This is a genomic window from Micromonospora chalcea, assembly GCF_028768405.1.
GTDB lineage: Bacteria > Actinomycetota > Actinomycetes > Mycobacteriales > Micromonosporaceae > Micromonospora > Micromonospora chalcea.
This window is the reverse complement of the sequence record NZ_CP118233.1, coordinates 3,774,887-3,886,402: the sequence shown is the minus strand read 5'-3', so window position 1 is coordinate 3,886,402 and position 111,516 is coordinate 3,774,887. Positions and strand designations below refer to the sequence as shown.

Annotated in this window: 108 protein-coding genes and 2 tRNA genes (2 of these 110 only partly in view); 59 read left to right on the top strand and 51 right to left on the bottom strand. The window is 73.2% G+C overall.

From position 1 onward, the window contains the following. From PVK74_RS16945 to PVK74_RS16915, 7 genes are all read right to left on the bottom strand, one after another. On the bottom strand, positions 1-467 hold the 5' portion of the coding sequence (locus tag PVK74_RS16945; RefSeq protein WP_043328404.1) for an ATP-binding cassette domain-containing protein. The gene continues 412 nt to the left of window position 1, outside the view; the window shows 467 of its 879 coding nt (coding positions 1-467); the start codon lies at positions 465-467; the stop codon falls past the left edge of the window. Then, complete coding sequence (locus tag PVK74_RS16940) at positions 464-823, bottom strand: GntR family transcriptional regulator (protein ID WP_043328406.1); 360 nt, start codon at positions 821-823, stop codon at positions 464-466. Before PVK74_RS16940 ends, PVK74_RS16945 begins: the two co-directional genes overlap by 4 nt. Before the next feature lie 503 nt (positions 824-1,326). Further along, a complete protein-coding gene (locus tag PVK74_RS16935; protein WP_274476769.1) occupies positions 1,327-1,821 on the bottom strand; it encodes a GNAT family N-acetyltransferase in 495 nt (164 codons plus the stop codon). An 86-nt stretch (positions 1,822-1,907) separates the two neighbouring features. Then, on the bottom strand, positions 1,908-2,639 hold the full coding sequence (locus PVK74_RS16930) for a class I SAM-dependent methyltransferase (protein WP_274476767.1): 732 nt from the start codon (positions 2,637-2,639) through the stop codon (positions 1,908-1,910). Between the two features lie 206 nt (positions 2,640-2,845). Next, positions 2,846-3,559 (bottom strand): SanA/YdcF family protein, encoded by a 714-nt coding sequence (locus PVK74_RS16925; protein ID WP_274476766.1) that lies wholly within the window; start codon positions 3,557-3,559, stop codon positions 2,846-2,848. Between the two features lie 23 nt (positions 3,560-3,582). Beyond that, on the bottom strand, positions 3,583-3,945 hold the full coding sequence (locus tag PVK74_RS16920; protein ID WP_018784695.1) for a PH domain-containing protein: 363 nt from the start codon (positions 3,943-3,945) through the stop codon (positions 3,583-3,585). Between the two features lie 31 nt (positions 3,946-3,976). Beyond that, on the bottom strand, positions 3,977-4,285 hold the full coding sequence (locus PVK74_RS16915) for a 4a-hydroxytetrahydrobiopterin dehydratase (protein WP_018784696.1): 309 nt from the start codon (positions 4,283-4,285) through the stop codon (positions 3,977-3,979). 184 nt (positions 4,286-4,469) lie between these two features. On the opposite strand from PVK74_RS16915, the gene PVK74_RS16910 reads away from it, so the two are divergent. Beyond that, positions 4,470-4,913, top strand: coding sequence for a (deoxy)nucleoside triphosphate pyrophosphohydrolase (locus tag PVK74_RS16910; protein WP_176722802.1), 444 nt, complete (start codon positions 4,470-4,472; stop codon positions 4,911-4,913). 80 nt (positions 4,914-4,993) lie between these two features. Here the strand turns inward: PVK74_RS16910 and PVK74_RS16905 are convergent, their stop codons facing one another. The 6 genes from PVK74_RS16905 to PVK74_RS16880 form a co-directional block, all read right to left on the bottom strand. Next, complete coding sequence (locus PVK74_RS16905; RefSeq protein WP_043328414.1) at positions 4,994-6,103, bottom strand: succinate dehydrogenase/fumarate reductase iron-sulfur subunit; 1,110 nt, start codon at positions 6,101-6,103, stop codon at positions 4,994-4,996. Continuing rightward, entirely contained in the window at positions 6,093-8,015 is a 1,923-nt protein-coding gene (locus PVK74_RS16900) for a fumarate reductase/succinate dehydrogenase flavoprotein subunit (RefSeq protein ID WP_043328415.1), read from the bottom strand. The genes PVK74_RS16905 and PVK74_RS16900 overlap by 11 nt, the downstream gene beginning before the upstream one ends. Before the next feature lie 10 nt (positions 8,016-8,025). After that, positions 8,026-8,847, bottom strand: coding sequence for a hypothetical protein (locus PVK74_RS16895; RefSeq protein WP_043328416.1), 822 nt, complete (start codon positions 8,845-8,847; stop codon positions 8,026-8,028). Positions 8,848-9,075: 228 nt separating this feature from the next. Then, a complete protein-coding gene (locus PVK74_RS16890; protein WP_274476764.1) occupies positions 9,076-10,485 on the bottom strand; it encodes a TldD/PmbA family protein in 1,410 nt (469 codons plus the stop codon). 67 nt (positions 10,486-10,552) lie between these two features. Continuing rightward, positions 10,553-11,989: a TldD/PmbA family protein gene (locus PVK74_RS16885; RefSeq protein ID WP_274476763.1), complete on the bottom strand. Its 1,437-nt coding sequence runs from the start codon at positions 11,987-11,989 to the stop codon at positions 10,553-10,555. A 147-nt stretch (positions 11,990-12,136) separates the two neighbouring features. Next, positions 12,137-12,685, bottom strand: coding sequence for a Uma2 family endonuclease (locus PVK74_RS16880; protein WP_274476762.1), 549 nt, complete (start codon positions 12,683-12,685; stop codon positions 12,137-12,139). A 240-nt stretch (positions 12,686-12,925) separates the two neighbouring features. Here PVK74_RS16880 and PVK74_RS16875 point away from each other — a divergent pair, with 240 nt between their 5' ends. The 5 genes from PVK74_RS16875 (at position 12,926) to PVK74_RS16855 (ending at position 18,899) form a co-directional block, all read left to right on the top strand. Continuing rightward, positions 12,926-14,029 (top strand): ABC transporter ATP-binding protein, encoded by a 1,104-nt coding sequence (locus PVK74_RS16875; protein WP_274476761.1) that lies wholly within the window; start codon positions 12,926-12,928, stop codon positions 14,027-14,029. Further along, on the top strand, positions 14,026-15,045 hold the full coding sequence (locus tag PVK74_RS16870) for an ABC transporter ATP-binding protein (RefSeq protein WP_274476760.1): 1,020 nt from the start codon (positions 14,026-14,028) through the stop codon (positions 15,043-15,045). The genes PVK74_RS16875 and PVK74_RS16870 overlap by 4 nt, the downstream gene beginning before the upstream one ends. Continuing rightward, a complete protein-coding gene (locus PVK74_RS16865) occupies positions 15,042-16,046 on the top strand; it encodes an ABC transporter permease (RefSeq protein WP_064447917.1) in 1,005 nt (334 codons plus the stop codon). Before PVK74_RS16870 ends, PVK74_RS16865 begins: the two co-directional genes overlap by 4 nt. Before the next feature lie 13 nt (positions 16,047-16,059). Further along, positions 16,060-17,046, top strand: coding sequence for an ABC transporter permease (locus PVK74_RS16860; protein ID WP_043328426.1), 987 nt, complete (start codon positions 16,060-16,062; stop codon positions 17,044-17,046). Between the two features lie 107 nt (positions 17,047-17,153). Continuing rightward, complete coding sequence (locus PVK74_RS16855) at positions 17,154-18,899, top strand: ABC transporter substrate-binding protein (RefSeq protein WP_043328427.1); 1,746 nt, start codon at positions 17,154-17,156, stop codon at positions 18,897-18,899. 84 nt (positions 18,900-18,983) lie between these two features. Here the strand turns inward: PVK74_RS16855 and PVK74_RS16850 are convergent, their stop codons facing one another. Beyond that, on the bottom strand, positions 18,984-21,128 hold the full coding sequence (locus PVK74_RS16850; protein WP_043328429.1) for a prolyl oligopeptidase family serine peptidase: 2,145 nt from the start codon (positions 21,126-21,128) through the stop codon (positions 18,984-18,986). An 85-nt stretch (positions 21,129-21,213) separates the two neighbouring features. On the opposite strand from PVK74_RS16850, the gene mshB reads away from it, so the two are divergent. The 3 genes from mshB to PVK74_RS16835 all read left to right on the top strand — a co-directional run bounded on the left by mshB (position 21,214) and on the right by PVK74_RS16835 (position 23,178). Further along, complete coding sequence (gene mshB / locus PVK74_RS16845; protein ID WP_176722736.1) at positions 21,214-22,137, top strand: N-acetyl-1-D-myo-inositol-2-amino-2-deoxy-alpha-D-glucopyranoside deacetylase; 924 nt, start codon at positions 21,214-21,216, stop codon at positions 22,135-22,137. Beyond that, entirely contained in the window at positions 22,134-22,628 is a 495-nt protein-coding gene (locus PVK74_RS16840; RefSeq protein WP_043328433.1) for a hypothetical protein, read from the top strand. Before mshB ends, PVK74_RS16840 begins: the two co-directional genes overlap by 4 nt. Before the next feature lie 85 nt (positions 22,629-22,713). After that, positions 22,714-23,178: a hypothetical protein gene (locus PVK74_RS16835; protein ID WP_043328434.1), complete on the top strand. Its 465-nt coding sequence runs from the start codon at positions 22,714-22,716 to the stop codon at positions 23,176-23,178. A 12-nt stretch (positions 23,179-23,190) separates the two neighbouring features. On the opposite strand, the gene PVK74_RS16830 is transcribed toward PVK74_RS16835, so the two are convergent. After that, on the bottom strand, positions 23,191-24,225 hold the full coding sequence (locus tag PVK74_RS16830) for a GNAT family N-acetyltransferase (protein WP_104115156.1): 1,035 nt from the start codon (positions 24,223-24,225) through the stop codon (positions 23,191-23,193). Positions 24,226-24,303: 78 nt separating this feature from the next. Between PVK74_RS16830 and fdxA the strand changes: the two genes are divergently transcribed. From fdxA to PVK74_RS16805, 5 genes are read left to right on the top strand one after another with little or no spacing between them, the layout of a single operon-like run. Next, on the top strand, positions 24,304-24,630 hold the full coding sequence (fdxA, locus tag PVK74_RS16825) for a ferredoxin (RefSeq protein ID WP_007464872.1): 327 nt from the start codon (positions 24,304-24,306) through the stop codon (positions 24,628-24,630). Beyond that, positions 24,627-25,736, top strand: coding sequence for a succinyldiaminopimelate transaminase (gene dapC / locus PVK74_RS16820; protein WP_043330946.1), 1,110 nt, complete (start codon positions 24,627-24,629; stop codon positions 25,734-25,736). The genes fdxA and dapC overlap by 4 nt, the downstream gene beginning before the upstream one ends. Position 25,737: 1 nt before the next feature. Further along, positions 25,738-26,754 carry a prephenate dehydrogenase gene (locus PVK74_RS16815; protein WP_069087329.1) on the top strand — a complete coding sequence of 339 codons (1,017 nt, stop codon included), beginning with the start codon at positions 25,738-25,740 and terminating at the stop codon, positions 26,752-26,754. A gap of 5 nt (positions 26,755-26,759) precedes the next feature. Next, positions 26,760-27,404, top strand: coding sequence for an SIMPL domain-containing protein (locus PVK74_RS16810; protein ID WP_030504648.1), 645 nt, complete (start codon positions 26,760-26,762; stop codon positions 27,402-27,404). Beyond that, complete coding sequence (locus PVK74_RS16805) at positions 27,404-28,051, top strand: nucleoside/nucleotide kinase family protein (RefSeq protein ID WP_274476758.1); 648 nt, start codon at positions 27,404-27,406, stop codon at positions 28,049-28,051. Before PVK74_RS16810 ends, PVK74_RS16805 begins: the two co-directional genes overlap by 1 nt. Positions 28,052-28,093: 42 nt before the next feature. On the opposite strand, the gene PVK74_RS16800 is transcribed toward PVK74_RS16805, so the two are convergent. Next, the gene (locus PVK74_RS16800) at positions 28,094-30,679 is read right to left on the bottom strand and encodes a hypothetical protein (protein ID WP_274476757.1); all 2,586 of its coding nucleotides are present in this window, start codon (positions 30,677-30,679) and stop codon (positions 28,094-28,096) included. A gap of 83 nt (positions 30,680-30,762) precedes the next feature. Continuing rightward, entirely contained in the window at positions 30,763-31,329 is a 567-nt protein-coding gene (locus tag PVK74_RS16795; RefSeq protein ID WP_166457214.1) for a sugar O-acetyltransferase, read from the bottom strand. A gap of 140 nt (positions 31,330-31,469) precedes the next feature. Here PVK74_RS16795 and PVK74_RS16790 point away from each other — a divergent pair, with 140 nt between their 5' ends. Next, positions 31,470-34,808 (top strand): S8 family serine peptidase, encoded by a 3,339-nt coding sequence (locus tag PVK74_RS16790; RefSeq protein WP_274476756.1) that lies wholly within the window; start codon positions 31,470-31,472, stop codon positions 34,806-34,808. 51 nt (positions 34,809-34,859) lie between these two features. On the opposite strand, the gene dapD is transcribed toward PVK74_RS16790, so the two are convergent. Further along, on the bottom strand, positions 34,860-35,819 hold the full coding sequence (dapD, locus tag PVK74_RS16785) for a 2,3,4,5-tetrahydropyridine-2,6-dicarboxylate N-succinyltransferase (RefSeq protein ID WP_043330947.1): 960 nt from the start codon (positions 35,817-35,819) through the stop codon (positions 34,860-34,862). Positions 35,820-35,924: 105 nt separating this feature from the next. Between dapD and dapE the strand changes: the two genes are divergently transcribed. Further along, on the top strand, positions 35,925-36,998 hold the full coding sequence (gene dapE, locus PVK74_RS16780) for a succinyl-diaminopimelate desuccinylase (RefSeq protein WP_274476755.1): 1,074 nt from the start codon (positions 35,925-35,927) through the stop codon (positions 36,996-36,998). A 46-nt stretch (positions 36,999-37,044) separates the two neighbouring features. Here the strand turns inward: dapE and PVK74_RS16775 are convergent, their stop codons facing one another. After that, positions 37,045-37,206: a hypothetical protein gene (locus PVK74_RS16775; protein ID WP_166457212.1), complete on the bottom strand. Its 162-nt coding sequence runs from the start codon at positions 37,204-37,206 to the stop codon at positions 37,045-37,047. A gap of 154 nt (positions 37,207-37,360) precedes the next feature. On the opposite strand from PVK74_RS16775, the gene PVK74_RS16770 reads away from it, so the two are divergent. The 7 genes from PVK74_RS16770 (at position 37,361) to PVK74_RS16740 (ending at position 48,257) form a co-directional block, all read left to right on the top strand. Beyond that, entirely contained in the window at positions 37,361-38,242 is an 882-nt protein-coding gene (locus PVK74_RS16770; RefSeq protein ID WP_113974675.1) for an LOG family protein, read from the top strand. Between the two features lie 2 nt (positions 38,243-38,244). Then, positions 38,245-38,790, top strand: coding sequence for an LOG family protein (locus PVK74_RS16765; protein WP_043328444.1), 546 nt, complete (start codon positions 38,245-38,247; stop codon positions 38,788-38,790). 241 nt (positions 38,791-39,031) lie between these two features. Then, positions 39,032-42,667 carry an ATP-dependent helicase gene (locus tag PVK74_RS16760; RefSeq protein WP_274479286.1) on the top strand — a complete coding sequence of 1,212 codons (3,636 nt, stop codon included), beginning with the start codon at positions 39,032-39,034 and terminating at the stop codon, positions 42,665-42,667. Further along, positions 42,664-46,068, top strand: coding sequence for an ATP-dependent helicase (locus PVK74_RS16755; RefSeq protein ID WP_274476754.1), 3,405 nt, complete (start codon positions 42,664-42,666; stop codon positions 46,066-46,068). The genes PVK74_RS16760 and PVK74_RS16755 overlap by 4 nt, the downstream gene beginning before the upstream one ends. Before the next feature lie 204 nt (positions 46,069-46,272). Further along, positions 46,273-46,476 (top strand): transcription antiterminator/RNA stability regulator CspE, encoded by a 204-nt coding sequence (cspE, locus tag PVK74_RS16750; RefSeq protein ID WP_013288421.1) that lies wholly within the window; start codon positions 46,273-46,275, stop codon positions 46,474-46,476. A 178-nt stretch (positions 46,477-46,654) separates the two neighbouring features. Further along, the gene (locus tag PVK74_RS16745) at positions 46,655-47,908 is read left to right on the top strand and encodes a DEAD/DEAH box helicase (protein ID WP_030503654.1); all 1,254 of its coding nucleotides are present in this window, start codon (positions 46,655-46,657) and stop codon (positions 47,906-47,908) included. Positions 47,909-48,071: 163 nt separating this feature from the next. Further along, on the top strand, positions 48,072-48,257 hold the full coding sequence (locus PVK74_RS16740) for a hypothetical protein (RefSeq protein WP_043328445.1): 186 nt from the start codon (positions 48,072-48,074) through the stop codon (positions 48,255-48,257). A gap of 150 nt (positions 48,258-48,407) precedes the next feature. On the opposite strand, the gene PVK74_RS16735 is transcribed toward PVK74_RS16740, so the two are convergent. Genes PVK74_RS16735 through PVK74_RS16720 form a run of 4 tightly spaced genes read right to left on the bottom strand, consistent with a single transcriptional unit; the run spans position 48,408 to position 51,567 of the window. After that, entirely contained in the window at positions 48,408-48,851 is a 444-nt protein-coding gene (locus PVK74_RS16735) for an RrF2 family transcriptional regulator (RefSeq protein WP_043328446.1), read from the bottom strand. A gap of 4 nt (positions 48,852-48,855) precedes the next feature. Continuing rightward, positions 48,856-49,740 carry an ABC transporter permease gene (locus tag PVK74_RS16730; protein ID WP_030503657.1) on the bottom strand — a complete coding sequence of 295 codons (885 nt, stop codon included), beginning with the start codon at positions 49,738-49,740 and terminating at the stop codon, positions 48,856-48,858. Beyond that, positions 49,730-50,509 carry an ABC transporter ATP-binding protein gene (locus tag PVK74_RS16725; protein ID WP_030503658.1) on the bottom strand — a complete coding sequence of 260 codons (780 nt, stop codon included), beginning with the start codon at positions 50,507-50,509 and terminating at the stop codon, positions 49,730-49,732. Before PVK74_RS16725 ends, PVK74_RS16730 begins: the two co-directional genes overlap by 11 nt. After that, on the bottom strand, positions 50,506-51,567 hold the full coding sequence (locus PVK74_RS16720) for an ABC transporter substrate-binding protein (protein WP_064447905.1): 1,062 nt from the start codon (positions 51,565-51,567) through the stop codon (positions 50,506-50,508). The genes PVK74_RS16725 and PVK74_RS16720 overlap by 4 nt, the downstream gene beginning before the upstream one ends. Positions 51,568-51,715: 148 nt before the next feature. On the opposite strand from PVK74_RS16720, the gene PVK74_RS16715 reads away from it, so the two are divergent. From PVK74_RS16715 to nudC, 3 genes are read left to right on the top strand one after another with little or no spacing between them, the layout of a single operon-like run. Continuing rightward, positions 51,716-53,026 carry a M16 family metallopeptidase gene (locus PVK74_RS16715; RefSeq protein WP_064447904.1) on the top strand — a complete coding sequence of 437 codons (1,311 nt, stop codon included), beginning with the start codon at positions 51,716-51,718 and terminating at the stop codon, positions 53,024-53,026. Then, positions 53,023-54,366 carry a M16 family metallopeptidase gene (locus tag PVK74_RS16710; protein WP_210883626.1) on the top strand — a complete coding sequence of 448 codons (1,344 nt, stop codon included), beginning with the start codon at positions 53,023-53,025 and terminating at the stop codon, positions 54,364-54,366. The genes PVK74_RS16715 and PVK74_RS16710 overlap by 4 nt, the downstream gene beginning before the upstream one ends. After that, entirely contained in the window at positions 54,363-55,310 is a 948-nt protein-coding gene (nudC, locus tag PVK74_RS16705; protein WP_274476753.1) for an NAD(+) diphosphatase, read from the top strand. The genes PVK74_RS16710 and nudC overlap by 4 nt, the downstream gene beginning before the upstream one ends. 191 nt (positions 55,311-55,501) lie before the next feature. On the opposite strand, the gene PVK74_RS16700 is transcribed toward nudC, so the two are convergent. The 3 genes from PVK74_RS16700 to PVK74_RS16690 form a co-directional block, all read right to left on the bottom strand. Beyond that, positions 55,502-55,771, bottom strand: a complete 270-nt coding sequence (locus tag PVK74_RS16700) for a hypothetical protein (protein ID WP_064447902.1) — start codon at positions 55,769-55,771, stop codon at positions 55,502-55,504. A gap of 197 nt (positions 55,772-55,968) precedes the next feature. Next, entirely contained in the window at positions 55,969-56,208 is a 240-nt protein-coding gene (locus PVK74_RS16695; RefSeq protein WP_069087338.1) for a DUF397 domain-containing protein, read from the bottom strand. Between the two features lie 70 nt (positions 56,209-56,278). Continuing rightward, on the bottom strand, positions 56,279-57,259 hold the full coding sequence (locus PVK74_RS16690; RefSeq protein ID WP_030503665.1) for a helix-turn-helix domain-containing protein: 981 nt from the start codon (positions 57,257-57,259) through the stop codon (positions 56,279-56,281). 205 nt (positions 57,260-57,464) lie between these two features. Between PVK74_RS16690 and PVK74_RS16685 the strand changes: the two genes are divergently transcribed. Continuing rightward, a complete protein-coding gene (locus PVK74_RS16685; RefSeq protein WP_274476752.1) occupies positions 57,465-58,718 on the top strand; it encodes an MFS transporter in 1,254 nt (417 codons plus the stop codon). A gap of 58 nt (positions 58,719-58,776) precedes the next feature. Here the strand turns inward: PVK74_RS16685 and PVK74_RS16680 are convergent, their stop codons facing one another. Next, positions 58,777-59,019 (bottom strand): mycoredoxin, encoded by a 243-nt coding sequence (locus PVK74_RS16680; RefSeq protein ID WP_043328458.1) that lies wholly within the window; start codon positions 59,017-59,019, stop codon positions 58,777-58,779. 91 nt (positions 59,020-59,110) lie between these two features. Here PVK74_RS16680 and PVK74_RS16675 point away from each other — a divergent pair, with 91 nt between their 5' ends. The 3 genes from PVK74_RS16675 (at position 59,111) to PVK74_RS16665 (ending at position 62,115) form a co-directional block, all read left to right on the top strand. Next, on the top strand, positions 59,111-61,234 hold the full coding sequence (locus PVK74_RS16675) for an ATP-dependent DNA helicase UvrD2 (RefSeq protein ID WP_043328460.1): 2,124 nt from the start codon (positions 59,111-59,113) through the stop codon (positions 61,232-61,234). Between the two features lie 129 nt (positions 61,235-61,363). Continuing rightward, entirely contained in the window at positions 61,364-61,618 is a 255-nt protein-coding gene (locus tag PVK74_RS16670; RefSeq protein WP_082931090.1) for a hypothetical protein, read from the top strand. Positions 61,619-61,749: 131 nt separating this feature from the next. Continuing rightward, a complete protein-coding gene (locus tag PVK74_RS16665) occupies positions 61,750-62,115 on the top strand; it encodes a WhiB family transcriptional regulator (protein ID WP_030503670.1) in 366 nt (121 codons plus the stop codon). 317 nt (positions 62,116-62,432) lie between these two features. Here PVK74_RS16665 and PVK74_RS16660 read toward each other — a convergent pair whose 3' ends face one another. The 3 genes from PVK74_RS16660 to PVK74_RS16650 all read right to left on the bottom strand — a co-directional run bounded on the left by PVK74_RS16660 (position 62,433) and on the right by PVK74_RS16650 (position 65,239). Continuing rightward, on the bottom strand, positions 62,433-63,779 hold the full coding sequence (locus PVK74_RS16660; RefSeq protein ID WP_030503671.1) for an ABC1 kinase family protein: 1,347 nt from the start codon (positions 63,777-63,779) through the stop codon (positions 62,433-62,435). A 10-nt stretch (positions 63,780-63,789) separates the two neighbouring features. Beyond that, positions 63,790-64,902 carry a TOMM precursor leader peptide-binding protein gene (locus PVK74_RS16655; protein WP_140946507.1) on the bottom strand — a complete coding sequence of 371 codons (1,113 nt, stop codon included), beginning with the start codon at positions 64,900-64,902 and terminating at the stop codon, positions 63,790-63,792. Between the two features lie 169 nt (positions 64,903-65,071). Further along, positions 65,072-65,239, bottom strand: a complete 168-nt coding sequence (locus PVK74_RS16650) for a DUF5679 domain-containing protein (RefSeq protein ID WP_007464795.1) — start codon at positions 65,237-65,239, stop codon at positions 65,072-65,074. A gap of 471 nt (positions 65,240-65,710) precedes the next feature. Here PVK74_RS16650 and PVK74_RS16645 point away from each other — a divergent pair, with 471 nt between their 5' ends. Beyond that, positions 65,711-66,232 (top strand): M48 metallopeptidase family protein, encoded by a 522-nt coding sequence (locus tag PVK74_RS16645; RefSeq protein WP_043328464.1) that lies wholly within the window; start codon positions 65,711-65,713, stop codon positions 66,230-66,232. A 107-nt stretch (positions 66,233-66,339) separates the two neighbouring features. Continuing rightward, positions 66,340-66,948, top strand: coding sequence for a glycosyltransferase family protein (locus tag PVK74_RS16640; protein WP_274476751.1), 609 nt, complete (start codon positions 66,340-66,342; stop codon positions 66,946-66,948). A gap of 170 nt (positions 66,949-67,118) precedes the next feature. On the opposite strand, the gene PVK74_RS16635 is transcribed toward PVK74_RS16640, so the two are convergent. Further along, positions 67,119-68,390: a zinc-dependent metalloprotease gene (locus PVK74_RS16635; RefSeq protein ID WP_274476750.1), complete on the bottom strand. Its 1,272-nt coding sequence runs from the start codon at positions 68,388-68,390 to the stop codon at positions 67,119-67,121. Positions 68,391-68,505: 115 nt separating this feature from the next. Here PVK74_RS16635 and PVK74_RS16630 point away from each other — a divergent pair, with 115 nt between their 5' ends. The 7 genes from PVK74_RS16630 (at position 68,506) to PVK74_RS16600 (ending at position 74,911) form a co-directional block, all read left to right on the top strand. Then, the gene (locus PVK74_RS16630) at positions 68,506-69,519 is read left to right on the top strand and encodes a YlbL family protein (RefSeq protein WP_176722737.1); all 1,014 of its coding nucleotides are present in this window, start codon (positions 68,506-68,508) and stop codon (positions 69,517-69,519) included. A gap of 127 nt (positions 69,520-69,646) precedes the next feature. Further along, positions 69,647-72,643: a UPF0182 family membrane protein gene (locus PVK74_RS16625; RefSeq protein ID WP_205798147.1), complete on the top strand. Its 2,997-nt coding sequence runs from the start codon at positions 69,647-69,649 to the stop codon at positions 72,641-72,643. Positions 72,644-72,791: 148 nt separating this feature from the next. Next, positions 72,792-73,301: an RNA polymerase sigma factor gene (locus PVK74_RS16620; RefSeq protein WP_043328470.1), complete on the top strand. Its 510-nt coding sequence runs from the start codon at positions 72,792-72,794 to the stop codon at positions 73,299-73,301. Continuing rightward, complete coding sequence (locus PVK74_RS16615; RefSeq protein ID WP_064447895.1) at positions 73,291-74,220, top strand: hypothetical protein; 930 nt, start codon at positions 73,291-73,293, stop codon at positions 74,218-74,220. Before PVK74_RS16620 ends, PVK74_RS16615 begins: the two co-directional genes overlap by 11 nt. A 50-nt stretch (positions 74,221-74,270) precedes the next feature. Beyond that, a tRNA-Met gene (locus PVK74_RS16610) sits at positions 74,271-74,344 on the top strand. A gap of 136 nt (positions 74,345-74,480) precedes the next feature. After that, positions 74,481-74,554: transfer RNA gene (locus PVK74_RS16605), tRNA-Met, on the top strand. A 108-nt stretch (positions 74,555-74,662) separates the two neighbouring features. Continuing rightward, the gene (locus tag PVK74_RS16600) at positions 74,663-74,911 is read left to right on the top strand and encodes a hypothetical protein (RefSeq protein WP_043328474.1); all 249 of its coding nucleotides are present in this window, start codon (positions 74,663-74,665) and stop codon (positions 74,909-74,911) included. Positions 74,912-75,026: 115 nt separating this feature from the next. Here PVK74_RS16600 and PVK74_RS16595 read toward each other — a convergent pair whose 3' ends face one another. After that, complete coding sequence (locus PVK74_RS16595) at positions 75,027-76,352, bottom strand: ABC transporter substrate-binding protein (RefSeq protein ID WP_187693624.1); 1,326 nt, start codon at positions 76,350-76,352, stop codon at positions 75,027-75,029. 124 nt (positions 76,353-76,476) lie between these two features. On the opposite strand from PVK74_RS16595, the gene PVK74_RS16590 reads away from it, so the two are divergent. Then, positions 76,477-77,310: a phosphoribosylaminoimidazolesuccinocarboxamide synthase gene (locus tag PVK74_RS16590; protein WP_274476748.1), complete on the top strand. Its 834-nt coding sequence runs from the start codon at positions 76,477-76,479 to the stop codon at positions 77,308-77,310. A gap of 3 nt (positions 77,311-77,313) precedes the next feature. Here PVK74_RS16590 and glpK read toward each other — a convergent pair whose 3' ends face one another. Next, positions 77,314-78,798, bottom strand: coding sequence for a glycerol kinase GlpK (glpK, locus tag PVK74_RS16585; RefSeq protein ID WP_274476745.1), 1,485 nt, complete (start codon positions 78,796-78,798; stop codon positions 77,314-77,316). A gap of 64 nt (positions 78,799-78,862) precedes the next feature. Between glpK and PVK74_RS16580 the strand changes: the two genes are divergently transcribed. Further along, complete coding sequence (locus PVK74_RS16580) at positions 78,863-79,801, top strand: ribose-phosphate diphosphokinase (RefSeq protein WP_069087346.1); 939 nt, start codon at positions 78,863-78,865, stop codon at positions 79,799-79,801. On the opposite strand, the gene PVK74_RS16575 is transcribed toward PVK74_RS16580, so the two are convergent. After that, positions 79,782-80,237, bottom strand: coding sequence for an ATP-binding protein (locus PVK74_RS16575; protein ID WP_043328481.1), 456 nt, complete (start codon positions 80,235-80,237; stop codon positions 79,782-79,784). The genes PVK74_RS16580 and PVK74_RS16575 overlap by 20 nt on opposite strands. A gap of 115 nt (positions 80,238-80,352) precedes the next feature. Between PVK74_RS16575 and macS the strand changes: the two genes are divergently transcribed. Both macS and PVK74_RS16565 read left to right on the top strand, forming a co-directional pair. Next, positions 80,353-81,474 (top strand): MacS family sensor histidine kinase, encoded by a 1,122-nt coding sequence (macS, locus tag PVK74_RS16570; RefSeq protein WP_064447892.1) that lies wholly within the window; start codon positions 80,353-80,355, stop codon positions 81,472-81,474. Positions 81,475-81,485: 11 nt separating this feature from the next. Next, positions 81,486-82,118: a response regulator gene (locus tag PVK74_RS16565; RefSeq protein WP_176722742.1), complete on the top strand. Its 633-nt coding sequence runs from the start codon at positions 81,486-81,488 to the stop codon at positions 82,116-82,118. Here the strand turns inward: PVK74_RS16565 and PVK74_RS16560 are convergent, their stop codons facing one another. From PVK74_RS16560 to PVK74_RS16550, 3 genes are all read right to left on the bottom strand, one after another. Next, on the bottom strand, positions 82,119-82,691 hold the full coding sequence (locus PVK74_RS16560) for a DUF5709 domain-containing protein (RefSeq protein ID WP_043328485.1): 573 nt from the start codon (positions 82,689-82,691) through the stop codon (positions 82,119-82,121). 80 nt (positions 82,692-82,771) lie between these two features. Then, positions 82,772-83,443 carry an ATP-binding protein gene (locus PVK74_RS16555; RefSeq protein WP_082931095.1) on the bottom strand — a complete coding sequence of 224 codons (672 nt, stop codon included), beginning with the start codon at positions 83,441-83,443 and terminating at the stop codon, positions 82,772-82,774. A 56-nt stretch (positions 83,444-83,499) separates the two neighbouring features. Then, entirely contained in the window at positions 83,500-84,498 is a 999-nt protein-coding gene (locus PVK74_RS16550) for an SDR family oxidoreductase (RefSeq protein ID WP_043328486.1), read from the bottom strand. Between the two features lie 194 nt (positions 84,499-84,692). Here PVK74_RS16550 and PVK74_RS16545 point away from each other — a divergent pair, with 194 nt between their 5' ends. Next, positions 84,693-85,961: a glycosyltransferase gene (locus tag PVK74_RS16545; protein ID WP_064447891.1), complete on the top strand. Its 1,269-nt coding sequence runs from the start codon at positions 84,693-84,695 to the stop codon at positions 85,959-85,961. Here PVK74_RS16545 and PVK74_RS16540 read toward each other — a convergent pair. The 5 genes from PVK74_RS16540 to aroA all read right to left on the bottom strand — a co-directional run bounded on the left by PVK74_RS16540 (position 85,844) and on the right by aroA (position 90,904). After that, a complete protein-coding gene (locus PVK74_RS16540; RefSeq protein ID WP_176722743.1) occupies positions 85,844-86,809 on the bottom strand; it encodes a hypothetical protein in 966 nt (321 codons plus the stop codon). The two genes, PVK74_RS16545 and PVK74_RS16540, sit on opposite strands and share 118 nt — an antisense overlap. 60 nt (positions 86,810-86,869) lie before the next feature. Then, positions 86,870-87,688: a histidinol-phosphatase gene (gene hisN / locus PVK74_RS16535; RefSeq protein ID WP_064447890.1), complete on the bottom strand. Its 819-nt coding sequence runs from the start codon at positions 87,686-87,688 to the stop codon at positions 86,870-86,872. Positions 87,689-87,756: 68 nt separating this feature from the next. Beyond that, positions 87,757-88,449 (bottom strand): DUF6348 family protein, encoded by a 693-nt coding sequence (locus PVK74_RS16530; RefSeq protein WP_166457200.1) that lies wholly within the window; start codon positions 88,447-88,449, stop codon positions 87,757-87,759. Between the two features lie 55 nt (positions 88,450-88,504). Next, positions 88,505-89,398, bottom strand: a complete 894-nt coding sequence (rsgA, locus tag PVK74_RS16525; RefSeq protein WP_205798140.1) for a ribosome small subunit-dependent GTPase A — start codon at positions 89,396-89,398, stop codon at positions 88,505-88,507. 204 nt (positions 89,399-89,602) lie between these two features. Next, complete coding sequence (aroA, locus tag PVK74_RS16520) at positions 89,603-90,904, bottom strand: 3-phosphoshikimate 1-carboxyvinyltransferase (protein ID WP_209963109.1); 1,302 nt, start codon at positions 90,902-90,904, stop codon at positions 89,603-89,605. Between the two features lie 102 nt (positions 90,905-91,006). Between aroA and PVK74_RS16515 the strand changes: the two genes are divergently transcribed. The 5 genes from PVK74_RS16515 (at position 91,007) to rsrA (ending at position 94,352) form a co-directional block, all read left to right on the top strand. Then, a complete protein-coding gene (locus tag PVK74_RS16515; protein ID WP_104114250.1) occupies positions 91,007-91,714 on the top strand; it encodes an SOS response-associated peptidase in 708 nt (235 codons plus the stop codon). Between the two features lie 212 nt (positions 91,715-91,926). Beyond that, the gene (locus tag PVK74_RS16510) at positions 91,927-92,319 is read left to right on the top strand and encodes a WhiB family transcriptional regulator (protein ID WP_030503699.1); all 393 of its coding nucleotides are present in this window, start codon (positions 91,927-91,929) and stop codon (positions 92,317-92,319) included. Between the two features lie 96 nt (positions 92,320-92,415). Next, complete coding sequence (locus PVK74_RS16505) at positions 92,416-93,027, top strand: alpha/beta hydrolase family protein (protein WP_069087350.1); 612 nt, start codon at positions 92,416-92,418, stop codon at positions 93,025-93,027. Between the two features lie 228 nt (positions 93,028-93,255). Next, positions 93,256-94,062: a sigma-70 family RNA polymerase sigma factor gene (locus PVK74_RS16500; RefSeq protein ID WP_043328498.1), complete on the top strand. Its 807-nt coding sequence runs from the start codon at positions 93,256-93,258 to the stop codon at positions 94,060-94,062. Between the two features lie 2 nt (positions 94,063-94,064). Beyond that, the gene (gene rsrA / locus PVK74_RS16495; RefSeq protein WP_043330951.1) at positions 94,065-94,352 is read left to right on the top strand and encodes a mycothiol system anti-sigma-R factor; all 288 of its coding nucleotides are present in this window, start codon (positions 94,065-94,067) and stop codon (positions 94,350-94,352) included. Between the two features lie 83 nt (positions 94,353-94,435). Here rsrA and PVK74_RS31220 read toward each other — a convergent pair whose 3' ends face one another. Beyond that, the gene (locus PVK74_RS31220; protein ID WP_369752275.1) at positions 94,436-94,510 is read right to left on the bottom strand and encodes a 50S ribosomal protein bL37; all 75 of its coding nucleotides are present in this window, start codon (positions 94,508-94,510) and stop codon (positions 94,436-94,438) included. A 238-nt stretch (positions 94,511-94,748) separates the two neighbouring features. Between PVK74_RS31220 and PVK74_RS16490 the strand changes: the two genes are divergently transcribed. Both PVK74_RS16490 and PVK74_RS16485 read left to right on the top strand, forming a co-directional pair. Beyond that, entirely contained in the window at positions 94,749-94,964 is a 216-nt protein-coding gene (locus PVK74_RS16490; RefSeq protein ID WP_043328500.1) for a biotin/lipoyl-binding carrier protein, read from the top strand. Continuing rightward, positions 94,961-95,473: a GNAT family N-acetyltransferase gene (locus PVK74_RS16485; RefSeq protein WP_274476742.1), complete on the top strand. Its 513-nt coding sequence runs from the start codon at positions 94,961-94,963 to the stop codon at positions 95,471-95,473. The genes PVK74_RS16490 and PVK74_RS16485 overlap by 4 nt, the downstream gene beginning before the upstream one ends. Before the next feature lie 6 nt (positions 95,474-95,479). Here PVK74_RS16485 and PVK74_RS16480 read toward each other — a convergent pair whose 3' ends face one another. Then, the gene (locus PVK74_RS16480; RefSeq protein ID WP_064447884.1) at positions 95,480-96,055 is read right to left on the bottom strand and encodes a TetR/AcrR family transcriptional regulator; all 576 of its coding nucleotides are present in this window, start codon (positions 96,053-96,055) and stop codon (positions 95,480-95,482) included. 119 nt (positions 96,056-96,174) lie between these two features. Here PVK74_RS16480 and PVK74_RS16475 point away from each other — a divergent pair, with 119 nt between their 5' ends. Beyond that, on the top strand, positions 96,175-97,767 hold the full coding sequence (locus PVK74_RS16475; protein ID WP_064447883.1) for an MDR family MFS transporter: 1,593 nt from the start codon (positions 96,175-96,177) through the stop codon (positions 97,765-97,767). Between the two features lie 224 nt (positions 97,768-97,991). Here PVK74_RS16475 and PVK74_RS16470 read toward each other — a convergent pair whose 3' ends face one another. Further along, positions 97,992-99,590, bottom strand: coding sequence for a tetratricopeptide repeat protein (locus PVK74_RS16470; RefSeq protein WP_274476741.1), 1,599 nt, complete (start codon positions 99,588-99,590; stop codon positions 97,992-97,994). A 184-nt stretch (positions 99,591-99,774) separates the two neighbouring features. On the opposite strand from PVK74_RS16470, the gene PVK74_RS16465 reads away from it, so the two are divergent. Both PVK74_RS16465 and PVK74_RS16460 read left to right on the top strand, forming a co-directional pair. Then, positions 99,775-100,803 (top strand): SIS domain-containing protein, encoded by a 1,029-nt coding sequence (locus PVK74_RS16465; protein WP_043328510.1) that lies wholly within the window; start codon positions 99,775-99,777, stop codon positions 100,801-100,803. Positions 100,804-100,828: 25 nt separating this feature from the next. Further along, on the top strand, positions 100,829-102,418 hold the full coding sequence (locus PVK74_RS16460) for a PAS domain-containing sensor histidine kinase (RefSeq protein ID WP_064447882.1): 1,590 nt from the start codon (positions 100,829-100,831) through the stop codon (positions 102,416-102,418). On the opposite strand, the gene PVK74_RS16455 is transcribed toward PVK74_RS16460, so the two are convergent. Next, the gene (locus tag PVK74_RS16455) at positions 102,393-104,351 is read right to left on the bottom strand and encodes a glycosyltransferase family 39 protein (RefSeq protein WP_420800499.1); all 1,959 of its coding nucleotides are present in this window, start codon (positions 104,349-104,351) and stop codon (positions 102,393-102,395) included. The genes PVK74_RS16460 and PVK74_RS16455 overlap by 26 nt on opposite strands. Before the next feature lie 544 nt (positions 104,352-104,895). On the opposite strand from PVK74_RS16455, the gene PVK74_RS16450 reads away from it, so the two are divergent. From PVK74_RS16450 to PVK74_RS16435, 4 genes are read left to right on the top strand one after another with little or no spacing between them, the layout of a single operon-like run. Continuing rightward, on the top strand, positions 104,896-106,605 hold the full coding sequence (locus PVK74_RS16450) for a nitrite/sulfite reductase (RefSeq protein WP_043330952.1): 1,710 nt from the start codon (positions 104,896-104,898) through the stop codon (positions 106,603-106,605). After that, entirely contained in the window at positions 106,602-106,760 is a 159-nt protein-coding gene (locus tag PVK74_RS16445; protein ID WP_013288361.1) for a hypothetical protein, read from the top strand. Before PVK74_RS16450 ends, PVK74_RS16445 begins: the two co-directional genes overlap by 4 nt. Further along, positions 106,757-107,506: a phosphoadenylyl-sulfate reductase gene (locus tag PVK74_RS16440; RefSeq protein ID WP_043328516.1), complete on the top strand. Its 750-nt coding sequence runs from the start codon at positions 106,757-106,759 to the stop codon at positions 107,504-107,506. Before PVK74_RS16445 ends, PVK74_RS16440 begins: the two co-directional genes overlap by 4 nt. Beyond that, entirely contained in the window at positions 107,488-108,237 is a 750-nt protein-coding gene (locus PVK74_RS16435) for a sirohydrochlorin chelatase (RefSeq protein WP_274476739.1), read from the top strand. The genes PVK74_RS16440 and PVK74_RS16435 overlap by 19 nt, the downstream gene beginning before the upstream one ends. A gap of 63 nt (positions 108,238-108,300) precedes the next feature. On the opposite strand, the gene PVK74_RS16430 is transcribed toward PVK74_RS16435, so the two are convergent. Continuing rightward, entirely contained in the window at positions 108,301-108,558 is a 258-nt protein-coding gene (locus PVK74_RS16430; RefSeq protein WP_013288358.1) for a WhiB family transcriptional regulator, read from the bottom strand. Between the two features lie 448 nt (positions 108,559-109,006). Beyond that, positions 109,007-109,957, bottom strand: a complete 951-nt coding sequence (locus tag PVK74_RS16425; RefSeq protein ID WP_030503232.1) for a diacylglycerol/lipid kinase family protein — start codon at positions 109,955-109,957, stop codon at positions 109,007-109,009. A 43-nt stretch (positions 109,958-110,000) separates the two neighbouring features. Here PVK74_RS16425 and PVK74_RS16420 point away from each other — a divergent pair, with 43 nt between their 5' ends. Further along, positions 110,001-110,402 carry a hypothetical protein gene (locus PVK74_RS16420; RefSeq protein ID WP_069087397.1) on the top strand — a complete coding sequence of 134 codons (402 nt, stop codon included), beginning with the start codon at positions 110,001-110,003 and terminating at the stop codon, positions 110,400-110,402. Positions 110,403-110,439: 37 nt separating this feature from the next. Here the strand turns inward: PVK74_RS16420 and PVK74_RS16415 are convergent, their stop codons facing one another. The 3 genes in view from PVK74_RS16415 to sodN are tightly spaced (at most 33 nt apart) and all read right to left on the bottom strand, a layout consistent with a single transcriptional unit that may run on beyond the window. Then, positions 110,440-110,847: an ATP-binding protein gene (locus PVK74_RS16415; RefSeq protein ID WP_030503230.1), complete on the bottom strand. Its 408-nt coding sequence runs from the start codon at positions 110,845-110,847 to the stop codon at positions 110,440-110,442. Positions 110,848-110,880: 33 nt separating this feature from the next. Next, entirely contained in the window at positions 110,881-111,405 is a 525-nt protein-coding gene (locus PVK74_RS16410; protein WP_274476734.1) for a GNAT family N-acetyltransferase, read from the bottom strand. Further along, on the bottom strand, positions 111,402-111,516 hold the 3' portion of the coding sequence (gene sodN, locus PVK74_RS16405) for a superoxide dismutase, Ni (protein WP_043328527.1). The gene runs 290 nt beyond the window's last position; the window shows 115 of its 405 coding nt (coding positions 291-405); its start codon lies beyond the right edge, outside the window; its stop codon occupies positions 111,402-111,404. Before sodN ends, PVK74_RS16410 begins: the two co-directional genes overlap by 4 nt.

Below are 111,516 nucleotides of genomic sequence, written 5' to 3'. Positions count from 1 at the left end.
TACGGCTCGTCGAAGAAGGTCAGCGGCGCGCGTGCGGCCAGGCCGATCGTCACGCCCAGCGCGGACAGCATGCCGCGGGACAGTTTGCGGACCTTGCGCTTGCGCGGCAGGTCGAAGTCGTCCACCAGGGACTGCGCGAAGTCCTCGTCCCAGTTGGGGAACAGCCGCTTGGCCAGGCTCAGCACGTGCCGGACCTGGTACGCGGTCGGGTACGTCTGACTCTCCTTGATGAAGACCACCCGCGACAGCACCCGCTCGTTCTCGTACGGCCGCTCACCGAAGAGCATGAGGTCGCCGCTGGTGCCGCTGTTCTGGCCGGTGATCAGCTGCATCAGCGTCGTCTTGCCGGCGCCGTTGCGGCCGAGAAGCCCATAGATCTTGTCGCCCGTCAACGTGAAGGTGACGTCATCGAGAGCGGTCACCTCGCCGAACCGCTTCGTGAGCCCGGCTGCCGCCACGACGCTCATCGCTGTTCCTCCCCTGTGTCGATGAGCTTCTTCAGCTCCTCGGTGCCGATGCCCAACTTGCGTGCCTCCTCGATGAGGGGCCGCACGTACTGGTCGGAGAACTCGCGCCGGCGGCGTTCCCGGAGTGTTTCGACGGCGCCCGTTGCCACGAACATTCCGATCCCCCTGCGCTTGTAGAGAAGCCCGTCATCGACCAGGCGGTTGATCCCCTTGGCGGCGGTCGCGGGGTTGATCCGGTGGAACGCCGCAAGCTCGTTCGTCGACGGCACCTGGGTCTCCTCCGCGTACGTCCCGTCGATGATCGAGTTTTCGATCATCTCCGCGATCTGGACGAAGATCGGCCGGCCGTCATCCATCCTGGTTCTTTGGTTCATTACTCATGTAACTAACCTTGGCGCTCGCGGGCCGGGGCGTCAAGTCTTCTTCGGTACGCGTGGCCGATTACGGCTCGCTCGGGTTCGCGCCGTGACACTGACGATCGACGAGAGCACCCGCCAGGTACGGCAGTCCGTCTGCGGCTGTTGCGACACCGCCGCGGAGCGGACCTGGGCCGACATGCATGCTGACGACGCGTCACCTTCGGCTGCCGGGTCGGGCCGGTGGCCGGCTCGCCGGGGCCGGCCGCGACGCTCGTCAACGGCGGTGAGGTCGCGGGGGACAGCCCGATCTTCGGCCGCAAGCTCCCCGAGTTCCGGCAGATGGTTGACCTGATCCTGGAGCGTGTCCTGCCGCGACCTCACCCGGTGATCAAGGGGTTTACGTCTCCCGGACCGCGCCGACCGGACACAAACTCCTTGATCACCAGGCGGACCGGGGCGGGCCCGGGCCGGGGCGGGCGGGGCGGGCGGGGCGGGGAGCGTCAGGTGACGTGCGGGCTGCGGCGTTCGATCAGGGTCACGTCGCGCCAGGCGCCGAAGTGGCGGCCCAGCCGCTCGCGGGTGCCGACGACCCGGAAGCCGCACGTCGCGTGCAGCGCGAGGCTCGCGGTGTTCTCCGGGAACACGCCGGACTGGATGGTCCAGATCCCGCCCGCCTCGGTCGAGGCGATCAACGCCTCCAGCAGCGCCCGGCCGACCCCGCGCCCGCGCCCCCGCGGGTGCACGTAGACGGAGTGCTCGACCACACCGGCGTAGACGCAGCGCTCGGACACAGCGGAGCAGGCCACCCAGCCGAGCACGTCGCCGTTCTCGTCGAGCGCCACCCAGCGGTGGCCGGGCAGACGGGTGGCGGTGAACCGCGCCCAGTCCGGCGGTTCGGTCTCGAACGTGGCGTTCCCCTCGGCGATGCCCAGGCGGTAGATCTCCAGCACGGCGACGGCGTGCGAGTCGTCCATGGCGACGACGGTGACGGTCATCGGTTCCCCCTGTCCGGACCCGGCGGTCGTCAGCCTAGTCGCGCGCCGAGGGGCCGGGACGGATGCCCGGCCCCTCGACGTGAGCGCTACCGCCGCCGGTAGACGGAGATGTGCGAGCGGCTGTCCGCGCCGAACGGCGACCGGTCCCAGTCGGCGTACCGCTCGGTGAGGCGCAGCCCGGCCCGCTCCGCCAGCTCGTCGACCTGCTCCGGCCAGGCGTAGCGCATGGCGAACGGCTTCAGGTGCACGCCGGAGGCGTCGAACGTGACGGTCTGCCGCACGAACGTCTGCGCCGCGCGGTCGTACCGGTGCACGCGGATGGTGGCCGAGTCCTCGGTCACCTCCCGCACCTGGACCTGCTCGTCCCGGTCGAAGTCCGCCGGGTCGGGCACGAACGTCTCGATGACGAACGCCCCGCCGGGCGCGAGCACCCGGGCGACGTTGCGGAAGCACGCCGCCTGGCGTTCCTCGGAGACCAGGTTGAACAGCGTGTTGAACACCAGGAAGACCAGACGGTACGGCCCGGCGACCGGGACGTCCGCCATGTCGCCGATGGTCACGGGCAGGTCCGCGCCGCCCGGCTTGGCGCGCAGGTGCGCGACCATCTCCGGGGACGCCTCGACGCCCTCCACGGTCAGACCGCGGGCGGCCAGCGGCAGGGCCACCCGGCCGGTGCCGACCGCCAGTTCGAGCACCGGGCCGCCCTCGGCCAGCGGTGCGAGGAAGTCGACGGCCGGGGCCGGGTCGGGATTGCCGGGGCCGTCGTAGGTGTCGGCCCAGAGTCGGCCGAACAAGCCGGGATCGTCGAAGACGGACATCACACGCCCTCCCGCCGGGCGGAAGGGACAGGACGCGGCGCGAGGTCAGCGACCTCCGCCGGAATGGGGTACGGAAACACGAAGCCTCGTTTCGGCAAGGGTGACGACGGGTCGGTTGGGCTTCGCAGCGTGTGGCATGGCGGTGCTCCCTCCGGTCGGCTTCGAGGGGTCCAGCAGACCAGCAGCCGACCGGGGCGACAACCGGATTACGCCCGCAGCGCGTCGTCCACAGCGGTCTCCCGGCGGCCGAGGTGCACCGGGTCGCGCCCGCTGAGCACGTCCGCGGCGGCCTTGACGCAGGCGGCGTGCTCCCGGGTGGAGCTGATCCGCCACTGGCCGGCGTACCGGCGGGCGGTGTCGTCGCCGACGCCGACGGTGTCGATGCCGGCGTCCCGGCAGAGCGCCACCGCGCGCGGCAGGTGGAACGACTGGGTGACCACAGTGGCCCGCCGGACCCCGAAGACGTGGTGCGCGCGCACGCACGAGTCGTACGTGTCGAAGCCGGCGTGGTCCAGCACCGTCTTCTCCGCCGGGACGCCCCGCTCGACGAGCCAGCGCCGCATCGCGTCCGGCTCGTCGTAGTCCCAGTCCATGTGGTCGCCGGAGAGCAGGAGCACCTTGACCTTGCCGGCGGCGTACAACTGGCGGGCGATCTCCAGCCGGCCGGCGAGGAACGGCGCCGGGGTGCCGTCCGGGTCCACCCTGGTGCCCAGCACCAGCGCGACCGGCGTCTCGGGCACGTCCGCGGCGCCGAACAGGCGACCCTCGGCGGCGCCGCGGACCCAGGTCACGCTGGCGATCGTGGCGGCGCCCAGCAGCACCACGGCGGCCGTGGCGAGCACCAGGAGCCGGCGGACCAGGCGTACGGCCCGGCGGTGGTCGCCCCGCCAGGCCCGCCAGCGCGCCGTCAGCCCTCGCATGGCGGCGATTGTGCCAGTGCGGGTCAGGAGATGTGGTGCAGGATCACGTTGTGCACGTGGTGGCTCTTCTCCGCGCCCCGGAACTCGACCTCGTAGGTGTGCGTGCCGACGTGCACGGCGATCGACCCGGTGGAGAAGAACGAACCGCCCCAGGACTTGTTGCTCACCACGCTCACGCTGGTGATCTTCGAGTACGGGATGCTGGTGATGGCGTACCGCTTGCCGACGAAGGAGCGGTCCTGGATGATCACCCGCCGGTCGGTCAGGCCGATGAAGCCGGTGCCGGTGCCCACCGCGTCGTAGACGGCGATGATCTGCTCACCGGGCAGCAGCCCGCTCTGGATCTGCTGGAACTGTTCCTTGCGGTCGTACGTGGGGCCAGACATGCATCTGAGGGTAGGCGGGGCGCGCCAGCGCTCAGGGCTCGGTGACCGCGCGGACCGCGTCCTCGATGCGCGCCGCGAGCAGCACCTCACCCTCGGTGAGTGGCTCGCCGTCGCCGTGGCCCAGGCGGATCTGGGTACGATCGGCCCGGCGGCTGATCTCCGGCCGCAGCCGCAGCGCGTCGGCGACCACCGCCACCCGTTCGGTGAGCGCGGCGTGCTGGGTGTCGTCGAGGACGATCGTGCGGCGGATCTGTTCGCCCTCGCGCGTCCATCCCGACAGCAGGGCCAGTGCGTCGCTGAGGTAGTCGTGCTTCGCACGGCCGCTGAACAGCACGCGCATCACCGCACCTCCCAGGCGTCGTTGCCGGCTTGTGGCCAAATCGTCGCCATCCCGTGTCCCAGTCGACGCTCTCTAGTCTCTCGCCACTCAGATGGTGTGTCCACGCCCACACTTCCGTGTTCTGCTGACCTGACGGCCGACGCAGCTACCCAAACCGCCGATTGATCTGGCACGCTGGTGGCCCGTGCGGACCGAACGGATTAGCGGGGACGGACACGCCGACCGGCGGGAGCCGAGGGTGGTCGTCGGGGCCGCGATCATCGAGGGCGGCCGGGTGCTGGCGTGCGAGCGCTCCGCGCCCCCCGAGGTGGCGGGCCGGTGGGAGTTCCCCGGCGGGAAGGTCGAGCCGGGTGAGGCCGAGACCGACGCGCTGGCCCGCGAGTGCGCCGAGGAGCTGGGCGTACGGGTGGCTGTCGGCGCCCGCGTCGGCCGTGACGTACGGATGGCGCACGGCCGGTCCGTGCTGCGCGTCTACGCCGCCCGCCTGCTGCACGGCGACCAGCCGAAGGCCCTGGAGCACGCGGAGCTGCGCTGGCTCTCCGCCGCCGAGCTGGACAGCGTCGACTGGCTTCCGGCCGACGTGCCGATCGTGGCCGCGCTGCGCCCGCTGCTCGCCACGTCCGACTGAGGCTCCGGACCGGACAACCGGGCCGGAACGGGACGGGGGCCGGCGGCGTGTGCCGCTGGCCCCCGTCGTCGTGCTGTCGTTCAGTGCTTCGGCTCGTCCTGCTGCGGGTGGGCGAAGTTGAGGTGCTCCGGGGGCAGCGGGAACGTCACGTCGTCGCCGAACGGCGACGGCGCGGCGGCCCGGTTGAACGTCAGTTCGGTCAGCGGCAGCTTGCCGTTGGCGTCCACCGCCGGGGCGGTCGGGTGCGGCACCTCGCGGTGCCAGTTGACGCCCTGCTGGGCCTGACGCTCGGCGGCGCTGTCGTGCGAGCCGCCCGCGTGCGAGTGCACCCCGCCGTGCGAGTGCGTTCCGCCGGAGTGCGCGTGCGCCCCGCCGTGCGCCCCTCCGGACGTGACGGCACCGCTGGAATGCCCGCTGGTCGCGCTGGTCTGAGGCACCTGACCCCTCCGGAAGATCTTGTTACCGAGCCACACAAGGGGATCGTACCTGCGGTCGACGACCCGTTCCTTCATGGGGATGATCCCGTTGTCGGTGATCTTGATGTGCTCGGGGCAGACCTCGGTGCAGCACTTGGTGATGTTGCAGAAGCCGAGTCCCATGTCGGACTGCGCGTACTCCCGGCGGTCGGTACGCGCGTCCAGCGGGTGCATGTCCAGCTCGGCCGCCCGGATGAAGAACCGGGGGCCGGAGAACGCCGGCTTGTTCTCCTCGTGGTCCCGGATCACGTGGCAGACGTTCTGGCACAGGAAGCACTCGATGCACTTGCGGAACTCCTGCGAGCGCTCCACGTCGACCTGCTGCATCCGGTAGTCGCCGGGCGCCACGTCGGCCGGCGGCGCGAACGCCGGGGTCTCCCGGGCCTTCTCGTAGTTGAACGAGACGTCGGTGACCAGGTCCCGGATCACCGGGAACGTGCGCAGCGGGGTGACCGTGACGGTCTCCGACTCCTCGAACGTCGACATCCGGGTCATGCAGCCCAGCCGCGGCTTGCCGTTGATCTCCATGGAGCAGGAGCCGCACTTGCCGGCCTTGCAGTTCCACCGGCACGCCAGGTCCGGCGCTTCGGTGGCCTGCAGCCGGTGGATCACGTCGAGGACCACCTCGCCCTCGTTCACCTCGACCGTGTAGTCCTTCAGGTCGCCGCCGGTCTCGTCGCCCCGCCAGATGCGGAACTGGCGCTTACTTCCCATCAGTGTTCGCCTCCTCGGTGAGGGCGTCGAACTCGGCGAGTTCCTCGTCGGTCAGGTACTTGGCCAGCTCGGCCCGGTCGAACAGCCCGATCAGCTCCGGCCGCATCTTCGGCAGCGGCTTGTGGGTCAGCCGGACCGCGTCCCCGTCCAGCGAGCAGACCAGGTTGACCCGCCGCCACTTCGGGTCCATCGCCGGGTAGTCCTCCCGGGTGTGCCCGCCGCGCGACTCCTGCCGCTCCAGCGCCGCCATCGCGGTGCACTCCGAGACCACGAGCATGTTGCGCAGGTCCAGCGCCAGGTGCCAGCCCGGGTTGTAGCGCCGGCCGCCGACCGCGCTCACCTTCGCCACCCGCTCCCGCAGCTCGGCCAGCCGGCGCATGGCGTCCGCGAGCTCGCCCTCGCGCCGGATGATGCCGACCAGGTCGCCCATAACCGCCTGGAGGTCCTGCTGGAGCTGGTACGGGCTCTCGCCGGTGTCGCGCTGCAACGGCGCCAGCGCCGTCTCCACGGCGGCCTCCACCGCCGCCACCGACACCGCCGGGCGGCTGGTGAGCTGATCGGTGTACGTGGCCGCGTGCCCGCCCGCGCGCTTGCCGAAGACCAGCAGGTCGGACAGGGAGTTGCCGCCGAGCCGGTTGGAGCCGTGCATGCCGCCGGACACCTCACCGGCGGCGTAGAGCCCGCGCACCGTGCCGTACGCCGCGCCGGAGTCCGGGTCGACCTCGACGCCGCCCATCACGTAGTGACAGGTCGGGCCGACCTCCATCGGCTCCTTGGTGATGTCGACGTCGGCCAGCTCCTTGAACTGGTGGTACATCGACGGGAGGCGGCGGCGGATCTCCTCCGCCGACTTGCGGGAGGCGATGTCCAGGTAGACGCCGCCGGCCGGCGTACCCCGGCCCTCCTTGACCTCGCTGTTGATCGCGCGGGCGACCTCGTCACGGGGCAGCAGCTCCGGCGGACGCCGGTTGTTGTCCGGGTCGGTGTACCAGCGGTCCGCCTCCTCCTCGGTCTCCGCGTACTGCTTGCGGAACACGTCCGGGACGTAGTCGAACATGAACCGCTTGCCCTCGGAGTTCTTCAGCACCCCGCCGTCGCCGCGCACCGACTCGGTGACCAGGATGCCCTTCACCGAGGGCGGCCAGACCATGCCGGTCGGGTGGAACTGGAGGAACTCCATGTTGATCAGCGTCGCCCCGGCGCGCAGCGCCAGCGCGTGGCCGTCCCCGGTGTACTCCCAGGAGTTCGAGGTGACCTTGTAGGACCGTCCGACGCCGCCGGTGGCGAGCACCACGGCGGGCGCCTCGAAGAGGATGAACTCGCCGGACTCGCGGTAGTAGCCGAACGCGCCGGCGACGCGGTCGCCGTCGAGCAGCAGCTCGGTGATCGTGGTCTCGGAGAAGACCCGGATCCGCGCGTCGTAGCTGCCGAACTCCTGCTTGTCCTCCTGCTGGAGCGAGACGATCTTCTGCTGAAGCGTACGGATCAGCTCCAGGCCGGTCCGGTCGCCGACGTGCGCCAGGCGCGGGTACTCGTGGCCGCCGAAGTTGCGCTGCGAGATCTTCCCGTCCTTGGTGCGGTCGAACAGCGCGCCGTACGTCTCCAGCTCCCAGATCCGCTGCGGCGCCTCCTTGGCGTGCAGCTCGGCCATCCGGAAGTTGTTCAGGAACTTGCCGCCGCGCATGGTGTCCCGGAAGTGCACCTGCCAGTTGTCCCGCGAGTTCACGTTGCCCATCGCGGCGGCGGCGCCGCCCTCGGCCATCACCGTGTGCGCCTTGCCGAACAGCGACTTCGAGATGATCGCGGTCTTCTTGCCGGCCAACCGGGCCTCGATCGCCGCGCGCAGGCCGGCGCCGCCGGCCCCGATCACGACGACGTCGTAGTGGTGTCGTTCGATTCGCGTCTCAGTCATGTCCAGGCTCTCAGTTGATGAACCGCAGGTCGTTGATCCAGCCGGCGGCGACCGCCATCACGTAGAAGTCGGTGAGCGCCAGGGTGCCCAGGGTGATCCAGGCGAGCTGCATGTGCCGGACGTTCAACCAGGACACCCCGGTCCACGCCTTGTAGCGCATCGGGTGCTTGGAGAAGTGCTTGAGCCGCCCGCCGATGATGTGGCGGCAGGAGTGGCAGGAGATCGTGTACGCCCACAGCATCACCACGTTGCCGACCAGGATGATGTTGCCCAGGCCGAAGCCGAAGCCGTCGGGGGAGTGGAAGGCCAGGATCGCGTCCCAGGTGTTGATCAGCGAGATGATCGCGGCGGCGTAGAAGAAGTAGCGGTGCAGGTTCTGCCCGAGCAGCGGGAACCGCGTCTCACCGCTGTACGACTGGTGACCGTCCGGCACCGCGCAGGCCGGCGGCGACAGCCAGAACGACCGGTAGTACGCCTTGCGGTAGTAGTAGCAGGTCAGGCGGAACAGCAGCAGGAACGGCAGGGTGAGCGCCGCGTCCGGGATGATCCACCAGCCGGGCAGGAACTGGCCGAAGTGCGAGGAGCCCTCGACACAGCGGTCGGTGACGCAGGGGGAGTAGAACGGTGTCAGGTAGTGGTACTGCTCCACCCAGTACCACTTGTGCATGAAGACCCGGACCGTCGCGTAGATGACCCACGCGCTGAGCCCGACCACGGTGATCAGCGGAGCGAACCACCACCGGTCGGTCCGCAACGTCTTCGCCGCGATGGCGGCGCGCGCCCGCCCTCCCCGCGGCTGCGATCTCGGCGTCTTGGCCGACGTAGTTGTCATTCGAGTCATCTCCCTGACGTCACTGTCACGTCTTGCGCACGCACGAGGCCACACCGGCGAACCGGTGCGGCTAAGTGACACACGTTACGCCGATCTTCACGGCCCGGCCGCGCAACGCAGTGTCCCGTGTGTCCCGCAGCTTGGAAAGAGTCAGTTCATGATCAATGTGGCGGGTCGGTCGAACGGTGCGCCGACCGGCGCCGCGGGTGCGCCCGGCGACGCGCCGGATCACCCGGACGCGCCGCCGGTGAAGTGCCAGGAGGACAGCCGCAGCGTCGGCGCCTCGTACCAGGACCCGTCGACCCGGCCCGGCTGCCGGACCGGCGCCCGGCCCAGGCCCAGCACCCGCCCCGGCCCCAGCGCCCGCGGGTACGACTCGGTGAACCGGAAGTCGCGCACCGCCCGGGTCGGCACGCCGTCCTCGACCAGCCACACCCCGTTGCGCGTCAGCCCGGTGACCACCAGCTGCTTCGGGTCCAGCACCCGCGTGTACCAGAAGTCGCTCACCAGCAGCCCGCGCCGCATCCCGGCCACCAGCGCGGCGGTGTCCGGGTCGCCCACCGCTCCGGTGACGCCAGCGCTCACCGGCCCGGCCGCGACTGTCGCGTCCGCGTCGGCGACACCCGGATCCGCCAGCAGGCGGATGTTGTGCGGGATCGGCCCGAACGTCGCGCTACCCGGCATGCCGTGGCCGGTCGACCCGCTGCCCGCCTCCGCGCCGCCGCGCCTGTCGTACGCCACCGCCCCGGTGATGCCGCCCTCGACCAGCGGCAACGCCCGCCGCGGCGTGCCCTCCAGGTCGAACGGCAGAGTACCGGCGTGCAGCGGGTCGTCCACCAGCGTCACCAGCGGGTCGAACTGGGCGGTGCCCGGCTCGGCGAACGACTGCCGTTCGGCGTACCGCTTGCCGTTGAAGCCGAACCAGGCGAGGTTCTGCAGCAGGTCGGCGACGGCAGCCGGTTCGAGCACCACCTCGTAGTGCCCGGGCGGCAGCTCGACCGGGTCGGCCGCGGCCCGTGCCTTCGCCGCCGCGTGCGCGCCGAGCGCCGCGCCGTCGAGGTCGGCGAGCCGGTCGGCGCAGAGCCGCGCCACCCCGTCCGCGGCGCCGGCGCGGGCGATGCCGTCCATGGCCGCCTCGGCCGCGCTTCCGGCCGCCGTGTGCCCGGCCGAGTTGGCGAACGCCCCCGACCGGTACGCGGTGCGGCAGTAGCCGGCCGCCTCCAGCCCGTCGACCGCGTCCACGAACGCGCGTACCCGCTCGGCCCGCTCGCCGGGCGAGGCGAACGCGGTGGCCTCGTCGGTGGCCGGGCCGGACGGCACCGGCGTCGGCGCGGTCAGTCCCGGCCAGGCCGGGTCGGGCGGCGCGAGCCGGGCCGCGGCCCGGGTCCGCTCGACCAGGGCGGCCAGCCCGTCGGCGTCGACCCGGCTGCCGCTGCCGGTCGCGGTCCGCCCGTCCACGTGCAACCGCAGGTGTACGGAGACACCGGTCTCGGACACGTTCTGATGGATGAAGGAGTTGGCGAACCGGGTCAGGGCCAGGTCGGTGCGGGTCACCAGCACCTCGGCCTCGGCGCCCGGACCGGCCGTACGTCGGACCAGGTCCACCACCCCGGCGGCGATCCCCAGTTCGGCGCTCATGCCGGCACTCCGCTTCGCTCCGTGCCGTCATGAGGCACTGTCGCCCTGAGCCTGCTGATTCGCTCGCTCATGCCCGCACCCCCACCCGGACGCCGCGGAACCGGGCCGGCGCGGCCGGATGGCCGGTGTGCCCGACCTGGCCGGGCTGCCCCTTCCCGCAGTTGGGCGTGCCCCAGGCGACCGTCTCCGAGGAGAGCATGTCCATCGAGCGCCAGAAGACCGGCCCGATGCCGGTGTACGTCGGGTTGCGCAGCATCCGCCCCCGGCGGCCGTTCTTGACCTCCCAGCCGACCTCGCAGCCGAACTGGAAGTTGAGCCGCTTGTCGTCGATCGACCAGGACCGGTTGATGTCCATCAGCACCCCGTCGTCGGTGGCCGCGATGATCTCGTCCAGCGTGTGCGGGCCGGGCTCCAGGCCCACGTTCGTCATCCGCACCATCGGCAGCCGGGCCCAGCCGTCGGCCCGTACGCTGCCGCCGTAGTCCAGGCCGGCGACGGCGGCCGAGTCCCGGCCGGCGAGCACCCCGACCCACCGCCCCTCGCGGACCGCGTCCCGGGCCACGGCGGGGGAGCCCTCGTCGTCGTAGCCGAAGCTGCCCAGCGCCCCGGGGATGGTCGGGTCGATGGTCACGTTCATCAGCTCGGAGCCGTACCGCAGCGAGCCGAGGCGGGCCAGGTCGAGCCAGGACGTGCCGGCGAAAGCCGCCTCCCAGCCGAGGATGCGGTCCAGCTCGATGGCGTGCCCGACCGACTCGTGGATCTGCAGCGCGAGCTGCTCGCCGCCGAGGATCAGATCGGTCTCGCCGGCCGGGCAGAGCGGCGCGGTCAGCAGCTCGCGGGACTCCTCGGCGATCCGGGCGGCGTGCGCGGCCAGGTCCAGCGAGGTGACCAGCTCCCAGCCGGTCGTGCCGTATTGCCCGCGGTAGCTCGGGTAGGACCGGCGCTGCGTCTCGCCGTCGCCGATCGACGTGGCCGAGATGCCGCCGCCGCACTCCCGGATGTGCTGGTCGATCCGGTGGCCCTCGCTGGAGACGAACCATTTCGTGGTGTCCCAGATCTGGTAGAGCCCCTCGGCCAGGTCGGCGCCGTGCTCGCGCATCGTCGCGGTGGCGCGGACCAGCAGGTCGCCCTTGTCCGACAGCGGCACCCCGAGCGGGTCGACGGCGCACTCCGAGGCCCAGCTCGCCACCGCCGCCTCGGAAGGCACCAGGTCGATCGGCGGGCCGGGAACCCGCGCGCTCGCGGTGGCGATCGCCGCGGCGCGCCGGCCGGCGTCGCTGGCCGCCGCGTCGGACAGATCGGGTACGGCGTGGAAGCCCCACCCCGAACCGACGAGCGCGCGTACGCCCAGCCCGATGCTCTCGTCCTGGCTCAGCTCCTCGATGTCGCCGTTGCGCGCAGACATCGACTCGTAGCGGCGGTGCATGACCCGGGCGTCGGCGTAGCGGGCGCCCGCGTCGAGGGCGGCTTGGACGGCAGCGGTCGCCGCGTCGAATTCGCTCATGCTGGCACTCCGTTGCCCTGCTGACGCTCGCTCATGCCGGCACTCCGCTGCGCTGCGTGCCGGCATGAGGCACCTTTGCGCTGCCCCGATGATTCGCTCGCTGACGCTCGCTCATGCGCCGACCCTAGGCGAGCCCACCGACATCCGTCAGGGGACGAGATCCTCCGGCCGGATCGTGGCGCGGACGGGCTCGGTCAGCTCCAGCAGGGAACCGGGCTTTGTCACCGACACCTCCCGGTAGTGCCGACCCTGCCGCCGGTGGAAGTGCAGCGTGCCTGTCTCCTGCTCCACCAGCAGGTACCACTCGATGCCCGCGGCGGCGTAGTAGTGCATCTTGAGCACCTTGTCGGTTGCCGCGTTACCAGGTGAGATGACCTCGCACACGAGCCGAACGTCCCGCGCCTCGATCATCGGCTGGTCGAAGTCGATCGGCTCGGTGACGACCAGGTCGGGAATCGGTATGCGGCCTGGCCGGAGCCGGACGTTCACCGTCTCCAGCAGTTCCAGGCCGACGTGCCGGGCCGCGGCCTCCAGCAGGTTGCCGAGGTTCCGCTGGATTCGCTGGTGCCGCGGAGTCGGTGCCGGTGTCACGTGCAGGCTCCCGTCGAAGAGTTCGACGCGTTGCCGCGTCTCGCCGAGGGCGAGGTACTCCTCTTCGGTCCACGGGCCGTCGTGGCCGAACACCGCCGCGGTCATGGTCGCCTCCACCTCGTGCCGACAGGAATGGTCCCTTCGTCACCGGGACCATGGTCGCACTCCGGGTGCGGCGATGAGGCCGCGACGGCCAGTCGCGAGTGTGGATGTCCCAGGTGACGGGCGTGCGAGACGGAAACCCAGTCGTTACGCTCAGGCCGCTGACAGACCGCTCGATGTAGCTTATTTTCGCCTCCTGGGTTTTCCTGTAGGTTCTCTTCATCACCGAAGGGGAGGCGGTCAATGGGCAGGTCGGAGGCGGTGCCGTCCGGGGAGCCGGACCGCCCGGAGGTGCCGGAGCAGCGCTCCGGCGACGGGCCCTATCTCCAGGTCCGGGATCTGCGGGTGCGGTTCGACACCGAGGACGGTGTGGTGCGGGCCGTGGACGGGGTGTCGTTCGCCGTCGAGCGGGGTCGCACGTTGGGGATCGTGGGGGAGTCCGGTTCTGGTAAGAGCGTGACGTCGCTGGCGATTCTCGGTTTGCACAACGTGAAGCGGACGACCATTTCGGGGGAGATCTCGGTCGGTGGTCGTCAGTTGGTGGGTCTGGGTGAGGAGGAGATTCGTCGGTTGCGGGGCCGGGACATGGCGATGATCTTTCAGGATCCGTTGTCGGCGTTGCATCCGTACTACTCGGTGGGTCGGCAGATCGCGGAGGCGTACCGGGTGCACCACCCGAGGGCCGGGCGGCGGGAGGCCCGGACGCGGGCGGTGGACATGCTGGGCCGGGTGGGGATTCCGCAGCCGGGGAAGCGGTTCGATCAGTTTCCGCACGAGTTCTCGGGTGGGATGCGGCAGCGGGCGATGATCGCGATGGCGCTGGTGAATGATCCGGAGCTGTTGATCGCGGATGAGCCGACGACGGCGTTGGATGTGACGGTGCAGGCGCAGATCCTGGACCTGCTTGCGGATCTGCAGGCGGAGTTCCGGTCGGCGATCATTCTGATCACGCATGACCTGGGTGTGGTGTCTCAGGTGGCTGATGACGTGTTGGTGATGTATGCGGGTCGGGCGGTGGAGCACGGGAGTGTGGAGCGGGTGTTGCGGGCGCCGCAGCATCCGTACACGTGGGGGTTGTTGTCGAGTGTGCCGTCGTTGCACGGTGACGCGGATGCGGACCTGGTGCCGATCCCGGGTAACCCGCCGTCTCTGATCAATCTGCCGTCGGGGTGTGCGTTTCATCCGCGGTGCCGGTGGGCCGGCGTGAACGGTGACCGGTCCCGCACCGAGGTGCCCGAGCTGCGGGAGGCCGGCGTGCCGGGTCACCTGGTCGCCTGTCACCTGCCGGCGGGTGACCGGGAGCGGATCTACCGCGACGAGGTCGCGCAGGTGGGGGTGGCCCGATGAGCGCCGAGACCGAGCCGCTGCTGTCGGTGCGAGGACTGACCAAGCACTTCCCCGTCCGGCAGGGCCTGCGTAGCACGGGTGCGGTGCGGGCGGTCGACGGGCTGGACTTCGACGTGCGGCCCGGCGAGACGCTCGGCCTGGTCGGGGAGTCCGGGTGCGGGAAGACCACGACCGGGCGGATGCTCGTGCGGCTGCTGGAACCCACCGCCGGGACGATCGAGTTCGCCGGGCGGGACATCACCCACGGCGGGCGGCGTGAGCTGCGCGCGTTGCGGCAGGACCTGCAGATCATCTTCCAGGACCCGTACGCCTCACTGAACCCCCGCCACACGGTCGGGCGGATCGTGGCGATGCCGTTGCAGGTCAACGGCATCACCCCGCCCGGCGGCGTGAAGAAACGGGTCCAGGAGTTGCTGGAACTGGTCGGGCTGAATCCGGAGCACTACAACAGGTACCCGCACGAGTTCTCCGGCGGGCAGCGCCAACGCATCGGCATCGCCCGCGCCCTCGCGTTGAAACCGAAGCTCATCGTCGCCGACGAACCCGTCTCGGCGCTGGACGTGTCGATCCAGGCGCAGGTCATCAACCTGCTCCGCGACCTGCAACGCGACCTGGACCTGGCGTTCGTGTTCATCGCCCACGACCTCGCCGTCATCCGCCACTTCTGCCACCGCGTCGCCGTCATGTATCTCGGCAAGATCGTCGAAATCGGCGACCGCGACACCATCTACACCCGGCCGCAGCACCCCTACACCCGAGCCCTGCTGTCCGCGATCCCCGACGTCTCCACGCTCGGGCCCGCCGGCCGGATCCGCCTCACCGGCGACGTCCCCACCCCACTCAACCCGCCATCGGGCTGCCGCTTCCGTACCCGCTGCTGGAAAGCCACCGACCACTGCGCCACCGAAGAACCCGCCCTGACCACCCGGGACGGCGGGCAGCTCACCGCCTGCCACTACCCGGAGAGCGGACCGGTCGGCATGCCGACCGGCGAACCCGTGGAGGTGTCGAAATGAGCCTGTCGCCGGTCGAGGGCGCGGCGCTCGCCGAGATCGAGTCCTCCGATCAGGAGCCGGACGAGAAGAAGCGGCTGGTCGGCCGCTCACCGGGCCAGCTCGTCTGGGCCCGGCTGCGGCGCGACCGTACCGCAATGGTCAGCGGTGTCGTGCTGGCCCTGTTCATCCTGGCGGCGGTGGCCGCGCCGCTGATCCAGCGGCTGTACGGCGTGTCGCCGAACCAGCAGTTCGGTGACCTGTTGGACGCCACCGGCATGCCGCTGGGCTACGTGGGCGGCGTCAGCGGTGACCACTGGTTCGGGCTGGAACCGGGCCTGGGCCGGGACATCTTCATCCGGATGATCTACGGCATCCGGACGTCGCTGCTGATCGCGCTCGGCGCCGCGCTGGTCACCACGACCATCGGCGTGGTGCTCGGGATCGTCGCCGGCTTCCTGGGCGGCGTGGTCGACTCGGTGATCAGCTGGATCACGGACGTCGCGCTGGCGTTGCCGTTCCTCATCTTCGCGCTGGCCGTGGTGCCGACGTTCTCGCTGCGCTTCTACGGCCCCCGGGACGCGGTGCCGACGTGGTTCGCGGTGACCACGCTGATCGTGGTCTTCGCCGCGTTCGGCTGGACCGGCACGGCCCGGCTCGTCCGGGGCCAGGTGGTGTCGCTGCGCGAACGGGAGTTCGTGGAGGCGGCGCGGGCCAGCGGCGCCGGGCTCGGGCACATGCTGTTCCGGCAGTTGCTGCCGAACATCTGGGCCCCGATCCTGGTGGCGTTCTCGCTCGCCGTGCCGTCGTACGTCACGGGCGAAGCGGCGCTGTCCTTCCTCGGCGTCGGGCTGCCCGAGTCGGTGCCGAGCTTCGGCCGGATGATCTACCGCAGCATCGACTACCTGCAGACCGACCCGGCGTACGTCTTCTTCCCCGGCATCACCATCTTCGCGCTCGTGCTGGCGTTCAACCTCTTCGGCGACGCGCTGCGCGACGCGCTCGACCCGAAGTCGTCACGGTAGGGGGTTTGACGACATGGTGCGGTTTCTGCTGAAGCGGCTGCTGCTCGCGGTCTCGGTGCTGCTCGCGGTGAGCATCGTCAGTTTCCTCATGTTCTTCGCGCTGCCCCGCGACCCGGTGACCGGCATGTGCCCGAAGAACTGCAACGCCGAGCGGCTGGAGCGGGTACGCACGGAGCTGGGGCTCAACGACCCGAAGCCGACGCAGTACGTCAACTACATGAAGGGCATCTTCGTCGGCCGTGACCTGGGCAGCGCGCAGGGCGGCAAGTGCGAGGCGCCCTGCCTCGGCTACTCGTACGTCAACAGCGAGGCGGTGACCGACACGTTCGCCCGGGTGCTGCCGGTGACGCTGAACATCGTGCTCCCGGCGGCGGTGCTCTGGCTGGCGCTCGGCGTGGGGCTCGGGATGATCTCCGCGCTGCGGCGGGGGTCGCTGCTCGACCGCATCTCGATCGGGTTGACGCTGACGTTCGCCTCGCTGCAGCTCTACTTCGTCGGCGCCGTGCTGCTGCTGGTCTTCGTGTACTCGCTGAAGATCCTGCCGACACCCCGCTACGTGCCGTTCCTGGAGAACCCGATCGAATGGGCGCGCGGCCTGGTGCTGGCGTGGGTGACGCTCGCGCTGCTCTTCTCCGCGATCTACGCGCGGCTGTCCCGGGCGCAGATGCTGGAGACGCTCTCCGAGGACTTCGTGCGGACCGCGCGGGCCAAGGGCGTGGCGAAACGCAATGTGTACGGACGGCACGCGCTGCGCGCCGCGATCACGCCGATCGTGACGATCGCCGGGCTCGACGTGGGCGCGGCACTGGGCGGCACCGTCATCACCGAGACGACGTTCGGCATCCAGGGGCTGGGGCGTACGGCGGTGGAGGCGGTACGCCAGGGCGACCTGCCGACCATCATGGCCACCGTCCTGGTGTCGGCGCTGTTCGTGGTGGTGGCGAACATCGTGGTCGACCTGCTGTACGCGTTCATCGATCCACGGGTGCGTCTGGGCTGATCCGGGCGTCGCCGGTGGTCGATCGTTGTGCCCCCGTTATCTGCTCGAAATTTACCGCGAGTGAAAGCTAGGCGAAGCTTTCCTTCATCGGACCCGAGGAGTTGAGTATGCGAGCAAGACTCGCCACCGCCGTGGGCGGTGCGATGGCACTGGTGGTCGCCCTCAGTGCGTGCAGCAAGAACACCGGCGACAACGGCGACACCGCGGACACGAACAAGCCCCGCAGCGGCGCCATCGCGACCGACCCGAAGGACTCGCTCGGCCCGGCGGCCGAGGTGCCCGGCGCGGCCAAGGGCGGAACCTTCTACATCCTGCGCGAGAGCAAGATCTCCCACCTGGACCCGCAGCGGGTCTACTCGTTCGCCGGCCTGATGGGCAGCCAGCTCTACGCCCGGTTCCTCACCACCTTCAAGGACGACGGCAAGGGCAACGTCACGCTGGTCGGCGACCTCGCCGAGACGCCCGGCAAGAACGTGAACAACGACTGCAAGGTCTGGGAGTTCACGATCAAGGAGGGCGTCAAGTTCGAGGACGGCCGCCCGATCACCTCCAAGGAGATCGCGTACGGCATCGCCCGCTCGTTCGACCCGGACCTGACCGGCGGCCCCACCTACCTGCAGGAGTGGCTGGCCGACAGCCCGCAGTACGACACCAAGTGGGACTTCAAGAAGAACAAGACCTCGCTGCCGCCCGGCCTGACCACGCCGGACCCGCGCACGCTGCGCTTCGAGTTCAACAAGCCCCGCTGCGACCTGCCGTTCGCGGTGTCGCTGCCGGCCACCGCGCCGCTGCCGCCGGACAAGGACACCGGCGTCAACCTGGACAACATGCCGTTCTCGTCCGGGCCGTACCGGTTCACCAAGATCCAGCCCGGCGTGGAGATGGTGCTGGAGCGCAACACGAACTGGGATCCGGCCACCGACCCGGTGCGGCACGCGTACCCGGACAAGTTCGTCTGGTCGCTCGGCTCGGACAACACCACCCAGACCAACCGCGTCCTCGCCGGCACCGGCAACGACGCGGCGGCGGTCGCCACCGGCGGCGTGCCGCCCGAGCTGATCGCGAAGGTGACCGGCGACCCGGCGCTCAAGGCGCGGATGATCGTCGCGGCGACGCCCAACGCCTACCGGCTGAGCATCAACACCACCCGGGTCACCGACCTGTCCGTGCGGCAGGCGATCAACTACGCGATCGACCGCAGCAGCATCACCAAGAACCTCGGCGGCCCGTACGGCGCGGTGCCGCTGACCACGCTGCTGCCCCCGACCACGCTCGGGTACAAGAAGTTCGACGCGTACCCGGCCGGTGAGAGCGGCGACCCGGCGAAGGCGAAGGAGACGCTGGGCGGCAAGTCGGTGAACCTGGTGCTCGGCACCTCCGACGACACCGCCTCGCAGGAGACCGCCACCCAGGTCAAGAACGCGCTGGAGAAGGCCGGCTTCACGGTCACCGTCAAGCCGATCCCCGAGGACGGCTACCTCGACTTCGTGAAGAAGAAGAGCAACCCGTGGGACCTGTGGGTCGACTCGTGGGCGGCCGACTGGCCCAGCGGCGCCTCGATCCTGCCGGTGCTCTTCGACGGCCGCAGCCTCAAGGCCGAGGGCAACAGCAACACGTCCCAGCTCAACAACGAGGCGATCAACGCCGAGTTCGACCGGGTGCTGGCCCTCGACCCGGCCAAGCAGGCCGAGGAGTGGAGCAAGCTGGACGAGAAGCTGATGAAGGAGTCCGCGCCGGCGGTGCCGCTCTACAACGAGGTGGTCTCCGTGGCGCACGGCGAGAAGGCCGGCGGCATCTTCATCGGCAGCATCTTCGGCTGGCCCAGCTTCGTCAACGCGTACGTCAAGCAGTAGCTCTGCAAGGAAGGGCCCCTTGTTAACGCGCGGCGTTAATAGGGGGCCCTTCCTCTACCGCAGGCGTTAACAGGGGGCCCTTCCTTACAAGTAGCGGCGGAGGAAGTCCAGCTCCAGCCGGAGCAGGCGCTCGGACACCCCGCCCGCGGCCAGGTGACTCGCCCCGGTCAGCGGCAGCACCGCGTGCGGGCGGCCCGTCGCCAGCAGCGCCGCGGACAGCCGCAGCGTGTGCGCGGCCAGCACGTTGTCGTCGGCCAGGCCGTGCACCAGCAGCATCGGCCGGGCCTGCGCCGGGTCGCCGAGCGGCTCGGCGGCCAGCTCGACCAGCGAGTGGTGGGCGTAGACGTCCATGCCGTCGTCGGGCATGCCGAGGTAGCGCTCGCTGTACGCGGTGTCGTACAGCGCCCAGTCGGTGACCGGCGCGCCGACGATCGCGCACTTGAACAACTCCGGGTGGCGCAGCACCGCGAGCCCGGCCAGCCAGCCGCCGAACGACCAGCCGCGCACCGCCACCCGTTCCAGGTCCAGGTCGGGGTGCTTGTCGGCGAGCGCGGTGAGCGCGTCCACCTGGTCGGTGAGGATCACGTCGGCGACCCGGCGGTGGATCGCCTTCTCGAACGAAGGTGCGATGCCGGGGGTGCCCCGGTTGTCGATGGTGACCACCGCGAAGCCCTGCTCGGCCCACCACTGCCGCTCCAGCCAGACGCTGCGGGCCGCCACCACCTCCTGGTGGCCGGGGCCGCCGTAGATGTCCAGCAGCACCGGCAGCCGGGTGCCTTTGACGTGCTCGGCCGGGTAGAGCACCGCGCTTGGCAGCCGCCGGTCGGTGACCCGGACCATCGTCGGGCGCGGCGCGTACGAGCAGGTGGCGGCCAGCGAGCGCAGCTCACCCACCTCGCGGTCGCCGTGCCAGACCCGCCAGCGCACGCCGGGGTGCTCCAGCGACGCGATGCCCACCGCCAGCGTGGAGCCGCCGATCGAGGCGGTGTGCCAGCCGGGGTCGCTGCCCATCCGGCGGGCGTCCATGCCGCCGCCGATGGTGGTCCGCACCCGGTAGAGGTGGCGCTGGCTCGGCTCACCCTCACTCGCCTCGACCAGCAGGTCCGCGGTCGTGCCCGGGCCGTTCGGCAGCCGCCCGACCACCCGCCGCACGTACAGCGAGGGCGGGGTGAGCAGCGTGCCGTCGGCGAACAGGCAGCGTGCGTCGTACCCGTCGTGGGCCAGCTCGCCGCCGACCAGCACCCGCCCGTCGGGCAGGTGGGCGGGGGTGCCGGGGATCGGTTCCACCCAGCGCGGGTCGGCCAGCTCGGCGTGCACCTGCGTCTCCCCGGTGCGCGGGTCCACCGCCAGCACCAGGCCGTGCTGCTGCGAGCGGCGCAGCACCGTGATCAGCGGCCCGCCGTCGGACCAGTCCGCCGAGCTCAGGTAGGGGTAGGTCTCCCGGTCCCAGTGCACGTCGACCCAGCCGCCGTCGAGGTCGAGCAGGTGCAGGCTGACCTCCGCGTTCGGGCCACCCGCGACGGGGTACGCCAGCGACGTCGGCGGGCTCGCCGGGTCGGCCGGGTCGTGCAGGTACCAGCGTTCCAGCCGGGACTCGTCGACCCGGGCGGCCAGCACGCTGCGCCCGTCCGGCGCCCACCAGTAGCCGCGGTAGCGGTCGAACTCCTCGGCGGCGATGTGCTCGGCCAGCCCCCAGGTCACGCCGCTGTCCTCACCGGCGAGCAGGTTGTCGGTACCGTCCGGCTCCACCACCCGCAGCTGGCCCCGGCGTACGCCCTCGGCGGCGTCGGTGACGTAGGCCAGCCGCTCGCCGGTCGGGTCGGGCCGGGGGTCGATCACCGGCCCGCCGGTGGCCACCTCGACCACGTCGCCGTGCACCAGGTCGGCCCGGAACAGCCGCCCGGCCAGCGCGAACGCGGCCACCCGGCCGGCCGCGTCCAGGGCGTACGAGCCGATGCCGCCGGAGCTGAGCCGCAGCCGCTCGCGCAGCGCCCGCTCACCCGGGGACAGGCGGGCCGGATCGGCGTCCGCGCCCAGCAGCACCGCCGGGTCGGCGACCAGGCGTTCCTCGCCGCTGTCGATGTCGAGCAGCCAGAGCGCGTCGGCCGGGTCCTCCGGTCCCGCGGAGCGCAGGAAGACGACCCGGGCGCCGTCGCCGGAGACGGTGACGGCGCGCGGCGCCCCGTGGCTGAACCGACGGGTACGGGCGGCCAGCTCGGGAAAGTCCACGCCTGCAGCGTAGGCGCGCGCCGGAGGTGATGTGGCCGACCTGAGCGGACGCATCACCGTCGAGCGGGCAGGACCGCCGGTTAGAGTGACGGGCGTGACGACGCTGCCCGACCGACGCCTTCTGCTGGTCCACGCGCATCCCGACGACGAGTCGATCGGCACCGGCGCGACGATGGCGCACTACGCCGCCACCGGCGCCCACGTCACGCTCGTCACCTGCACGCTGGGCGAGGAGGGCGAGATCCACGTCCCGGCGCTGGCCCAGCTCTGCGCGGCCGAGGCGGACCAGCTCGGCGGCTACCGGATCGGCGAGCTGGCCGACGCCTGCGCCGCGCTCGGCGTCACCGACCACCGGTTCCTCGGCGGCGCGGGCCGCTACCGCGACTCGGGCATGATGGGCATGGCCACCAACGAGCACCCGCGGGCGTTCTGGCAGGCCGACCTGGACGTCGCCGCCGGGCACCTGCTGGAGGTCATCCGCGAGGTCCGTCCCCAGGTGCTCGTCACGTACGACCCGAACGGCTTCTACGGCCACCCGGACCACATCCAGGCGCACCGGGTGGCGATGCGCGGCGTGGAGCTGGCCGCGGCCGAGGGGATCGCCCCGGCGAAGGTCTACTGGACGGCCATGCCGCGCAGCGTGCTCGACGCCGGGCTGGAGACGTTCACCGAGTCCTCGGACAACCCGTTCGCCGGCATCGAGAGCGCCGACGAGCTGCCGTTCGGCACGCCGGACGCGGAGATCGCCGCCCGGATCGACGGCACCGAGCAGCACGCCGCCAAGGAGGCGGCGATGCGGGCCCACGCCACCCAGATCCCGGCCAACTCGTGGCTCTACTCGATCGCCGGGAACTTCGGCGGCGAGTTCATGGGCGTCGAGTACTTCACGCTCGCGGTGGGCGAGAAGGGGCCCGGCCATGGCCCGTACGGCTGGGAGGACGACCTCTTCGCCGGGATCGCCCCGGACGCCGCGGATCGGTCCCCGGTCGCGGCGGCCGGTGTCCGGTGACGCTGCCGGCCGTACCCGTGTCGACAGTTGCCGAGCCGCCACCGGAGGCCGCGCCGCCGAGCCGGGCGGAGCGGACGCTCGACCGCGCGCTGCGGGTGACCGGCGGCGTGCTGACGGTCTGGGGCGGCGTGCTGCTCGCGCTGCTCGAACTGATCTTCTCGACCTGGGCCTGGGAGCTGGTGCAGGGCCGTTCCGGCGCGGCGCAGGCGCTGGTCGGGGTGGGCGCGGTGGTCGTCGGCGTGCCGGTGGTGGTGGCGGCGACGGTGCTGCTGGGCTCGTTCGGGCACCGGTCGACGGGGGGCCGCTGGGCGGTCGTGCTGGCCGCGCTGCCGTGGTTCGTGGTGATCGTGGCGGGCGGTGTCCGGACCGTCGAGGGTGATCTCGCGCTGGTCGGCGACAACGTGCTCGGCCTGGCGCTGATTGTGGCCGGCGCGGTCACGTTCGCGGTGGTCGGTTTCCGGCACCTGGTGACGCCGCCCCCTGTCCGGTGAGGTGCTGACGCCACACAGGCGACGGTGGTAGACATTCCTGCCAGAGGCCCGCCGAGGGAGCGGGCGGTACGGCGGGAGGCGTGCGATGGGTCAGCGGTGGCGTGCGGTCGGAGTGCTGGCGGCCGCGTTGTTCGCGGTGAACGTGGTGGCCCGGCTGGTCACCAGATTCGCGTTCCCGGACGACGACGCCGCGTCCGACCGGGTGTCGCTGGCGATGTTCCTGGTGATCGGGCTGATCCTGGCGGGCGTCGCGTTCCGGTGGGGGGCCGACCGTCCGCTCGGCCGCCTGGCCGGTGACCTGGCCGCCGCGGTGGGGGTGGCGCTGGCGCTCACCGTGTTCGTCGGTCCGCTGGTGGTCGGGGAGAACCCGTTCGGCGGTGGCGCCGGTCTCTTCTTCGCCCAGATCTGGCTCTATCTCGCCGCCACCGCCGCCGGTGTGCTGGTCGGCTACCTGATCCTCACCGCGCTCGGCCGGGACTACCGGTCCCGGCAGCTCAAGCGGTACGCCGAGATGAAGCGGTCCCGGCCGCGCCGGGTCGTCCGGCGCTGACCCTCCGGCCGTTCAGGCGGCCGGGGCGACCCGGGTCAGGTAGGTGTGGTGGGTGGTGAACCCGAGCCGGCGGTAGAGCTCGACCGCGCCGGTGTTGCTCTGCTCCACCTGGAGGAACGCCCGCGTGGCGCCCTCGTCCGCGCCCCAGCGGGCCAGGGCGCGGACGACCGCGACGGCGAATCCGCGCCGACGCGCCTCGGGCAGCACTTCGAGCAGGCTGACGCCGAGCCAGCGGCCTTCGCCGGTCACCGTGCCCCGGCCGACCGCGAGCAGCCGGCCGTCGATCCGCAGCTCCGCGAAGCGGACCCGGTCGACGGCCGTGAGCACGTGCCGCGCGGCGTCCGGCAGGCCTCCCTTGCGACCGGCGGCGATCGCCAGCCAGTCGTCGGCGGGCGCGCCGGCCAGCGTCACCGGCGGCGTGCCGTCCGGACCGGCGAGCGGCGGCGGGCCGTCCGGGCCGGCGGTCGGCGTGTCGGCATCCGGCGGCGTGTCGGCGAGCCCGGCGTCCGGCGGCGCGGCCAGGGCGCGCAGCGGCACGGTCTGCACCAGCACCGGGGGCCGGGCCGTCCAGCCGCGCGCGTCCAGTTCGGCGCCGACCGGGGCGGCCAGCGGCAGCGGGGTGTTCACCAGCGCGGTGCCGCCCCGCTCGGCGTACCAGCGCTGCACCGCGTCCAGCGCGGCGGGCAGGGGCCGGTCCGGGTCGCCGACCGGCAGCGCGCTGTTGGCCCGGCCGGTCCAGCCGTCGGCCCAGCGCAGCCGCCAGTCGCCGAGCCGTCCGCGTACCGGTGCGGGCCACGCCTCGTCGGCGGCCAGCTCCAGCGCGACCACGGCGGCGGCGGTGGGGCGGCGGGCCGGCGGCACCCGCTTGGCCCGGTGCACCTCGGCGACCGGTACGCGCAGCGGACCGGCGTCGGTGGCGAGGGTGATGTGGGTCTCGCTCAGCTCGACGAGTTCGCCGAGCGCGTCGGAGAACAGCGTGCGGCCCTCACGAATCCCCACAATCCGGCGGACCACGATCCGGTGTCCCACGTCCTGCTGTCGGAGCACGATCGACCCCCTCCCCGGCGAGATACTAGGCTCTTACCGTTGCGGGTGATCGCGACGAGTCTGCGGAGGAGAAGACCGGTGACCTACATCATCGCCGAGCCGTGCGTGGATGTGCTCGACAAGGCATGCATCGAGGAGTGCCCGGTCGACTGCATCTACGAGGGCAACCGGATGCTCTACATCCACCCCGACGAGTGCGTCGACTGTGGTGCCTGCGAGCCGGTCTGCCCGGTAGAAGCGATCTTCTACGAGGACGACGTCCCGGAGCAGTGGAAGGACTACACCGGGGCCAACTACGAGTTCTTCGAGGACCTGGGCTCGCCCGGTGGCGCCTCGAAGATCGGCAAGGTGGAGAAGGACGCCACCTTCGTCGCCGCGCAGCCGCCGCGCGGCGAGGGCCACTGAACCGGCGCTCGCCGGTCTCGGCACGGCTGCCCGACTTCACCTGGGACACCCTGGACGCCGCGGCCGCCACGGCCGCGGCGCATCCGGACGGTCTCATCAATCTGTCGATGGGCACGCCGGTCGACCCGGTGCCACAGCTGATCCGGCAGGCGCTGGCCGACGCGTCGAACGCGCCGGGCTACCCGCTGACCGCCGGCACCGCGGCGCTGCGGGACGCGATCGCGGCGTGGGTCGCCCGGGCCTGCGGCGCGGGCGTCGACGGGCTGGGCGTGCTGCCCACGATCGGCTCCAAGGAGCTGGTGGCGTGGCTGCCCACGCTGCTCGGGCTCGGCCCCGGTGACGTGGTGGTGGTGCCGTCGGTGGCCTACCCGACGTACGAGGACGGGGCGCGGCTGGTCGGCGCGACCACCGTACGCACCGACTCGCTGACCGCGCTCGGCCCGGATCCCCGGGTCCGGCTGGTCTGGGTCAACTCGCCGGGCAACCCGACCGGCCGGGTGCTGCCCGCCGCCCACCTGCGCAAGGTGGTCGAGTGGGCGCGCGAGCGCGGGGCCGTGGTCGCCAGCGACGAGTGCTACCTGCCGCTGGGCTGGGACGCCGAGCCCGTCTCGGTGCTCTCGCCCGAGGTGTGCGGCGGCTCGTACGACGGCGTGCTGGCGGTGCACTCGCTGTCCAAGCGCTCGAACCTGGCCGGGTACCGGGCCGGTTTCGTCGCCGGTGACCCGGCGCTGGTGGCCGAGCTGCTCAAGATCCGCAAGCACGCGGGTCTGATCGTGCCCGCCCCGGTGCAGGCCGCGATGGTGGCCGCGCTCGGCGACCAGGAGCACGCCGACGCCCAGCGGGAGCGCTACCGCGTCCGGCGGGAGAAGCTGCGTGCGGCGTTCACCGGGGCCGGCTTCACGGTCGAGCACTCGGAGGCCGGCCTCTACCTCTGGCTGACCCGCGACGAGGACTGCTGGGACACGGTGGACTGGCTGGCCCGCCGGGGCATCCTGGTCGCGGCCGGGATCTTCTACGGCCCGGCCGGCGCCCGGCACGTCCGGGTGGCGCTCACCGAGTCCGACGAGCGTGTCGACGCGGTGGCCGGGCGGCTCGCCGGGTCCTGACATGGCGGGCGAGCTGGCACGGGCGGCGGTGGTCGGCACCGGGCTGATCGGCGGTTCGCTGCTGCTCCGGTTGCGCGACGCCGGGCTCGACGTGACCGGCTGGGACCCGGACCCGGAGACCCGCGGGCGGGTACGCGAGCGGGGCGTCGTGGTGGCCGACACGGTCGAGGACGCGGTGGCCGGCCGGGACGTGGTGTTCCTCTGCGGCCCCCTGCCGACGTTGCCGGCGACGTTGGCCCGGGTCGCCGCCGTCACCGACGACAGGTGCGTGCTCACCGACGTCGGCAGCGTCAAGGCCGAGGTGAGCACCGTCGCCACCGTGCAGGGGCTCGGGCACCGGTTCGTGCCGGGCCACCCGATGGCCGGGGCCGACCGGGCCGGACCGGACGCGGCCGAGCCGGGCCTGCTCGACGGCGCCGCCTGGGTGCTCTGCCCGGGGCCGACCGGGCTGGACGCCTTCCGGCGGCTGGCCGCGCTGCTCGTGGACGTCTTCCACGCCCGGGTGGTGCCGATGTCCGCCCCGGAGCACGACGGAGCGGCGGCGCTCGCCTCGCACGTGCCGCACGTGCTCGCCGGGGCGCTGGCCGGCACCGTGCACCGGTCGGCGCTGCGGGACGCGGTTCTGACGCTCGCCGCCGGGAGCTTCTCCGACGGCACCCGGGTCGCCGGCGGGCCGCCCGAACGGACCGCGAACATGCTGCTCGGGAACCGCGACCGCGTCCTCGCCGAGCTGGACGCGCTCGGCGTCTTCCTGGGCGAGCTGACCGAGGCGCTGCGCGCCGGCGACGCCGACGCGCTGGCCGAGCGCCTCGCCGAGGGGCGGCAGACCCGGTCCACGCTGCGGGCGCGCGAGTTCACCGCGCACCGGCGGGAGTTCCCGTGCGCCGCCGACCACGTCGGCGAGCTGGCATACCTGCGGGAGTTGGGCGCCGCGGGCGGTCACCTGACCGGGGTACGCGAGGCGGGCGGCGCGGTCACCTACACGGGGCACCTGCCGGCCACGCCGCCGTTAGGCTGAGCGGCATGGCGGACGCACCGGTCGTGGCGGTACGCGGTGAGGCGTACCGGGAGGTGGCGCCCGAGCTGGCGCGGTTCACGGTGACGGCGACGGCCCGGGACCGGGATCGCGAGACCACGCTGACCCGGCTGGCCGAACGGGCCGCAGCGGTGCGGGCGCTGCTCGACGCGGCCGAGCCGGCGGTGGAGCGCCGGGAGACCGGCCAGGTGCACGTCTGGCCGGTGACGAGGCGTTCCGGCGACCGCGTCGTGGCATACCAGGGCAGCGTGAGCACCACTGTCACGACGAGCGACTTCACCGCGCTGGGCGAGCTGATGCTCCGCCTGGCCGACCAGGAGCAGGTCGAGGTGGCCGGCCCGGTGTGGTCGCTGCGGCCGGACAGCCCGGCCTACCGGGAGGCGCGGCAGGCGGCGATCGCGGACGCGCTGGTCCGGGCCCGGGAGTACGCCGAGGCGCTCGGCGCCCGGGTGACGGCGCTGCGGGAGCTGTCCGACACCGGGCTGAGCGCGTCCCCGCCGATGATGGTCAAGGCGGCGTACGCGCGCTCCGGCGAGCAGCCGGAGCTGGAGTTGGAGCTGGACCCGGCGCCGCAGCCGGTGCAGGCGGCGGTCGAGGCGCGGTTCACCATCAGCGAGCCGGTGCTGGGCTGATGCCGGCGGCGGAGGTGCTCGGGCTCGACGACCTGGTCGCCCGGGCGCGCGCGCTGGCCGAGGCCGGCCCGCGTCAGCTGCTCGGCATCGCCGGGGCACCCGGTGCGGGCAAGTCCACCCTGGCGGAAGGGATCGTGGCCGCGCTCGGCCCGGTCGCCCGGCTGGTCCCGATGGACGGCTTCCACCTGGCCGGGACGGCGTTGGAGCGGCTCGGCCGGTCGGGGCGCAAGGGCGCGCCGGACACGTTCGACGTCAACGGGTTCGCCTCGATGCTGCGCCGGTTGCGCCGGCTGGAGCCGACGTCGGTGTGGGTGCCGGAGTTCCGCCGTGACCTGGAGGAGCCGGTCGCCGGGGCGATCGAGGTCCCGCCCGAGGTGCGCCTGGTGGTCACCGAGGGCAACTACCTGCTGCTGCGGGACGACCCGTGGGAGGAGGTGCGGACGCTCCTGCACGAGGCCTGGTTCCTCGATCTGGAAGCGGAGGTGCGGGTGCGCCGGCTCACCGCGCGGCACGAGGCGTACGGGAAGTCGCCGGAGCAGGCCCGGGCCTGGGCGCTGGGCAGCGACGAGGAGAACGCCCGGCTGGTCGCGGGCACGGCCGTGCACGCCGACCTGGTGGTCCGCCTGGCCGACCCGCCGCCGGCGTGACGCCGGGCGCTGCCGCCGACCCGCCGCCGCACCGGCGCACGGTCAGCCGGTTCGTTGCCGGGGCGACGGCACGGTGCGGCGCAGCAACCGGGCCACCACGGCGCGCTCGCGGGTGAACTCCGCCGCCTCCGGGTAGCCGCTGTGGCTGCGGATGGGCGGGTCGGCCACCTCGCCGCCGGTCGGGTGCAGCGCCTCCGGGTCCGCCACCGGCACGTCCCGCTGCCCGGCGCTGACCTGCCAGCCGAGCGGATCCGTGTCCCGCCAGAAGTTCGTCCAGGCCACGTGGCCGCCGGGCCAGGTGAGCGCGCCGGCCAGCGTACGCAGCCGCTCCGGGCCGAAGTAGGACGGGAAGACCCGCCCGTAGAGCCGGGTGAGCTGGCAGCCGTAGGAGAAGAACCAGGTACGCAGCCGCCACCGGCGGGGCAGTTGCAGAAGCACTGCGGCGCAGATGACGGTGCCCTGGCTGTGCCCGGAGAGGATGACGCCGTCCATCCGGTCGCTGTGGTGCGGCGGTAGCGCCAGCAGGCCCGCGACCCGGGTCTGGAGTTCCGGTACGGCGCGCTCGGCGTAGCTGGGCGGGGCGAGCGGGTGCGCGGCCCGGGGCCAGAACGTGCACACGTCCCAGATCACGCCGACCGAGCGGCGTACCGAGTCGGTGCGGTAGACCAGCAGCCCGAGCGCCGCCATCACCACCGGCAGCCAGCCGAGGATGGCGTCTCCCCGTTCGGCGGTCCAGTGGATGGCGGTCTGCCAGCCGGAGGGGGACAGCGGGCTCGGCCGTTCGCCGGAGAGCGCGGCGGCGCAGCAGAGCGTGACCAGGACCGCGCAGAACGCGGCGTAGCAGCCCATCAGCCGGACCGCGTGCTCGCCGACCAGCCGGTGCAGCGCCCGGTACGTGCTGACGTCGCGGCAGCGTCGCCGGTCGTGCGCGGACAGGCCGGGGGCGGCGGTGAGCCGGGCGTACTCCACCCGGCGCAGGCGGTGCAGCAGGACCGCGACCCGGACCAGCAGCCCGATCAGCGCGAGCAGGCCGACCGCGCAGGCCAGCCCGGCCCAGAAGACGGCGAGCGGAGGTATCACCCGGCTCGGGCCGCTCGGCTCGGCCGACGCGTCCAGCCGGTCGCTGACCCAGTAGAGCAGTCCGGCGCAGTAGGCCGCCGCCATCATCCAGCCGAAACCGGCGATGACCGCCGGGGCGCAGCCCCGCCAGGCCAGATCGGTGTACGCGCCGAGCGGCTGGGTCGGCACCGCCGGGCGCAGGCGGGGCAGGAGCAGTCCGATGCCGGCCAGCACACCGGCCGGGCCGACGAGCATCCAGGTGCGCAGCGCGTCCGGCGCGTCGGGCAGGCCGGGCAGCCCGCGTTCGATCCAGGTCGCGCCCAGCGGCAGCAGCAGCGCCCCGGCGGCCGGACCGGCCAGTGCCCGCCGGCCGGAGCGGTTCGCCGCGGCGATGGCCACCAGCAGCAGCACCTGGTAGGCGACGAGCCAGGCGATGGCGGTGTCGTACCCGGGCAGTGACCGGTCGGCATGGCAGCCGGCGATCTCCGGCTGCGCCGCGCACCCGAGCGGCGGCCGGTACGCCGACAGCGGCTGGCCGGCCGGGCCCTCGGGCAGCAGCAGCAGGACGAACGTGCCGACCAGACCGAGCGCGGTGAGCGCCGCGACGGCGATGCTCCACCGGCCGAGCGGGGTGGCGCCCTGGCGCCGGCTCAACCAGGGCCGGGCCACCGCGATCACGGCGATCGCCACCACGGCGGCGAGCAGCGCGACGGTCGGCCAGGCGACAGTGGCCCGCAGGCCGCGCGGCGGATCCATGATGAGAACCGCGGTGACGGGTACGGCGGCGGCGGTGACCGCGCCCGTGCACAGGTGCAGCACGGCGGCGCGGCGCAGTTGCCCTTCCCCGTTCCAGAACGTCGGATCCTGGAGCGGGTTCTGCGGCGGCTCGCGCGGCTCCGGTGGTTCGACCGGCTCACCGTCTTCCCGGACGGGCGCATGGTGGTGCGGGTCGGCGGGCATCTGCGCCTCGTACTGGTAGGTGCGGAAGGCGACGAGTCCGATCGCGGCCAGCACGAGCAGCGGCAGCAGCAGTCCGAGCGCGAGCGCCCGGGTGCCCTGCCGCCACCAGGAGTCGCCGAGGAACTGCCACGGCCCGGGGAGCCGGCCGAGGCAGTCCGCCTCCACGCACTGCCAGCCGATCAGGTCCACGCCGACGCCGGTCACGGTCATGACGAGCGTGCAGGTCAGGCTCAGGCAGAACAGGCGGATGAGCCAGGCGGTGATGCCGGACCGGCTGGCCCAGCGCTCCTGGTCCGGGTCGGGCGGGATGCCCGCGCGGGCGTGCAGCGCGACGTTCGCCAGGGCGAAAGGGAGCAGCAGCGTCCACAGCGCCCGTTCCACGTCCCGCCGGGTCCGCGCGCCGGAGGTCAACTGCCCCCAGCTGTACGCCTCGACGGTGATCGGGTCGTCCCGGCCGGCTGTGGTGGACCGGTAGAAGCCGGTCACCTGACCGCCGGCGACGAGTGCTGGTTGCCCACCGTCACCGTTCGCGCCTGCTTTCAGGCCGAGCAGCTGATCCGGCGGGGTGTTCGACACCCCGTGCACCCGTAGTTCGAGGACCCGCTCCATAGTGCCTCCCGGTGAACGCCCTACTACTCAGAGTGCACGCCGGGGCTGGAGTCCGCATCCGCTGGAGCGGTTGTTCCCGCAGCTCAGGATGGCTGAGTCAGGCTTCTGATCGGACGAGCGGGGTTACCCACCGCCACCACATTGGCCGGCAGGTCGCGGGTCACGACAGCGCCGGCGCCGACCACCGTGTTCTCGCCGATGGTCACCCCGGCTAGGACGATCACTCCGCCGCCGAGCCAGACGTTGTCACCGATGGTGATCGGCTGTGCGGATTCCCACTTGGCCCGGCGCGCCTCCGGTTCGACCGGGTGGGTGGCGGTGAGCAGCTGCACGTTCGGTCCGATCTGGACGTCCGCGCCGATGGTGATGCGGGCGACGTCGAGGAGGACCGCGTTGAAGTTGACGAACGTGCGCGGGCCGATGTGCGTCTGGTGTCCGTAGTCGCAGTGCAGTGGCGGCCGGACCCAGGCGTCCTCGCCGAGTGAGCCGAGCAGTTCGCGCAGCGCGGCGAGGCGGCCCGCCGGATCGTCGGCGGAGCTGCGGTTGAAGCGTTCGCTGAGCCGGGCCGCGCGCTCCAGGTCCGCGATGATCGCGGGATCGTCGGCGATGTACTGCTCGCCGGCCAGCATCCGGTCCTTCATGGAGGTCATCGCTCGATCGTCCCGGCCGGTTCGGGAGCGTGGTGGCGGTTCCGTCGGATCGGCGACTTCCCGATGCATACGCGGTATGCAATGCTGATACCCGCATCGATGTGTCCCTCATCGATGAAACGTTCGACGAAGGAGGAAGGTTGCTCCGGAATCGCAGAAAACTGGGCGCGCTGGGCATGGCCCTGGCGCTGGCGCTCGGTCTGCCGGTGCCCGCGCGGGCTGCCGCGCCCACCGGCCCGTCCGCGCCCACCGGCCCGTCCGAACAGGCCGGCAGCCGTGCGGCCACCGTCACCCTGATCACCGGGGACCGGGTCACCGTCACCGGCGGCCACGCCGCGGTACGCCCCGGCGCCGGGCGTACCGGCATCGAGTTTCTGGTCCGCCGCGAGCGCGACCGCCTCACCGTGCTGCCGCAGGACGCGCTCCCGCTGGTCCGCGCCGGCAAACTCGACCGGCGGCTGTTCGACGTCACCGGGCTGATCGAGGCCGGCTACGACGACGCGCGGCGCGACACCGTACCGCTGCTCGTGACGTACCGGCCGGGGGTGGCCCGGCGCGCGGCGGCTCCGCTCGCCGGCGCCCGGGTGACCCGCGACCTGCCGGCGATCACCGGCGCGGCGGTCGTCGCGTCCAAGAGCGACACCGGCGCGCTCTGGAACGCGGTCAGCGCCGACAGTTCCGGTGCCCGGCTCGACGCGGCGGGGGGTGTCGAGCGGATCTGGCTCGACGGCCGGCGGCGGGTGACGCTCGACCACAGCGTGCCGCAGATCGGCGCGCCGACCGCCTGGGCCGCCGGATACACCGGCAAGGGCGTCCGGGTCGCGGTGCTCGACACCGGCGTCGACCTCACCCACCCGGACCTGGCGGGCAAGGTCGCCGAGTCGCGCAACTTCACCGAGGAGACCAACCCGGACGACATCGTCGGGCACGGCACCCACGTGGCCTCGACCATCGCCGGCAGCGGGGCCGCCTCCGGCGGGAAGTACCGGGGCGTCGCGCCGGACGCCACGCTGCTGTCCGGGAAGGTCTGCGAGGTCTACGGCTGCACCGAGTCGGCCATCCTGGCCGGCATGCAGTGGGCCGCCGCCGAACAGCACGCCACTGTGGTCAACATGAGTCTCGGCGGCGGCGACACGCCGGAGGTGGACCCGCTGGAGGAGGCGGTGGGGACGCTCACCGAGCAGCACGGGACGCTTTTCGTGATCGCCGCCGGCAACGACGGCGCCGACGGCTCGGTCGGGTCGCCGGCCAGCGCCGACGCCGCGCTGGCGGTCGGCGCCGTGGACCGCGACGACGCGCTCGCCGACTTCTCCAGCCGTGGCCCCCGGGTCGGCGACGGAGCGATCAAGCCGGACATCACCGCGCCCGGCGTGGAGATCGTGGCCGCCCGGGCCGCACACGGCGAGATCGGCGACCCGGTGGGCGACAAGTACGCCGCACTGTCCGGCACGTCGATGGCCACGCCGCACGTGGCCGGCGCGGTCGCGCTCCTCGCCCAGCAGCACCCCGGCTGGACGCCCGCCAGCTACAAGGCGACGTTGATGGCCTCGGCGAAGCCGCACCCGGAGCAGACCGCGTACCAGCAGGGCGCGGGCCGGGTCGACCTCGCCCGCGCGATCACCCAGCAGGTGACCAGCGACCCGCCGTCCGTCTCGTTCGGCGTGGCGACCTGGCCGCACACCGACGACCAGCCGATCAGCCGGACCGTCACCTACCGCAACGGCGGGACCGCCCCGGTCACGCTGGACCTGAGCACCGAGTTCACCGGGCCGGGCGGACGGTCCGCACCGGCCGGCATGCTCACCCTCAGCGCCCCCCGGCTCACCGTCCCGGCGGGCGGCAGCGCCCAGGTGACGGTGGTCGTGGACACCCGGCTCGGCGGCGCCGACGGCTACTGGACCGGCCGCCTGGTCGCCCGCGCCGGCGACGCGGTGGCGGTGACCCCGCTCGCGGTCGACCGCGAGGTGGAGAGCTACGACCTGACGGTGACGCACCGCAACCGCTCCGGCGCTCTGACCGGTGACTACTTCACCAGCCTGCTCGGGCTCGACGACGCCAGCTACCGCGACGTGTACGACGCCGACGGCGAGGCCCGGCTGCGGGTGCCAAAGGGCCGGTACGGCGTGCAGAGCCTGATCTTCGCAGCCGGCGACGAGGGCTGGTCGGAGGTCTCCTTCCTCGCCCAGCCGGAGCTGGTGGTGACCGGCAACCAGCGGCTCGTGCTGGACGCGCGGGCGGCGAAGCCGGTCCGTACCACGGTGCCGCAGCGCGGCGCGGCACCGCTGCTGATCGACCTCACCGCGGCCTGGAAGCTCGACGACTTCCAAGCCAGCTTCGGGCTCTGGGCCGACAAGTTCGACGGTCTCTACTCGGGCCAGGTCGGCCGCAACGTCTCCGCCGACCTCTTCGTCGGCGCGGTCGCCAGCCAGTGGACCGAGGCGAAGGCGCCCGAGCGCAGCCCGTACTTCTACGGCCTGAACGAGCAGTTCCCGGGCCGGTTCCCGACCGGTTTCGTCAGGCACTACCGGCCCGCCGACTTCGCCACCGTCACGAGCCGGTTCGCCGCCGGCTACACCGGGATGGACAACGAACGGGTCGTGTTCCCGGAGTCCGACTACGACATCGGCGGCTCGGCGATCGTCCTGCCGGTCCAGGTGCCCGGCAAGCGGATCGAGCACCTCTCCACCGCCAAGACCCGCTGGAGCGCCGAGCTGGACTTCGGTGAGCGGGACGAGGACGGCTGGCTGGAGGCGCGGGCGGTGCTGCAGTCCGTGTCCACCCGCTACCGGGCCGGGCGCACCTACACCGAGGAATGGAACAAGGGCCCCTTCGGCCCGTCGTTCCCGCAGCCGCGCTGGCCGGAGGAGAGCATCACCCGCATCGGCGACAGCATCGTGGTCGCGCTGCCGGTGCACAGCGACGCGGCCGGGCATCCGGGCGGTTCGCTGAACGACACCGAGCACACGCGGCTGTTCCGCAACGGCAAGCTGGTCGGCGAGTCGCCCTACCCGGGGTACGGCGAGTTCACAGTGCCGCCGGGCGCGGCGAACTACCGGCTGGAGACCGCCGCGAAGCGGGGCTTCACCGACCTGAGCACCGAGGTCTCGGCGAGCTGGACGTTCCGCTCCAAGCGGGTTCCGGGTGACGTGCCGGCCCGGCTGCCGGCCATGGCGGTCCGGTTCACCCCGCCGCTGGCGGTGGACAGCTCGGCACCGGCGGGCCGGACGTTCACCGTGCCGGTGGCGGTGCAGCGCCAGCCCGGCGCGCCGTCCGGCCGGGTCGTCGCGCTCACCGTCGACGTCTCCTACGACGGCGGGAAGACCTGGCGCAAGGCGACGGTGAAGAAGCAGGGCGGGGCGTGGACGGCCACCGTCCGGCACCCGGCCGGCCCGGGATACGCGTCGCTGCGGGCCACCGCCCGTGACGACGCCGGCAACACCGTGACCCAGCGGATCATCCAGGCGTACCGCCTGCGGTGAGCCGGCCGTCCGGGTCCGCGCGGTGGGCGCGGACCCGCACGGGGGTACGGCTCAGTCGTTGGCGTGCAGCGCGGCGTTCAGTTTGATGCCCTGCCCGGTGCGGGGCTTCGCCTCCAGCGCGCCGGTCACCGAGTTGCGCCAGAACAGCAGCCCGTCGACGCCGGACAGCTCGCGGGCCTTGACCGTCCGGCCGTCCGGAAGGGTGATCTTCGAGGCGGCGGTGATGTAGCAGCCGGCCTCCACCACGCAGTCGTCGCCGAGCGTGATGCCGACACCGGCGTTCGCGCCGATCAGGCTGCGCTCACCGATGCGCACCCTCTCCGTGCCGCCGCCGGAGAGCGTGCCCATGATCGAGGCGCCGCCGCCGACGTCGGAGCCGTCGCCGACCACCACGCCCTGCACGATGCGGCCCTCGACCATCGAGGTGCCCAGCGTGCCCGCGTTGAAGTTGACGAAGCCCTCGTGCATCACGGTGGTGCCGGAGGACAGGTACGCGCCCAGCCGGACCCGGTCCGCGTCGGCGATCCGCACCCCGGACGGCACCACGTAGTCGGTCATCCGGGGGAACTTGTCGACCCCGTACACGGCCAGGTGGCGGCCCGCCGCCCGCTCGATGACACGCAGCTCGTCCACCCGCTCCGGCGGGCACGGCCCGGCCGACGTCCAGGCCACGTTCGCCAGCTTGCCGAAGATGCCGTCGAGGTTCAGCTCGTTCGGTCGCACCAGGCGGTGGGAGAGCAGGTGCAACCGCAGGTACGCGTCGGCCGCGTCCTTGATCGGGTCGTCCAGCGAACCGATCACCGTGGTCACCTCGACCGTGCGCAGACCGGGCAGCGCACGCGCGCCGATCGCGCCCGGCGGCAGGTCGAGCACGTCGGCCTGGTCCTCGCCGGGCACCAGCGGCAGCTCGCCCAGGCCCAGCTTGCCGGTCGGGTACCAGGTGTCGAGCACCTGGTCCTCGGCGGTGACGGTGGCCAGGCCGATGCCCCAGGCAGATGGTGCGGACGTCACGATGTCACCCTTCTCCTCCGGCAACGGCGTCCGCCGCTGCTCGCGGCCGCGGGCCTCGCCGAACGTGTTCCCTGGCCCGCCGAGGTTGACGGTACCGTGCGAGACATGCAGAACCCGTTGACCCCCGAGGTCCTGGCCGATCCGGTGGCGCTGACCCGCGCCCTGGTCGACATCGAGTCGGTCTCCCTCAACGAGAAGGCGATCGCCGACTGCGTCGAGGAGGTGCTGCGCCGTGTGCCGCACCTGACCACGTACCGGCACCAGAACACCGTCATGGCCCGTACCGACCTGGGCCGGGCTCAGCGCGTGGTGCTCGCCGGCCACCTGGACACCGTCCCGCTCAACGGCAACTTCCCCTCGACCATGCGCGGCGACCTGATGTACGGCTGCGGCACCTCCGACATGAAGTCCGGCGTGGCGTTCGCGCTGCACCTGGCGGTCACGCTGCCCGACCCGCGCTACGACGTCACGTACTTCTTCTACGAGGCCGAGGAGATCGAGTCGAAGTACAACGGCCTCACCCTGGTCGCGCAGACCCACCCGGAGTGGCTGGAGGCCGACTTCGCGGTGCTGCTGGAGCCGACGTACGGCATCGTCGAGGCGGGCTGCCAGGGCACCATGCGGGCGGTGATCACCACGCACGGGGAGCGGGCCCACGCGGCGCGTTCCTGGCACGGGGTGAACGCCATCCACGGCGCGAGCGAGGTGCTGCGGCGGCTGACCACGTACGAGGCGCGCCGGGTGACGATCGAGGGCTGCGACTACCGCGAGGGCCTCAACGCGGTACGGATCACCGGCGGGGTGGCCGGCAACGTCATCCCCGACCGGTGCGAGATCGAGATCAACTACCGGTACGCCCCGGACCGCGACCCGGCGGGCGCCGAGGCGCACCTGCGCGAGGTCTTCGCCGGCTTCGACCTGGCGGTCACCGACGCGGCGGCCGGCGCGCCACCCGGGCTGGACAACCCGGCGGCGCAGGAGTTCCTGGCGGCGGTGGGCGCCGCCCCGATCGGCAAGCTGGGCTGGACGGACGTGGCGCGGTTCGCGGCCATGGACATCCCGGCGCTGAACTTCGGGCCCGGCGACCCGAACCTGGCGCACCACAAGGACGAGCACGTCGAACTGACCAAGATCCGGGACGGCGCGGCCACCCTGCACCGCTGGCTGGCCCCGGCCTGACGCGCCGCGATCCGGGGCCCGCACCCGCCTGGCGGGCCCCGGATCGTCAGACGCTGGTCGTCAGGGGCGCGTCCGCCTCGCCGGTCTCGCCGGTGAGGTCGGTGCGGTGGGTCTCCATCATCCGGGCGCGGCGGCGCTCGGCCACCACGTCGCGGATCCGCCGCTGCATCTGACGGCGAATCCGGATCATCTCGCTGTTACTGATCAACGCTGGCTCCTCCCCCGAAGGCGCGTCGCCCGGGGTATACCGGGTATGTGAATAGTAAGACGTACGAGCCAGCGATTTAGTTGCCCGTATCCCAGATTTTCTTCGGCTCCCGGGCCAGCGCGTCCCGCCGGATCCGCTCCATTACGGTGACCACATGGGCGAGAGCAGCGGGAAGTCGGCTGGGCAGGGGCAGCGGGGGGAGACGCGTCGGGCGGAACGGCACCGCGGTGCGGTGACGCTGCGCAACCGGGCGATTCCGACGAGTACCGCTGATCAGCGACTGCTCGACTCCCGGGGACGCAGCGACTGGAAGACCAAGGACGCCTGGCGGGCCCTGCGGATCCTGTCCGAGTTCGTCGAGGGCTTCGACACCCTCGCCGACCTGCCCCCGGCGGTGAGCGTCTTCGGCTCCGCCCGCAGCAAGCCGGACAGCCCGGAGTGCCGGATGGCCGAGGAAGTGGGCGCGGCACTGGCCCGGGCCGGCTACGCGGTGATCACCGGGGGCGGCCCCGGCGTGATGGAGGCCGCCAATCGTGGCGCCGGCGAAGCCGGCGGCCTCTCCGTCGGGCTCGGCATCGAGCTGCCGTTCGAGCAGGGCCTCAACGACTGGGTCGACCTGGCCATCGACTTCCGCTACTTCTTCGCCCGCAAGACCATGTTCGTCAAGTACGCCCAGGCGTTCGTGGTGCTGCCCGGCGGCTTCGGCACCCTGGACGAGCTGTTCGAGGCGCTCACCCTGGTGCAGACCGGCAAGGTGACCCGGTTCCCGGTGGTGCTGATGGGCACCGACTACTGGCGCGGACTGCTCGACTGGCTGCGTACGACGATGGCCGCCGAGGGCAAGATCGGCCCGGCCGACCTCGACCTGATCCGGCTCACCGACGACGTCAACGAAGCGGTCCGGCACATCGTGGAGGCCGAGGCGGTGCTCTCCGCCGAGCAGGAGGCGGTACGCGAGGAGGCGGTCGCCCGGGTCGCCGCCGACCAGCGCGCCGCCGCCGAGGCCGCCCCCGAGGGCCCGGCCGGACGGAGCTGAACGTGGCGAACGTCTGTGTCTTCTGCGCGTCCTCCCGTACTCTCGACGACCGCTGGCTCGCGCTGGCCACCGAGACCGGCGAGGAACTCGCCCGGCGCGGTCACACGCTGGTCAGCGGCGGCGGCTGCGTCGGCATGATGGGCGCCGTGGTGGAGGGCGCGCGGGCGGCCGGCGGCCGCACCATCGGCGTCATCCCGCAGTCCCTGGTCGACCTGGAGGTCGCCGACCTGGACTCCGACGAGCTGCTGGTGACCGACAGCCTGGCCGACCGCAAGACGCTGATGGACGAGAAGTCCGACGCGTTCGTGGCGCTGCCCGGCGGCCTGGGCACGTTGGACGAGCTGTTCGAGGTGTGGACCACAGCCACCCTGGCCCTGCACGCCAAGCCGATGGTGATCGTCGACGTGGACGGCTTCTACCGGCCGCTGCTCGACTGGATCCGCGGGCTCGGCGAGCAGCGCTTCCTCAAGCCGGCCGCGCTGGACCTGCTGATGGTCGCCGACAGCGTGCCCGCCGCGCTCGACCTGATCGACGCCCGCCTCACCTGACGCGCGCCCGGCCACCCGTGCTTGTTCACCACCGTCTCGGCGTGCTTGATCGACACCACTTCGGGGAGGTGGTGGTGTCCGGGCGCGCGTGATGCGGCCACTTCGCCGAGGTGGCGTGAACGCATGGAGCCGGGCGTGGGGCGGAGCCGGCAATGGTGCGCGCCGCGGGCAAGGTGAGCTGGTGACGGGCGGGACGACTGTCGGTTTCCGGGTGTCGTACCGGCGTGGTGGGATGTCGGTGATGCAGGCGTACCGGTTGGTGCGCCGGCCCGGCGGCGCGGGGGCGGGGGTCACCCACGACGCCGGGGCGGGGCAGGGGGTGGGTCGGTCCGGTGGGCCGGCCGAGGCGGAGCCGCGATCCGGGGGGTCGGCGGGCGATGCCGCGCACCCACAGACCGCCACGCCGCACGACAGCGCTTCGCCGCAGACCGAGACCGGGGCGTCGTCACCGTCGGCCGCTTCGGCGGGGACCGGGGCCGGGGCGGGCACGAACGTCTCGCGCCGGGTCGATCCGGTGCAGGCCGAGGTGGTGGCGCACACCGACGGGCCGATGCTCGTCGTGGGTGGTCCCGGCACCGGCAAGACGTCCACGCTCGTCGAGGCGGTCGCCGCCCGGGTGGCCGAGGGCGTCGACCCGGAGCGGATCCTGGTGCTCACCTTCGGCCGGCGGGGCGCCACCGAGCTGCGCCACCGGATCGAGGCGCGTATCGCCGGGGACGGACACCGCGTGGTCCGCGAGCCGTTGGTGCGCACGTTCCCGGCGTACGCCTTCGGGCTGCTGCGCCGCGCGGCGGCCGAACGCGGCGAGCCCTCACCGCGGCTGCTCACCGGCCCGGAGCAGGATCTGATCATCCGCGAGCTGCTCGACGTGGTGGGGGAGGAGCCCGGCGACGACCCGGTCGGCTGGCCGGAGGACCTGCGCCCCGCGCTGCGTACCCGGGCGTTCGCCCAGCAGCTGCGCGACCTGCTGATGCGGGCCGCGGAGCGCGGCGTCGGGCCGGTGGAGCTGGCCCGGCTGGGCGAGAAGCTGGGCCGCGCCGACTGGCCGGCCGCCGCGCGTTTCCTGCGGGAGTACGTCGCCGTGCTCGCCCTGCGCGACGTGAGCAACAGGGGCTCGGTCGCGTACGACCCGGCGGAGCTGGTGCGGGCCGCCACCGGCATGCTGCTCGACGATCCCGAGCTGCTCGCCGCCGAGCGCCGCCGCCTGGCCCACGTGTACGTCGACGAGCTGGCCGACACCGACCCGGCGCAGCTCGACCTGCTCGCCGTGGTGGCCGGAGGCGGGCGGTCCCTGGTGGCGTTCGCCGACCCGGACTCGTCCACGTACGCCTTCCGGGGCGCCGACCCGGCCGGCGTCGCCACGTTCCCGCACCGCTTCCGCACCGCCTCCGGCGCGACGGCGGCCCAGGTCACGCTCACCACCTCCTACCGGGCCGGGCCGGAACTGCTCGCGGCCACCGCCCGGCTGGCCCGGCGGCTGCGCGGCCCGGCGGCGCACCGGCGGCTGCGCCCGCTGCCCGATGCGCCGGCCGGAACGGTGGAGGTACGGACGTTCCGCTCCGCCACCAGCGAGTCGGCCTGGCTGGCGCACGCGTTGCGCGAGGCGCACCTGCTCGACGGCGTGCCGTGGTCCCGGATGGCGGTGCTGGTCCGCTCCACCGGCCGGCAACTGCCGTCGCTGCGGCGCGCGCTGCACACGGCCGGGGTGCCGACCGTCGTGCACGGCGAGGACCTTCCGCTGCACCTCCAGCCGGCGGTCGCCCCGCTGCTGCTCCTGCTGCGCTGTGCGCTCGAACCGGACCGGCTGGACGAGGAGGCCGCTGTCGCGCTGCTGCACTCGCCGCTGGGCGGGGCCGACCCGCTGGCCGAGCGGCGGCTGCGTCAAGGGCTGCGGGCGCTGGCGCTGGCCGGCGGCGACCGCCGTCCCTCCGGCGACCTGCTGGTGGAGGCGCTGCGCGACCCGGCCGAGCTGTCCACCATCGAGCGCCGCTGGGCGGCCCCCGCGCAGGCCGTGGCGCACCTGCTGGAGACCGCCCGGCAGGCCGCCGCCACCCCGGGCGCGACGGTCGAGGACGTGCTCTGGGCGGTGTGGCGGGAGAGCGGGCTGGCCGAACGCTGGGCCGGGGCGATCACCAGGGGTCGGGCGGCCACCGGCGAGCACGAGACCGCCCAGCGGTGGCGGGCCGAGGCCGCCGACCGGGACCTGGACGCCGTACTCGTGCTGTTCGACGCGGCGGCCCGGTTCACCGACCGGCTGCCCGGCGCGCGTACCGAGGTGTTCCTCGACCACGTTCTCGGGCAGGAACTGCCCGCCGACACGCTCGCCGCCGCCGCCGACCGGGGCGACGCGGTACGCCTGCTCACCGCGCACGCCGCGAAGGGCCTGGAATGGGACCTGGTCGCGGTGGCCGGGGTGCAGGAGGGCGTCTGGCCGGACCTGCGCCTGCGCGGCAGCCTGCTCGGCTCGGAGCGCCTGGTCGACGTGCTGGCCGGTCGCGCCGACGGGGCCGGCCTGCGGGCCAGCCTGGTCGGGCAGACGTCGGCGTTGCTGGACGAGGAGCGGCGACTGTTCCACGTGGCGATCAGCCGGGCCCGGCGGCGGCTGCTGGTCACCGCTGTGGCGTCGGCGGCGGTCGGCGGGGACGACCACGAGGAGCAGCCGAGCCGCTTCCTGCACGAAATCGCAGCCGCCGACCCACCCGCCACCGGCGCAGGCGGCACCGCCCCGACCGGCCCGGACCCGACCGGCCCGGACCCGACCGGCCCCGGCCCGGCCGGGAACGGACCGACCGGCCAGGTCACGCGCGGGCAAACCGCGGACGGGCCGGTGCCACACGGGGACGAGCATCCGCAGGACGGGCCGCCCGCCGTACTCCCGGTCACGCTGCCGCCACGCGGTCTCACCCTGTCCGCGCTGGTGGCCGAGCTGCGTACCGCTGTCACCGACCCGGCGGCGCCGATCACCCGGCGGCACGCGGCGGCGGGTGAGCTGGCGCGGCTGGCCGCCGCCGGGGTGCCCGGCGCGCACCCGGACGACTGGTGGGGGCTGCGCGGCCTCTCCGACGACCGGCCGCTGGTCGACGAGGGCGAGCCGGTGCGGGTCACCCCGTCGGCGATGGAGAGCGCGTTGCGGTGCAGCCTGCGCTGGCTGCTGGAACGGCACGGCGGCAGCGGGCCGGCGAGCGCCGCGCAGGGCGTCGGCAACCTGGTGCACGCCGCCGCGATGCTCGCCGAGGACGCCAGCGTCGACCGGGAGGCGTTGCTGGAGTACGTGGCCGCGCGGTTCGACGCGATCGAGCTGGCCGCCCGGTGGATGGCCGGCCCGGAGCGGCAGCGCGCCGAGGCGATGGTGGACAAGCTGCTGCGCTGGCTGGCCGGAAACCCGCGCCGGCTGCTGGCGATCGAGCACGAGTTCGCGGTCCGCCTCGACGACCCGTCCCGCCCGATCGAGCTGACCGGCCGGGTCGACCGGCTGGAGGTCGACGCCGAGGGGCGGCTCGTGGTGATCGACCTGAAGACCGGCAAGTCGACGGCGGTCACCGAGCGGGAGGTGGCCGAGCATCCGCAGCTCGGCGCGTACCAGGCGGCGGTGGAGGCGGGCGGGTTCGCCGAGTTCGGCGAGGAACCGGGCGGGGCCGCGCTGGTGCAGCTCGGCACCGGAGCGCGGGACGCCAAGGAGCAGACCCAGGCCGCGGCCGGGGAGGGGCCGGAGGCCGGGTGGGCCACCGCGCTGGTGCGCCGTACCGCCGACACGATGGCCGCCTCGACGTTCGCCGCGGTGGCCAACTCCAAGTGCCGGGTCTGCCCGGTACGCACCAGCTGCCCGGTCTCCGGCCAGGGCCGCCAGGTGGTCGAGCCGCCCCCGGAGAACTCATGAGCGTTCAGCCGGCGCTGTTCGGCGCCTCCGCCACGCCCACGCCGCGCGCGGCCGACGCCGGGCCCCGCTACACGCCCGTCGAGCTGGCCCGGCTGCTGCGGCTGCCCGCGCCCACCCGGGAACAGGCCGCGATCATCGCCGCGCCGGTGGAACCGCTGCTGGTGGTCGCGGGCGCCGGCTCCGGCAAGACCGAGACGATGGCCGCGCGGGTGGTGTGGCTGGTCGCCAACTCCTACGTACGCCCCGAGCACATCCTCGGCCTCACCTTCACCCGCAAGGCGGCCGGCGAGCTGGCCCACCGGGTCCGCACGCGGCTCGACCAGCTCATCCGGCGGCTCGGCCGGCAGGGGCGGGACCCGCACGACGACCCGCTGGCGGGCGAGCCGACCGTGTCCACGTACCACTCGTACGCCGGGCGGATCGTCACCGAGCACGGGCTGCGCGCCGGGTACGAGCCGACCACCCGGCTGCTCACCGAGGCGTCCCGCTGGCAGCTCGTCGACATGCTGGTGCGCAACTACGACGGGGACATGTCCGAGGTGGACCGGATGCCGTCCACCATCACCGACGCGGTCCTGGCGCTCGCCGGTGAGCTGGACGAGCACCTGGTCGACCCGGACGAGCTGGCCGGCTGGACCGGCCGGTTCTTCGCCGAGGTGCAGTCGCGTCCCGGCCGGGTCTACGCCGACGTGCGCAAGGCGCTCCAGCTCCAGCGGACCCGGCTGAAGCTGCTGCCGCTGGTGCGCGCGTACGCCCGGCGCAAGGACGACTTCGAGGCGATGGACTTCGCCGACCAGCTCGCCCGCGCGGCCCGGGTGGCCCGCGACCACCCCGGCGTCGGCGTGATCGAGCGGGACCGGTTCCGGGTGGTGCTGCTCGACGAGTACCAGGACACCAGCCACGCCCAGGTGGTGCTGCTCAACGCGCTGTTCGGCGGCGGCCACCCGGTCACCGCCGTGGGCGACCCGTGCCAGTCCATCTACGGCTGGCGCGGGGCCAGCGCCGGCACGCTGGACCGGTTCCCGGCCGAGTTCGCCCGCACCGACGGCAGCCCCGCCGACGTGCTCAGCCTGACCACGAGCTGGCGCAACCGGCCGGAGATCCTCGGTGTCGCCAACACGCTGTCGGTGCCGCTGCGGGCGGCCGGCGCGCGGGTGCCGGAGCTGCACGCCGCGCTCAGCGTCCGCGACCCGATCCCGCACCGTACCCCGGGCGGGCAGGCCGCCGGCACCGTGCACTGCGCGCTGCTGGAGACGTACGCCGACGAGGCCGACTGGATCGCGGACAGCGTGCTGGCGGCCTGGCGGGGCGCGGCCGGGATGCCCGGCGCGCTGCCCGAGCACATCCCGGCCGACCGCCGCCCGACCACCGCGGTGCTGGTGCGGCTGCGCAGCCAGATCCCGGCGATCGAGGCGGCGTTGCGCGCCCGTGGGCTTCCTGTCGACGTGGTCGGCCTGGGCGGGCTGCTGGACACCCCCGAGGTACGGGACGTGGTGTGCACGCTGCGCGTGCTCGCCGACCCGACCGACGGGGCGGCGTTGCTGCGACTGCTCACCGGCGCGCGCTGGCGGATCGGCCCGCGTGACCTGGTCGCCCTGCACCGCCGCGCTCGCGCGATCGCCCGCAGCCGCCGGGAACTGACCGGCGACGAGGGCCCGGAGATCACCGTGGACGTGCTGGACGAGGCGACGCTCGTGGAGGCGCTGGCGGACCTGGGGCCGGCGCAGGCGTACTCGGCCGAGGGCTACGCGCGGCTGCGCTCGTACGGGATGGAACTGGCGCTGCTGCGCTACCGCCTGGACCAGTCGCTGCCGGAACTGATCGCGGACATCGAGCGGACCATCGGCCTCGACGTCGAGGTGGCGGTCCGGGCCGGCCGGGACGGCGCGGGCGACGCCGGGCTGGCCCGCGCGCACCTGGACGCGCTCGGCGACGTGGCGGCCCGGTTCAGCGGCGAGACGCCCGGCGCGACGCTCGCCGGTTTCCTCGCCTACCTGGCCGCCGCCGAGGACGAGGAGCGCGGGCTGGCGCCGGGCGAGGTCGAGGTGGTGGCCGGCGCGGTGCAGGTGCTCACCTCGCACGCCGCCAAGGGCCTGGAGTGGGACGTGGTGGCGGTGGCCGGGATGACCCGGGGCGTCTGGCCGGGGCCGGTGCGCAACTCCGACCACTGGCTGGGCGGGCTGGGCGTGCTGCCGTTCCCGCTGCGCGGCGACGCGGACGGGCTGCCCGAGCTGGCCCTGCCGGAGGCGGAGGACCAGCGCGGGGTGGCCCGGGCGCTGACCGAGTTCACCGACGACTGGCGGGCGCACGACGAGCGGGAGGAGCGCCGGCTGGCGTACGTGGCGGTGACCCGCCCCCGCCGCCTGCTGCTCTGCTCCGGCTACTGGTGGGGGGAGGGGACCAAGCGGTTCCGCGGCCCGTCGGTGTTCCTGCGGGAGGTGCACGACGCCTGCCTGGCCGACCCGGACGGCCGTGTGGTCGACGCGTGGACGCCCGAGCCGGCCGGGGACGCGGTGAACCCGACCACCGAGACGGTGCTGCGGGCCGAGTGGCCGGCCGACCCGCTGGGCGCCCGCCGGCCCGCGCTGACCGAGGCGGCGGCGCTGGTCCGCCGGTACCTCGCCGACCCGGAGGTGGCCCGGCGCGAGGCGGCGCTGCTCGCCACCACCGGCGCGGCGGAGGACGCCGAGGTGGCCCGCTGGCGGCGTGAGGCCGAGCTGCTGCTCGCCGAGCGGGCGGAGCTGGCCCGGCAGGCCGAGGCGGTCGAGGTCGAACTGCCCGGCCATCTCTCGGTGACCCAGCTGGTGGCGTTGCGCCGCGACCCGGAGGCGCTGGCCCGTACGCTGCGCCGCCCGATGCCCACCGAACCGACGCCGTACGCCCGGCGCGGCACCGCGTTCCACGCCTGGCTGGAGCAGCGCTTCGGCGCGGACCGGCTGCTCGACGTGGACGAGCTGCCCGGCGCGGCGGACGAGGACGCGGCCCCGGACGAGGCCCTGGTCGAGTTGCAGGAGCGCTTCCTGGCCAGCGAGTGGGCCGACCGGGTGCCGGTGGAGGTGGAGGTGCCGTTCGCCACTGTCGTCGCCGGGGTGGTGATCCGGGGCCGGATGGACGCCGTGTTCGCCCGCCCGGGCGGGCGCTACGACGTGGTCGACTGGAAGACCGGGCGGCAGCCCACCGGCCGGGAGGCCGACGCGGCGGCGGTGCAGTTGGCGGTCTACCGGCTGGCCTGGGCGGAACTGGCCGGGGTGCCGGTGGAGCGGGTCGGCGCGGCGTTCCACTACGTCCGGGACTCGGTGACCGTCCGCCCGGCCGACCTGCTCGACGCGGACGGGCTGGCCGATCTGGTGGCCGCCGTGCCGGAAATCCCGGGGGATCTACCGCAGCGCACGAGTCCGTGATACGTTGTCCGGGTTGCAGTTTTGGTTTCCAGAGACTCTGTGTGCGCCTGGCGGATTGTGGCCCCAGGCGCTCTTTGTTGTGTCCGGAGTTCTCCGGGCGGGGCGACCAGCAGCGACAGGCACGCCGCGTATTCCACGCGCGGGGTGCTCCTCTCCGGCCCGCAACACGTGCGGGCCGACCGTTCCGTCAAGGAGACGAAACACATGGCAATTGGCACCGTCAAGTGGTTCAACGCTGACAAGGGCTTCGGCTTCATCACCCCGGACGACGGCGGCGCCGACGTCTTCGCCCACTTCTCGGCGATCCAGACCTCCGGCTACCGGAGCCTGGACGAGAACCAGCGGGTCGAGTTCGAGGTGACCCAGGGCCAGAAGGGCCCGCAGGCGGAGAACATCCGCCCGCTCTGATCTTCGGATCAACCGGCACCACCACCGCGCCCTCTCGGGCGCGGTGCACGGGCCGGCCCGCCTCTGCCGGGCCGGCCCGTCCCTTTCGGTTCGTGCTTGTGACCACCGGTGACGCCGGTGACGCGCCGCAGCCCGGCGCCCTTCCTCGACACGTGCCGCCTCGAGGAAGGCTTTCCGCATGACCACGACCCTGCCCACGTTCGCCGCCACCGGCCTGGCGCCGGCGCTCGTCTCCGAGCTGACCGCGCAGGGCATCTCCGCGCCGTTCCCGATCCAGGCGGCCACGCTGCCGGACTCGCTCGCCGGCCGCGACGTGCTCGGCCGGGGCCGCACCGGCTCCGGCAAGACGCTCGCGTTCGGGCTGCCGCTGCTGCACCGTACGGCCGGCCGCCGGGCCCGTCCGGGCCGTCCGCTCGCGCTGGTGCTCGTACCGACCCGTGAACTGGCCGCGCAGGTCACCGCCGCGCTCACCCCGTACGCTGCCACGCTCGGGCTGCGCTGCGCCACAGTGGTCGGCGGGCTCTCCCTGACCCGGCAGGCGGCCGCGCTGCGCGCCGGCGCCGAGGTGCTGGTGGCCACGCCGGGCCGGCTGCACGACCTGATCGACCGCGGGGACGCCCGGCTGGACCAGGTGACCATCACGGTGCTGGACGAGGCCGACCAGATGGCCGACATGGGCTTCCTGCCGCAGGTGACGAAGCTGCTGGAGCAGGTCGCGCCGGGCGGGCAGCGGATGCTCTTCTCGGCCACCCTGGACCGGGGCGTGGACCGGCTGGTCCGCCGCTTCCTGGCCGACCCGGTGACGCATTCCGTCGACCCGGGCACCGCCACCGTCACCGCGATGACCCACCACGTGCTGCACCTCGAGGCGGACGACAAGCAGGCCGCGCTGGCGCACATCGCCGCCCGCGAGGGCCGCACCATCGTCTTCATCGCCACCAAGCACCGCGCCGACCGGGTGGCCCGGCAGTTGCTCGCCAAGGGCGTACGCGCCGCGGCGCTGCACGGCGGCAAGTCGCAGCCGCAGCGCACCCGCATCCTGGAGCAGTTCCGCACCGGCCAGGTCACCGCGCTGGTGGCCACCGACGTGGCGGCCCGGGGCATCCACGTCGACGGGCTGGACCTGGTGGTCAACGCCGACCCGCCCGCGGAGGCCAAGGACTACCTGCACCGGGGTGGCCGGACCGCGCGGGCCGGCGAGTCGGGCACCGTGGTCACGCTGGTGCTGCCGGAGCAGCGCCGCGACGTCGCCCGGCTGATGAGCACCGCGGGCATCAACCCCAAGACCACCCGGGTACGCCCCGGCGACAGCGAGCTGAGCCGGCTCACCGGCGCCCGGGAGCCGTCCGGTGTGCCGGTGACCATCGCCGCGCCCGCTGCCGCGCACCCCGCCCCGGCGACCCGTCCTCGCCGGCGTCCGCGCCGCCGCTGACCGCGCCTGACCGGCTCGGCTTCGAGCGGGCCGGCCGACCGTCCCTGAGTCGGGAATCAGTCGACGTTCGGTCGGCTGTCCGACTGTCCGGCCTCGCCGTGGCGGCGATGCTGTCGGGCGGGGGACCGGTCGGGGGGTCGGCCGGACGCGGAGGGAGCGGTTCATGGCGGGGGAAGCCGGATCGGGCGGTGCACGGGAAGTGCTGCTGGTGCTCGCGGTGGCGGGGGCCGGCCTGGCGCTCGCCGCGGTGGCCGCGTTCGGGCCCTGGCGGCCCTCCGACGGCGGCTCGCCGGATCGCGGTGCCGCCCGCAGCTTCACGCCCGGGATGAGCGCCCCGCACGCTCAGTAGCCGCGCCGGGCGGATGATGCCCGGAAAGCGATATGACTCTCAGGTATAAATATGCCCGAGAGTCATATCGGCCAGGAGTCATGCCCTCTGTGGCCGACAACCGGCCGGGTCCGCGACCCCGCGCGCCGTCGCCCTGTGACCGGACGCGCGTCAGGGTGCCGTCGCCCGGTCGCTCAGCAGGTCGGCGAGCGTGGTCCGGTCCACGACCAGGGCGATCGCGCCGTCCACCGCCAGCCACACGTCCCGCAGGCCGGTGGCCACGCCGTGGTATCCGGCCCGGTCGGCGGGGATGCCCCGGACGCTGGTGATCGCGCCACCCACCGCGCGGAGCACGTCGCCCACGCTGATCTCGTCCGGCGGGCGGGTCAGCGCGTACCCGCCCTCGGTGCCGCGATGGCTGTGCAGCAGCCCGGCCCGCCGCAGGTCGAGCAGGATCCCCTGGAGGAAGCTGAGCGGGATGTCCTGGCTCTCGGCCAGGCTCGCCGCCTTGACCAGCTCGCCGCCGCCGGTCACCGCGTCGCCGGGGGTACCGGCGGCGTCGGCGACGGCGAGCATGGCCCGGAGCGCGTAGTCGGCGCGCGCGGAGATGTACACGACGTCAGTTGCCGGCCTGGTCCAGCACGCCCCAGCGGCGGCGGATCGCCTTGTCGGCGGCACCGAACGCGGTGTCCACGAGCAGGCCCACCACCAGGATGACGATCATGATGGCCATCAGCCGGGGCGCCTCGCTCAGTTCACGCGCGTACGTCAGCTGTGCGCCGATCGAGGTGCGGGTGGCGATGACCACCAGCAGCTCACCGGCCATCAGGCTGCGCCAGGCGAACGCCCAGCCCTGCTTGAGCCCGGCCACGATGGCTGGCAGCGCGGCCGGCGCGATCACGTACCGGTAGAGGTTGAGCCCCCGGGCGCCGAGGTTGCGGCCGGCGCGGACCAGCAGCGGCGGCACGTAGTCCACGCCGTGGATGACGCCGTTGGCGACCGACGGCGCGGCGCCGAGCACCACCACGAAGAAGATCGCCTGCTCGCTGAGCTGGAACAGCAGGATGGCCAGCGGGAACCAGGCGATCGACGGCATGGTCTGCAACGCGGTGATCATCGAGCCGAGCGCGGCCCGGAGCACCTTGACCCGGGCCACGCCGAGGCCGAGCAGCAGGCCGACCGCGACCGCGGCGGCGAACCCGACCGCCGCCCGCCGGGCCGTGGTGGCGAGGCCCTCCCAGAGCGCCGAGCTGAGCAGGTACTCCCCGAGGTCGCCGAAGACCACGGCCGGGCCGGGCAGCGCCCACGGCTCCTTCCACCCGGACCAGACCACCGCCTGCCAGATCGCCACCGCGAGCGCGAGCGCGGCGAGCTTGGGCCAGGTGGCCGACCACAGGCGGCGTACCCGGGACGGGCCCTTCTCCCGGCCGGCGATCTCCAGCGCGTCGAGCCCGGAGATCTCCGCGTCGGCCCGCGCCGACGCGGACAGGGTGTCACTGGCCATGCCGGCCCACCTCCTTGCGCAGCCGGTCGGTGACCTCGGCGGCGATGGCCGAGACCTCCGGCGAGTCGATCCGCCGGGGGCGCGGCACGGCGACCTCGGTGGAGTAGATGATCCGGCCGGGCCGGCTGGAGAGCAGCACGATGCGGTCGGCGAGCCGGGCCGCCTCGCGGACGTTGTGCGTGACGAACAGGACGGTGAGCTTGCGCTCGGTCCAGATCCGCTCCAGCTCGTCGTGCAGGATGTCGCGGGTCATCGCGTCCAGCGCGCCGAACGGCTCGTCCATCAGCAGCACCGGCGTCTCCAGCGCGAGCGTGCGGGCCAGCGCGACGCGCTGCCGCATGCCGCCGGAGAGCTGGTGCGGGCGCTTGCGGCCGAACTCCGACAGGTGGACCGTGCGCAGCAGCTCGGCCACCCGCTCCTTGCGCTGGTCGCGGGGGAGACCGCGCAGCTTCAGCGGCACCTCGACGTTGCCCTCGACGGTGAGCCAGGGGAACAGCGCCGGCTCCTGGAACATGAGCCCCGGGTTGACGCCCTCGCCCAGCTCGATGGTGCCGCCGCTGGCCCGGTCCAGGCCGGCGACCAGGTTGAGCAGCGTGCTCTTGCCGCAGCCGGACGCGCCGACCATGCAGACGAACTCGCCGGGCGCGATGTCCAGGGACAGTCCGTCCAGCGCCAGGACGGCCTGGTCGCCCTGGCCGTACACCTTTGTGACGCCGCGCAGCGCGACCGAGCCGGTCGCGCTGCGCGGGGTCGTGGTCGTCGACGTCACGGCTGGCTGACCTCGGCCTTGCCCTGCGCCTTGAGGACCTCGTTGAGGTACTTGAGGTCGTACAGGCCGTTCAGGTCGACCGGCTGGGTCAGCCCGACCGCGACGGCGTGGTCCAAGCCGGTCTTCAGCGAGGCCGGGATCGGGTCGTTGGTGAACTCCAGCGTCGGCCAGGCCTGCTTGATCAGCTTGAGGTCCAGCGGCTTGCCGGTGATCTTGCCGATGTGGTCGGAGATGGCCTGCTGTGCCTCGTCCGGCTTGGTGTTGACGAACTCGTTCGCCGCGACCTGGCCCTCGACCAGCTTCTTCACCACGTCCGGGTGTGCCTTGAGGAACTTGGTGCTGACCAGCAGGTTGGTGATGACGAACTTCTTGTCCGGCCAGAGGTCACGCTCGTCGACGAGCACCTTGCCACCGGCGTTGACCAGCCGGGAGACGAACGGCTCGGGCACCCATGCGCCGTCGATGGCGCCGCTGCCGAACGTCTCGATCGTCTGCGCGTTCTCCTGCGGCACGATCTTGACGTCGCCGCCGCCCTCCTTGGTGGTCTCCAGGCCCTTCTCCTTGAGCCAGAAGCGCAGCGCCACGTCCTGGGTGTTGCCGAGCTGCGGAGTGGCGATCTTCTTGCCGCGCAGCTGCTCCACCGAGGTGATGCCGGGCTTGACCACGAGCGCGACGCCGCCGGACGCCGCGCCGGAGATGACCCGGACCGCCTCGCCCTTGGACTTGGAGAAGGCGTTCACCGTCGGGTTCGGGCCGATGTACGTGGCGTCGAGCGCGCCGGAGAAGACCGCCTCGATGGCGGCCGGGCCGGCGTTGAAGGTCTTGGTGTCCAGCTCGACGTCGCTGCCGAGTTTCTCCTTGAAGATCCCCTTCTCCACGCCGACCACGGCCGGGGCGTGCGTGATGTTGGGGAAGTAGCCCAGGCGCAGCGTGACCGGGCCGGACCCGCCGGCGGCGTCGCTGTCCTCGCCGCAGGCGGCGGTGGTGCCGAGCGTGGCCGCGCCGACCGCGGCCAGGGTCGCCAGGGTGACCAGGCGGCGCAGGGGAAGCCCTCTCATCGAATGTCCAATCCGCAGTATTCCTATTTAGTTGGTAGGAAGAGTGGGGCAAGTGGCCGTCGGCGTCAAGACCCGTCCCGCAACAGTCCACCGTTCGGCCAGGGCACACCGGCGATAGAGCCGGTACGGAAGCGCTAATGTCGATCTCGTGTCCACGCGGAGAGCGAAGATCCCAGCGACGAAGTACCCGGCCGAACGGTTCACCCTCGACAACGGCCTGCGTGTGGTGCTCACGCCGGACCGCAGCGCCCCGGTCATCGGGGTGGCTGTGGTCTACGACGTCGGCATCCGCTCCGAGCCGGAGGGACGCACCGGCTTCGCCCACCTCTTCGAGCACCTGATGTTCCAGGGGTCGGAGAACCTGGAGAAGCTGGCCCACTTCCGGCACGTCCAGGGCGCCGGCGGGACGTTCAACGGCTCCACCCACCTGGACTACACCGACTACTTCGAGACGCTGCCCGCCAACGCCCTGGAACGCGCGCTGTTCCTGGAGGCCGACCGGATGCGCGGCCCCCGGCTGACCGAGGAGAACCTGCGCAACCAGGTCGACGTGGTCAAGGAGGAGATCCGGGTCAACGTGCTGAACCGGCCGTACGGCGGGTTCCCCTGGCTGACGCTGCCCCCGGTGATGTTCGACACCTTCCCCAACGCGCACGACGGCTACGGCTCCTTCGACGACCTGGAGTCGGCGACAGTGGCCGACGCCGCCGACTTCTTCCGCCGCTACTACGCCAGCGGCAACGCCGTACTGGCGGTCAGCGGCGACATCGACGTGGCCGAGGCGACCACGCTCATCGAACGGCACTTCGGCGACGTGCCGGCCCGTCCCGCCCCGCAGCGGCCCGACTTCGCCGAGCCCGACCTGACCACCGAGCGGCGCAGCACGTACACCGACGCGCTGGCCCCGCTGCCGGCGGTGGCCGGCGCGTGGCGGGTGCCCGACCCGGTCGACGACTTCGCCGGCTACCTGCCCTACGTGGTGCTGGCCGAGGTGCTCACCGACGGCGACGCCTCCCGGCTGGTCGAGCGGCTGGTGCAGCGCGACCGGTCGGTCACCAGCCTCGGCGGGTACGTCGGTTTCATGGGCGACCCGTTCGACGTGCGCGACCCCACCGCGCTGCTGCTCCAGGCGCACCTGCCGCCCGGCGGCGACGTGGACAAGGTGCTGCGCACCATCGACGAGGAACTGGACCGGCTGGCGACCGACGGGCTGACCGACGGAGAGCTGGCGCGTACCCAGGCCCGGATGGCCACCCACCTGCTGCGCGACACCGACGCGGTGCTCGGCCGGGCGCTGCGGATGGCCGTGCTGGAACAGCAGCGCGGCGAGCCGGGCCTGCTCAACGAGCTGCCCCGGCTGGTCGGCGCGGTGACCGAGGACCAGGTCCGCGCCGCCGCCGCCACCCTGCGGCCTGAGCGCCGCGCGTCCGTCGAGGTCGTCGCCGGAGGAGCCCGATGAGCACGAGTACGACCACCGCCACCGCCGTCCGGCCGCTTCCGGCGCTGCGCCCGAACCGTCGCCTCAAGGTGCCCAAGCAGGCCGAGCGCACGCTGCGCAACGGCCTCACCGTGATCGCGGTACGCCGCTCCGCCGTACCGCTGGTCGAGCTGCGACTGTGGATGCCGTTCGGGCGCACGCACCTGGCCCGCGGCGCGATGCTGGCGCAGACCATGCTCGCCGGCACGCAGGCGCACAGCGCCACCGAGATCGCCGCCGAGCTGCAGAAGGTCGGCGGCGGACTGACCGCCGGGCTCGACCCGGACCGGTTGATGCTCTCCGGCGCGGGCCTGGTCACCGGCCTGGACCGGATGCTGGAACTGCTCGCCGAGGTGCTCACCGGCGCCAACTACCCGGCCGACTGGGTGGAGACCGAACGGGACCGGCTGGTCGACCGCATCCAGGTCGCCCAGAGCCAGCCCTCGCACCTGGCCCGAACCGCCCTGCTCAAGCGGGTGTACGGCCGCCACCCGTACGCCGTGCAGACGCCCGACCCGGACCAGGTCCGGGCGGTCCGCCCGGCCGCGTTGCGCCGGCTGCACGCCGAGCGGGTGCACCCGGCCGGGGCGGTGCTCGTGCTCGTCGGCGACGTGGCGCCGGAGCGGGCGCTGGACGCGGCCGAGCAGGCGCTCGCCGGCTGGCGCGGCGACGGCCACGTCGCCGAACTGCCGCCCGCGCCGCCGCTGGAACCCGGGCCGCTGCTGCTCGTCGACCGGCCCGGCTCGGTGCAGTCGTCGCTGCGCCTCGCGCTGCCCGCGGTGCCCCGCACCCACCCGGACCACGCCGCGCTGCAACTGGCGAACCTCATCTTCGGCGGCTACTTCTCCTCCCGCTGGGTGGAGAACATCCGCGAGGACAAGGGCTACACGTACGGGCCGCACTCGCTCGTCGAGCACTCGGTGGCCGGTTCGGTGCTCATCGCCGGCGCCGAGGTGGCCACCGAGGTGACAGCGGCGGCGCTGGTGGAGACGAACTACGAGCTGGGCCGACTCGCCACGGTGCCGCCGAAGGCCGACGAGCTGGAGCAGGCCCGCCAGTACGCGCTCGGCACGCTCCAGCTCGGCATGTCGACCCAGGCCGGGCTCGCGTCGCTGACCAGCGCGTACGCCGGCAACGGGCTGCGGCTGGACTTCCTCGCCGAGCACGCAGCCCGGCTCGCCGCCGCGACTGTGGACGACGTGGCCGAGGTGGCCGCCCGCTACCTGGCGCCGGCCCGCGCGGTCACCGTCGTGCTCGGCGACGCCGAACGGGTGGCCGACTCGCTCGCCGCGCTGACACCGGTGCGTACGGAATCCGCATGAGCGGCGAGCCCGCGCCGCCGCTGGCCCGGTCCACGCTCGACCGGGCCGCCCACCGGCGTACCGACCCGGCCTGGCTGGCCGAGGCGTGGGAGCGGGCGCGGGTGCTGGTGCTCGACTCCGCCGCCGAGGGGCGTGCCCTGGTCCGGGGCGTGGCGAGCCCACCCGAACTGGTCCTGGTCGGCCCCGGCGACCTGCCCGAGGTGCCCCGGTCGGTGCCGATGTTCCTCGGCGTCGAGCCGGACGGCGTGCCGGTCTTCGCGGTCGACGGGCCGCTGCCGGCGCTGCCGGAGACCCGCCCGGCGCACCTGCGCGAGGTCGGCCACCTGATGACCGACCGGGACGCGGGCCTGTTCACCACCGCGCTGGCGCTGCTCAACTGGCACCTGCGGCACGGCTACTCGTCCACGACCGGGAAGGCGACGCAGGCCGACGAGGCCGGCTGGTCACGGATCGACCCGGGCGGCGACCGGGTCTGGCCGCGTACCGACCCGGCCATGATCGTGCTGGTGCACGACGGCATGGACGGCGCGGACGGCCGCTGTCTGCTCGGCAACAACGCGGCCTGGCCGCGCACCCCGGGACAGCGCCGCTACTCCTGCCTGGCCGGATACGTCGAGCCCGGCGAGTCGGCCGAGGCCGCCGTGCTCCGCGAGGTCCGCGAGGAGGTAGGCGTCCCGGTCGAGGAGATCGCGTACGTGGGCAGCCAGTCCTGGCCGTTCCCCGGCTCGCTGATGCTCGGATTCCTGGCCCGCGCCGACGCCGACGCGCCGATCCGGGTCGACCTGGCCGAGATCGCGCACGCGCGCTGGTTCACCCGCCGGGAGATCGGGGGCGCGCTGGCCGGCGAGCCGGTGCCGGTGGGCGGGGGAGACCGGCTGATCCTGCCGCCGCCGTCGTCGATCGCGCTGTTCCTGGTGCACCGCTGGCTCGACGGCCACTGCTGACCCGCCCTGGTTCCGCCCGCCCGTCGGGTTGGGGCGTTTCGGCTGGCGGGCGCAGGGCCGGGCGGGCACGGTCCCGGCCCGGACCGTCGTTGCCGCGACGGTCGCGGGCCGGGAACACGGGCCGTCGTGGCCGGGTGAGGCGATGATCGGCGGGGGAAGCCGGTCCGGCCACGACGGACGTCAGCGTCCGGTCATCCACCGTGCCAGCGGTACGGCTGCCCCGGTGCGGGCTCCTCGATGGGCAGCACCTTGACCCGGTGCCGGCCGGCGCGTACCGCCCCGACGGCGGACAGCGCTCGGGCGAGCAGGAGCGCGGCGTCCCGGTCCTCGGCGTGGACGACCTGGCGGCGGGGTTCCGGCGTGCTCGTCTCGTCCCGCAGGCGGCCCCCACCGGCCCAGGCGGCGGCGATGTCGGCGTCGGCGGCGGTACGGATCTCGGTGCGGACGATCAGGAACCGCATGGTGTCCCCCGGAGAGTGGACGGTTACCCGCTGGAACTTCCACGTCACTCCCGCGTCATGTTACGCCGATGTGTCCTCCCGACAAGTGGAACGCGCCACCTCGACCGATCGGGGGATGCCAGGTCAGCACCGTTGTCGGGGCCGGACACGCGAGGGGGCCGCCGGCGTGACGCCGACGGCCCCGAACGTTCGCCGGATCAGTCCAGATCGAACTGACCGTTCTTCGCTCCGGCGAGGAAGCCGAGCCAGCCGGCCCGGTCGAACAGCAGGACCGGCCCGCTCGGGTCCTTGCTGTCCCGCAGCGCCATGGTCGCCGGCCCGGTGCCGAGCGGCGCGACCTCCACGCAGTTGGAGGTCTGGCTGCGGGTGCTCTTGCGCCAGGCGGCGCCCACGAGCTGTCCCGAGAGGGCGGTCGTGCTGGTACGGATCTTGTTCATGGTGCTTGCTCCTGGTGAGGTGCTCCGATGGGACCGAGCGACGCCGGAGCGCGGACGGTGTCCTACCGGATCACCGCTCCGTGGTGAGGCGCCCCGAGTCCCGGCGGCGCTGGGTCGGCGCCGTTGCCGGCCCGTACACCGCCGTGGACTCGACTGCCGTGCCGGTCAGCCGTCCTGTCGCCTCGATCAACCAGGAGAGGGTGTCCGATGCGGAGAGTGCCGACGAGCATAGCCACTCGAACACCACTTTATAGCGATTTAGGGTGTTCACCTCGGTCGACATGACGTCGGTGAACCCACCTTCGATGGCCAATGTCTCCGGATCGAGCGGATCGGCGAACCGGTAGACCGAGAACGCGGTCGGCGGAAGGTACCAGTCGCCGACCCGGGTGTCCCGCAACAGCAGCAGCAACGTCACGTTCGGGAGCAGGGCCATCTCGCACAGGTGGACGAGCTGGTCGTGCAGCACCTCCGGCGGGCCGGCCCGCCGGCCGAGGGCGGCCTCCTCCAGCACGGCCGTGTACCGGGGCACGTCGGGGGAGCGGGTCAGCAGCGACTGGCGGGCCTGCCGCGCGCGTACCTCGGTCTCCGGGTCCTCGTGCTCCTGGTCGCCGGCCTGGGCGGCGACCTGCGCGGCCGACATGATCCGGTGCCGGGCGTACCCCGGCGTCTGCAGCAGCCCCGGGACCAGCACCGGGTTGTACTCGGAGATCTCCGCGCAGCCGGCCTCCAGCTCGGCGAAGGCGCGCTGCTGCTGGGTCATCACCGGGAAGTTGCGCAGCCAGCCGCGCATGTCGCCGGCCTCGTGGGTGATGCCGGTCAGCTCCGCGCGCTGCTCCTCGTCGGCGCCGTAGAGCGTCAACAGCACGTCCACGTCGTCCGGGTCGGGCCGGCTGCGGCCGTTCTCCAGGCGGGACAACTTGGATGCGGAGGCCCAGCCGATCCGCTCGATGACCTGGTCACCGGTCAGACCGGCCTGTTCGCGGAGCCGGCGCAGCTCGATGCCGAGTCGACGGCGGCGCAGAATCGGGCCTGGTACGGCAGGAGGCACGGCGTCCTCTTTCCCGTCGACCGTCGCAGGACGCGACGGTAACTGTATGAAATTCGCCCCCCACGGTCAGTATGGACGTCGCGACCGGCGTCGGAGGTTCCGGCACGGGCGTGTCACGAGACAAAAAGAGGACTGTGGAGGGTGTCTTCACCAGCGCCCACCCCCGACGCGCCCCTGGTGGCGCACCCCTGCCGGAGGCAACCCGATGCGCACCGTCCTGCGCCGCCCCGACTTCCGTCTCCTCTTCGCCGCAGTGGTGGCGAGCATGGCGGCGGAGTCGGTGCTGCTGCTCGCCCTGGCCGTCTGGGTCAAGGATCTGACCGGGTCGGACAGCATGGCGGGGGCGACCATCTTCGCGGTCATCGCACCGATGGCCCTCGCCCCGCTCGTCGGCTGGGTGGTCGACCGCTACCGCCGGAAACCCTTCTTCATCGCCGCCAACCTGGTCGCCGCGGCGCTGCTCGGTCCGCTGCTCACGGTCCGGGACCGCTCCGACGTCTGGGTGATCTACGTGGTCGCGGCGTTCTACGGACTGTCGTACATCACCCTCGCCGCCGTGCTCAACGGACTGATCCGGCATCTGGTTCCGGCCGAGTCGCTGGCCGACGCGAACGGACTGCTGCAGACGGTCCGGCAGGGCCTGCGGCTGATCGGGCCGCTCGCCGGCGCGGGCGTCTACGCCGCCGTCGGCGGCTGGCTGCTCGCCGTCCTGGCCATGACCGGATTCCTGGTGGCCGCGGCGGTGGTCGGCCGGCTGCGGGCGCAGGAGCGGGAACCGTCCCGGTCCGGCCGCCGCGGGCCGTCCGAGCTGAGCGCCGGGCTGCGCCACCTGACCGGCGAGCCGGCGCTGCGCCGGGCGCTGCTCGGGTACGGGCTCGGCTCGCTGGTGATGGGCTTCACCGAGTCGCTGATCTTCGCGTACGTCGACCTGGGTCTGCGCCGCGAGGCCGCGTTCGTCGGCGTGCTGGTCATGGTGCAGGGCGTCGGCGGCCTGGTCGGCGGCCTGTTCTCGGCCGCCGTGGTCCGCCGGTACGGCGAAGTCGGGGCGCTGGCCGCCGGGGTGACGTTCTTCGGACCGGCCGCGCTGGCGCTCGCGTACCCCCGGTTGTGGCTCGGGGTGGTGGCGCTGCTGCTGGCCGGCCTGTCGCTGCCGCTGACCATGGTGGGGTTGAACACGCTGATCCAGCGGCGGACGCCGCCGCGGCTGCTCGGCCGGGTCACCGCGGCGTCGGAGGCCCTGGTCAGCGGTCCGCAGGCGCTCTCCATCGGCACCGGCGCGCTGCTCGTCGGGGTGTTCGACTACCGGCTGCTGTTCGCAGTGGTCGGGGCGGTCACCACGGCGGCCGGTCTCTACCTGTGGCGGGGCCGCGGGCTGAGCGCGCCGGTCGCCGGGCCGGTGCGGATCCCGGGGCCCCGGAAGCCGGCCGACGACGGCGTGCTCAGTCGGGGCGGCTCCTGAACGACGGCGAGCGGCCGTACCCCAGGTCGGGTACGGCCGCTCGCAGTGTCGCGGGAGATCAGCCGGGCAGCGCGGCCAGGTGCTGCTTGACCTGGTTGATCGAGGGGTTGGTCAGGGCGCTGCCGTCGGCGAAGCGCAGCGTCGGGACGGTCTGGTTGCCGCCGTTGACGCTCATCACGAAGTCCGCGGCCGCGGGGTCCTGCTCGATGTCGACCACCTCGTACGCGATGCCCTCCCGGTCGAGCTGCGACTTCAGCCGGTGGCAGTAGCCGCACCACGGGGTGGAATACATCGTCAGCATGGTCTGGTCCTCCAAGGGGTGGCTCGCGCCCGGTCCGATCAGGCCAGGCTAACCGCTGCAACGTCACACGATGCTGGGATGATTCCCTGCTGTGGGCGTTCACTCAGGTGCGGAACGGGTGCTGGCCGGGCTGGATCCGGAGCAGCGGTCCGCGGTGACCGCCCCGGCCGGGCCGGTCTGCATCCTGGCCGGCGCCGGCACCGGCAAGACGCGGGCGGTGACGTCGCGGATCGCGTACCGGGCGCTGACCGGCGACATCGCCGGCCGGCACGTGCTGGCGGTCACGTTCACCGCCCGCGCCGCGGCCGAGATGCGCAGCCGCCTCACCGTGCTCGGCGTGCAGGGGGTGCAGGCGCGCACGTTCCACGCGGCGGCGCTGCGGCAGGTCCGCTACTTCGCGCCCCGGCTGCTGGCCGGGCGGGCCATGCCGGAGCTGCTGGACAGCAAGGTGCGGGTGGTCACGCTCGCCGCCGCCAAGGTCGGGCTGCGCGCCGACCGGGCCGCCGCGCGCGACCTCGCCGCCGAGATCGAATGGGCCAAGTCGTCGCTGGTCGAGCCCGGGGAATACGTCGTCGCCGCGGCCAAGGCGCTGCGCGAGACGCCGTACGAGCCGGCCCGGGTGGCCGACGTGTTCGACGCGTACGAGCGGCTCAAGCGCGGCAACGGGGTGATCGACTTCGAGGACATGCTGCGCGCCGCGGTCTGGGGCATCGAGGAGCACCCGGACGTCGCCGAGCAGGTGCGCAACCAGTACCGGCACTTCGTGGTCGACGAGTACCAGGACGTCAACCCGCTCCAGCAGCGGCTGCTGGAGGCGTGGCTGGGTGGCCGGGACGACCTGACAGTGGTCGGCGACGCCAGCCAGACGATCTACTCGTTCACCGGCGCGACCTCGTCGTACCTGGTCGACTTCCCCCGGCTGCACCGGGGCGCGACAGTGGTCCGGCTGGTCCGCGACTACCGCTCCACCCCGCAGGTGGTCGGGCTGGCCAACGCGGTGATCTCCCAGGCGCGGGGCACCGAGGCGCGGCTGCGGCTGGAGCTGCACGGCCAGCGCCGGCCCGGTCCGGAGCCGGAACTGCGGATCTTCACCGACGAGCCGGCCGAGGCGAACGCGGTCGCCGCCCGCTGCCGGGCGCTGGTCGCGGGCGGCACCCCGGCGCGGGAGATCGCTGTGCTGTTCCGCACCAACGCGCAGTCCGAGGCGTACGAGAAGGCGCTCTCCGAGGCCGGCGTGCCGTATGTGCTCCAGGGCGCGGAGCGGTTCTTCGAACGGCCCGAGGTGCGCCAGGCGATGATCGCGCTGCGCGCCGCCACCCGGTCGGCGTCCGTCGACACGCCGCTGCCGGCCGCCGTGGTCGAAGGGCTCTCGGCGGTCGGCTGGGCGCCCGACGCGCCCCCGCCCGGCGGCGCCGCGCGCGAGCGGTGGGAGGCGCTCGCCGCGCTGGTCCAGCTCGCCGAGGAGTACGCCGCCGACGCCGAGGCGGAGCCGGGGCTGACCGGGTTCACCGAGGAACTGGCCCGGCGGGCCGCCCAGCAGCACGTGCCCACCGTCGAGGGGGTCACGCTCGCGTCGCTGCACTCGGCGAAGGGGCTGGAGTGGGACGCGGTGTTCCTGGTCGGGCTGGCCGAGGGCACGCTGCCCACCACGTACGCGAAGACCATGGAGCAGGTCGAGGAGGAACGGCGGCTGCTCTACGTCGGGATCACCCGGGCCCGGGAGTGGCTCTGGCTGTCGTACGCCACGGCGCGCTCGCCGGGTGGGCGGGCCCGGCGGCCGTCGCGCTTCCTGCCGCAGCTCGACCGCTCCGGCGGCGGCGAGCGGGCCGGCGGCGGCGGACCGGCGCGGCGGGCCGAGCGGCGCCGGCCGCAGGTGGTCTCGTGCCGGATCTGCGGCGCGACGCTGCTCGCCGGCGCGGACCGCAAACTGGGCCGCTGCCCGACCTGCCCGTCGGACATCGACGAGGAGCTGTACGAGCGGCTGCGCGATTGGCGGCAGCGGGTCGCGGGAGCGCAGAAGGTGCCGGCGTACGTGGTCTTCACCGACGCCACGCTCACCGCGCTGGCCGAACGGAAGCCCGGTCGCACCGAGGAACTGGTGGCGATCGCCGGGATCGGGCCCCGAAAAGTCGGGCTTTACGGTGATACGGTCCTCGCCCTGGTGGCGGGCGCCACGGTGGACGAGGTCTGCTCACAGAAAACTTCTGAAAACTAGCCGTAAATCGTTTGCCCTCGCCCGAGGGCGAGGAATAGCCTCATGACACACCTCGCGAGCGGCGCTGTTCTGGCTGCTCAACGGGGATGAGTCCACGGTCGGCACGAGGAGAGTAGGGAGGTGGCACCAGTGAAGATCTTCAACTATGAGCGTCTCGCGGCGATGCCGTCTGCCGTCGCTCCGCTGTCGGCTGTCCGGGTGGCCCTCGCCGCTCGACCGTCGGCTCCGCAGGTGCACCAGGTCCAGGTTCAGGCCGAGCTGAACCTGACCGTTGCGCCGATCGCCGGAGTCGAGGGGACCAGTGGCTTCGCGGGCAAGGGCATCGATGGCGCCAAGAAGCGCACGGATGTCCGCGGCGTTCCACCTCGAGGTAGACCGGTCTGATCCATCAGACGCCGGCTCACCTCGAGGCCGCGGAACCCGCATACCGGGATCCGCGGCCTCAGTTTTTTGTCCCGCCGAAGTACGTCGGAATGCGATCCACGAGATCGAAGTGAGAGAGAGGTGACCGGAGGATGAGTCTGGCGTTGGCCCCCCTCGACGTGAGCGTCGACGTGGAGGCGAACCTGCCCTGCCGGAAGTTCGACCCCGACCTGTGGTTCTCCGACTCGCCCGCCGAGCTCGAGCTGGCCAAGTCGCTCTGCGGGGACTGCCCGCTGCGCGTCGAGTGCCTGGCCGGGGCGGTCGAGCGAGCCGAGCCCTGGGGCGTCTGGGGCGGCGAGATCTTCGAGCGTGGCGCGGTCGTCCCGCGCAAGCGGCCCCGTGGCCGTCCGCGCAAGGAGGACCTCGCCCGCGACGCGCAGCTCCGGGTCGAGGCGGAGGCGCGACTGGCGGCCAGCGGGCTGTCCGAGTCGCGTAGCGCCGTCCGGCTGGCAGCCTGACACACCTACGTTCCAAGACCGACCGATGCCGGTGTCCCTCCACCGGCCGACCTGAGAGAGAAATTCTGATGCTGAACCTGCCGAACGGATTCGAGATGCAACTACTCCACGAAGCGTTGTCCAGGGCCCGAATGCGCCGGCCTCAGGCCGGTCGCACCACCACGAGCACTGAGGCAACCCGTTCCGCCCGTACCGTCGCCATGCGGAGTCGCAGCCAGTCGGCACGCGACCTGGGCGTCCTGTAGAACGATCGCGTGAGGAAGGGGCGGTGACCTGCTGGTCACCGCCCCTTCGCGTGTTCCGTGCCCAGCCGGTGCTCAGGGCACCGGCGCGAAGCCGGGCAGCCAGCGTTCCAGGATCGACCGGTAGGACGCCTTCGCCTCCAGCTGGCAGAGCACGCCGATCGAACCCAGCGTGACCCGATGGATCATCAGATACGACGGGGGCAGGTTGAGCTGGCGGCTGAGCTGGTACGCGGGGGAGCGGGGACTGGCCAGCCGGGTCGCCTCGGCGCGCAGCCAGGCCCGGGTGAAGCGGAACTCGTCGGCCGCGATCGGCTCCAGCATCGGACGCAGGAAGTCGAGCACCGCCGGGGCGTCGATCGACTCGGTGCGGCTGACGAAGCCCTCGGCGCGCAGCCCCTCCACCACGGCGTCGGCGTCGCCGTTCAGCGCGAGCGCCGCGATCCGGCCGATCGGCTCCGGCGTGCCCTGCGGCATCCGGGCCACCGCGCCGAAGTCGATCACGCCGAGCCGCCCGTCCGGCAGCAGCCGGAAGTTGCCCGGGTGCGGGTCGGCGTGCAGCAACCCGGCCCGCTCCGGCGCGGACAGGTGCAGCTCGGCCATCAGCCGGCCGGCCTCGTCGCGCTGCTCCTCGGTGCCCTCCCGGATGATCTGGGACAGCGGGATGCCCTCCACCCACTCGGTGATCAGCACCCGGGGCGCGGCGTCGAGCACCTCCGGGATGAAGATGTCCGGGTCGTCGGCGTACGCGGCGGCGAACGCCCGCTGCGACTCCGCCTCCAGCTCGTAGTCCAGCTCCTCGGTGATGCGCTCGCGCAGCTCGGCCAGGAGCGGCTTCACGTCCAGCCCCGGCTGGATCGCCCGGAACATGCCGCCGAGCCGGGAGAGCTGCTTGAGGTCGGCGAGCAGGGCGTCACCTGCGCCCGGGTACTGGATCTTCACGGCCACGTCCCGGTGCTGCGGGCCGCCGTTCGGGCCGTACCCGGGGTCGCGCCAGAGGGCGCGGTGCACCTGGCCGATGCTGGCCGCCGCGGCCGGGGTGTCGTTGAACTCGACGAACCGGTCGCGCCAGTCCGGGCCGAGCTGCTCGGCGAGCACCTTGTGCACTGTCGCCGCCGGCAGCGGCGGGGCGGCCTCCTGGAGCTTGGTGAGCGCCTGCCGGTAGGGTGCGGCCACCTCCTCGGGCAGCGCCGCCTCGAACACCGACAGGGCCTGGCCGAACTTCATCGCCCCGCCCTTGAGCTGCCCGAGCACGCTGAACAGCTGCTCGGCGGTGCGCTGCTGGATCTCGGCGGAGATGACGTCGGACGCGAGCCCGGTCACCCGCTTGCCCATGCCGAGGACGGTTCGACCGGCGAATCCGAGCGGCAGGGCGGCGAGTTTGGCGGTGCGGGACACGGCCCGGCGCGGGATGTCGGTCACCCGGCCATTGTTACCGACTCGGGGCCCTCGCTGCTGCCGTGCGGCCGGGAGCGGCCGGGGCCGACCGGATCGGGCGACGCCGGCAGCAGCCACAGGAGGGGTGCGGCGGCCACCGTCGGTGACGCACCCGGCCCGGGGCTGCGACCTCCACCGCGCCGCCGAGCGTCTCCGGGTGGCCGCCGTCGAGCTGGGCCAGCGCCTCGGCCGTGGCGAACGCGGCGGCGGCGAGCCGGGTGGTGGCGGCGCAGGCCCGCTCGCCCCGGTCGGCGGCGAGCTGGGCGGCGAGCGCCGGCCAGTCCGGGTCCCGGTCGCCGCGGTGCAGGTCGAGGCAGCGCAGGCACGGACCGACGGGTGGGCGGACCAGCGGGCCGATCACGGGTACGCCGCCGCGCAGGTCGAGCAGCAGGTGGGGCTGGCGTCGGCGGGCGTACCCGGTGGCCAGCAGCTCGGCCGGCCGGTCCACGCCGAGCTGCACCACCAGGTCCGGCCGGGCCGCCCGGATCGGGGTCGTGGCAGTGCCCGGCGCGCACCGCTCCAGCGCCGCGCGTACCGCCGGGCCCAGCGGCCGGCCCAGCTCCGCGGCGGTCAGGCCGGTCCCGACCAGGTCGCCGACGCCGACCGGGCCGGCCAGATCGGGTACGACGTGCCCGACGCCGGCCTGGGCCAGCGCGACGGCGACCGCCGCGCCGAGTCGTCCCGTGCCGGTGACCAGCACCCGGGCGGACCGGCGGCGGCGCAGCAGCCGGGCCGGTGTGCCGGGCAGGTCGGGGCAGGTAAGCGCCAGCGCGGCGGCCTCAGCTGCCAACCGGGTCCGGACCGCGCCGGCGAGGTCACGGGGGAACAGGGCCTGCGCGGGCACCACCAGGCCGGCGTCGCGGAGCGTGTCGAGCAGCGCGCGTGCCTCGTCGGGCGGCACCCGGGCGGCGCCGGCCTCGGCCAGCACGGCGCGTTCGCTGCGGGTGCCGTCGAGCAGGTCGAGCAGGCGGGCCGTGCCCGGCGAGGACATCTCCAGCAGCACCGCCCGGCCGGGCAGCTCACCGAGTTGGAGCGTGTGGCGGTCGCGCCAGAGCCGGGTCAGGCCGGGCAGCAGGATCGGACGGACGAGCGGTGTCGGATCGGTCACGGCACCGATAGTGACCGTCTCCAAGCGCTCCGTCGTTCGTTGTCCACAGGTGCGGCGAGCCGTGGCCAGCCTTGTCCACAGGATCTCGCCGGTTTTCCACAACTGGCGGGTAACTGTGTCGGTTACCCGACGGGGAGGGCGGCCGAGGGCCGCCCTCCCCGTGGAGCGGTCAGACCTTGGCCTTGCCCAGGATGCGGTTCACTGTTGTGCCGCACACCGGGCACTTGCCCTTGGCCATGTTCATGCCGGTCTTCGAGACCTCCACGTGCCCCTCGAAGTCCCGCTTCTCCTTGCACTTGACGCAGTAACCGTTGTAGGTCTGGGCCTGGTCGGCCACGGTAGCCTCCTCGTCTCGTCCGCCGGAGGTTGTCCCGGCGGTCTCCCTGCGGCCGAACGTGACGTCGGCGCCGGGGGGTTCTCCGCGATCAGTCACCTGACCGTGGTTGGCGGACCCTACCCAGGTCTGGGCGGTTCCATGTCAGCTGTACGCCGACTCTGTGAGCTAGTCGACGTCGAGAGTGTGCATGCCGAGTTACGTCGGATAAGTCAGTTTCGCGCGGACACGCCGGGTAAAAGCGCCCAGATCCCCTTCGTGTGCCCCTGACGCCGGTCACTCACCGTAGATCACTTAACGTTGCAGAGGGTCGGTTGGTGATGGTCATCTACCAGCGCAAAGAATTTTTTCTGGACTCCTGACAATCAACCGCCATTTTCCGGGCGCGTGTCGTCGCGTTGACTCTTGCGGAGTCCTGGTCAGTACGCATTAGCTTTCCATCGTGACAGTCAACCGAGGCTGCGCGGGCCGGTAATGGCCGTGACGCGGAAGCCCGTCGTCGAGGTACGGCGCAGTCAGCGCCGGCGGCGCACGGTGTCCGCGTACCGGGACGGGGAGCGCGTCGTCGTGCTGATCCCCGACCAGTTCTCCCGGGCCGAGGAGAGCGAGTGGGTCGACCGGATGCTGGCCCGGCTCGCCGCCCGCGAGGGCCGGCTCGCCCGCTCGGACGCCGAACTGCTCGCCCGCGCCCGCCGCCTGATCGACAGTTACCTTCCCGAGTACGGCTCGGCCGCCGTGCCCGCGAGCGTGCGCTGGGTGACCAACCAGAACGGCCGCTGGGGCTCCTGCACCCCCGCCGACCGCACCATCCGGATCTCGCACCGGATCCAGGACATGCCCGACTGGGTGATCGACTACGTCCTCCTGCACGAGCTGACGCACCTCATCGTGCCCAGTCACAACGCCGAGTTCTGGGCGCTGGTCGCCCGGTACCCGCGCTCGGAGCGGGCGCGCGGCTACCTGGAGGGCGTGGCCGCCACCGCCGCCATCCCCTGACCGCGCCCCCGGCCGTGCGCGGTTGATCATGAGGTTGACCTGGTGATCCGTCCGTTTCGTCACCGTCAACTTCATGATCGCGTGTGGGGTGGGGTTAAGGTCGGCGGGTGTCCCGACGTGTGGTGGTGGCGTTGCTCGGCCCGGTGACCTGGACGCCGCCCGGAATCGAGCCGGCGCGATGGCGTACCGCCCTCGCCGAGGACGTGGTCGACCTGCTGGCCACGCTGAACGAGGTGGAGACCGCCGTCGCGGTCGCCGCGCGGGACCGCTGGCTGGCCGACGCCGTGGTCTGGCCCGGCACCCCGGTGTACGAGGTGCCGGAGCCGACGCCGAACGCGGTGTTCGCGACGCTCGCCGCTGCGGGCTACGACCAGGTGGCAGTGGTGGCGGCGGACGCGCCGGACGTGCCGGGGCTGACGCTCGGCAAGCTGCTGCGGCCGCTGACCACCCGGCCGGTGGCGGTGGCCCCGGTCGAGGGAGGCGGAACCGGGCTGCTGGGAGTGGCTGCTCGACTGCCCGTACCGGCGTGGTTGCCGGCGCTGGACCTGGACACGACCGCGCCGGCCGAGGTGCGCCGGGCCGCGCCGAGCCCGGGGGACGTGGCGGTCACCGCCGGCTGGCGCCGGATGCGCGGTCCCGCCGACCTGGCCGCGCTCGACCCGGCCGTCGAGGGCTGGGAGGCCACCCGGGCCCTGCTGTCCGGCCGCCCCGTCTGACCCCTGTCCCTACTGCCTAGCCGCGCATCCGGCCACTCCGCGCATCCGGCCACTCCGCCGATCTTGGAGTTGTGGTGCCTGACAAACGTCGCTACCCGGGCATCCTGGGCGCCACAACTCCAAGATCGACGGGCCGGGCCGGGCCGGGGCGGGCCCGGGGGTGTACTGCGTCAGCGCTTGTCGTCGTCCTCGCCGGGGGACTTCTCCTCCGGGGCGCCCGGCGCGGAGAAGTCGAAGTTCGCCAGCTCGTCGTCGAGATCGGTGCTGGTCGTGGCGAACGCCTCCGGCGCGGCGAAGTCGTCGTCGGAGGGCAGCAGGTCCGGGTGGCCCCAGATCGCGTCCCGGCCGGCGATGCCGCGGTGCTCGGTCAGCGCCGCCCACAGCACAGTGGCCTCGCGCAGCCGGCGGGGCCGCAGTTCGAGACCGACGAGCGCGGCGAACGTCTGCTCGGCCGGGCCACCCGCGGCGCGGCGGCGGCGGAACGCCTCGCCGAGGCGTACGACGTTGGGGAGGCGGTCACCGGCGGCGCTGTCGACGACGTGGCAGACCCAGCCCTCGACCAGGGCGAGTACGGCCTCCAGCCGGGCCAGCGACGCCTTCTGCGCGGGCGTGTCCTCGGGCGTGAAGATGCCCTCCAGCGCGATCGCCTGCATCGACTCCGGGTCGGTCGGGTCGACCCGGCCCATCGCCTCCTCGATCGCCTCCCGGTTGACCCGGATGCCCGCGGCGTAGTTCTCCACCGCGGTCAGCACGTGCCCGCGCAGCCACGGCACGTGCTGGAACAGCCGCTGGTGGGCGGCCTCGCGCAGGGCCACGTAGAGGCGTACCTCGTCCTCGGGCAGCTCCAGGCCCTCGCCGTACGCCTTGATGTTGGCGGGGACGAGCGCGGCGGTGCCGGCGGGGCCGAGCGGCAGGCCGATGTCGCCGGCGGAGAGCACCTCGGCGGCGAGCGAGCCGAGCGCCTGGCCGAGCTGGCCGCCGAAGAGCGCGCCGCCGAGCGTGGCGACCATCGACTGCATCGGGCCGAGCTGGGCGCGGGCCTCCGGCGGCACCAGGTCGCCCATCGCGCCGACCATCCGGCTGGCGACCGGGTCGCAGAGCTTGCGCCACACGTCGAGCGTCTTGAAGATCCACTCGTTGCGGTTCCAGGCGACCGAGGTGCGGATGCCGGAGGGCCACGAGGTCGCCGGCTCCAGCCAGAGGTCGGCGATGCGCAGCGCCTCCTCGACCGCGTTGCGTTCGAACGGCGACACCGCCGGGTCGCCGGCGGCGGCGAGCTGGCTGGCGGCTACCTGCCGGGCCAGGTCCCAGTTGACCGGCCCGCTGCCCGGCGCCGAGAGCAGGTGCTGCAACTGCGACATGAACTGCTGCATCGCCGCGGGATCGTTGGGGTCCGGTGGTTGACCACCCGGGAGCGCGAAACCGAACGGAATATCAGGCACGACGTCTACGGTACGCGCGCCCCGCCGCAGGTCGTGCCACTCGGCGTTGCGCTGAGGGCGAAGTCCTCGGGTCACCGCGCCGGGCGGCGGGGCGCGGATCGGTACGCTCTGGCGCATGAGACGTCGCGGCGTGACCGTCCTGCTCGGTGCCCTGCTCACCGCACTGCTCAGCGTCGGTGTGCTGAGCGTGCCGCTGCCGTACGTGGTGCTCGGCCCGGGTCCGACGGTGAACACGCTGGGCAGCGAGGACGGCAAGGAGGTCATCCAGGTGACCGGCCGCTCGACGTCGACGTCCGCCGGTCAGCTCCGGCTCACCACGGTCGGCGTGCAGCCGACGGTGCGGCTCCGTTCGGCGCTGGCCGGATGGTTCTCCTCGGACGAGGCGGTGGTGCCGCGCGAGCTGGTCTACCCGCCGGGGCAGTCGCAGGAGGAGGTCGAGAAGCGCAACGCGGAGGACTTCCAGAACTCGCAGACCAGCGCCGAGACGGCGGCCCTGCGTGAGCTGGGCTACCCGATCAAGGTGCTGGTCAAGGCGGTCACGGCGGGCGGGCCGTCGGCCGACGTGCTGCGCCCCGACGACGTGCTCACCTCGGTCGACGGGGTGCCGGTGACGAGCGCGGCCAAGCTGACCGAGCTGATCCGGTCGAAGCCGGCCGGCACCGCGCTGCGGATCGGCTACACCCGCGGCGACACCCCCGGCACGGCCACGGTGACCAGCCAGGAGCAGGACGGCCGGCCGCGGATCGGCGTGGAGATCGACCAGCAGCAGCCGCACCCGTTCACCCTCAAGATCGACCTGGGGGACATCGGCGGGCCGAGCGCCGGGCTGATGTTCTCGCTCGGCATCATCGACAAGCTGGAGCCGGCCGACCTGACCGGCGGCAAGATCATCGCCGGTACCGGCACCATCGACGACGAGGGCCGCGTCGGCCCGATCGGCGGTATCGCGCAGAAGCTCGTCGGCGCCAAGGAAGCCGGCGCGAACGCGTTCCTGGTGCCCGCCGACAACTGCGCCGAGGCCGTCCGCAACCCGCAGCCGGGCCTGCCGATGCTGAAGGTCGCCACGCTGGACGAGGCATTGAAGGCACTCGAGGCGCTGCGTACCGGGGGGCAGCCGACGCGCTGCTGAACCGGCCGGGACCACGACTGCTGTGCCGATCGTGACGTGACCTTGACCCGACGTGCTCAGGATGACCCCGTACTCTTGGTGCCTGGTCGGAGCCGATCACATCGAGCGTGCGGAGCCAACAGTGGTCATGCGTAGCAGTCCCTTGCCGAGGATGAGCCGACGCGGACGCGTCACCATCGGTGTCCTGATCGGGGTGTTCGTCTTGTTCACCCTGCTCGGCTGGGGCGTCAACGCATGGACGGACTGGCTCTGGTTCAACGAGGTCCGCTACACCCAGGTCTTCACCGGCGTGCTCGCCACCCGGCTGCTGCTGTTCCTGGTGGTCGGCGTCGGCATGGCGCTGATCGTGGCCGGCAACCTCTGGCTCGCCTACCGGCTGCGACCCCGGATGCGCCCGCACTCGGCCGAGCAGGCCACGCTGGAGCGCTACCGGATGCTCCTGAGCCCTCGCCTCGGCACCTGGATCGCGCTCGCCGCCGCCGTCGTCGGGCTGTTCGCCGGCCTGTCCGCGCAGAGCCGGTGGAGCCAGTGGCTGCTGTTCCGCAACGGCGGCGACTTCGGCGTGAAGGACCCCGAGTTCGGCATCGACGTCGGCTTCTACGTCTTCCAGCTCCCGTTCTGGCGCTACCTGCTCGGCGTCGGCTTCACCGCCGTCGTGCTGTCCCTGCTCGGCGCGCTCGCCGTGCACTACATCTTCGGCGGGGTGCGGCTGCAGGGCGTCGGCGACCGGATGACGAACGCCGCCCGCGCCCACCTCAGCTCGCTGGTCGCGTTCTTCGTGCTGCTCAAGGCCGTCGCGTACGTGCTGGACCGGCGGGCCATGCTGTTGGAGTACAACGACAGCGCCAAGCTCTACGGCGCCGGCTACGCCGACGTCAACGCGCTGCTGCCGGCGAAGGAGATCCTCGCCTGGATCTCCGTCCTGGTGGCGCTGGCGATCATCGTGTTCTCCAACGCGGTCATGCGGAACCTGGTCTGGCCGGGCATCTCGCTCGCCCTGCTCGGCGTCTCCGCGGTCGCGATCGGCGGCATCTACCCGTGGGCCGTGCAGACGTTCGAGGTCAAGCCGAGCGCCCGGGACAAGGAAGCGCCGTACATCGAACGCAGCATCAAGGCCACCCGCACCGCGTTCGGCCTCGAAGGCACGAAGACCACACCGTACGCGGCGAGCAACCTCGTTCCACCCGCCAGCCTGGCCACCGACACCTCGGTGGTGCAGAACATCCGGCTGCTCGACCCGCAGCTGGTCTCCGAGACGTACACCCAGCTCCAGCAGGTACGTGGCTTCTACGACTTCGGCTCGAAGCTGGACATCGACAGGTACTCGGTCAAGGACAAGACCTCCGACTACGTGGTCGGCGTCCGTGAGATCAACTACGGCGAGCTGACCGACCAGCAGAGCAACTGGATCAACCGCCACACCGTCTACACCCACGGGTACGGCCTGGTGGCCGCCCCGGCGAACCAGGTGGTCTGCGGCGGTCAGCCGTACTTCGTCTCCGGCTTCCTGGGTGAGAAGGCGCAGGAGGCGTGTTCCTCGCCGGCCGAGGAGATCCCGGCCCAGCAGCCGCGGATCTACTACGGCGAGCGGATGGAGCCCGGGGACTACGCGATCGTCGGCCAGAACGGCGACCGCAACGTCGAGTTCGACCGGCCCACCTCCACCGGTGGCGAGCAGTACTACACCTACAGCGGCGAGGGTGGCGTCAAGATCGGTTCGTTCCCGCGCCGCCTGCTCTACTCGATCAAGGAGCAGGAGCCGAACTTCCTGCTCTCCGAGGCGGTCAACGAGAACTCGAAGCTGCTCTACGTGCGCAACCCGCGTGACCGGGTGGAGAAGGTCGCCCCGTTCCTCACGCTCGACGGCGACCCGTACCCGGCGGTCGTGAACGGCCGGGTCCTGTGGATCATCGACGGCTACACCACGGCGGCGACCTACCCGTACGCCGAGCGGGTCAACCTCCAGGCGGAGACCGCCGACGAGCTGACCGGCCGGGGCACGTTCCAGCTCGCCCGGGAGAACGTCAACTACATCCGCAACTCGGTGAAGGCGACTGTCGACGCCTACGACGGCACGGTCAAGCTCTACTCGTACGACGACACCGACCCGGTCCTCAAGGCGTGGAACAAGGCGTTCGGCGGTGACCTGGTGCTGCCCAAGGGCGACATCCCGGCCGAGCTGGCCGAGCACTTCCGCTACCCGGCGGACATGTTCAAGGTGCAGCGCAACCTGCTCACCAAGTTCCACGTCACCGACCCCGGTGACTTCTACTCCGGCCAGGACTTCTGGCAGGTGCCGAACGTGCCGGACGCGCCGGACAGCGGGCAGAAGCAGCCGCCGTACTACCTCTTCACCCAGTTCCCCGGGCAGGAGGGGCCACGCTTCCAGCTGACCTCCGCGGTCACCCCGAACGGGCGGCAGAACCTCGCCGCGCTGGTCTCCGGCTCGTACGTCGACGGCAAGCCACAACTGGAGGTGCTGGAGCTGCCGGACCAGACCCGGATCTCCGGGCCGACGCAGGTGCACCAGCAGATGACGAACAACGGCGACATCCGGCAGCAGCTCAACCTGCTCTCCTCGAACCAGGCCCAGGTGCAGTACGGCAACCTGCTCTCGCTGCCGTTCGCCGACGGCATGCTCTACGTCGAGCCGGTCTACGTGAAGAGCAGCAACCAGGACGCGTACCCGCTGCTGCAGAAGGTGCTGCTCTCCTACGGTGACGGCGGCTCGTACGTGGTGCTCGCCAACAACCTCAACGACGGCATCAAGCAGCTCGTCGAACAGGGCAAGCGGGCGCCGAACAACAACCCGCCGCCGAGCACCGACGACAACGAGACGCCGACGCCGACGCCGACGCCGACCGGGGGTGACAACAACACCCCGCCGGCGACCGGCGAACTGGCCCAGGCGGCGGCCCGGGTGCAGACCGCGATCAGCGAGGTCAAGGCCGCGCAGGCGTCCGGCGACTTCGAGCGGTACGGGCGCGCGCTGAAGGCGCTGGACGAGGCGATGAGCGCGTTCCAGCAGGCACAGTCCGCGGCCGGCGGCTCGGGCAACCCGGCGCCGTCGGGCAGCCCCTCACCGCCGGCGCCCACGTCGCCCGCGCCCACGCCGAGCGGCTGACGCCGAGCCGACACCACGAGCCCGTGGTCCGGGACCGCAACGGTCACCCGGACCCGGGCTCGTGTCGTCTTCCGGACTCCCCGCCCGCAACCCCGGACCGCACTGCGCCGTCAACAGTGCAGGTGGACGTGTGGGGGAGGGAGGGCACATGCGGGACGCGAACAGCTTCGACGACTTCTACCGCAGCACGTCGGGGCGGGCCATCCGGTACGGATACGCGGTGGCCGGCGACCCGGCCGAGGCCCAGGACCTCGTGCAGGAGGCGTACGCGCGGGCCTGGCGGCAGTGGGCGAAGCTCGCCGCCCATCCCGCTCCGGAGGCGTGGCTGCGGCTGGTGATCAGCCGGCTGGCGGCCGACCGGTTCCGGCGGCTGCGCGGGTGGCGCCTCGCGGCCAGCCGCACCGGGCCGCCGCCCGACGTCGGGCCGCCGGGCGAGGACACCGTGCTGCTGGTCGGGGCGCTGCGGCAGCTTCCGCCCCGGCACCGGCAGGCGCTCGCCCTGCACTACCTGTTCGACCTGCCGGTGGAGGAGATCGCCCGGGAGGCCGGGGTTCCCGCCGGCACTGTGAAGTCCTGGCTGTCCCGGGGACGGGCCCGGCTGGCCGAGCTGTTGCCCGGCGTCGCCGCCGAGGAGCTGGAGGTCAACGATGTCGCCTGAACTGCACCGCTACTACCGGTCCCTCGCCGCCGACACGGACGAGCGGGTGCTGCCGGCGCCGGACCGGCTGCGCCGCAGCGCCGACCGCTGGGCCCGCCGCCGGGCCGCGCTGACCGTCCTGGCCGCCGCCGGGCTGGTCGCGGGCACGGTGGCCGGCAGCCAGCTCGTGCTCGCCGCCGGGCCGGGCCCCGACCCGGCTCCACCGCCCGCGGGTACGCCCACCCCGCGGCCGTCGTCCGTCGCGCCTTCGGTCGTGCCGTCGTCGCCGCCCCCGCCGTCGCCGTCCGTCGGCCGTACCCCCGGCTCGCGCAGCCCGGCCGTGACCACCACGCCTCCGGCCGCGGCGACCCCGACCACGATCCCGGACCGGGCGTTCTTCGTGCTGCCGGCCGCGAACGACGCCGGTACCGGCAACTACTTCGGCCCGGGGCCGGTGCTGCCGGTGCTCTGCGGCGCGAGCCCCGGCGACGAGCGGGTGGTGGCGCGGCGGGCCCGGTCGCTGCCGTACCGCCGGGCCGGGGCCTCGGCCGACGAGGTGCCGTCGGGCAACTACCGGCACAGCATCACGATCTACCGGTCCGGCGGCGCCGGCGCCGCGCTGGCCGAGCTGCGCGCGGCGGTGCGGGCCTGCCCCGAGCAGCCCGCCCGGGGTACGCCGCCGGTGACGGTGCGGCAGCGTCTGCTGCCCGACAGCGGGTACGGCGACGAGTCGGTGCTGTTCGAGACGCGGACGCCGTACCGGGACGCGAACGGCGATCCGAGCGGCGGCGACGAGGTGCACCTGATTCGGGCGGTCCGCGTCGGTGACGTGGTGTCGCTGCTGTGGGAGCAGGGCTGGGAGAGCACCTCGACCGAGCGCGCCCAGTTCGACGCGGACAGCCGCCGGGCGGTCGAGGCGGTCCGGCGGTGGCTGGACTGAGTACCCGTTTTGCGCCTCCCCGGGTCGGTGCGCTACGGTTGTCGAGCCGACGCGGGGTGGAGCAGCTCGGTAGCTCGCTGGGCTCATAACCCAGAGGTCGCAGGTTCAAATCCTGTCCCCGCTACTCGTGACGAAGGGCCCCGGAGTTCTCTCCGGGGCCCTTCGCCGTTTCCGCCTGCCGCCGGTCCGCGCGGGCCGGCGGCAGGATCGGGGACCCGGCTGATCTCCGGGATCGGAGTGCGATAAGCTTTACGAGCCGACGCGGGGTGGAGCAGCTCGGTAGCTCGCTGGGCTCATAACCCAGAGGTCGCAGGTTCAAATCCTGTCCCCGCTACTCGTGACGAAGGGCCTCGGAATTCTTTCCGGGGTCCTTCGCCGTGTCCGGCGACATCCGCCCTCATCCGCCGTGCCCCGGTTGCGGGTCTCGGCGAGGATGGGGGGCATGTCTGCATGGAACAAGTGGTGGGGCCGCCTGGGCGCGGTCCTCGGTACGGTCGTGCTCTCGGTGTTCGTGCCGGTCGCGGCCTGGGCGTCGTCGGGCACCGGCGAGATCGTGGTGGAGGCGGCGCGCCGGCGCGGTCGCGGCGGGTTCGGCTTCCTCGGCCTGCTCTGCTGCCTCGTGGTGGTCGGCGGCATCGTGCTGCTGGTGCTGCTGCTCACACGCGGACGCCGCAACCGCCCTCCGCGCTGACCCCCGGGCCCGCCCGCCCCGGCTGATCATGAAGTTGGCGGTGCGCCGCGTCCGATTTGTCGCCGCCAACCTCATGATCGCCGGGCAGGGCGGTCGGTCGGGCGCGGCGGGCGGGTCAGCTCGCCAGGGCGGCGTTGGCCTGGGCCATGAAGCGCGAGGTGGCGGTGCGGGCGCCGGAGCGCTTGCCGCGGATGCTCTCGGCCGCGTCGATCAGCAGGGTGCGGACCTTGGCGTGTCCCTTGGGCGGCGGCGCGGGTGACGGACCGGCCAGCCCGTCCAGTTCGGCGCCGAGCGCGGCCATGCGCTTCTCGGACCGGTCGGTCAGCTCGCCGGCGACGAACGAGCGCACCTGCTTGCTGGCGTTGAGGCCGCGCTCCACGCCGAGGAGCCGGCCGGCCGCCACGTTCGTGGTCAGGAAGTCGATCACGTTCGCCACCACCTCCGGGTGGCGGGTGCCCTGGAAGCCGGCCCAGTACATCGACGCCCGGGGCCACTGGGCGGCGGGCGTGCCCGGAAAGGCCACCGCCGCCAGCTCGTCGTCGGTCAGGCGTTGCAGCTCCGGCAACTGGTGCGACCAGGCGAACGAGGCCGCTGTGTGCCCGGTGACCACGAGCTGGCGGGCCAGCTCGCCGCTGTCCGCCTGCTCGACCAGCGCGGCGCTCGGAGTGGCCCGGCCGAAGCGGGCCACCTCCCAGAACTCGAACCAGTCGAGCAGCTCGGCCGAGCTGAAACCGAGCTGCCGCCCCCGGTACATCTCGCTGCCCTGGCCGCGCAGCCACAGCCAGAGCGCCCGGTAGTCGCCGGAGGCGTCCATGGTGCCGGCCACCCGGTTGCCGGAGGCGCGGGTCACGCGGGCGGCCCAGGCGACGTATTCCTTCCAGGACATCCCGGTGCGCGGCTCGGGCTGGCCCAGCCGGCGCAACAGCGCGCGGTTGAACACCAGCGCCGCGCTGGTCTGCGCGGCCGCCACGCCCACGGTCCGCTCGTCCACCTGGCCGTAGCGGGCCAGCTGCGCCGGCACCTCGCGCAGGTCGATCCGCCCGTCGGTGGCGTACTGGCTGAGGTCGAGCAGGATGTCCCGGCCGGCGTACTCGGCGAGCAGCGTGTCGTCGATCTGGAACAGGTCCGGCGGGTTGCCGCCGGTGGCCTGGGTGGCCAGCCGGTCGTAGTAGCCGCTCAGCCCCTGCCAGGTGACCCGGAAGCTGACCCGGGGGTTCTGCTGCGAGTACAGGCGCAGCGCCTGTTCGGTGGCCGCCGCCCGCCGGTCGCCGCCCCACCAGAACACCGACAGCTCGACCGGGCCGTCGTCGACGGCCGCCTCCTCCGGGCTGCACCCGGCCAGTGCCGGCAGCCCGCCGCCGAGCAGCGGCAGCCCGGCGAGCGCGCCGAGAAGCCGTCGCCGGTCCAGGCCGGGACGGGGTACGGACTGCGCAGCGGGCACGGATCTCTCTCCGAACGTCGGTGGACGGATCATTTCACCGGCCCCTACGGCGGGGTGTCAACGCCGGGCGGGACCTCCGGTGGGCGCGCCGGGCGGCCCTCGCCGGTCATGGTGTACTAGCGCCGTGGAACTTCTGCATTCGGGCAAGGTCCGGGACGTCTACGCCGACGGCGAGGACCTGATCCTGGTCGCCACCGACCGCGTCTCCATCTACGACGTGGTGCTGCCGACCCCGATCCCGGACAAGGGCCGCCTGCTCACCGCGCTGTCGCTGTGGTGGTTCGAGCAGCTGTCCGACCTGGTGCCGAACCACCTGATCTCGGCGACGGACGTGCCGGCGGAGTTCGCCGGCCGGGCGATCCGCTGCCGCCGGCTGGACATGGTGCCGGTCGAGTGCGTGGCCCGGGGCTACCTGACCGGCGGCGGCTTCGCGGAATACCAGCGCACCGGCTCGGTCTCCGGGGTGCCGCTGCCGCGCGGCCTGGTCGAGGCGTCGATCCTGCCCGAGCCGATCTTCACGCCGTCGACGAAGGCGCCGAAGGGCGAGCACGACGAGCCGATCACGTACGAGCAGGTGGTGGACAAGGTCGGCCCGGAGGTCGCGGAGCGGCTGCGGCAGATCACCATCGACGTCTACCGGCGCGGCGCGGAGATCGCCGCCGAGCGGGGCATCCTGATTGCCGACACGAAGCTGGAGCTGGGCTGGGCGGCGGACGGCACGCTGGTCCTCGGCGACGAGGTGCTCACCTCCGACTCGTCCCGGTTCTGGCCGGCCGAGTCGTACCAGCCGGGCCGCGCGCAGTTCTCCTACGACAAGCAGTACGTGCGGGACTGGGCCACGTCCAGCGGCTGGGACAAGCAGCCGCCCGCGCCGGAGGTGCCGGCCGAGGTGATCGAGGCGACCCGGGCCCGCTACGTCGAGGTGTACGAGAAACTCACCGGCAACCGCTGGGACTGACGCTCACTCGGCCCAGTCGAGCGTGCGCTGGACCGCCTTGTGCCACTGACGCAGCTCACGCTCCCGGTGTGCCGGGTCCATCGTCGACTCCCACTGCGCGTCCGAACGCCACTTCTCGCGCAGCGTGGCCAGGTCCGGCCAGAACCCGACGGCCAGGCCGGCGGCGTACGCGGCGCCGAGGCACGTCGTCTCGGTGATCCGGGACCGTACGACCGGCACGGCCAGCACATCGGCGAGGAACTGCATGAGCAGCTCGTTGCCGGTCATCCCGCCGTCGACCCGCAGCCGGCGCAGAGCCACGTCGGAGTCGGCGTTCATCGCGTCGACCACCTCGCGGGTCTGGAACGCTGACGCCTCCAGCACCGCGCGGGCCAGATGCCCCTTGGTGATGTAGCCGGTCAGCCCGGCGATCACGCCCCGGGCGTCGCTGCGCCAGTGCGGGGCGAACAGGCCGGAGAAGGCCGGCACCACGTAGCAGCCGCCGTTGTCGTCGACGGTGCGGGCCAGCTCCTCGACCTGCGGGGCGGTGGAGATCAGGCCGAGGTTGTCGCGCAGCCACTGCACCAGCGAGCCAGTGACCGCGATGGCGCCCTCCAGCGCGTACACAGCGGGCTGGCCCTCGATCCGGTACGCCACGGTGGTGAGCAGGCCGTGCCGCGACGGCACCGGGCTGGCCCCGGTGTTGAGCAGCAGGAAGCTGCCGGTGCCGTAGGTGCACTTGGCCTCGCCGGGCTGGAAGCAGGTCTGCCCGAACAACGCGGCCTGCTGGTCGCCGAGCGCGCTCGCCACCGGCACCCCGGCCAGCACCCCCTGCGCGGTGCCGTACACCTCGGCCGAGCTGCGGATCTCGGGCAGCACGGCGGCCGGGACGCGCAGCGCGTCGAGCAGCTCCGGGTCCCAGTCGAGCGTCTCCAGGTCCATCAGCATGGTGCGGCTGGCGTTCGTCACGTCGGTGACGTGCCGGCCGGTCAGCTTCCAGATCAGCCAGCTGTCCATGGTGCCGAACAGCACCTCGCCGCGCTCGGCCCGCTCGCGCAGCCCGTCGACGTGGTCGAGCAGCCAGCGCAGCTTCGGCCCGGCGAAGTAGGTGGCCGGGGTCAGGCCGGTGCGGGCCCGCAGCCGCTCCTGGTCGTACGTCTCGGTCAGCTCCCGCAGCAGCGGGCCGGTGCGGGTGTCCTGCCAGACGATCGCGTTCGCCACCGGGCGGCCGGTCTCCCGGTCCCACACCACAGTGGTCTCCCGCTGGTTCGTGATGCCCACCGCGGCCAGCGACTCGGTGCCGATGTCGGCGCTGGCCAGCGCCTCGCGGACCACGTGCTCGACGTTCGTCCAGATCTCCTCGGCGTCGTGTTCCACCCAGCCCGGCCGGGGGAAGATCTGCCGGTGCTCGCGCTGGGCCACGGCGACGATCTCGCCGGCCCGGTCGAAGACGATGCAGCGCGACGACGTGGTGCCCTGGTCGATGGCGGCGACGAACTCTGCGGTCACGGCAGCACCGTACCCGCCGCGAGTGTCCACCGTCTCCTCCCGGCGGCCCGTACGATCATCAGACGTGCGTGACATTGCCGTGTTCAGCGGGTCGGCCCATCCGGTCCTCGCCGCCGAGATCTGCGCCCACCTCCACGTCCCGTTGCATCCGGTGCGGGTGTCCCGGTTCGCCAACGACTGCCTGGAGGTGCAGTTGCAGGCGAACTGCCGGGAGCGCGACGTCTTCCTCATCCAGCCGCTGGTGCCGCCGGTGCAGGAGCACCTGGTCGAGCTGCTGCTCATGATCGACGCGGCCCGGGGCGCGTCGGCCGCCCGGATCACAGTGGTGCTGCCGCACTACGCGTACGCCCGGTCGGACAAGAAGGACGCGCCGCGCATCTCCATCGGCGGCCGGCTCGTCGCCGACCTGCTCACCTCCGCCGGCGCGCACCGGGTGCTGGCCATGACGCTGCACTCGCCGCAGGTGCACGGCTTCTTCAGCGTCCCGGTGGACCACCTGCACGCGCTGCGGGAGCTGGCCGCCCACTTCAAGGGGCACGACCTGGGCAACGCGGTGGTGGTCTCGCCGGACCTGGGCAACGCCAAGGAGGCCGCCGCGTTCGCCCGGATGCTGGGTACGCCGGTGGCGGCCGGCGCGAAGCAGCGCTTCAGCGACGACCGGGTGCAGATCAGCACGATCATCGGCGACGTGACGGACCGGGACGTGATCGTGCTGGACGACGAGATCGCCAAGGGCAGCACCGTGATCGAGCTGATCTCGCACCTGCGCGAGCGGCGGGTCCGTTCGATCCGGCTGGCCTGTACGCACGGCCTGTTCTCCAGCGGGGCGCTGGAGCGGCTCAGCGGGCAGGAGGGCGTACTGGAGATCGTCTGCACCAACACCGTGCCGATCCCGGCGGAGAAGCGGGTGCCGAAGCTGGAGGTGCTGTCGGTGGCGCCGGCTCTGGCCGAGGCGATGCGGCGGATCCACAACGGGGAGTCGGTCAGCGCCCTGTTCGCCTGACGGTGGCGAGCGCGGCGGTGATCCGGACGACGGTGCCGGCGTCGCCGGTCTCCACCTCCATCGTGTCGCTCAGCTCCCGGGCCAGCCAGAGGCCCCAGCCGCCGGCGGTGTCCGGCGCCGGCCGGTCACGGTCGCGCAGCCGCCGCTCGCTGATCCCGGGCCCGTGGTCGGCGACCTGGCAGACCAGCTCGCCGTCGCGCTGCCAGAGTCGCAACCAGCCCTGCCCGCCGCCGTGCCGCACCGCGTTGGTGATCAGCTCGTTGACCGCCAGCACGAAGTCGTCCAGCCGTTGACCGGACAGGCCGGAGTCCTGCGCGCAGGAGGTCACCGAGTGCCGCAGCTCGGTCACCTGCGCCTGACCGAAGGCCGTGGCGAGAAGGAGGGAAGGTTCGATGGGCACAACCGTACGCGGTGCGGGGAGTTCTGCGTCTGTCATGACCCCGTCCCGACGATGGCTCTCGACGACTTTCGCGGCATTTCAACCGTACGTCAGGGTTTCTCAGGCCGCACCGGCCGGGGTCCCCTCGACCGGCTGTGACAGGGTGACGCACATGCCGTCGTCCTCCGGCCTCGAGGGCCCGTTCTGGCGCTCCATCGCGGTGTTCCGGTTCGCCGCGCTCGCGTACGTCGGGCTGGTCGTGCTGCGCGACGCGGACCGCTACGCGCACCCGGTCGCCGCGGGCGGCGTCCTGCTGGCGATGCTGGCCTGGAGCGGCGTGACGGCGGCCGGCTACGGCCGCCCGGCCGGGCGGCGCTGGCCGCTGCTGCTGGCCGACCTCGGCGTGGTGCTGGCGATCATCCTGGTCACGCCCTGGGTGGTCGGGCGCGCGGCGCTCGCCGCCGGCGTGCCGATGCTGACCGCCGCCTGGCTGGCCGGGCCGGTGCTCGCCTGGGCGGTCTCCGGCGGGCGGCGGCGCGGCGCGGTGGCCGCGCTGGTGCTCGGCGGCGCCGACCTCGCCACCCGGGACCGGATCAGCCCGTCCGCGCTGACCGGGGCGATCCTGATGTTGCTCGCCGGTGTGGTGGTCGGGCACGTGGCGCGGCTGGCGGTGCAGGCGGAGGAGCGGTTGCAGCGGGCGGTGGAACTGGAGGCGGCGACCCGGGAACGGGAGCGGCTGGCCCGCGACATCCACGACTCCGTGCTCCAAGTGCTCGCGCTGGTCCGGCGGCGCGGCGCGGACCTGGACGGCGAGGCGGCCGAGCTGGCCCGGCTGGCCGGCGAGCAGGAGGCCGCGCTGCGGGCGCTCATCGGCCGGGCGGGCGCGCCGCCGGACCCGGCCGGCGCCGAGCAGGACCTGCGCGACCTGATCGACAGGTACGCCTCGGCCACCGTCGTGGTGTCCGCGCCCGCCACCCCGGTGCCGCTGCCCGCGCGGACCGCCGGTGAGCTGGGCGCGGCGGTCGGCGCGGCGCTGGACAACGTGGCCCGGCACGCCGGTGGCCGGGCCTGGGTGCTGATCGAGGACGAGGAGGAGACGGTGACCGTCTCGGTACGCGACGAGGGGCCGGGCATCCCGGACGGGCGGCTGGCGGAGGCCGCCGCGCAGGGGCGGCTCGGGGTGGCGCAGTCCATCCGGGGCCGGGTGGCCGACCTGGGCGGCGAGGTGCGGATCGCGTCCGCGCCGGGCGCCGGCACCGAGATCGAGCTGATCGTGCCGAGGAGCCGCGGGTGAGCATCCGGGTGATGGTGGTCGACGACCACCCGATGTGGCGCGAGGGCGTGGCCCGCGACCTCACCGAGGCGGGTCACCAGGTGGTGGCGACCAGCGGCGAGGGGCGGCAGGCGGTACGGGTGGCCGCGGCGGCCCGCCCCGACCTGGTCGTGCTCGACCTCCAGCTGCCGGACATCTCCGGCGTCGAGGTGATCCGGGGGCTGCGCGCGGCGCTGCCCGAGGTGCGGGTGCTGATGCTCTCGGCCAGCGGCGAGCCGCAGGGCGTCCTGGACGCGGTCAAGGCCGGCGCCACCGGCTACCTGGTCAAGTCGGCCGCCCCGGCGGAGTTCCTGGACGCGGTGCGCCGTACGGCGGCCGGCGAGCCGGTGTTCACGCCGGGCCTGGCCGGCCTGGTGCTGGGGGAGTACCGGCGGCTGGCCGCGGCGCCGCCCGCCCCGGACGACGACGCACCCCGGCTCACCGAGCGGGAGACCGAGGTGCTGCGCCTGGTCGCCAAGGGGCTGTCCTACAAGCAGATCGCCGACCGGCTGGGCCTGTCCCACCGGACCGTGCAGAACCACGTGCAGAACACCCTGGGCAAGCTCCAGTTGCACAACCGGGTCGAGCTGACCCGGTACGCCATCGAGCGGGGCCTGGACGGCTAGCTAGCGGGCGTCCGGCGGGCGGGTCTCGTGCACCGCCAGCTCCTCCGCGCTGGCCCCGCCACCGGCCGCGCCCGCGTCGTAGGCGACGTTGTCGGTCTCCTGGTCGGTGTGCGCGCCCTCGTCCGGCTCGACCAGCCGGCCCACCTGGTGGTCGGCGACGGTGCCGAGCTGACCGTGGTCGTACACGGAGACGGGGGAGTCCGGGTCGGATACCGGGCCCGGGTCGATCACGTCGGCGTCGAGCTGGGCCTGCGCGGCGGCCTCCTCGCTGTCCGCCTCGGCGGCGATGTCCGGGTCGACCGGGCCGGCCAGCGGGTCGTCGGCGGGACGCTCGTACTGCTCGCGCTGGAGCTTGTAGTCCAGCGACTCGCCGTCGAGCTGCTCCTCCGCCGTGGTGCCGAACTCGTCCACCGCGACCGGCGTGCGGTCGCCGGGGAGCTGGGCCGGCTCGGGGCCGTCCGCCTCGCGCCCGGTCAGCACGTCGTCGTTGGCGGTGGAGTCGTCGTCGGCGGTGTCGGGCAGGCCCGCCGCCTCGGGATCGGACACGGGGGTGGGGTACTCGTCGTCGCGCATGCTCGGGAACTACCCACTGCGCTCCCCGCCCTAACCGCAACCGGCCGGGTGGATCGGGAGCAACAGGGCGAAAGGGCGCCTCAGTTGCGGACCGCCGCCTCGTCCTCGACGTACAGCACGCACCACACCACCTTGCCGTCGGGCAGCGGAGTGCTGCCCCAGCGCCGGGCCACCGTGTCGATGAGCAGCAGCCCGCGCCCGCCCAGCGCGTCCGCCGCCGCCGGACCCGCGTACGCGGGCTGCCCGGCCGAGTGGTCGCGGACGGCCACGTGCAGCGCGTTGCCGCGCGGCGCCAGCCGGAGCGTCATCGGGGTCAGCGCGTGCGCCACCACGTTGTTGACCATCTCGGTGACCGCGATGCAGGCCGGTTCGACCAGCTCCGGCAGGCCCCACCGGAGGCACCCGGCGGAGACCAGCGACCGTGCCTCGCGCGCGGCCTCGACCACCGGGGGCAGTTCGACGCCGAGCGGGTCCGGCGGCGGGTCCGGCGGCGTGGCTTCCGGGTCGAGCAGCATCTCGCTGGCCGGCCAGTCGGACACCGCCCGGCAGACCTCGTCCAGCGCGTCGCGGGCCAGCGGGTCGGCGATACGCACCCCGGACAGGTCCACGAGCAGCAGGCCGGGGCGCTGCCACAGCCGGGCCAGCAGCGCGTCCCGCACGGCCTCCACCTCGGCCCGGTCGAGCACGCCGGTCAGCCGGACTCTCGCGGAGGAATCGTCGGTCTCCACCAGGCAACGCGCATCCGTCGGCATGATCGCCCCATTGTGCACCTCGGCCGCCGCCCGCGCACCGGTCCGGTCGGCGGGACTCACGGCCGGCCCGTCCGGGACCGGCGGCTGATCGCCGCCGCCGTGCCGACAGCGGTGCCGGCCGCCAGGCCGACGGCCGCGGTGAGCCGCAGCAACTGACCCCGCCGCCCGGACCAGCCGTCGGTCCGCTCCGCCGCCGCGCCGGGGGTGAAGACGGCGCCGGTGGAGTCGGCGCGTACGCCGGGCCCGAACTGGGTGCGCGCGGTGTACCAGCCCATCACCCGCTCGGCCAGCGCCGGGGCGAGCCGCCACTGGAGCCCGATCAGCCGGGCCGCGCCGCCCGCGTACGCCTCCCGCCGGGGCCGGCGCAGCAGTTTCACTATCGTCTCGGCGACCATCTCCGGCGGGTACACCGGCGGTGGCGGGGTCAGTTCCCGGCCGGTGTGGTTGGCCGCGTGCCGGAAGAACGGCGTGTCGATGGTGGCCGGCAGCACCGTGCAGATCGAGATGTTGCCCCGCCCGGTCACCCGCAGCTCCTGCCGGACCGTGTCGGCCAGGCCGCGGATCGCGTGCTTCGTGGCGTTGTACGCCGACTGGTACGGCATCGCCACCTCGGCCAGCACCGAGGCGTTGTTGACCAGCACCCCGCCACCGGCGGCGGTCAGCCAGGGCAGCGCCGCGCGTGTCCCGTACACGGCCCCCAGCAGGTTCACGTCCACCACCCGGCGGAACTCGGCCACCGGGATCTCGTCGAACAGTCCCACGGTGCCGACCGCCGCGTTGTTGACCCAGGCGTCGATCCGGCCGAACTCGGCCACCGCCCGCGCCGCGAGCTGCTCCACCGCCTCCGGGTCGGTCACGTCGGTGGGCACCACCAGGGCCCGTCCGCCCAGTTCCCGGCAGCTCGCCGCCACCCGGCGCAGCGCCGACCCGGTCCGGGCGGCGAGCACCACGTCGGCGCCCCGCTGGGCCAGCGCGTACGCGGTCGCCGCGCCGATCCCGCTGGAGGCGCCGGTGATGACGACCGTGGCGTCGGAGAGGCTGCGGGTTAGCGGCATTCTCCGGCGGTACCCCCGGACCGCCCGGTCATGCCGACCGATTTCGACGGTGATCGGGTTCGGTCGGCCGTCCCGCTCGCGGGACAGCGGTGGCCCGGTGACCCCGATCTGCCAGGTTTGGGCGCGCCGGACCTGGGTTAATGGGACGCTCTGACCGGAGACCCCGCTACGCGAGAAACGCATGGAGGTGCACCATGCGCGTCGGCCTTGTATGCGCGCACGCCGGCTCGTCCACCGACGGTCCCACCGTCGGGACGCAGGAGCACATTGCGCGCGTGGCGGCGGAGCTCGCCGCCCGGGGCCACGACGTCCGCGTGTACGAGCGCCGTGCCGCCGCCGCCCAGCCCGCCCTGACCGAACTCGACGGCTACCGGGTGGAACGTGTGCCGGTCGGCCCGCCCGACGTGCTCTCCACCGCCGAGCTGGTGCCCTTCGTCGCCGAGTACGGCCGCTGGCTGGCCGGGCAGTGGGCCGGTGACTGGACCCCCGACGTGGTGCACGGCCACTACTGGGTCGGCGGGCTGGCCGCCGCCCACGCGGTACGCGCCACGGACATCCCGGTGGTGCAGACGTTCCACTCGCTCGGCGTCGAGCAGCTGCGGCACCTCGGGCCCCGGTACGGCGGCCCGGGCGAGCGCATCCCGCTGGAACGGGCGCTGACCCGGGCGGTGGACGTGGCGGTGGCCCAGTGCAACGACGAGGTGGACGAGCTGACCCGGATGGGCCTGCAGCGCACGTCGGTGGCGATGGTGCCGACCGGGGTGGACACCGGCCAGTTCCATCCGGACGGCGAGGCGGCGCCCCGCGACCAGCGGGCCCGGATCCTCTCCGTCGGCGGGCTCGCCCCCGGACACGGGCAGGACGACCTGATCCGGGCGATGCGGCTGGTCGGCGACGCGGAGCTGGTGATCGCCGGTGGCCCGCCGGCCGAGCGGCTGGACGGGCACGCCGAGGCGCGCCGGCTGCGGGAGCTGGCCGAGCGGGCCGGGGTGGCGGAGCAGGTGAAGCTGGTCGGCGCGGTGCCGCACGACCAGATGGCGACCTGGTACCGCTCCGCCGACGTGGTGGCCTGCACGCCGCACTACGCGTCGGCCGGGCGGGTGTCGCTGGAGGCGATGGCCTGCGGCGTGCCGGTGGTCGGTTACGCCATGGGCGGCATCGCCGACGCGGTGGTGGACGAGGTGACCGGCAAGCTGGTGCCGCCCGGTGACGTACGCACGCTCGGGGTCACGCTGCGCCGGCTGCTGTCGGACAACGCCGGGCGGTTCGCGTACGGGCACGCCGCGGTGGACCGGGTCCGGTGCAGCTACACGTGGGAACGTACCGCCGCCGCGCTGGAACGTCTCTACGAGCGGGTGATCGGGCGTCGCCGCCCGGCCACGCCGATCGAGCCGACGCCGGTCGAGGTGACGCCGCCGGTCGAGGTGGCCGTCTCGGAACGGGGACCGGTCGAGGCGGCCTGAACCGGCACCATCCCGGCGCCCACGATCGCCTTCTGGCGGGCGCTGGCGTGGTGGTGCTGCGGTTCGGCGTACCGGGTCAGGCCGACCACCGCCGCGAGCGTGACCAGGAAGCCCAGACCGGCCAGCCACTCCCGGCCGGGCCAGATCTTGTCGTTGAGCAGCAGCAGGCCGACGATCGCCGCGGGCACCGCCCCGGCGGCGTCCATCGCGGCCACCGCCGCCGTGGTCGACCCGCGCTGCATGGCCAGGCCGAGCAGCAGCTGGCCGATGACCGAGTGCACGATCAGCAGGTAGAGCAGCGGGTCGCGGACGAACGCCTCCACCGATCCGGCCGAGGCGAGCGGGCGGGCCGCCACCGCGGCGGCGGAGAACGCCATCCCGGCCAGCGAGCCGAGCACCACCGACCCGAGCGCGCCGTGCAGCCGGGCGGCGAAGAACCCGGACCCGGCGATCGCGAACACCGCCACCGCCAGGCCGACCAGTCCGGCGGTGCCGAGCTGCCGCGACGGCGCCGGCTGGGCCGACAGCACCAGCGCGGTGATGCCGGCGAACAGCAGCACCAGCAGCACCACCTCGGCGGCCGGCAACCGCCACTTGAGCACCAGCACGCCGAGCACGGCGGTCACCCCGAGCCCGGCCGCCACGCTTGCCTGCACCAGGAACAGCGGCAGGTCGCGGCGGGCCAGGAACGCCAGCACGAAGCCGACCACCTGGCAGGTCAGGCCGATCAGGTACGTCCGGTGCCCGGCCAGGCGCAGCAGCAGCCCCGGGTCGAACGTGTGGTGCACGGTTGTCCGCGCCGCGGCGACCGACTGGAGAAGGTTGGCGAAGCCGTACGCGACGATCATCGCTGCCAGGAAGCACCAACCGGAGGAAACCACCTGGCGAGGATAGAGGCTCTTCCCGGTTCAGCGCTCGGCTGGACGGCCGAGCCGGGCCAGGATGTCGTCGTGCAGCGCGCCGTTGCTGGCCACGGCGCTGATGTCGGCGGAGTCCGCGCCCGCCGGGGCCGGCCGGCCGGCCAGATCCGTGATCACGCCACCCGCCTCGGTGACGATCGGCACCAGCGCGGCGATGTCCCACAGCGACAGCTCCGGCTCCACCATCACGTCCAGCGCGCCCTCGGCCAGCAGCATGTAACCGTAGAAGTCGCCGTACGCGCGGCTGCGCCAGGTGTCCCGCATGAGCTGGAGGATCGCGTCCAGCCGGCCGGCCTGCTCCCACCCGGTCAGCGACGAGTAGCAGATGCTCGCGTCGCCGAGCGCGGTGACGCCGGAGACCCGGATCGGCGTGCCGTCCGCCGGTCCGGCGCCGGCGAACGCGCCCGCGCCGAGCGCGCCCCACCAGCGGCGGCCCAGCGCCGGGGCGGAGACCAGGCCGAGCACCGGCCGGTCGTGCTCCAGCAGCGCGATCAGGGTGGCCCAGACCGGTACGCCCCGGACGAAGTTCTTCGTGCCGTCGATCGGGTCGATCACCCAGCGCCGCCCGTCCGGACCGGCCGGCGGCTGCTCGCCGTACTCCTCGCCGAGGAGGCCGTCGCCGGGACGGTGGGTGGCCAGCAGCGCGCGGATCTCCCGCTCCACGGCGGTGTCCGCGTCGGAGACCGGGGTCAGGTCCGGCTTCGACTCGACGCGCAGGTCCAGCGCGCGGAACCGGGCCGAGGAGACCGCGTCCGCGGCGTCGGCGAGCAGGTGGGCGAGGGCGAGATCGTCGGCGTACCCGGTCATGACGGACACGCTAGTGGCGTGACCACGACCGTCGGTCGTCGGGGCGTCACCCGAGCGCTGTCACCGCCTCAGTCGGGGCCGACCAGGAGGACGAAGGTGCGTGCCAGGCCGAAACGGTCGGTGCGCGGCCAGTCCAGAGCGGCGAGCGCGGCGGCGGACGGCTCGTGCCGCCGGCCGTTGATCCGCACCTCGCACTCGGTGACGTCGCCACCCTGGCCGACCAGCATGCGAACGCCGTTGAGATGTGGACGGTCCAGCCCGGCCGCGATCACCGGCGCCAGGGTCGACCACGGCATCGCCTCGGCGAACCACTCCTGCTTGTGCTGCGATCCGTCGGCGGACCATCCGGTCACGCCGCCGACGATCGCATGCCAGCCGGCGAACCCGCCCTTGTCGCCCGACCTGAAGTGGCTCGCCAGTCGCCCTCGCTGCTCGATCATCTCCAGGACCGTCACCAGGCAGGTCTCGATCCACGCCCCGATCGCCTGACGGGCCGCCTCGACCGGGTCGGCCGCCAGGCCGAGCGTGCAGTCGACGATCGTCGGCACGTCCGGCCGGTCCGCGTTCAGCAGGAGCTCCAGGTCCAGGTGGCGGTAGTCGTCGCTGTCCGGTGGAAGGACCCGGACGCCCAGCGATCCCGACCGCAGCATCGGCCCGTCGGTCATCCGCCACTCGCCACCCACCTCGGTGAGCATCGGCGCGGCCAGCTCCAGCACCCGCTCGGCGGGCAGAGGCCGTGGGGTCGGCCGGGGATCGATCATGGTGGGTCAGCGTACCGGCGAGGCCCGGCGCCGTGGGCCCGGCCGGCGACGCCGGTCAGGACCCGGCGAGCGGATCGCCGGGGTTGCGCTCCGGCTCGCGCGGGTCGCCCTCGCCGCTGCGGGAGGCCAGCAACCGCCGGTACGAGGCGAGCCGGCGCGCGTCCGCCTTCCCGGCGGCCACCCAGGCGTCCAGCGCGCAGTCCGCCTCGTCGGCGGTGTGCGGGCAGTTGGCCGGGCAGTCCACCGTCGCCTCGACGAGGTCCGGGAAGCCGTGCAGCAGGCTCTCGGCGGACACGTGGGCCAGCCCGAAGCTGCGCACCCCCGGGGTGTCGACGATCCAGCCGGTGTCGCCGTCGGCGCCGGGCTCGGCGGGCAGCCGCAACGCCACCGCGCTGGTCGAGGTGTGCCGGCCCCGGCCGATCGCGCTGACCGTGCCCACCGCGCGTTCGGCGTCCGGGACCAGGCGGTTGACCAGCGTCGACTTGCCCACGCCGGAGTGACCCACCATCACCGACACCCGGCCGGCGAGCAGCGCCCGCAGCGCGGCCAGGTCGGAGTCCGGGCGGATCAGCACGTACGGCAGCTCCAGCTCGGTGTAGTAGCCGAGCACCGCCTCCGGGCCACCCAGGTCGGCCTTGGTGAGGCAGAGCAGCGGCTCGATGTCGGCGTCGTACGCGGCCACCAGGCAGCGGTCGATGAACCCGGTACGCGGCGGCGGGTCGGCGAGCGCGCTGACGATCACCAACTGGTCGGCGTTCGCCACCACCACCCGTTCCAGCCGCCCCTCGGCGGTGGTCTCGTCGTCGTCCGCGGTACGCCGCAGCACCGAGGTCCGTTCGGCGATGCGCACGATCCGGGCCAGCGCGCCCGGCGCGCCGGAGGTGTCCCCGACCAGACCCACCCGGTCACCCACCACCACCGACTTGCGTCCCAGCTCGCGGGCGCGCATGGCGGTGACGAGCGGGGCATCCGGCCCGGCCCCGGGCAGCACGCAGGTGTAGCGGCCCCGGTCGACGGCGATGACGAACCCGTCGACGGCGTCGGCGTGCCGGGGGCGGGTGCGCGTACGCGGCCGCGACGACCGGCCCGGTCGGACCCGGACGTCGTCCTCGTCGTACTCGCGCCGCTTCGTCGCCAGGACGTCCCCCCGCTGTCAGTTCTTGCCGGTCACCATCCCCGACCATAGTGCCGGGAACTCCGGCATGGTCTTGGAGGTGCACGCCACGTCGTCGACCTCGATGCCGGGGACGGCCAGCCCGGCCACCGCGGCCGCGTGCGCCATCCGGTGGTCGGCGTACGTGCGGAACGTCCCGCCGCGCAGCGGGCGGGGCCGGATGTCCAGCCCGTCGGGGGTCTCGGTGATGTCCGCGCCGAGCGCGGTGAACTCCTTGGCGAGTGCGGTGACCCGGTCGGTCTCGTGGCCCCGGATGTGGCCGATGCCGGTGAGCCGGGACGGGCCGTCGGCCAGCAGCGTGAGCGCGGTCAGCACCGGGGTCAGCTCGCCGACGTCGGAGAGGTCGGCGTCCAGCCCGCGTACCGTGCCGGTGCCCCGCACGGTCAGGCCGTCGGTGCCGAGCGTCACCTCGCCGCCCATCCGGTGCAGCAGCTCCCGCAGCCGCTCGACCGGCTGGAGGCTGCTGCGCGGCCAGTCCTGCAACGTCACCTCGCCGCCGGTGACCAGCGCGGCGGCGAAGAACGGCGCGGCGCCGGAGAGGTCGGGTTCGATCTCCCAGCCCCGCCCGGACAGCGGGCCCGGCTCGACGGCCCAGACGTCCGGCGTGGTGTCGTCCACCGCGGCGCCGGCGGCGCGCAGCATCTGCACCGTCATCCGCAGGTGCGGCGCGGACGGGACCGGGGGACCCTGGTGCCGGACCACCACGCCCCGGTCGAACCGGGGCGCGGCCAGCAGCAGCCCGGAGACGAGCTGGCTGGACGCGGAGGCGTCGATGACCACGTCGCCGCCGGTCACCTGCCCGGCGCCGAGCACGACGAGCGGCAGGCTGCCCGTCGGCGGGGTGTCGATGCGGACGCCGAGCGCCCGCAGCGCGCCGATCAGCGGGCCGAGCGGACGGGTGCGGGCGTGCGGGTCGCCGTCGAACGTGACCCGGCCGGCGGCCAGCCCCGCCACCGGCGGCAGGAAGCGCATCACCGTGCCGGCCAGGCCGACGTCGACGTGCGCCGGCCCGGCGAGCGGATGCGGGCGGACCAGCCAGCGGTCGTCGTCGGAGATGGACATGTGCGCGCCCAGCTCGCGCAGGCCGCCGGCCATCAGCTCGGTGTCCCGGGCGCGCAGCGGCCGGGCCAGTGTCGACGGCCCGCTGGCCAGCGCGCCGAGCACCAGGGCCCGGGCGGTCATCGACTTGGAGCCGGGCAGGCGCAGTGTCGCGGCGACCGGGTCGCTGGCGGTCGGCGCGGTCCACGGTTGCGGCTGACGGGTAGCGATCGGATTCCCCACGGTCACATTCTGCCAAGTTCCCGGCCCGGTGGAACCGTCCGTGGCCGCTGCTCCCGTTGGGCGGGACAGCCGAAACGTCCGGATGGGGCTAGCGTGGGCGCCATGTGCGGGAGGTACGCCACGACCCGGAGCGCCGGTGACCTGAGCGCGCTGTTCTCCTCGGCTGACGAGACCGGCGGGGTGGCGCCGGACTTCAACGTCGCCCCGACCGATCCGGTGCCGCTGGTCCGGCTCGCTCCGGAGGGGCACCGGCTGCTCTCCCTGGGCCGCTGGGGGCTGTTGCCGGGGTGGTCCCGCAGCGCCGCCGGCGCCGCCCGCATGATCAACGCGCGGGCCGAGACGGTCGCGACCAGCCGGGCGTACGCGCCGTCGTTCGCCCGGCGCCGGTGCCTGGTGCCGGCCGACGGGTGGTACGAGTGGGTCCGGCTCGCCGGTGGCGGGCGGCAGCCCTACTTCATGACGCCCCGGGACGGCTCGGTGCTCGCCTTCGCCGGCATCTGGTCGGTGTGGGAGTCGGCCGGGGTGGCCCGGCTCACGTTCAGCGTGCTCACCACCGCTGCGGTCGGCGAGCTGGCCGAGGTGCACGACCGGATGCCGCTGCTGCTGGCGCCGGATCGCTGGGCGGATTGGCTCGGCCCAGCCGACGACCCGGCCGGGTTGCTCGCGCCGCCCGACGCCGGCCTGCTCGCCGGGCTGGAGATCCGCCCGGTCTCCCGGGCGGTCGGCGACGTCCGCAACGACGGTCCCGAGCTGATCGCGCGGGTGTCTCCGGAGGGCGTGGAGGCGGTCTCCGGGCCGACCCTGTTCTGATCACGCTCCGCCACATCGACGCGCCCCGTTTGCCGGGGTTGCGCCGGAAAAGTCGCCCGGACGTTCAGTCAGTTTCATTGAAGACTCTTGTCCTTACGTATGCGAATGCGATAGAACACAGCGCCGGTGATGGGCGTTGGTTCGCACGGGGCGACGACACCCATCGATCTTGCTGAAAGATCTCTGCCGGTCCCACGGGGGAGGTGGGTGTATTGACACGGGCACGCATGCCCCGCCCGCACGAGGTCGCCGCGGCACGGCGCGACCCACGACTGCTGCGGGCTCTGCACGAACGACGCCAGGACGAGGCGTGGCGCACCAGAGGCACCTGTCAGAACGTCGATCCGGAGACGTTCTTCCCGGCGCCGAACGAGCCGGCCGACGCGGCGGTGGCGCTCTGCCGCACGTGCGACGTCCAGGGCTCCTGCCTGGCCTGGGCGCTGGAGGTGGGCGACTGCCACGGCGTCTGGGGCGGCACCACGCCGCGCGAGCGCCGAGCCATGCTCGTGGCCTGGCGCAGCGAGGTCCAGCCCGATCCGGACGCGATCGACGACGCCGGCCCGCCGGTGCGTGACCGCCTGCTCACCCTGGTGCCGCTGAGCTGATCCCTCGTCGCCCGTGGCCCGTCCGCGGGCCACGGGCGACGACCGGTTCGGCCCGTCCCGGCGCCGCCGGCCGACCGGCACGCGCAGAATGGGCCGGTGCGGCACGACGACGAGATCGACACACCCCGGGGACGGGCCCGGTTCCGCTTCCACCCGCCCGCAGACGGCGCGACAGTGCTGGTGCTGGGCCACGGGGCAGGCGGCGACGTGGACGCGCCGGACCTCACGGCGGTCCGGGACGCGGTGCGCGACGCCGGGGCCGGGGTGGCCCTGGTGACCCAGCCGTACCGGGTCGCCGGGCGGCGCGCGCCCGCTCCCGCCGGGCACCTCGACGAGGCGTGGACGGCGGTGCTGGCCGAGCTTCGCCGGCGCGCCCCGCAGGTGCGCGACTGGGTGGTCGGCGGCCGGTCCAGCGGCGCCCGGGTGGCCTGCCGCACCGCCGCCGCCGTCGGGGCGGCCGGAGTCGTCGCGCTGGCGTTCCCGCTGCACCCGCCGGGCCGGCCGGAACGCTCCCGGGCCGCGGAACTGCTCACCGGGCTGCCCACGCTCGTGGTCAACGGCGACCGGGACCCGTTCGGCGTGCCCGAACCCGGCCCGGGGATCGAGGTGGTGGTCCGGCCGGGACAGCGGCACGACCTGCGGGGCGACCCGGCCGGCACGGCCGCCGTGGTCCGGGACTGGCTGCGCGTACACGGATGGTTGTCCTGAGCGGCGGCGCGCGCCGTGACCGTCGCCCGCGGCGGGTCGTTGCACCGGTTGGTGCCGGCCGCCCGGTTCGGGTGCGCCGGGGCCACCCTCCCAGGCCCTTCCTGGTCCCAGCGGCGGTCGCGGCCGCCGCCGGGGCCAGGATCGGGTGGGACCGGTGGAATGCCGCACCCCGTACCTCGCGTTACCTCCCTGTGGACGACGACAGTGCCAGCGCGAGGGGGGTGACCGGTGCCGATACAGACACGGAGCCGGGAACGGGACGAACGGGACGAGCGGCAGCTCAGGCGGCTGCTCGACGCGCCGGAGTGGCCCGCGGCGTCGGTCGTGAGCACCGGCACAGACTCCGGAAGTGAATCTGCCGGAAAGTGGGTACGCGTATCCTCAGCGGGAAAGCATCCGACGCGAGGGGATGTGCGGTTGACCACCGAGAAGACGGACGAGCGCAGGGCCCGCTTCGAGCGGGACGCTATGCCCTTCGTCGACCAGCTCTACGCCGCCGGTCTGCGGATGACCCGCAACCCGGCCGACGCGGAGGACCTGGTTCAGGAGACGTACCTGAAGGCGTACGCCGCCTTCCACCAGTTCGAGCAGGGCACGAACCTGAAGGCCTGGCTCTACCGGATCCTGACCAACACCTACATCAACACCTACCGTAAGCGGCAGCGGCAGCCCATTCAGGCGCCGACCGAGGAGATCACCGACTGGCAGCTCGCCGAGGCCGAGTCGCACACCTCCAGCGGCCTGCGCTCGGCCGAGACGGAGGCGCTCGACCGGCTCCCGGACAGCGACGTCAAGGAGGCCCTCCAGCAGTTGCCGGAGGAGTTCCGCCTGGCCGTCTACCTGACCGACGTCGAGGGCTTCTCCTACAAGGAGGTCGCCGACATCATGGGCACGCCGATCGGCACCGTGATGTCCCGTCTGCACCGTGGCCGACGTAATCTGCGGAAGCTGCTCGAGCAGTACGCGGCGGAGCGCGGTTTCAGCGCCGCCTCGTCGAAGAAGGGTTCGACCGCCGCCGCCAGCCGGGAGGTGTGACCGTGAGCTGTGGACAACCGCACGAGACGGACTGCCGCGAGGTGCTCGCCGAGGTCTACCTCTACCTCGACCTGGAGTGCGGCGAGGAGCGCCGGCTGCTGATCCGGCACCACCTGGACGAGTGCGGGCCGTGCCTGCGCGAGTACGGCATCGAGCAGGAGGTCAAGGCGCTCGTGGCCCGGTGCTGCGGCAACGACTCGGCGCCGGAGAAGCTGCGTGAGCGGCTGCGTCTGCGGCTGACCGAGCTGGTGGTCTTCGAGACCACCGAGTCCCGCGAACTGGCCGACTGAACAAGCGACGGAACGGCCCGGGTCCGAATGATCGGACCCGGGCCGTCACGCGTTTCCGGCAGGTGCCGCGCTGTTCCCGATGATCAGGAGTTGGGGCGCTTGCCGTGGTTGGCGCTGCTCTTCTTCCGGGCCTTCTTCTTGCGGGCCTTCTTCGCCATGCTCTGCCTCCTTGTGCTGGTCACGGTTCCGTCCGCGGCTGGCCGCGGCGGAGGTCGCGGTGTGGCTCCCCGGCTCGCCGGTGGCCGACCCGCACGATGCTAGTGCCGACGCAGCCCGCCGGAGCGCGGTGGGGCGCATCGCGTGCCCGGTGGTGCGCGGCCCGGCGTGACCGGCGTCATGATTGGATACCGTTCGCAGGACTGTCGGGGAGTCGTCGGGGAGAGGGAGGGCCGGAAGATGGCCGAGGAGATCCGCGCCGAGATGGTGGCGAACGTCTGGAAGGTCGTGGTGTCGGCCGGCGACACCGTGTCCGAGGGCGACACGCTCGTCATCCTGGAGTCGATGAAGATGGAGATCCCGGTGGTCGCCGAGTCCGACGGCGTGGTGCAGCGCCTCGCCGTCAACGAGGGAGACGTGGTGCAGGACGGCGACCTGATCGCGGAGATCGGTTGACCGCCCTGCTGGTGCGCCGCGCCGAGCCGGCGGACTTCCCGGCCGTGGCGCGGCTGACTGTGGCCGCCTACGAGGCGGACGGCCAGCTCAAGGACGAGGGCGGGTACGCGCCGGTGCTCGCCGACGTGGCCACCCGCGCCCAGACCGGCGAGGTGCTGGTGGCCGTCGACGACACCACCGGCCAGGTGCTCGGCGCGGTGACGTTCGTGCTGCCCGGCACCCCGTACGCCGAACTCGCCGGCCCGGGCGAGGCGGAGTTCCGGATGCTCGCGGTGGATCCGGCCGCGCAGGGCCGGGGCGCCGGCGCCGCGCTCGCGGCCGCGTGCGTGACGCGCGCGACGGAGCTGGGCTGCACGGCGGTGGTGATCTGCGTACGCGCCGGGATGGCGGCGAACGCGCACCGCCTCTACGAGCGGCTCGGTTTCGTCCGGCTGCCGGAGAAGGACTGGTCGCCGCTGCCCGGCATCGACCTGCTCGGTCTGCGACTGGACCTGACCGCGGCGGGCTGAACCGGCTCAGCCCTGGCCGGTCTCGCCGATCTTGGCGAGCAGCTCGTCGGCCACCTCGAGCGCGATCCGCTTCCGCTCGTCGTCGGTGATGCCGGGCGCGCGGACCGCGAACCAGCTGGTGTGCACCGCGAACAGCGTCAGCGTGGCGCGCAGCTGGGCGGCCGGCGAGTCGTCACCCCGGCACAGCTCGTGGGCCAGCCGCATCATCCGGTCCCGCATCTGCTGGCCGGCGACCAGGCTCTTGAGCACCGTCTGGTTCTGCTCGAAGAAGCGCATCACCTGGGGCAGGTCGCCGGCGAACATGCTGTCGGCGTACCGCCCGAGCAGGGCGCGCCGGGTCGCCAGGGTGGGTGGCTGGTCGGCGGCCCAGGCGATCAGCTCGTCCATCCGGCGCAGCCGGTCGTCGACGAAGCTGGTGACGATCTCGTCCTTGCTCTTGAAGTGGTAGTAGAGCGCCGCCTTCGTGACGCCGAGCCGCTCGGCGATCTCCCGCAGTGACGTCTTCTCGTAGCCCTGCTCGGTGAAGAGTTCCAAGGCGACGGCCTGGATGCGCTGCCGTGTGCCTCCTGTGGTCTCCCTCACCAGCCGACTTCCTTCCAATCCGCTTGACGTCCGACCGCCATCAGCTTACCGTCCGGCTAGTAAGCAAACTAGCCGGGCGGCAAGTAAGTTGATCACATGATCTGCGGGGGAGCCTACCGATGAGTCAACAAGCCCCGGTCGTCGCGAGACCGAACATCCGCGTCGTCCTGTTCGGCCTGATGATCGCGATGATGCTCGCGATGCTCGACAACATGATCGTCAGCACCGCGCTGCCGCGGATCGTCTTCGAGTTCGGGGGCGCCGACCACTTCACCTGGGTTGTCACCGCGTACGTGCTGGGCACTACTGTCTCCACGCCGATCTGGGGCAAACTCGGCGACCTCTACGGACGCAAGGCCGTCTTCCTCACCGCCGTCGTCGTGTTCCTGGTCGGCTCGGCGCTGTGCGGCATGTCCGGCTCCGGCGTCTTCGGCGGCGCCGACAGCGGCATGATCGAGCTGATCGCGTTCCGCGCCGTGCAGGGCCTCGGCGCCGGTGGCCTGATGGTCGGCGTCATGGCGATCATCGGTGACCTGGTGCCGCCCCGCGAGCGGGGCCGCTACCAGGGCATGATCGCCGGCATCATGGCCATCGCCATGGTCGCGGGGCCGCTGGTCGGCGGCTTCATCACCGACAACCTCTCCTGGCGCTGGGCGTTCTACGTCAACCTGCCGCTGGGCGGCGTGGCGCTGCTGGTCCTGGCCACCACCATGCACCTGCCGAAGTACCGCACCGAGCACAAGATCGACTGGCTGGGCGCGGCGCTGCTGTCCGTGGGCATCACCGCGATCGTGCTGGTCACCACATGGGGCGGCAACCAGTACGACTGGGCCTCGCCGCAGATCCTCGGCCTCGCCGTGCTGGCGGTGGCCGCGCTCGGCGTGTTCGCTCTCGTCGAGCGGCGCGCGCCCGAGCCGATCCTGCCGCTGAGCCTGTTCGCCAACCGCAACTTCGCGCTGATCTCGGTGATCGGGTTCCTGCTCGGCTTCGCCATGTTCGGCGCGATGAACTTCCTGCCGCTCTACCAGCAGACCGTCCAGGGCGCCTCGGCCACCAACAGCGGCCTGCTGCTGCTCCCGCTCATGTTCGGCATGCTCGTGGTCTCGCTCGTGGTCGGCCGGACGATCACCAAGACCGGCCGCTACCGGGCCTTCCCGATCGTCGGCGGCGTCGTGATGGCCGCCGGGATGGGCCTGCTCAGCCTGCTCGACGTGGACACCAGCAAGGCGCAGTCCTCGCTCTACATGGTCGTGCTCGGCGTCGGCATGGGCTTCCTGATGCAGACCTCGATGCTGATCGCGCAGAACAGCGTCGAGCAGAAGGACCTCGGCGCCGCCAGCGGCGCCGCCACGTTCTTCCGGTCCATCGGCGGCTCGTTCGGCGTCTCCCTCTTCGGCGCGATCTTCGCCAACCGTCTCGCCGACTCGGCGGCCGGCCCCGCGTTCGCGGGCTCGGGTGGCGGCGAGGGCGGCGCGATGAACCTGGAAGCCCTCAAGAAGCTCACCGGCCCGATGCGCGAGGCGGTGCTCGGCGGCCTCGCCGACGCCATCTCGCACGTCTTCTTCTGGGCGGTCCTCTTCACCGTGGCCGTGCCGGTGCTCGCCTGGTTCATCAAGGAGGTGCCGCTGCGCGCGACGAACGACGTGCGGCCGGCCGGCCCCACGCCGGAGGACGAGGCCGAGGCCGCGCTCGGCAAGGCCCCCGTCGCCTGACTCACCCGCTGCGGCCCCGCGCCCCCACCCCGGGGGTACGCGGGGCCGCCGCGTCTCCACCCCAGCGAGGCACCCGGTGCCTTCCGCCCGCTGCCCGCCACATCGGGGGAGTGGTGGGGTCGGAGGGGAGTTGATCGCGCCACCTCGGCGAAGTGGCGGCGCTCGGCTGGGTGGTGGGGGCCGGGGAGCCGGCCGGAAATGGGGCCCCGGAACGGTCCCGGCGCTCAGCCTCTGCGGAACAGGGCGGTGAGCCGTCGCCAGAGGCGGCGCAGCGGGCCTCCGCCGGCGCCGGCGATGAGCGAGTCGGCGGTGGCGCGGGCGGCCGGGTCGAGGGCCGGGGTCGCCCGCGCCAGATAGGCGAGCGACACCGCCGCCGGGGTACGCCGGGCGGCGCCGGATGCCACCTCGGTGAGCCGCCCGGCCACCACGGCGGCCACGTCGGCGCGGGTGGCCGGGTCCACCCAGGCGGCGGTGACCAGGGCGAACAGCGCCGCCTCGGCGGCCGGGCCGGGATCGGTGGCCAGTTCGTGCAGCACCCGCCGCCGGGTCGACGACTCCCACGGCTCGTCGGTGCGGTGGTGCAGCAGGCCGAGGCAGGCCCAGACCTGCGCGCAGCGTCTCCACAGTGCCGGGTCCTGCCCGCCGAGCACGCGGCCCAGCGCGGTGGCGGGTGCCTCCGGCGGGTGCGCCAGCAGTGCGAGCAGGTCGGCGAGGTCCAGTGTGGCCAGCCCGACGGCGGCGTCGTACGCGGCCGGGGGGTGCGCCCACGCCGGGTGCGCCAGGTGCTGGAGGCGGCGTACCGCGGCTGCCGAGGGGGCGGGCCCGTCGGGGGACGGGAAATCGTCGTCTGCCGGTGTGACCTGACCCAGCCAGGGCCGCCCCCGGCAGCATTCGGCGAGGTCGCCGTGCTCGTGCGTGTCGTCCGGATGTTCCCGGACGAAGTCGGCGAGCGCCACCAGGTGGTCCACGTCGCCGTCGCGCAGGTAGCGCAGCCGGTGCGCGGTGTGCACGGCACAGTCGAAGGTGGGGTCCTTCGCCAGCGCCCGGTCGATCCAGCCCAGCGCCGCGTCGAGCCGGCCGTTGTCGGCGAGCGTGCCGGCGATGTCCGCGTAGACGGCGAGGTCGTCGGGGTCGAGCGCGACAGCCCGTTCCAGCGCCGCCAGCGCCTCGCCGGTGCGGCCGGCGCTGCGGTACGCGTACCCGAGCCACACCTCGCCGAGTTTGGTGGGCTGTGCGCGTACCCCCCGGGTGGCCCAGGTGACGGCGAGGGTGACCTCGCCGAGGCGCCGGGCCAGCGCGGACGCCGCGCCCAGCAGCAGCGGGTGGGCCGGATGCACGGTGATCGCGTTGCGGGCCAGCGTGAGGTACGGCGCCAGCGGCTCGCGCAGCCGGCGCGGCGCGGGGTCGGGCGCCGCCGCGCAGACCTGCATGAGGATCCGGGCGGTGCGTTCGGGGTCGAGGCGTTCCGGCAGGTCGGTGGCGGTCACCCAGGGCACGGCGGCCCACGGCGCGGCGGGCGCGTAGCCGGTGGCGGCGGCCAGCAGGTCGAGCCCTTCGGCGGGCCGGCCGGCGGCGGCGAGCAGGTGCGCGCGGGCCACCACGGCGCCGACGAACGCCTGCTGACCGAGCGGGAAGAGGTCCAGGTCGCCGCCGCTGGCCGCGTCCAGCCGGGCGAGCGCTTCGTGCGCCTCGGGCAGCGTGGGGGAGCGGACCAGCGCGGCGGCGATGTGGTCGGCGGCGTGCCGCAGGTCGCCCTCGCCCAGCGCCAGCCGGGCCAGCGCGAGTTCCTCCTCCGCCGAGAGCGCGGCGTCGTCCTCGGGCACGTCGTCCTTCCGCCGGTCGGGGTCGGTCAGCCGGGCAAGCCTAGGGGATCTTCCGTCAATTAGTGATCCACTGCGCACTCCTGCTCGTTGCGTTGATTGAGGTTGCTGAAACGTGCAAGACTGAGCATCGAACGCGCGAGAAACGCGCAGAAGGAGGTCTGGAGTGACGCGAGCAGGGGCCGGTATGGCCGCCGACATCGACGAGCAGCCGGCCGGTTACGAGCGTCTGCTCTCCGCCGAGCACGCCGCGGCGATCGCCGAGGTCGCGGCCGTCGTCGCGCAGCGGCGCCCCCGGCACGTGGTGTTCACCGCGCGGGGCACCTCCGACCACGCCGCGCTCTACGCGGCCTACCTGACCGAGATCCGCCTCGGACTGCCCGCCGGGCTGGCCTCGCCCAGCGCGATCACCGTCTTCGGCGCCCGGCCCGACCTCTCCGACGCGCTCGTCGTCGGCGTCAGCCAGAGCGGCGGCTCGCCCGACCTCGCCGAGGTGCTGCGGGTCGCCCGCGCCTCCGGCGCGCTCACCCTGGCCGTCACCAACAACCCCGGCTCGCCGCTGGTCGAGACCGCCGAGCTGAGCGTCGACATCGCCGCCGGCCACGAGCGGGCGGTCGCCGCCACCAAGACCTACACCGCCGAACTGCTCGCGCTGCTCATGCTGATCGAGGGGGTACGCGCCGGCGACGGCGTGCTGCCCGCCGAGGAGCGCGCCGCGCTGAGCCGGCTGCCCGAGCTGGCCGCGCAGACGCTCGCCGACGACACCCCGGCCCGGCTCGCGCCGCGCTACCGGTTCGCCGCCCAGCTCGTCACCACCGGCCGGGGGTACGCGTACCCGACCGCGCGCGAGGCGGCGCTGAAGCTGATGGAGACCTCGTACCTGCCGGCGCTCGCCTTCTCCGGCGCCGACCTGCTGCACGGCCCGCTCGCCATGACCGACCCGGACGTACCGGTGCTCGCCGTCGTCGGCTCCGGCCCCGGCGGCACGTCGATGCGCGAGGTGCTGCCCCGCCTCGGCGAGCGCCGCGCCGACGTGGTGGTGGTCGGCTCCGCCGACGTCGGCGAGACCCGGATGGCGGTGCCCGAGGTCGACGAGCGGTACGCGCCGCTGCTCGACATCCTGCCGCTGCAACGGCTCGCGCTGGCCCTGGCGCTGGCCCGGGGCGAGGACCCGGACGCGCCGCGCGGCTTGAAGAAGGTCACGGCGACGATGTGAGGCCCGGCGTGGCACGCTGTGTGGCGTGTCCACCCTCCGTGACCTCGCCGAGGAGCACACCGCGCTCCGCCCGGCCGACATCGACCACCTGCACCGGATCGCCGGCGACTGGCAGCTGCTGTCCGACCTGTCCTTCGCCGACCTGCTGCTCTGGGTGCCGGTGGACGGCGACGGCACGTTCCTCTGCGTGGCCCAGGTCCGTCCCACCACCGCCCCGACCGCCTACCTGGACGACCAGGTCGGGCGGATCGTCGGCGGGGCCGAGGTGGCCCACCTGGAGGTGGCCTACCGGCAGGGACGGATCTGGCGCGAGGGCGACCCGGTCTGGTACGGCGACGTCCCGGCCCGCCACGAGGCGATCCCGGTCCGGCTGCGCACCGGCGACGGTGAAGCCGGCGAGGTGATCGCCGTGGTGGGCCGGGACACCAACCTGTCCACCGCGCGCACCCCGAGCCAGCTCGAACTGAACTACCTCACCACCGCCGACGACCTGGCCCAGATGATCGCCGACGGCACGTTCCCGCCGCCCCGGCACCCCGGCGAGACCACGTCGGCGCCCCGGGTCGGCGACGGCCTGGTGCGGCTCGACGCCAACGGCAAGGTCACCTACGCCAGCCCGAACGCCCAGTCCGCGTACCGCCGCCTCGGCTACGCCTCCCACCTGGTCGGCGAGGACCTGGCCAAGCTGCACCGCCGGCTCGCCGGCGACCCCCTTGAAGGCACCGACGCGGGCAACGCCGTGCTCGCCGCGCTGCGCGGCGAGGCGCCGCCCCGGCGGGAGATCGACGCCCGCGGCGCGACCATGCTCACCCGGGCGCTGCCGCTGATGCCCGCCGGAGTGCCGATCGGCGCGCTGGTGCTGGTCCGCGACATCACCGAGGTACGCCGCCGCGACCGCGCCCTGATCACCAAGGACGCCACCATCCGGGAGATCCACCACCGGGTGAAGAACAACCTCCAGACCGTCGCCGCGCTGCTGCGCCTGCAGGCCCGGCGGGTCTCCATGCCCGAGGCCCGGGTCGCGCTGGAGGAATCGGTACGCCGGGTCGCCTCGATCGCGCTGGTGCACGAGACGCTCTCCATGTCCAGCGACGAGGCGGTCGAGTTCGACGGCATCGTGGACCGGGTCGCCAGCGCCGCCACCGAGGTCGCCGCCACCGAGGTGAGCGTCGGCATGCGCCGCCGCGGCACGTTCGGCGTCCTGCCCGCCGAGATCGCCACCTCGCTGGTGATGGTGCTCAACGAGCTGCTGCTCAACGCCGTCGAGCACGGTTTCCCGTCGGCCGAGGAGGAGGCGGCCGCTCCTCCTGTGGACGTGCCCCGGCCGGAGGCGGGGGTTTCCGCGCCCCGGCCCGAGGTTGTGGTCTCCGCGCACCGGGCGCGCAAGCAACTGCACGTCACGGTGACCGACAACGGCCGGGGGCTGCCCGAGCAGTTCGACGCCGAGCGCGGCGGCAACCTGGGCCTGCAGATCGTCCGGGCGCTGGTCACCGGCGAGCTGCGCGGCACCATCGAGCTGCGTAACGGCGCCGACGGCGGCACCGAGGCGGCCATCGTCGTACCGCTGGCCCGCGGCACCACCGACCGCCTCACCGGACGAGCAGGGCCACTGTGATCCCCGGACGCGGCCACACCTGCCGCACCGTGTAGCCCGCGCGCAGCGCGTCGCCCTTCGCACCCGGCACCGCCGCCAACGGGTCCGCGCGCCGGCCGGTGACCACCAGCCACACCCGGTTCACCCCGGCCAGGCACCGCGCCGGGTCGTCGCACTCCACGGCCCAGAGGCTCGCGTCCTGACGCTGGTCGCGGACCACCAGCACGTCGCGTGGCAGCCTCGACCCCAGGTGGTACGCCATGCCGAGATCCGGGAACAGCCAGCCGTCCCGGGGCGAGTAGACGATCGCGTCGCCCGGCCGCTGCCCGGCGCGGATGATCCCGGCCGCGCCCGCGTAGTCGACGGGTGCGCTGCGCGGCCACTCGTGGGTGCGGCGCAGCGCCGCCTGATCGGGCAGCCCGAGCAGTCCGGCAAGGACCACCATCGCGATTCCCGCCGCGACCCGTCCGCGCGGCGACGTCGGCCCTTGCTCTGCTTCCGTGGGCGCGGCAGTGCGGCCGGCTGCGGCGGGTGTCGCCGTGCGCGCTGGTCCAGCGGGCGTTGCTTCAGCGGGCGCTGGTTCAGCGGGCGCTGGTCCAGCGGGCGTTGCTTCAGCGGGCGTTGCTGTTGCCGGCGTTCGGGCCGGTGCGGGAGTGACCCGCGCGGCAGCCAGCGCGGCGCCGGCCAGTACGCAGGCGAACGGCACGGTGAAGACCAGGTAGCGGGTCACCCAGAGCGGCACCATCGTTCCGGCGGCGAACATCAGCAGCACCGGCAGCAGCACGGCGGCGGCCGGCAGCAGCGCCCGGCGACCCAGCCGGGCCACGCCGAGCGCCGCGAGCGCGAGCACGAAACCGCCGACGACGCCGCTCTGCGCCAGCGCACCCGGTAGCGCCGCCAGGTCGGGCAGGCGCGCCGGGTCGACCCAGTCGAGCTGTCGACCGCGCTGCCCCCGGGCGACGAGTGCCAGTGGGGTGACGAGCACGACGGCCGGCACCAGCGCCAGCAGCCACCCGGCCAGCGTCTCCCGAGCCTCGCCGGTCACGTTCTGCGGTTCCGCTTCCGGCGCGTCCGTGCCATGCTCCCTGCTCCCGGGATGCGGTGACACCCGTGGCGTTCCACCGGCGTTCGATCTCGTGGCTGGGTGGAACGCCGTGGGTGTCTGCGGGGCGCCGTGACACCCGTGGTGTTCCACTCGCGCTCGATCTCGTGGCTGGGTGGAACGCCACAGGTGTCTGCGGCGTGGCCGGCTCGCGTCGGGCATCTGGGCTCGGGACTGGCCGGGCGGATCGACGACCCCCGCAGGGCCATGTGCGGTGGTCAGCAGCACCACCACGGCGTGCGCGGCGAGCAGGGTGAGCGCGACCAGGTGGAGCAGGCCGAGCGCGGCGACCGCAGCGGCGTACCCGGCCCAGCGTCGCCAGGTCGGCCGGCGCAGCGCCTCGACCAGCAGCAGCGTGGCCAGCACGGCGAGCAGCGTGGCTAGGGCGTACGGGCGGGCCTCCTGCCCGTACCGCGAGGTGACCGGCAGGACCGCGAACAGCAGTCCGGCCAGCAGCCCGGCGCGACGGCCGACCAGCACCGCGCCGAGGCGGGCGGTGAGCGCGGCGGCCACGGCCATGGCGAGCGCGGAGGGCAGTCGCAGCGCCGTCGGCGACGTGCCGGCAATCGCCGTCCAGCCGTGCATGAGCAGGTAGTACGGCCCGGTGGCGGCGTCGATGGTGCGGGTCATCCGGGCCAGGTCGGATAGCGGGCGGGTGGCCGCGCTCCAGGTGGCCAGCTCGTCCCGCCACGGCTGGGCGTGCCCGATCCCGGCCAGCGTCACCACGAGCGTGAGCAGCCCCGGCGTCACCCACACCGCCCAGCCGGGAAGGGCGCGAACAGACGCGGGCCCGAACCTCCTCACCCCCGCAGCGTCACACGCCCGCTCCCGCTCACCCCCCAGCTCCCCCATTTCCCACCCACCCGGCCCACCCCACCCCACCCCGGCCCCCGCCCCGTCGATCATGAGGTTGACGGCACTCACCGTCCCTTTTGTCCCCGCCAACTTCATGATCAACGGTGCGGTGGCGGGGGTGGACGGGGACCGGCGGTGTCGACCAAGGAGATTGCGGCCTGATGTGGCGGGTTGGGGGACGTCAACTCCTTGATCAACGGGAGAGGGCGGGGAGGGAGGGCGGGGGACAGGGATGGGAGTCGATCCCGGTTGGGGCCCGTGATGTGGGATCACAGTGCGGAGCTGTGGTCCGGCCGGGCGTGGTGTGGCAGCATGAGGCACATGACCGCCGCTGTCGTCCGCCGCTTCGTGGCTCGCCGCCACGTCGATTACGGCCGCGTGCGCAGCGCGATCTGTCCGGCCCACTGACGACGCCCGACCCTTCCGTCTCGGGCGCGCACTCGCGCCGGCCGTCATCGACATCGCCGTCCACGGCCCACTCCCGGGCCGGCCGCCGCGTCCGCGCTCGCAGGCACCGCAGCAAGCAATGGAGGACGCCGCGATGGCGGTCAGCAGCACCCCGACCCGTCCCGACTCCCCGGCGCCCGCCGCCCGTGCGCCCCGCCGGCCACGCGGCGAGGGCCAGTGGGCGCTCGGGCACAAAGAGCCGCTCAACCCCAACGAGCGGATCAAGAAGGACGACGACCCGCTGAACGTGCGGGACCGGATCGAAAACATCTACGCCCATCGCGGTTTCGCCTCGATCGACCCGCAGGACCTGCGCGGCCGGTTCCGCTGGTGGGGCCTCTACACCCAGCGCAAGGCCGGCATCGACGGCGGGCGTACCGCAGTCCTGGAGCCGCACGAGCTGGAGGACGAGTTCTTCATGCTCCGCGTCCGGGTGGACGGCGGCCAGCTCAACCTGGCCCAGCTCCGCGTGATCGCGGACATCTCCCGCGAGTTCGCCCGGGACACCGCCGACATCACCGACCGGCAGAACATCCAGTACCACTGGATCCGGGTCGAGGACATGCCGGAGATCTGGCGCCGGCTGGAGGCGGTCGGCCTGCAGACCACCGAGGCGTGCGGCGACTGCCCCCGGATCGTGCTGGGCAGCCCGGTCGCCGGGGTGGCCCGGGACGAGGTGCTCGACCCGACTCCGGCGATCGACGAGATCGTCCGCCGGTACGTCGGCGACAAGGCGTACTCCAACCTGCCCCGCAAGTTCAAGACCTCGATCTCCTGGCTGGTCGACACCCCGTACGAGGCGAACGACATCGCGTTCCTCGGCGTGGAGCACCCGGAGCACGGTCCCGGCTTCGACGTGTGGGTGGGCGGCGGGCTCTCCACCAACCCGATGCTCGCCAAGCGGCTCGGCGTCTGGGTGCCGCTGAACGAGGTGCCGGACGTGTGGGCCGGTGTGGTCGGCATCTTCCGCGACTACGGCTACCGCCGGCTGCGTAACCGGGCCCGGCTGAAGTTCCTGGTCGCCGACTGGGGCGTGGAGCGGTTCCGGGAGGTGCTGGAGAAGGAGTACCTGGGCCGCACGCTGCTGGACGGTCCGGCCGCGGAACTGCCGGCGAAGCCGGTGGACCACATCGGTGTGCACGCCCAGCGTGACGGCGCGAACTACGTCGGCGCGGCCCCGGTGGTGGGCCGGGTCTCCGGCACCCAGCTGGCGCAGCTCGCCGACGTGGTCGAGGCGCACGGCAGCGGCCGGGTGCGGCTCACCCCGTACCAGAAGCTGCTGGTGCTGGACGTGGCGCCGGAGCGGACCGAGGAGCTGGTCACGGCGCTGCGCGGGATCGGCCTGGAGGCCCGGCCGTCGGCGTGGCGGCGCGGCACGATGGCCTGCACCGGCATCGAGTTCTGCAAGCTCGCCATCGTCGAGACCAAGCGGCGCGGCGAGGAGCTGGTCGCGCGCCTGGAGGAGCGGCTGCGCGACTTCGACGCGGACATCTCCATCCACCTCAACGGCTGCCCGAACGCCTGCGCCCGCACCCAGGTCGCGGACATCGGGCTCAAGGGCCAGCTCGTGGTCGGCCCGGACGGCCGGCAGGTCGAGGGTTTCCAGGTGCACCTCGGCGGCGGCCTCGGCATGGCCCAGGGCCAGACGGCCGGTTTCGGCCGCAAGCTGCGCGGCCTGAAGACCACCGCCGAGGAGCTTCCGGAGTACGTGGAACGGCTCGCCCGCCGCTACCTGGCCGGCCGGACCGAGGGTGAGACGTTCGCCAACTGGGTGATCAGAGCCGACGAGGAGGAGCTCCGATGAGCGATGCCCGATCTGCGCCTCTCTACTGCCCGTACTGCGGGGAGGAGGACCTGCGACCGCACGAGGCCGGACACGGCGCCTGGGAGTGCCACGCCTGCGCGCGGGTCTTCGCGGTCAAGTTCACCGGTCTGCTGAGCCGGGCGGTGACCCGGTGAGCGGCCTCGTCTCCGCCGCCGGCCTCGGCCTGATCGGCGAGGCCGGGCCGGCCCGCCGTGACCCGGAGGAGTTGCGCGCGCTGGCCGAGGAGGCCGGCCGGGAGCTGGCGGACGCGCCGGCGATCGAGATCGCCCGGTGGGCGGCCGAGACGTTCGGCGAGCGGTTCTGCGTGACCAGCTCGATGGCCGACGGGGTGGTGGCGCACCTGGTCTCCCGGGTCGCGCCCGGCGTCGACGTGGTGTTCCTGGACACCGGGCTGCACTTCCCGGAGACGCTGCGGGTGCGTGACGAGGTGGCCCGCCGGATGCCGGTGCGGGTGCGCTCGATCCGGCCGCGGATGACCGTGGGCCAGCAGGACGGCCAGTACGGTCCGCGGCTGTTCAACAGGTCCCCGGACGACTGCTGCCAGCTGCGCAAGGTGGAGCCGCTGGAGCGGGCGCTGTCCGGGTACGACGCGTGGGCCGCCGGGCTGCGCCGGGACGAGTCGCCGACCCGGGCGAACACGCCGGTGGTGGGCTTCGACGCGCGGCGCGGCAAGGTCAAGGTGAACCCGATCGCGGCGTGGACGCAGCGGGAGGTGGACGCGTACGTGGCCCGGTACGACATCCCGGTCAACGAGCTGTTCGCGCGCGGCTACGGCTCGATCGGCTGCTGGCCGTGCACCCGGCGGACGAAGGCGGGGGAGGACCCGCGGTCCGGTCGCTGGGCGATGTTCGAGAAGACCGAGTGCGGCCTGCACACCTGAGGGCCGGGCCACCCGTGGTGCTGGTGGCGCACGGGAGCCGTGACCCTCGGGCGGCGGAGGCGACCCGGGCGCTGGCCCGGGCCGTGGCGGACACCTGGCCCGGTCGTGCGGTGCTGCCGAGCTGGCTGGACCACACCGATCCCGGCCCGGCCGAGGTGCTGCGCGGGCTTGCCGCCGTCGGCCACTCCCGGGCGGTTCTGGTGCCGCTGCTGCTGACCGCCGCGTACCACCGGAAGGTCGACATCCCGGCGGCGGTCGCGGCGGCCGGCGCCGAGATCGAGGTACGGGTGACCGACGTGCTGGGCCCGGCCGGCTCCGGCGTGGACGGCGGGTTGCTGGACGGGCTGCGCCGCCGCCTGGCGGAGGCGACCGGCGACGAGCCGGGCGGGCTGGACGCGGTGGTGCTGGCGGCGGCCGGTACCCGGGATCCGGCCGCTCGTGCCTCGGTGGGCCGGGTCGCGGCGGCGTTCGGCGCCGGGCTGGGCGTGCCGTGCCGCGTGTCGTACGCCTCGGCGGCGCCGCCGGAGGTCGGCGGCGCGGTGGCGCGACTGCGCGCGGCGGGGGCCCGCCGGGTCGCGGTGGCGGCCTACTTCCTGGCGCCGGGCCGGTTCCACGACGGGGTACGCGCGGCGGCCCGGTCGGCGGGCGCGGTGGCGGTGGCGGAGCCGCTGAACGACCTGCCGGAGTTGGCGGATCTGGTCCGGCGGCGCGTGGACACGGTTGCGGCCTGACGGGTGAGGACAACGCAACGCCCCGGCCGGAATCCCGGCCGGGGCGTTGTCGTGTGGTACGGGTCAGGCGGAGTGAGCGCGCAGCACCCGGAGACCGCCGCGGCGCTTCACCGCGCGGCGCTCCTCCTCGCTCATCCCGCCCCAGACGCCGGCGTCCTGACCGGACTCCAGCGCCCACTGCAGGCACTGGTCGGTCACGGGGCAGCGCCGGCAGACGGCCTTCGCCTGCTCCACCTGAAGGAGGGCCGGGCCGGACGTCCCGATGGGGAAGAACAGCTCCGGGTCCTCGTCGCGGCAGACCGAATCGTGGCGCCAGTCCATGGCGGCAACACTCCTCATTCTTAGTGGGTGGCCAGTAAACGCTTCGTTGCTATTCCTATTTGCGTCCGCATTGCCGAAGGGTGACGGTCAGCATCCATCAATTCGGCGCAGCGTGAGCAGGCTGTGGGGTGCCTGGACCTGCTGGAACAGCTCAACCGAACGAGCATATCCAGGCAATGTCCCGGCAACACGAGTTCGCTTGTGAATACTTTCACGAACTACAGCGATGTCAAGGGTGCCGCTCGGAAAAACTCCGAACAGTGAGCGGGCTCACCACCCATTTGTCCGGGTTTACCAGGGTCCTGGTTACCCGGCGTGCCACAGTCGATAATCAATGTAGTACGGTCTGCGTGACGTTGCTGACATTTCCGGCACCCTTCCTCGGCGTGGCGGCCACCGCGCCCGCGCGGCGGGGGGATCCGCGTCAACCGACTGGAGTACCCGAGACCTAGCAGATTACTCTCAGTGCCGCCGGCACGGAGGTGAATCGGACTTTCTCCCGCTCGCCGAGGTAGTCCCCGTCCATCTGGAACGGCAGTGGGCGCTCCGAGCGCAGGGTGAACTCCGCCAGGTCGTGCAGGCGCAGCACCTGCTTGCCGTGCGGGTCCGGCTTCCGGGAGAAGAACTGCGCCGCCGTACGGGCCGTGCTGGCCACCCGCAGCCGCCGCAGCGCGAGCACGTCGAGCCCGAGATCGAACGAGGCTTCCGGGTTCGGGTTGATCTCCCGGTCGCCCAGGTACGTCCACGGCGCGGTGTTCTGGATGATCGCCGTGGCCAGCTCCGTGTCCGGCGCCTCACCCGGACGCTCCAGCGTGATCGACGGGTGGCGGCGGTCCGAGCCGACGAAGTACTGGCTCGCGGTGGACCGGAAGTAGAGCGCCGGCGTGGAGACGCGCCCCTTCTTGCGGGACTGTTCCACCCGGCGGATGACCGCCGCGTCCAGCCCGAAGCCGGCGCAGAACGTGAAGTAGCGGTCGTCGGCCCGGCCCAGCCCGATCGTGCGGGACCGGCCCAGCCGCAGTCCCTCCAGGATCATGCTGGTGCCGTCCGGCCACTCCCGGGGCAGCCCGAGCGCGCGGGCGAAGACGTTCGTCGAGCCGCCGGGCACGGTGGCCAGCGCGGGCAGCCGCTCGGCCGAGGTCTGCCCGGTCCGGAACGTCGGCGGCTCCGCCGCCATCAGGCCGTTTACCACCTCGTTGACGGTGCCGTCGCCACCGAGCGTGACCACCAGGTCGACGCCCTCCTGGGCGGCCTCCCGGGCCAGGTCCATGGCATGGCCCCGCCGGCGCGTGTAGCGCACCGACAGGTCGACTTCACTGCGCAACGCCCGGACCAGCACGTCCCGGCTGCGCTCGCTGGTGGTGGTGGCCTTCGGATTGACCACCAGGACGGCCCGCATGGGCGGCACTGTACCGCGACTACCCACCGGTATCGTGGCGCCCGTGACGATCGACTCCGACCCGGTCCCCGGCACGCTGCGCGCCGCGGTGCTCCTGCTACGCGCGGAGGCGGTGGCGCTCGGGCTGATCGCGGTGTGGCTCATCTGGTCCGACCTCACCGCTGAGACGACGGACCTGGTCTCGGCGCTGTGGGTGACCGCGTTCGCGGTCGGCGGCGCGGTGGCGCTCTGGGCGCTCGGCGGCGCGTTGTCCCGCCGTCGCGCCGGCGCACGCGCGCCCGCGATCGTGCTTCAGCTCATGCTGCTGCCGGTCGGCTGGTTCATGATCGAGGGCGGCATGGGCTGGCTCGGGCTGCCGCTCATGGCGTTCGGCATCGGCATGGTCGGGTTGCTCGTGAGCGGCCCGACCAACCGCGCGCTCGGCTTCGGCGACCCGGCCCGCTGAACGCCGGACGGCCGCCGGAGCGGTGGCCGCGACCCGGTCAGTAGCCGCCCGCGCGGCGGGTCAGCAGCGAGATGGTGGCCCGGCCGTCGGTCGCGTGGGCGTTGGCCCCGGTGGTCAGCGCGGTGAGCACCTTCCAGGCGAAGGACGACTCCGACGGCAGCGTCGCGCCCCGGACCGTCGGCACCGTGACCTCGACGGTGAGCGCGTCCTCGGTGACCGCGAACCGGCACTCCAGCTCGGCGTCGCGGGTGGCGATGGCGAGCAGCATGGCGCACGCCTCGTCGACGGCGATGCGCAGGTCCTCGATCTCGTCGAGGGCGAACTGCAGCCGGGCCGCGAGGCCGGCCGTGGCGGTGCGGAGCACGCCGAGGTAACCACCGTCGGCGGGCACGGTGAGGTGGACGACGTCGTCGTCAGTCGTCGGGTGCCCGGTCAGTTGAGTCACGGCTCCTCCCCCCCGGTGCGGGACTCTACCCGGTCAGGGGGCCGACCGCGTGGGCGCGGCCGTCGCGTGCGTGGCGAGCTCGCGCAACGCGGGTCCGGCCAGGCGGTACGGGGTCCACTCGTCCATCGGCGTGGCGCCGATCGCGGCGTAGAAGCGGGCTGCCGGGTTCCAGTTGATCATCCACCACTCCAGCCGCTGGTAGCCGCGCTCGACGCAGATCGCGGCGAGGGTGGCCAGCAGCATCCGGCCCGCGCCGGTGCCCCGGGCGGACGGGCGGACGTACAGGTCCTCCAGGTAGATGCCGTGCACGCCGGCCCAGGTGGAGAAGTTGAGGAACCAGAGCGCGAAGCCGACCGGCTGGTCCGCCGCGTCGACGGCCACGTGACCGAAGAGCGCCGGCGCCGACCCGAACAGGGCCGCCTCCAGCTGCTCGGCGGTGAGGTGGCACTGCTCCGGGGCGCGCTCGTACTCGGCGAGTTCGTGCACCATGGTGACGACGGCCGGTACGTCCCCAGGACGTACCGGCCGGATCGTCGGAGTGCCGTCGGGCGACGTCACGCCTGCTTGGTCTCCCAGAAGATCTTCGAGATCTCGTCGATCTTCGCCAGCAGCTCGTCCGCCTTGGCCGGGTCGGTCGCGCCCTTGGCACCGGCCGCGCCGGCCAGCTTG

What these genes read in the sequence shown, in the direction of transcription:
- PVK74_RS16940 (WP_043328406.1), bottom strand. Translation starts at nt 823, where the DNA reads ATGGATGACGGCCGGCCGATCTTCGTCCAGATCGCGGAGATGATCGAA.
- PVK74_RS16935 (WP_274476769.1), bottom strand. Translation starts at nt 1,821, where the DNA reads ATGACCGTCACCGTCGTCGCCATGGACGACTCGCACGCCGTCGCCGTG.
- PVK74_RS16930 (WP_274476767.1), bottom strand. Translation starts at nt 2,639, where the DNA reads ATGTCCGTCTTCGACGATCCCGGCTTGTTCGGCCGACTCTGGGCCGAC.
- PVK74_RS16925 (WP_274476766.1), bottom strand. Translation starts at nt 3,559, where the DNA reads ATGCGAGGGCTGACGGCGCGCTGGCGGGCCTGGCGGGGCGACCACCGC.
- PVK74_RS16920 (WP_018784695.1), bottom strand. Translation starts at nt 3,945, where the DNA reads ATGTCTGGCCCCACGTACGACCGCAAGGAACAGTTCCAGCAGATCCAG.
- PVK74_RS16915 (WP_018784696.1), bottom strand. Translation starts at nt 4,285, where the DNA reads ATGCGCGTGCTGTTCAGCGGCCGTGCGAAGCACGACTACCTCAGCGAC.
- PVK74_RS16905 (WP_043328414.1), bottom strand. Translation starts at nt 6,103, where the DNA reads ATGGGAAGTAAGCGCCAGTTCCGCATCTGGCGGGGCGACGAGACCGGC.
- PVK74_RS16900 (WP_043328415.1), bottom strand. Translation starts at nt 8,015, where the DNA reads ATGACTGAGACGCGAATCGAACGACACCACTACGACGTCGTCGTGATC.
- PVK74_RS16895 (WP_043328416.1), bottom strand. Translation starts at nt 8,847, where the DNA reads ATGACAACTACGTCGGCCAAGACGCCGAGATCGCAGCCGCGGGGAGGG.
- PVK74_RS16890 (WP_274476764.1), bottom strand. Translation starts at nt 10,485, where the DNA reads ATGAGCGCCGAACTGGGGATCGCCGCCGGGGTGGTGGACCTGGTCCGA.
- PVK74_RS16885 (WP_274476763.1), bottom strand. Translation starts at nt 11,989, where the DNA reads ATGAGCGAATTCGACGCGGCGACCGCTGCCGTCCAAGCCGCCCTCGAC.
- PVK74_RS16880 (WP_274476762.1), bottom strand. Translation starts at nt 12,685, where the DNA reads ATGACCGCGGCGGTGTTCGGCCACGACGGCCCGTGGACCGAAGAGGAG.
- PVK74_RS16875 (WP_274476761.1), top strand. Translation starts at nt 12,926, where the DNA reads ATGGGCAGGTCGGAGGCGGTGCCGTCCGGGGAGCCGGACCGCCCGGAG.
- PVK74_RS16870 (WP_274476760.1), top strand. Translation starts at nt 14,026, where the DNA reads ATGAGCGCCGAGACCGAGCCGCTGCTGTCGGTGCGAGGACTGACCAAG.
- PVK74_RS16865 (WP_064447917.1), top strand. Translation starts at nt 15,042, where the DNA reads ATGAGCCTGTCGCCGGTCGAGGGCGCGGCGCTCGCCGAGATCGAGTCC.
- PVK74_RS16860 (WP_043328426.1), top strand. Translation starts at nt 16,060, where the DNA reads ATGGTGCGGTTTCTGCTGAAGCGGCTGCTGCTCGCGGTCTCGGTGCTG.
- PVK74_RS16855 (WP_043328427.1), top strand. Translation starts at nt 17,154, where the DNA reads ATGCGAGCAAGACTCGCCACCGCCGTGGGCGGTGCGATGGCACTGGTG.
- PVK74_RS16835 (WP_043328434.1), top strand. Translation starts at nt 22,714, where the DNA reads ATGGGTCAGCGGTGGCGTGCGGTCGGAGTGCTGGCGGCCGCGTTGTTC.
- PVK74_RS16815 (WP_069087329.1), top strand. Translation starts at nt 25,738, where the DNA reads ATGGCGGGCGAGCTGGCACGGGCGGCGGTGGTCGGCACCGGGCTGATC.
- PVK74_RS16810 (WP_030504648.1), top strand. Translation starts at nt 26,760, where the DNA reads ATGGCGGACGCACCGGTCGTGGCGGTACGCGGTGAGGCGTACCGGGAG.
- PVK74_RS16805 (WP_274476758.1), top strand. Translation starts at nt 27,404, where the DNA reads ATGCCGGCGGCGGAGGTGCTCGGGCTCGACGACCTGGTCGCCCGGGCG.
- PVK74_RS16800 (WP_274476757.1), bottom strand. Translation starts at nt 30,679, where the DNA reads ATGGAGCGGGTCCTCGAACTACGGGTGCACGGGGTGTCGAACACCCCG.
- PVK74_RS16795 (WP_166457214.1), bottom strand. Translation starts at nt 31,329, where the DNA reads ATGACCTCCATGAAGGACCGGATGCTGGCCGGCGAGCAGTACATCGCC.
- dapE (WP_274476755.1), top strand. Translation starts at nt 35,925, where the DNA reads ATGCAGAACCCGTTGACCCCCGAGGTCCTGGCCGATCCGGTGGCGCTG.
- PVK74_RS16770 (WP_113974675.1), top strand. Translation starts at nt 37,361, where the DNA reads ATGGGCGAGAGCAGCGGGAAGTCGGCTGGGCAGGGGCAGCGGGGGGAG.
- PVK74_RS16760 (WP_274479286.1), top strand. Translation starts at nt 39,032, where the DNA reads ATGCAGGCGTACCGGTTGGTGCGCCGGCCCGGCGGCGCGGGGGCGGGG.
- PVK74_RS16755 (WP_274476754.1), top strand. Translation starts at nt 42,664, where the DNA reads ATGAGCGTTCAGCCGGCGCTGTTCGGCGCCTCCGCCACGCCCACGCCG.
- cspE (WP_013288421.1), top strand. Translation starts at nt 46,273, where the DNA reads ATGGCAATTGGCACCGTCAAGTGGTTCAACGCTGACAAGGGCTTCGGC.
- PVK74_RS16745 (WP_030503654.1), top strand. Translation starts at nt 46,655, where the DNA reads ATGACCACGACCCTGCCCACGTTCGCCGCCACCGGCCTGGCGCCGGCG.
- PVK74_RS16740 (WP_043328445.1), top strand. Translation starts at nt 48,072, where the DNA reads ATGGCGGGGGAAGCCGGATCGGGCGGTGCACGGGAAGTGCTGCTGGTG.
- PVK74_RS16730 (WP_030503657.1), bottom strand. Translation starts at nt 49,740, where the DNA reads ATGGCCAGTGACACCCTGTCCGCGTCGGCGCGGGCCGACGCGGAGATC.
- PVK74_RS16720 (WP_064447905.1), bottom strand. Translation starts at nt 51,567, where the DNA reads ATGAGAGGGCTTCCCCTGCGCCGCCTGGTCACCCTGGCGACCCTGGCC.
- PVK74_RS16710 (WP_210883626.1), top strand. Translation starts at nt 53,023, where the DNA reads ATGAGCACGAGTACGACCACCGCCACCGCCGTCCGGCCGCTTCCGGCG.
- nudC (WP_274476753.1), top strand. Translation starts at nt 54,363, where the DNA reads ATGAGCGGCGAGCCCGCGCCGCCGCTGGCCCGGTCCACGCTCGACCGG.
- PVK74_RS16700 (WP_064447902.1), bottom strand. Translation starts at nt 55,771, where the DNA reads ATGCGGTTCCTGATCGTCCGCACCGAGATCCGTACCGCCGCCGACGCC.
- PVK74_RS16695 (WP_069087338.1), bottom strand. Translation starts at nt 56,208, where the DNA reads ATGAACAAGATCCGTACCAGCACGACCGCCCTCTCGGGACAGCTCGTG.
- PVK74_RS16685 (WP_274476752.1), top strand. Translation starts at nt 57,465, where the DNA reads ATGCGCACCGTCCTGCGCCGCCCCGACTTCCGTCTCCTCTTCGCCGCA.
- PVK74_RS16680 (WP_043328458.1), bottom strand. Translation starts at nt 59,019, where the DNA reads ATGCTGACGATGTATTCCACCCCGTGGTGCGGCTACTGCCACCGGCTG.
- PVK74_RS16665 (WP_030503670.1), top strand. Translation starts at nt 61,750, where the DNA reads ATGAGTCTGGCGTTGGCCCCCCTCGACGTGAGCGTCGACGTGGAGGCG.
- PVK74_RS16645 (WP_043328464.1), top strand. Translation starts at nt 65,711, where the DNA reads ATGGCCGTGACGCGGAAGCCCGTCGTCGAGGTACGGCGCAGTCAGCGC.
- PVK74_RS16630 (WP_176722737.1), top strand. Translation starts at nt 68,506, where the DNA reads ATGAGACGTCGCGGCGTGACCGTCCTGCTCGGTGCCCTGCTCACCGCA.
- PVK74_RS16625 (WP_205798147.1), top strand. Translation starts at nt 69,647, where the DNA reads ATGCGTAGCAGTCCCTTGCCGAGGATGAGCCGACGCGGACGCGTCACC.
- PVK74_RS16620 (WP_043328470.1), top strand. Translation starts at nt 72,792, where the DNA reads ATGCGGGACGCGAACAGCTTCGACGACTTCTACCGCAGCACGTCGGGG.
- PVK74_RS16615 (WP_064447895.1), top strand. Translation starts at nt 73,291, where the DNA reads ATGTCGCCTGAACTGCACCGCTACTACCGGTCCCTCGCCGCCGACACG.
- PVK74_RS16600 (WP_043328474.1), top strand. Translation starts at nt 74,663, where the DNA reads ATGTCTGCATGGAACAAGTGGTGGGGCCGCCTGGGCGCGGTCCTCGGT.
- PVK74_RS16575 (WP_043328481.1), bottom strand. Translation starts at nt 80,237, where the DNA reads ATGACAGACGCAGAACTCCCCGCACCGCGTACGGTTGTGCCCATCGAA.
- macS (WP_064447892.1), top strand. Translation starts at nt 80,353, where the DNA reads ATGCCGTCGTCCTCCGGCCTCGAGGGCCCGTTCTGGCGCTCCATCGCG.
- PVK74_RS16565 (WP_176722742.1), top strand. Translation starts at nt 81,486, where the DNA reads ATGGTGGTCGACGACCACCCGATGTGGCGCGAGGGCGTGGCCCGCGAC.
- PVK74_RS16560 (WP_043328485.1), bottom strand. Translation starts at nt 82,691, where the DNA reads ATGCGCGACGACGAGTACCCCACCCCCGTGTCCGATCCCGAGGCGGCG.
- PVK74_RS16555 (WP_082931095.1), bottom strand. Translation starts at nt 83,443, where the DNA reads ATGCCGACGGATGCGCGTTGCCTGGTGGAGACCGACGATTCCTCCGCG.
- PVK74_RS16550 (WP_043328486.1), bottom strand. Translation starts at nt 84,498, where the DNA reads ATGCCGCTAACCCGCAGCCTCTCCGACGCCACGGTCGTCATCACCGGC.
- PVK74_RS16545 (WP_064447891.1), top strand. Translation starts at nt 84,693, where the DNA reads ATGCGCGTCGGCCTTGTATGCGCGCACGCCGGCTCGTCCACCGACGGT.
- PVK74_RS16540 (WP_176722743.1), bottom strand. Translation starts at nt 86,809, where the DNA reads ATGATCGTCGCGTACGGCTTCGCCAACCTTCTCCAGTCGGTCGCCGCG.
- hisN (WP_064447890.1), bottom strand. Translation starts at nt 87,688, where the DNA reads ATGACCGGGTACGCCGACGATCTCGCCCTCGCCCACCTGCTCGCCGAC.
- PVK74_RS16530 (WP_166457200.1), bottom strand. Translation starts at nt 88,449, where the DNA reads ATGATCGATCCCCGGCCGACCCCACGGCCTCTGCCCGCCGAGCGGGTG.
- rsgA (WP_205798140.1), bottom strand. Translation starts at nt 89,398, where the DNA reads ATGCGCGCCCGCGAGCTGGGACGCAAGTCGGTGGTGGTGGGTGACCGG.
- PVK74_RS16515 (WP_104114250.1), top strand. Translation starts at nt 91,007, where the DNA reads ATGTGCGGGAGGTACGCCACGACCCGGAGCGCCGGTGACCTGAGCGCG.
- PVK74_RS16490 (WP_043328500.1), top strand. Translation starts at nt 94,749, where the DNA reads ATGGCCGAGGAGATCCGCGCCGAGATGGTGGCGAACGTCTGGAAGGTC.
- PVK74_RS16475 (WP_064447883.1), top strand. Translation starts at nt 96,175, where the DNA reads ATGAGTCAACAAGCCCCGGTCGTCGCGAGACCGAACATCCGCGTCGTC.
- PVK74_RS16465 (WP_043328510.1), top strand. Translation starts at nt 99,775, where the DNA reads ATGGCCGCCGACATCGACGAGCAGCCGGCCGGTTACGAGCGTCTGCTC.
- PVK74_RS16455 (WP_420800499.1), bottom strand. Translation starts at nt 104,351, where the DNA reads ATGGGGGAGCTGGGGGGTGAGCGGGAGCGGGCGTGTGACGCTGCGGGG.
- PVK74_RS16450 (WP_043330952.1), top strand. Translation starts at nt 104,896, where the DNA reads ATGGCGGTCAGCAGCACCCCGACCCGTCCCGACTCCCCGGCGCCCGCC.
- PVK74_RS16445 (WP_013288361.1), top strand. Translation starts at nt 106,602, where the DNA reads ATGAGCGATGCCCGATCTGCGCCTCTCTACTGCCCGTACTGCGGGGAG.
- PVK74_RS16430 (WP_013288358.1), bottom strand. Translation starts at nt 108,558, where the DNA reads ATGGACTGGCGCCACGATTCGGTCTGCCGCGACGAGGACCCGGAGCTG.
- PVK74_RS16425 (WP_030503232.1), bottom strand. Translation starts at nt 109,957, where the DNA reads ATGCGGGCCGTCCTGGTGGTCAATCCGAAGGCCACCACCACCAGCGAG.